We start from the raw sequence: 111,401 nt of genomic DNA, 5'->3' as shown, positions 1-111,401 counted from the left end.
GAGGCAACCGAAGGACCGATGGACGCCACGGGGATGCCCGTGTGGATCTCGAACAGATATTTGAAGAAGCTCGCCGCATGGTCCGAAGACCCGCGCGCGGACATGCTGACCAACGCGGGCGAGCGCTCGGCGATGACCCTGCCAAGCTCGGCAAAGGCCTGCGCCTCATTGGCAAAGAGCCGGCCAACAGCCTCGGAAGCTTCGAAAGTTTCCTGAAACATCAGGGAAGGTGTCTCGGTCATTTCAGTCTTTCCATATGAATCATGCCTGTGGGGCGGTGCGGAGTGGGGCGGAACGGGCCGTTCAGCCCGGTTCGTCGAGTGCGCGGTGAAGGTCGTCGCCATGACGCGCCAGCGCCGCAGCGGCTTCCTCGGGCGACAGGCCGCGCACCACCAGCACAGCCGGCTTTACGTGAAAGGCGGTCTTCTCCAGCGCGGCGCGTGCCGATGCCTCATCGCACTCCGCGACCTGCATCAGCATCTCGACGGCGCGCTGCACCAGCTTCTTGTTGGTCGGCTTCATATCGACCATGCGGCCGCGATAGACCTTGCCGAGGCGCATCATGACAGAAGTGGAGAAGAGGTTCATCGCAATCTTCTGGCTCGTGCCTGCGGCCATGCGCGTGGACCCGGCCAGGACTTCGCCACCGGTCTCGAGAAGCACGTCGCACTCGGCGTTTTCGAGAAGCGGGCTGCCGGGATTGTTGGCAATGCCGATGGTGAGCGCGCCACGCTCCCGCGCCGCCTCGATGGCCGCGCATGTGTACGGCGTGCTGCCACTGGCAGCCAGGCCGACCACCACGTCACGCGGGCCACAGTCGACACCGGCGATCTCGGCGCGGGCCGCATCCTCGTCGTCTTCCGCGCTTTCGCGCGCTTCGGCCACACTGATGCTGCCGCCGGCCAGAAGAAAAATGCAGCGCTCCTCCGGCCAGCCGAATGTCGGATAAAGCTCGACGGCATCCAGCATGCCCACACGGCCCGATGTGCCCGCACCGACATAGATAAGCCGGCTATCAGGATCGACCAGGCGGCTGGCCGTTGCTTCAATGGCTGTTTCAAGCGCCGGCAGCGCGGCCCTGACCGCCTCCATTGCGGCCTGCTGACCGTCCAGCATGGCGGTGAGCATGTCGGCTGTCGCGAAGCGTTCAATGTCGCGATAGGCCTGGCTGGCGGTTTCCGTCGGTTTTGTCATGGCGAGCTCATCGGTTTCCGGTTTGCATGGCCCATGATAGACCAATCTAATACCAAATAGCTTATACAGGCTTTTTCTCCGGAATCCATTCCCTCTCTGCAAATCTCTTCGCAAATTCGGAAATTCGCCCCCAAACCCTGCAATCATTATGCTTCAGAAATAAGACAGTGTGGCCAGACGCAATGCCGGACTTGCAAATCGGTATGGCCGGCTTCATAATTGGGCTTATATTGTTAAGACCAATTTTTTAATCGACAGGGAAACGCCAGACCCATGACCGACACCCGGCAGGACCAGGGAGAACCCATTGGCGCGTTTCTCGCACGCGACATGCAGGCCAGCGAAGCGGATGCGACCCCGCTTTACATCCGGCTCGCCAATGCAATTCGCCGCCTGATCGATGCGGGGACGCTGGAAGCCGGAACGGCCCTGCCCTCGGAGCGTATTCTGGCCGAGGCGACAGCGCTGTCACGCGTGACCGTGCGGCGGGGGATTGAGCTGCTGGTGCGCGAAGGCGTTCTGGAACAGCGCCGGGGGTCGGGCACCTATGTGCTGGAGCCGGCAGAGCGTTTCGAGCAGCCGCTGGCGGCGATCACCAGCTTCACCGAAGACATGCTCTCCTATGGCCGCAAGCCGGAAACACGCTGGCTGGCGCGCGAATACGCCAATCCGTCTGCCCAGGAAGCGATGGTGCTTGGCCTGTCGCCGGGCGACCGCGTGGTGCGGCTGCACCGGCTGCGGCTGGCCGATGCCCTGCCGCTCGCGGTGGAACTGGCCATCGTGCCGGCCGACCTTCTGCCCGATCTCTCAGCGCTCGGCACATCACTCTATGAAGCGCTGGCGCAGGCGGGCGCACGGCCGCACAAGGCCCTGCAACGCATGCATGCCTGCGCGCTGCCGGAGTTCGATGCGCGCCTGCTGGAGGCCGACGCCGGAGAGCCCGCGCTTTTTCTGGAGCGCATATCCCGTACGGCGGAGGGGCGGGTGGTCGAATTCACGCGCTCCTATTTCAAGGGCGACAGGTTTGATTTCGTTGCCGAACTCAACCTGCAGCAGGAAGCGGACAGATAGAGCAATCCCAGGACAAGCGGGAACCGGTTTTCCGTCCGGAATTGCGCAAAGACAATGATGCTTCAGACCTTACAGGCGCTTCAAAGCGACTCGAGAAAGCGGACCAGATTGTCCCGGTCCTGCTTCGCCATTTCGACCACCCGGTCGCGCGCGGCCTGCGCCTCCCCACCATGCCAGAGCACGGCTTCAAGCAGGGTGCGGGCGCGCCCGTCATGCAGGAAGGTCGCTTCCTCATTCACCGTGCCGGTGAGCCCGATGCCCCAGAGCGGCGGGGTGCGCCATTCATAGCCATCGGCAAGCCCTTCGGTCCGGTGATCGGCGAGGTCTTCACCCATGTCGTGCAGAAGCATGTCGGTATAGGGCCAGATCAGCTGGAACCTGAGCGCCGGATCGTCCACATCGCGACGCGTCACATATTTCGCACGATGGCAGGAGGCGCAGCCGCTTTCGTAAAACACTTTCTTGCCGGCGAGCACCTGCGGGTCGTCGATATCGCGACGGGCCGGAACGGCGAGATGGCTGGAATAGAAGGTGACGAGATCCAGCAGATCCTCGGGCACCTCTTCCGCGCCCAGCCGCTCCTGCGCACCGTGCGGCAGAGCCCGGCAGGCAGTCTGGGCTTCAGTGCAATCGCCCCAATGGTCGGGCGCGAGCGGCGATGAGAGCCCCATGTCGCCGGAGAAAGCGCCTGCGCTCTGCTCGGCAATGGTCGGCGCAATCGCCTTCCAGCCGAAACGACCGAGACGCCACTCTCCCTGTGCATCGCGCACGCGGGCGGGCCGCCCGGAAATGCCATCGCCATCCTCGTCGTCCGGGTCCGCCCAGGCGAGGATATCAGCTTCGTGAACACTCTCCAGAAGTCCAAGGCCGATCATCGGCGGCGCAACGCGCGCCGACAGCATGAGATCATCACGGAACGGGCCGAACCCGGGCTCGGTGATGCCGAGCGCCGGCCGGCGCAGGGTGACGGTCTCGCCGCCCGAGAGCGCCACGGGCACATCCTCATAGGTGATCTGCACACGGCCTTCGGGGGTGAGGCCGGCCACGGCGTGATCCTGAAGCTGCAGCCCGTAAACCGGATCAGGCGCGGCATGCAGCCGCCCGTCGGCAATCGCCTCCTGCTGCTCCTTACCCGGTGGCACCGAAACGCGCACAAGCAGCGACACGGCGGAATCTTCGACCCGCGCCGGCGCATGACCGCGCCCGTCCTTGATGTGGCACGACTGGCAGGCCCGCGCATTGAACAGCGGCCCCAGCCCGTCAGAGGCCTGCGTGGAAGCGGGCGACGACACCCAGTCCTTGCGGAACAGGCCGTTGCCCAAAAGGAAGCGCTCCAGCGCCTCGAATTCCAGATTGGCCGACGAATGGGAGAACGCATCGGCATTGATGCGCTTGGTGGAGGTCGCCGCGCCCGCGGCCATACGCTCGAAGCGCTCCGCCTTTTCAAACTGCCCGGCGGGCTTCGTGACCTTTTCGACCCGGGCGCGATCCTTCTCCGTCAGGTCGTCGCGCGTGTCGGGCAGCGAACCTCCCGCATGGGCGATCATGACAAGGGCTGAAAGAAAGACGACGAGTGTCGTGCTGCGGGCAATCATGTTCATGGCGGAACTTGTTGGCTGTGTCGCCGGGCCGGCATGGCGGCCCGGCGGCAATTGGCTCTTACTCGAAAACGGCTTCCGGATTGTCGAGACTGTCGGAGCCCTCAAGCTCGATCCCGGACAGGTCGAGCGCGACGATGACGCGTTCCAGCGAACGGGTCTGATCGACGAGACCGTCAATCGCCGCCTGAACGACCGCGTTGCCCTCTTCATTGCCCTGACCGATCATCTGGTCATAGGCCTCGCCGCCTTCGGCGCGCGCCTTCATCACGGCCATCGCTTCAAGCGTGGTGTCGAGCTTCGCCTTCACTTCATCGGCGAGGGCGGCATCCTTTTCCGACACCAGATCGGCGAGACCTGGCCCCTCGACCGTGGAACCGTCGACACGCTCATAGGCGCCGAAATAGACGTTCCGGATGCCAACGACATCGTAGTAATGGCTGTTGTGCGTGTTGTCGGAGAAGCAGTCATGCTCCTCTTCCGGGTCGTTCAGGAGCAGGCCGAGCTTCATGCGCTCGCCTGCCAGTTCGCCATAGGAGAGCGAGCCCAGACCGGTCAGCATCGCCGTCAGGCCCGCCTGCGGGTCCGCCATCACTTCGGCACGGGCTTCCCCTTCGGTTTCCCAGTTGGCGACCATCTCTTCGAGATCCGTGATCAGGAGATCGGCGGCAGCCTGAAGATACTGCGCGCGGCGCTCGCAATTGCCGCCGGTGCAGTTTTCCGTGTCGAAATCCGTGTAAGCACGTGTTCCCGCACCGGCGTCGGTGCCGTTCAGGTCCTGCCCCCAGAGAAGAAACTCGATGGCGTGGTAACCGGTGGCGACGTTGGCCTCGATGCCGCCAACCTCGTGCAGCGACGCGATCACCTCGGTGGTGATTTCGGTAACGTCGATATCCGTACCGCCAGCGCTTACCTTGTCATTGGCGATCACATTGACCGTGTAGAACTCGTTGGCGTCCGACTCCGTGCCATAGCTTGCATCGACATAGTCGATGAGGCCCTCGTCCAGAGGCCAGGCATTCACCTTGCCTTCCCACTCATCCACGATGGCGTTGCCAAAACGGAAGGCCTCGGTCTGCTGGTAGGGAACGCGTGAGGCGAGCCATGCCTCGCGGGCGGCAGCCATGGTCTCTTCCGACGGTGTTTCGACAAGCGCATTGATCGCCGTGCGCAGCTCTTTCGCCGTCTCGAGACTGTCCTGATAGGTCGCGAGAGCGATATCCGCGTAGGTCTCGACCACTTCCTGCGGTTCAGCGGCAATGGCCGGCGCTGCCATGACCGCCATGATTGCAGAGCCGAGCAGTAAACGACGTTTCATGAAGACTTCCCCTCTTCCAAACCTGAAAACAGGCGCTGCCATTGCCATCGACAACGGACGCGCACGGCCTCGTGGCCGCCACTCAATAATGTGGACTTAAATTATCAGGTTTAGAAAGGCAAGCCCGACGGGCGCATTGCGCGCCCGCTATTCCATGGCTTTCACCGCGATAACGGCATTGGTGCCACCGAAAGCAAAACCATTGCTGAGAGCGACACGCACATCGCGCCTGCGCGCTTCATTGGGCGTGACGTCCAGATCGCATTCCGGGTCGGCTTCGCGATAGCCCGCCGTCGGCGGGACGATACCCTCCCGGATCGCCATGACGCAGGCGATGAGTTCCAGCGCGCCCGATGCGCCAAGGCAGTGAGCATGCATCGACTTGGTGGACGACACGGAAAGCTTCGAGGCATGTGCGCCGAACACGCGCTTGATCGCTTCGGTCTCGATGCGGTCATTGGCCTTGGTGCCCGTGCCATGCGCGTTGATGTAATCGACATCGGAGGGGGCGAGACCGGCCTCGTTCAGACAGGCCTGAAGCGCGGCGGAAGGCCCCTCGACCGTGGGGGCCACGATATCGGACGCATCGGCCGACATGCCGCCACCGGCCAGCTCGGCCAGAATGGTCGCGCCACGCGCCTGCGCATGTTCGAGCGTCTCGAGCACCACCATGCCCGCGCCTTCGCCCAGCACCAGACCATTGCGGTCGGCAGAGAACGGGCGGCAGGTTTCCGAAGCCAGAACGCGCAGCGCTTCCCAGCCCTTCAGAATGCCGTAGATCAGCGGCGCATCGGAGCCACCGGCAAGCATGACATCGGCACGACCGAGACGAAGCTGGTCTGCCGCCGACAGGATCGCGTGGTTGGAAGACGCGCAGGCAGAGGTCGCGCCGAACACCGGGCCGCGCAGCCCGAGCGTCATGCTGACCTGTCCGGCAGCTGCACCGGGCATCACGCGCGGAACCGTGAAGATGCCCGTTCGCGGCTTCCCTTCCAGAAGGATCGCGCGATAGCTTTCCTCGATGGCTTCCCAGCCGCAGACACCGGTGCCGACCACGGCACCAACGCGGTGCGTATTGGCATCGTCCACGGCAAAGCCCGACTGGCTCATGGCCTCCTGCGCCGCAATGGATGCGAGCAGGCTGAAGCGGTCCATGGTGACGAGCCGCTTGCGGTCCAGACCGTGCTCCGGCAGCTGCTTGATCTCGGCGCCAATGCGCACTTTCAGTTCATGCAGCGGAGCCGTGGTGATGGGGCCGATGGCCTGACGGCCCGCGCGCATGCCCGACCAGATGGCCGGGGCATCCGTTCCAAGCGCGCAAATGCCACCAATGCCCGTTATGACGATGCGTGGAGCTGTCATCTAGTTCTTGGAGTCCACCAGTTCGCGCACGGCGGCGACGATGTCCCTGACGGTCTCCATGCTTTCCCAGGCCTCGGCGGTGTTCATCTCCACTTCGATGTTGAACTCGTCTTCGACATCGAAAATGATCTCGGTGAGTTCGAGGGAGTGAATGCCAAGGTCGGCGAGCGGCGTATCGAGCGTTATCGTCTCGACCTCATCCTGCGCATGGGTCTTGATCTTCTCAAGGATCGTCTTGCCGATCTCATCCGTGCTCAAACTGGTCTCAGCATTCATGAAGCGTCTCCTTGGACAACTTTTACGCAGGCTAGGATGCCATCGGGCAAGGCGTCCACGCTCAACTCTATAAAATCGCAGACATAAGAAACCAAAGCGTGTCCTGCGGCAAGAGTTTGCGGTGCAATTCCGCCGCGCATCACCGCGTCAGTTCCCGTTCACGCCACCCTTTACGAAAATGGTTACGGTGCCGTCCTCACCATAGTCCAGCGCGACCACATCGCGGACCTGGATCGAACGCGAATCAACCGCGTGGAAGAACAGCGCGCTGCCTTCGATGGCTTCACGCAGAACGGCGATTTCCTTCTCATGTTCGGCAATCGCCTTGGCGATGTCCTGCCCCTTCCTGTCCAGATCGGGCAGGAGAACGATATCGAGCTCTTCCAGCGAGAAGGTCTTGCGCACGCGCTCGGCATTCTGCGTCGTGATGCCGATTGCCGCGATGATGCGCTTGCTCGCCGTCTCCGGTTCGACTTCCTCGGTTTTCACCTCGGAGCCCACAATGGCATCAATTGCTTCTTCGCTCTTCAGTCCCTGCGCGAAAAGCGGAGACTGCAAAGCGATGACCATCGTCAATGCAAATGCGACCGTCAATGCAAGTGCGGCTCGTAGCGGCATGGGCCGACATCCGATGTTCAAGGTCATGACTCAATCCTGTAGATTCGCCGCGCAGAAAACATGTTCTGCCGGAGAAGGCAACGGGCGAGGGCCGGGCAGGTTCCCTTACAACCGGGTCGCGTAATCCGAAACCAGCAGCCGACAGGGCTCCTCATCTTCCTCGATTTCGGAGAAGCGGGCGATCGGCTCTGCGAAGATGTTGTCCGTCACGTCATCATTGACGGTCGAGACCTCGCCGATCAGCACGTCCTCCCTCTCGCCCCAGAATGCATGCCAGACGCCCGGCAGAAGCGTGACGCTCTCGCCCGGCTCCAGACGCAGGACTCCGCCGGCATCCACGCGCCGCATCACACCATCGGTCGGCACGCGCACGGGCGAGACACGGTCGATCCCGCCTTCCGGATCAGACCCGAAAAGCTCGATGCACAGCGTGCCGCCACCACGGTTGATGATGTCTTCGGCCTTGATCGCGTGGGTGTGCAGCGGCGCGAGCTGGTCACGCCGGGAGATCATGATCTTCTCGGCATAGAGCATGCCGCGGCCATGCTTCAAATCTTCCTGATTGCCGTTACGCACCGTGAAGAGAAAGAGGCCGCGCCGGTCGAAATCGCCAGCGCCATAGTCGGTGATGTCCCAGCCGAGCCGCGCATCGACAATGCCGTCGATTGCAGCGCGCCGGTGCTTCATCTCTTCCGGGGTCCAGTCGGCGAAGGGCGGCAGCACATAGCCGAAGGAGCGGATGAACTCTTCTCCCTGGCGCAGGATCTCGTTCACTCTCGAGCGCTTCACCGCAACCTCCCTCGTGCGAAACCGACTTGATGTGTGGTCGTACCGCAAGCCCGGCATTCCGCCAAGGTGTTTTGCCCGGCCGGATCTTGCGTAACGCACTTGATCTTGCGCAACGCACCGGCCAGCCTCATCAATAGAATGCCCATCCTCAAACCGGCGATGCGCACGGCGTCGCACCGGACACGAAGCACAAACCCGGATCTTTCCATGTATCTGAACGCCATCATCCTGCTGACCGTCGTCGCGGTGATGCTGGCGCTGTGGTCGCCACGCCTCCATGGCCGGCCGACATGGAGGGCGATGACCACGCCGCTGGCCTCCATCATCGGCAGCGGGTTTCTCGTTCTGGGGCCGATCCTCAATTTCGCCTATGGCGTCAATGCGCCGCTCGTCATGCTGGCGCTGTGTCTGGGCGCGTATCTGTTCGGCGCGGCGATCCGCTACAATATGAGCATGCTGCAGGCGGAAGCGGGACGACACGGCAGCAGGCTGGAAACGCTTCTGGAAACGACAGCCTCGGCCAGCCTCGGCTTCGCCTACATCATCTCGGTCGCCTATTATCTGAATCTGTTCGGCGCTTTCGGTGTGAGCCTGACCGAAGCGAACCAGCCAACGGACGCACGGCTTCTGACATCGGCCGTCTATGTGCTGATCCTGATGGTTGGCTGGACGCGCGGTTTCCGGGCGCTCGAAAAGATGGAGTACGCGTCCGTCGCGCTCAAGCTCGCCATCATTGCCGGCCTGCTGGTCGGTCTCGGCATCTACTTCATCCAGCATGTGTCGGCGCATGACATGATCCTGCGCGCGCCAAGTGTGAGCGGCTGGCACGCCATCGCCCTTGCCTTCGGACTGATCGTGACGGTTCAGGGGTTTGAGACATCGCGCTATCTCGGCCGCGACTATGACACGCCGACACTGATCCGCTCGATGAAGCTGGCGCAATGGATCTCGACCGGCATCTATATGAGCTACATCCTGCTGATCAGCTACACATTCGACATCGACGGGCAACCGCTCACGGAAACGGCCATCATTGGCATGATGGCCGCCGTTGCGCCGATCCTCTCCGTGCTTCTGGTGGCAGCGGGGCTTGCCGCGCAGTTCAGCGCGGCAGTGGCGGACACGAGCGGATCGGGTGGGCTTCTGACAGAGCTGACGCGCGGTCGGCTTACGCCCAGGCGGTCCTACGCCCTGCTTGTGGCGGTGGGCCTCGCTCTCACCTGGTCGGCGGATGTGTTCCACATCATCAGCTATGCGTCGCGGGCCTTCGCGCTTTACTACATGCTGCAGGCCGCACTTGCCGCAGCCAAGGCATGGCGTGATGCAAACAGCCCGTGGCGCGCGGCGGGGTTCGCCGCGCTGGCGCTGCTCGGCCTGGCGATCGTGGTTCTGGGGGTGCCGGTCGAGACGTAAGACCGGACCGGGATCAGAACGCCTTGAAGGTCAAAGTGGTGAGCGAACGGCGAATGCCGGGCACATTGGCGATGTTCTCGCTGACGAACTTGCCGATATCGACACCGTCATCGATGTAGACCTTCATGAGCAGGTCGTAATCGCCGCTCGTGGAGTAAAGCTCCGAGGCGATTTCGCGCTTGTAGAGTTCGTCGGCCACCTCATAGGTCTTGCCGGGTTTGCAGCGCAGTTGAACGAAGACAGGTCTCATAAGGGCTCCATGGAGCAAGTTCGAAACAGGGTCGGGCCAGACTTGGCCCATCGCGTTACGCTGTCAACAGACAGCGCACGATCTGATGGGATGAATCCGCGAGCCCGTCAATGACATCGAAATGATGGCGGTCGGGTTCTTCCACAGCGGCGGTCTGCGCACCAAGCCCGACCCAGACATTGGCGAGAAGCGCATTCTGGCGCAGGAACTCGCCCCGCTCCGAAGCGCCAACCCAGCAGGTTACGCGCACGCCAGGGATGGGCGCGAGCAGCGCCGGGCTTTCCGCCAGCGCCTCCTCTTGCGTGATCTTCAGCCCCTCATTCATCGCCGTCTTCATCATCGGGCGCAGATCATGCACGCCGGAGATCGACAGGACATGGCGAAGGCGCGCGCGCACATCCTCAGGCAGCGGTGAGGTCTCGCAGGCCATGCGCGAGGCAAGGTGGCCGCCCGCCGAATGGCCGGTCAGGACAAGCGGTCCATCGACGCGTCCGGCAGCGGCGGTGACCGCCGCGCCGATCTCGCGCACGATGCCGGAAATCGAGTTTTCGGGGCACAGCGTGTAGGATGGCATGGCCACCGCATAGCCGCTGTCGACCGCACCGGCGGCCAGATGCGACCAGAAGCTCTTGTCGAGTTTCAGCCAGAAACCGCCATGGATGAACACCACCAGACCGGCCGGCTTTCCTTCGGGCAGAAACAGGTCGAAGCGGTTGCGCGCGCCGTCGCCATAGGGAATGTCGAGCTCGGCCCGGCCAGCGGCCGAAAGCGCATCACGATAGGCCTGCGCCGGGGCTACCCAGGCATCCGGCCAGCGGTCGCCCTGCGGAATGTTGACGCCATTCGCATAGGCGTCATCCCAGTCCGAAACCTGACGATAGAACATGTTCAATTCTCCCTCCGCGCCGCCCTCCGCACGTGGCAACAGGGCCTGCATAGCCGTGCCAGCCTCCACTGTCATCATTGCGGATCGTGATGTACACTGCGCCCAGACCGGACATATTTCAACCTTAAAATTTCATGCTTGAAATGTCGTCTGTCCGGTGCAATGCTCCAAGCTTACAAAGCCAGGCGTAGAGCAATCCTGGGAGGAAGGAGCTCGAGCATGAAAGTCGCAATTCTCGGCGGTGGTCCGGCGGGCCTCTATTTCGCAATCTCCATGAAGCTGCGCGATGCAGCCCACGACATCACGGTTTTCGAGCGCAACAAGCCCGACGACACGTTCGGCTGGGGCGTGGTTCTCTCTGACGAAACCCTCGACAATCTGGCGGAAAACGACCCCGTCAGCGCCGAGCGCATCCGCGAACATTTCGCCTATTGGGACGACATCGCCGTGGTGCACAAGGGCGTGCGCACGCTCTCCACGGGGCACGGTTTCTGCGGCATTGGCCGCATGCGCCTGCTCATTCTCTTGCAGGAGCGCGCCCGCGAACTCGGCATCAGGCTCGAATTCGAGACGGAGATCGATGATCCCCGCCCCTTCATGGCCGAATACGACATGGTGCTGGCCTCCGACGGCCTGAACTCGCGGACGCGAACCACCTTCGCCGACGTGTTCAAGCCCGACATCGACGTGCGCAAATGCAAGTTCGTCTGGCTCGGCACCCATCAGAAATTCGACGACGCCTTCACCTTCATCTTCGAGAAGACGGAGCATGGCTGGGTGTGGGCGCACGCCTACCAGTTCGATGACGAGACCGCGACTTTCATCGTGGAGTGCGGCCCGGAGACCTGGGAGAAGTTTGGCTTCGGCGAAATGAGCCAGCAGGATTCCATCGCCGTATGCGAGCGGATCTTCAAGAATCATCTGGGCGGCCACAAGCTGATGACCAACGCCAACCACATTCGTGGTTCGGCATGGATCAACTTCCCGCGCGTGCTGTGCGAACGCTGGTCGCATGAGAATATCGCGCTGATGGGCGATGCGGCGGCAAGCGCGCATTTCTCCATCGGCTCGGGCACCAAGCTGGCGCTCGAAAGCGCCATCGCGCTGGCCGAATATCTGCACACCGAACCGACGCTGAAAGAAGCCTTCGACAAATACGAAGACGCTCGGCGGCTGGAAGTGCTGCGCCTGCAGTCGGCGGCGCGCAACTCGCTGGAGTGGTTTGAGGAGGTGGAGCGCTATCTCGATCTCGACCCGGTGCAGTTCAACTATTCGCTGCTCACCCGCTCGCAGCGCATCAGCCACGAGAACCTGCGCCTGCGTGATCCCGAATGGCTTGCGGATGCGGAGACCTGGTTCCAGCAGCAGGCAGGCGCCGAGGACAATGCCGCCCGCGCGCCCATGTTCGCGCCCTACAAGCTGCGCGGCCTGACACTGAAGAACCGCGTCGTCGTCTCGCCCATGGCTCAGTACAAGGCCGTCGACGGCTGCCCGACCGACTGGCACATGGTGCATTATTGCGAGCGCGCCAAGGGCGGCGCGGGTCTCGTCTATATCGAGATGACCTGTGTGAGCCCCGAGGGTCGCATCACGCCCGGCTGCCCCGGTTTCTACAAGCCGGAGCACGAAGCCGCTTGGACGCGCATCGTCGATTTCGTTCACCGTGAGACCGATGCGCGGATCTGCGCGCAGATCGGCCATTCGGGTCCCAAGGGCTCGACCCAGCTTGGCTGGGAAGAGATGGACGCACCGCTGAAAGACGGCAACTGGCCACTCATGGCCGCCTCCGAAGTGGCATGGTCCGACGCGAACCAGACGCCGAAGGCGATGGACCGCGACGACATGGACGCGGTGCGCGACCAGTTCGTCGCTGCCGCCGGGATGGCGGAGCGCTGCGGGTTCGACATGCTCGAACTGCACTTTGCGCACGGCTATCTCCTGTCGTCCTTCATCTCGCCGATGACCAACAAGCGCACGGATGACTATGGCGGCAGCCTGGAAAACCGCATGCGCTATCCGCTGGAGATCTTCGCTGCGGTTCGGGCCGCATGGCCGGAAGACAAGCCGATCTCGGTGCGCATCTCGGCCAATGACTGGGTGGGCGACGCAGGCGTGACCCCGGCCGAAGCCGTGGAGATTGCGCGCATGCTGCAGGAAGCCGGCGTCGACATCTGCGACGTCTCGGCGGGCCAGACCTCGAAACAGGCGCGCCCGGTCTATGGCCGCATGTTCCAGACCCCGTTCTCCGATCGCATCCGCAACGAGACCGGCATGGCGACCATGGCCGTCGGCAACATCTATGAGCCGGATCACGTCAACTCGATCCTGATGGCCGGCCGCGCAGACCTCGTCTGCCTCGCCCGTCCGCATCTGGCCGATCCCTACTGGACGCTGCATGCTGCGGCAACGCTGGGCGACAGGGGCGTGACCTGGCCCGATCCCTACCTGCCCGGCCGCGACCAGCTCTACCGGCTTGCCGAGCGGGCCGAGCAGATGACGGGGAAGGTGTGATCATGTTTTCCGAGCGCTGGCTCTGCCCCTCATCCTCACCTTCTCCCCGCGCACGGGGAGAAGAGGGCATCAACGTCGCCGCTTCGTCCTTCTCCCCGCCTGCGGGGAGAAGGTGCCGGCAGGCGGATGAGGGGCATCGCCCGGCGTCAAGGAAAGGGCCGACACGATGACCGGTTCACGCCACGCACTTGTGACAGGCGGCGGAACGGGCGTCGGCGAGGCCGTGGCCCTTGCGCTCGCGGAAGCCGGCATCGATGTCACGATCTGCGGGCGGCGCGCCGAGCCGCTTGAAAAAGTGGCGGCCCGGCACGAGCGCATCCATGCGCTGACCGCCGACGTGACCGACGAAGCCTCGATGCAGGCGCTCTACGAGACGGCGGAAGCCGCGCGCGGCCCCTTCGACATCGTCATTGCCAATGCGGGCACGGCCTCCAGCGCGCCCGCCCATCGCACGAAGCTCGAAGACTGGAACCGCATCCTCGACGTCAACATGACCGGGGCGTTCCTGAGCGTGAAGCCAGCGCTTTCGCCCATGGCCAAGCGCGGCAATGGCCGCATCATCTTCATCGCGTCCGTGGCCGGCCTGAAGGGCTACGCCTATGTCGCGCCCTATGTTGCATCGAAGCATGGCGTCATCGGCCTGATGCGCGCACTCTCCGTCGAGCTGGTGAAGACCGGCGTGACGGTGAACGCGATCTGCCCCGGTTACGTGGAAACCGAGATGCTGGAAGAATCCATTCAGCGCGTGGTCGAGAAGACCGGGCGTAGCCACGAGGAAGCCCGCAAGGGGTTCGTCGAAGCCAATCCCCATGGCCGGCTGATTCAGCCCCGGGAAGTGGCCGCTGCTGCGCTTTGGCTCATCAGCCCCGAGGCCAATTCGGTCACCGGCCAGTCGATTTCCATCTCTGGAGGTGAAACATGGTAAGCGCTCCCCTCGCCGCTGTTCGCAGCGGCGCTCCGGCAAAGGAACGCCTGCGCCTGTGGATCAGAATTCTGCGCGCCTCGCGCCTGGTCGAGGCTGTTCTGCGCGAACGGCTCAAAGCCCGCTTCAACACCACGCTGCCGCGCTTCGATGTGCTGTCGGTACTCGACCGCGCGCCCGAAGGCATGGCGATGAGCGACATTTCGCGCTTTCTCCTCGTGTCGAACGGCAATGTGACCGGGATCGTGGAACGGCTCGTCACTGACGGGCTCGCCTGCCGCACGAAGCGCGACGGCGACCGCCGCACCTCGATCATCAAGCTGACGCCGGCCGGCAAGGAAGCCTTCGCCGCCATGGCCGAAGCGCATGAGCGCTGGATCAACGAACTCTTGGGCAATCTGCCCGAGGAAGAAGCCCGGGCGCTGGCCGGCACACTCAAGACATTCGAAAGCAATTGGGAGGGCGGGGTATGAGCTCCATGGCGGGTTTAAAGCCGCAGCATTTCATCTGGCGGATGGAGGGCAATGTCGCGCTGATCCAGCTTGACCGGCCCGACCGCAAGAACCCGCTCACCTTCGAGTCCTATGCCGAGCTGCGCGATACGTTCCGCGCCCTCCCCTATGCAGATGACGTGGATGCGGTCGTGTTCCTGCCCAATGGCGGAAACTTCTGCTCGGGCGGCGATGTGCACGACATCATCGGCCCGCTGGTCGACATGGATATGAAGGGCCTGCTCGCCTTCACCCGCATGACCGGCGATCTGGTGAAGGCGATGATCGCCTGCAACAAGCCGATCATCTCCGCCATCGACGGCGTGGCGGTTGGCGCCGGCGCAATCATCGCCATGGCGTCCGACCTGCGGCTGGCGACACCGGAGGCGAAGGCCGCATTTCTGTTCACCCGCGTCGGGCTGGCAGGCTGCGACATGGGCGCATGCGCCATGCTCCCGCGCATCATCGGTCAGGGCCGTGCGGCGGAACTGCTCTACACCGGCCGCTCCATGAGTGCGGAGGAAGGCGAGCGCTGGGGCTTCTACAACAGGCTCGTCGCCGCCGACGCGCTTGAAGCGGAGGCGCTGAACATGGCCGCGCGGATCGCCGCCGGACCGACCTTCGCGCATGGCATCACCAAGACGCAGCTGAATCAGGAATGGTCGATGGGTCTGGAACAGGCCATTGAGGCGGAAGCCCAGGCGCAGGCGATCTGCATGCAGACCCGGGATTTCGAGCGCGCCTACCGCGCGTTCGTCGCCAAGGAAAAACCGGTTTTCGAGGGGGATTGATGGCTGATCGTTCGTTTCTGGACTGGCCTTTCTTCGAACAGCGCCACCGCGACTGGGCCGACAGGCTGGATGCGTGGTGCGCCAAAAACCTCCCCGTCGACCACAGCGACGTGGACGCCGCCTGCCGCGACCTCGTCGCCCGGCTTGGCGAAGCGGGTTTCCTGAAACCCACCGCAGTCGACACGGCCAATCCCGGCCCGCTCGACGTGCGCACATTATGCCTGACCCGTGAAACGCTGGCCCGTCATGACGGGCTGGCCGATTTCGCGTTCGCCATGCAGGGCCTCGGCACCGGGGCGATCAGCCTGTTCGGCACGCCGGAGCAGCAGCAATGGCTCGACAGGACGCGGGCGGGCAAGGCGCTCTCGGCTTTCGCCCTGTCGGAACCGCGCTCCGGTTCGGACGTGGCGAACATGGACATGGCCGCCACCCGGGACGGCGGCGACTATGTGCTGTCCGGCGAGAAGACCTGGATCTCCAATGGCGGCATCGCCGACCTCTACACCGTGTTCGCCCGCACCGGCGAAGCGCCGGGCGCAAGAGGCATCTCGGCCTTTCTCGTACCTGCCGACACGCCGGGGCTGGAGGTCGCGGAGCGCCTCGACGTGATCGCGCCGCATCCGCTGGCGCGGCTTGCCTTCAACGATGTGCGCGTGCCCGCCTCCGCCATGATCGGCAAGCCGGGCGATGGCTTCAAGATCGCCATGTCGGTGCTCGACGTGTTTCGCTCGACCGTGGGTGCGGCCGCACTCGGCTTCGCACGCCGCGCGCTTGATGAGACCCTGGAGCGGGCAGGCAGCCGCGAGCTTTTCGGTGCGCCGCTGTTCGACCTGCAGATGGTGCAGGGACATATCGCCGAGATGGCGCTCGACATCGACGCTGCAGCACTCCTCATCTACCGCGCAGCCTGGACCAAGGACATGGGCGCACCGCGCGTCACCCGCGAGGCGGCAATGGCCAAGCTGTTCGCCACCGACCGGGCGCAGGAGGTGATCGACAAGGCAGTGCAGATACATGGCGGCGACGGTGTGCGCCGCGGACACATTGTGGAGAGCCTGTACCGGGAGATCAGGGCGCTCCGCATTTATGAGGGCGCATCAGACGTCCAGAAAGTCGTGATCGCACGGCAAACGATGAAATAGGGAGGAAACATGCTCGGACCGACAGGTCATACCGACACCTTTGCGCGGGACAATCTCCCGCCGGAAGACCAATGGCCGGCCTTCCTTCTCGATGGCTTTGACTACCCCGAATATCTGAACGCCGGCGTCGAGCTGACCGACCGACTGGTCGAGCGCGGTTTCGGCGACCATGTGGCGCTGATCGGCAATGGACGCCGCCGCACCTACAAGGAACTGGCGGACTGGACGAGCCGCCTCGCCCACGCGCTGGTCGAGGATTACGGCGTCAAGCCGGGCAATCGCATCCTGATCCGCTCGGCCAACAATCCGGCCATGGTGGCCTGCTGGCTCGCCGCCACCAAGGCGGGCGCGGTTGTGGTCAACACCATGCCGATGCTGCGCGCGGGCGAGCTGGCCAAGATTGTCGACAAGGCCGAGATCGAGCTGGCGCTGTGCGACACGCGCATCAAGGACGAGCTGGTGGCCTGCGCCAAGGAAAGCCGCTTCCTCAAGAAGGTGGTGGGCTTTGACGGCACGGCCAATTTCGATGCCGAGCTGGATCGCATCGCGCTCGACAAGCCGGTCACCTTCGACGCGGTGAAGACGGGCCGTGACGATGTCGCGCTTCTGGGGTTCACCTCCGGCACCACCGGCATCCCCAAGGCCACCATGCACTTCCACCGCGATCTGCTGATCATCGCCGACGCCTATGCGAAGGAAGTGCTTCAGGTCACGCCGGACGACGTGTTTGTCGGTTCGCCCCCGCTTGCCTTCACCTTCGGGCTTGGTGGTCTGGCGATCTTCCCGCTGCGTTTTGGCGCAACGGCGACGCTTCTTGAAAGCGCCACCCCGCCCAACATGATCGAGATCATCGAGAAGTACCGCGCGACGGTGAGCTTCACCGCGCCCACCGCCTACCGCGCCATGATGGCGGCGATGGACGAAGGGGCGGACCTTTCCTCGCTGCGCGTTGCCGTTTCGGCCGGCGAGACCCTGCCGGGACCGGTGTTCGAGGCATGGACGGAGAAGACCGGCAAGCCGATCCTCGATGGCATCGGCGCAACCGAGATGCTGCACATCTTCATCTCCAACCGTTTCGACGACCGGCACCCGGCAACCACGGGCCGCCCGGTGACCGGCTATGAAGCGCGGATCGTGGACGAGGACATGAACGAGCTGCCGCGCGGCGAAACCGGCCGGCTGGCCGTGCGCGGCCCGACCGGCTGCCGCTATCTCGCCGACGAACGGCAGAAAGAGTATGTGCGCGCCGGCTGGAACCTGACGGGCGACAGCTTCTATCAGGATGAGGAGGGCCGCTTCCATTTCGCCGCCCGCTCCGATGACATGATCCTTTCCTCCGGCTACAACATCGCCGGCCCCGAGGTAGAAGCGGCATTGCTCGCCCATGCCGAGGTGCTGGAATGCGCCGTGATCGGCGCGCCGAACGAGGAACGCGGGCAGATCGTCGAAGCGCATGTGGTGCTGGCCGAGGGTGTGGCCCGCGACGAAGCAACGGCGAAACGCCTGCAGGACCACGTGAAGGCGGTGATCGCGCCCTACAAATATCCGCGCTCGATCAGGTTTCTCGATGCTCTGCCAAAAACAGAGACGGGCAAGATCCAGCGTTTCCGCTTGAGAGAGACAGACTGAACCATGGCCAGCCAACCGGAACTCGATGACGACAACGCGGCGGACATCAAGCCGCCCATGTCCTACAGCGACTATCTGCATCTGGAGAAGATCCTCGATGCGCAGGAGCCCCTGTCTCCGGCGCGTGACGAGCTGCTTTTCATCATCCAGCACCAGACATCCGAACTCTGGATGAAGCTCGCCATCACCGAGATCCGGTCGGCGCGCGCCGCCATCGCCGATGACCAGCTGCGCCCCGCCTTCAAGATGCTGACCCGCGTGGCCCGCATCTTCGAGCAGCTCAACAGCGCATGGGACGTGCTGCGCACCATGACGCCGAGCGAATACTCCATGTTCCGCGATGCGCTTGGCCAGTCCTCGGGCTTCCAGTCGTGGCAGTACCGCTCCATCGAGTTTCTGGCCGGCAACCGCAACCTGGCGATGCTCAAGCCGCATTCGGATCTGCCGCAGATCACGGCGCGTCTTGAGGAGATCCTTGCCGAGCCGAGCCTTTACGACGAGGCGCTGCGGCTTCTGGAGCGCAATGGCTTCGACATCGGCGCTGACGCCGGACGCACCGACTGGCGCACAAGGCGCGAGGCCAACGACCAGGTGCAGAAGGCCTGGAAGGCCGTCTACTCAAAGCCTGACGAGCACTGGGCGCTTTACGAACTCGCCGAAAAACTGATCGACTTCGAGGACTATTTCCGCCGCTGGCGCTTCAACCATGTGACGACGGTGGAACGCATCATCGGCCTGAAGCGCGGCACGGGCGGCACGTCCGGCGTTTCCTATTTGCGCAAGATGCTGGATGTGGAACTATTCCCCGAGCTCTGGCGTGTCCGCACGGACATGTAGCCTGAGAAACGGGTGACAAAGCCGAAAATAACGGCAACTAATAACCTGGGAACCATTGGGAGACACTTCATGAAAAAGCTTATTGCAGCAAGCCTTTTTGCCCTGTCGGCAAGCGTTGCCGGCAACGCCTCTGCCGAGCCGGTCAAGATCGGCATGATCACCACGCTTTCCGGCGGCGGCGCAGGACTGGGCATCGACGCCCGCGACGGCTTCATGCTGGCGATCGAACAGTCCGGCAACAAGGACATCGAGGTCATCACCGAAGATGATGCGCGCAAGCCGGAACTTGCCGTGCAGATTGCGGACAAGATGATCCAGAGCGACAAGGTCGACCTGATGACGGGCATCATCTGGTCGAACCTGGCCATGGCCGTCGTGCCGTCGGCAACGGCGCAGGACGTGATCTACCTGTCGGTCAATGCCGGCCCCTCGGCTCTTGCCGGCGCTGGCTGCAGCCCGAACTATTTCAACGTCGCCTACCAGAACGACAATTTCCACGAAGCGATGGGCGAGGCCGCCAACAAGGACTTCAAGAAGACCTTCATCATGGCCCCCAACTACCCGGCCGGCAAGGACTCGCTCACCGGCTTCAAGCGCTTCTACAAGGGTGAGCTCGCCGGCGAGGTCTACACCAAGCTCGGACAGACGGACTATGCCGCCGAGATCGCGCAGATTCGCGCATCGGATGCAGACTCGGTGTTCATCTTCCTGCCGGGCGGCATGGGCGTCGCCTTCACCAAGCAGTATGCGCAGTCGGGCGTCGACCTGCCGCTGATGGGGCCGGCCTTCTCGTTCAGCCAGGACGTTCTGCCGGCAATCGGCGACGCGGCGCTTGGCGTGAAGAACTCGGCATCGTGGGCCTATGACCTCGACAATGAAGCCAACAAGACCTTCGTCGAGGGCTTCAAGGAAGCCTATGGCCGCCTGCCCTCCGTCTACGCGGCGCAGGCCTATGACACGGCGAACCTGATCCTCTCCGCCGCCGGCAAGGCAAGCGTGAAGGACAAGGATGCGTTCCGCGCAGCGCTGAAGGAAGCGGATTTCGATTCGGTTCGCGGCAAGTTCTCCTTCAACAACAACAACCACCCGATCCAGGACTTCTATGTCCGCGAGGTGGTGAAGGACGGCGACACGCTGACCAACAAGATCGTTTCCACGGCGTTCACCGACCATCAGGACGCCTACGCGGCCGAGTGCAAGATGTAGGACAGCTTCCTTCTCCCCGCTGGCGGGGAGAAGGTGCCGGCAGGCGGATGAGGGGCGGGCGCCAGTCTTTGCGGATCATGGCGCAGCCCCTCACCCTCACCCTCACCCTCTCCCCGTGAACAGGGAGAGGGAGACGTCCACGCAGCGCTCCACCTCAAAACCAGACGGCGAAAACTCCCCGTGTCCCTGACCCTTTTCATTGAGCAGATCCTGAATGGCCTGCAGTTCGGCGTGATGCTGTTCCTGATGGCCGCCGGCCTGACGCTGATCTTCGGCGTCATGGGGCTCATCAACCTTGCGCATGGTTCGCTCTTCATGGTCGGCGCATTTGCCTGCGCGACCGTGGCCGCAGCCACCGGCTCCTTCTGGCTGGGGCTTGTCGCCAGCCTTGCCGCCGCAGCCGCCGCCGGCGCGCTCGTCGAAATCCTCGTCATCAGACGGCTCTACGAACGTGACCATCTCGACCAGGTGCTCGCCACCTTCGCGCTGATCCTCATCTTCTCCGAGGGCACGCGCTGGGTGTTCGGCTCCTTCCCGCTCTATCTCGATATTCCGCAGCTTCTCTCGGGTGCAGTGCATCTGCCCGGTGGCGCGCAATATCCGATCTACCGGCTGGCCGTGATCGGCGTCGGCATCGCGGTCGCCATCGGGCTCTATCTCCTGATCGGCAAGACGCGACTGGGCATGCGCATTCGCGCTGGCGAATCCGACCGCGAGATGATCGGCGCGCTCGGCATCGACATCGGCACGCTCTACACGCTCGTCTTTGCGCTGGGCGCAGCCCTTGCCGGTCTGGCCGGCGCAATGGTGGGCGCGCTTCAGTCGGTGCAGGTGGGCATGGGCGAACCGGTGCTGATCCTCGCCTTCGTGGTTATCGTCATCGGCGGCATCGGCTCCATCAAGGGCGCGCTGATCGGCTCCATTCTGGTGGGGCTGACAGAGACGCTGGGCCGCTTCCTGCTGCCGCATTTCTTCGGCCTCTTCATGCCCAATTCGGAAGCCGCCACGATCGGCGCGGCTCTTGCCTCCATGCTGATCTACATCGTCATGGCCCTCATCCTTGCCTTCAGGCCCCAGGGCCTGTTCGCGGCGAATGCGTGAGGGACCGGCCATGACACGCGAAACAACCATCAGCATCCTGATCATTGCCGGCCTGCTTGCCGCCGCCTTCATTGCACAGGCGATGGGCGAGACCTTCTACATCACGCTGGCGACCCGCATGGCGATCCTTGGCCTTGCCGCCACCGGACTCAACATCGCGCTCGGCCTTGGTGGTCTGGTGTCGTTCGGCCATGCCGCCTTCTTCGGCATTGGCGGCTATGCGGCCGGCATTCTCGCCACTCATGCATTCAACAGTGAGCCGCTTCTCCTCGGTCTGCCCGGCACCAACCAGATGATCGTCATCTGGATCACGGGCGCGATTGCCGCCGGGCTCGTTGCCGTTCTGATCGGCCTGATTTCGCTCAGGACCTCCGGCGTCTACTTCATCATGATCACCCTCGCCTTCGCGCAGATGATCTACTATTTCGCGATCTCCTGGCCCGCCTATGGCGGCGAGGACGGTCTGTCGATCTATGTGCGCAACGCCTTTCCGGGCATGAACACGCTCGCGCCGATGAGCTTCTTCCTCATCTGCTTCGGGCTTCTGGCGCTGGGCCTCATCGTCTTCGCCATGCTTCGCGACTCGCGCTTTGGCGCAGCGCTGCAGGCGGGGCGACAGAACGAGACCCGGCTTGCCGCCGTCGGCATCGGTCCGTTCCGGGTGCGGCTCACGGCCTTCGTCATCTCGGCCATGATGACCGCGCTTGCCGGCGCGCTCTTTGCCGATCTCAACCGCTTCGTCAGCCCCTCCATGTTCTCGTGGCACATGTCGGGCGAGCTGATCGTTCTCATCATTCTTGGCGGTGTCGGCCGGCTTGCCGGGCCGCTTGCCGGGGCCATTGTCTACGTGCTGTTCGAGTTTGCGCTGGGCGGCATCACCGAGCACTGGCAGTTCTTCCTCGGCCTGATCCTGCTGGCCGTGGTGCTGTTTGCCCGCGGCGGCGTGATGGGACTTCTGGCCGGGAGGGCGCGTCATGGCTGAACCGATCCTCGACATTCGCGACCTGAGAAAAAGCTTCGGCGCGCTGAAGGCGACCGATGGCGTCAGCCTCGACCTCAGACCGGGAGAGATCCACGCGCTGATCGGCCCGAACGGCGCCGGCAAGTCGACTCTGATCCACCAGATCGCCGGTTCACTCACGCCCGACAGCGGCGAGATCCGCTTCGAGGGCCGGGATGTGAAGCCGCTCGATGTGGCGGCCCGCGCAAGGCTCGGCATGGGGCGCACATTCCAGGTGTCCTCGCTCGCGCCCGAGTTCTCGGCGCTGCGCAATGTGATGCTGGCGGTGCAGGCGCGTCAGGGCTCCAGCTTCCATTTCTTCAAACACGTCATGCGCGACCGGAGCCTCACCGAACCCGCCCGGGAAGCGCTCACGCGCGTGGGTCTTGCCGACCGCGCCGATGTGCCGGCGGCCGAGCTTTCGCACGGCGAGCGGCGGCAGCTCGAGATCGCCATCGCACTGGCGCTCGGCGCAAAGGCGTTTCTGCTTGATGAGCCGATGGCGGGCATGGGGCCGGAAGGCTCGCAGGCGCTGACCGGGTTTCTCGATCGTCTGCGCGACGAAGCGCCGATCCTTCTGATAGAGCACGACATGGACGCCGTCTTCGCACTGGCCGACCGCATCTCCGTTCTCGTCTACGGGCGGATCATCGCCACCGGCTCGGTCGATGACATTCGCAACCATCCCGCCGTGCGCGAAGCCTATCTGGGAGACGGCGCATGAAGCTGCTCGACATCCAGGATCTCAAAACCTTCTATGGAAAGTCACAGGCGCTCTTCGGCGTCGACCTTTCGGTCGAAGAAGGAGAGGCCGTGGCGCTGATGGGCCGCAACGGCATGGGCAAGACGACAACGATCCGCTCCGTCTGCCACCTGACGCCACCGCAATCCGGCAGCATTGCCTTTGCCGGCAAGGACATCACGCGGATGAAGCCGCACCGCATCGCGCGGCTCGGCGTGGGACTGGTGCCGGAAGGCCGGCGCTGCTTCCCGAACCTGACGGTGGAGGAAAACATCCTCGCCGCCGCACGTCCCGGCAAATGGACGCTCGATGGCGTGAACACGCTGTTCCCGCGACTGGCGGAGCGGCGCGATCAGTATGCGAGCACGCTTTCGGGCGGCGAGCAGCAGATGCTTGCCATCGGCAGGGCGCTGGCTACCAATCCACGCCTGCTCATTCTCGACGAGGCGACCGAAGGGCTTGCCCCGGTGATCCGGCAGGACATCTGGCGCGCCATCCGCGCCATCCGGGCGGAGGGCCAGTCGATCCTGATTGTCGACAAGACGCTGAGCGAGCTTCTGCCCGTGGCAGACCGCTGTGTCATTCTCGAAAAAGGCCGCACCGCATGGACCGGTGCGCCCCTGGCGCTCACCGATGAAATCCAGCAGCGCTTCCTCGGCGTGTGATCACGCCTTTCGTTCCCAAGCATGAAGGAAATAGCATGACTGTCCCGCTTCACCAGATTCTCCAGCCAGCCGACTGGGTTCCTGCCAAGGGGTATTCCAATGGTGTTGTTGCAAGGGGGCGCACCGTCTTCCTTGGGGGTCAGATCGGCTGGAACAGCAATCAGGTGTTCGAGACCGACGACTTCATCGGCCAGGTGCGTCAGGCGCTTGAGAACATTGTCACGCTTCTCAAGGAAGCGGGTGCCGGGCCGGAGCACGTGGTGCGCCTGACCTGGTTCATCACCGACAAGGAAGCCTATGGCAGCCGTCTGCGCGAGCTGGGCGAAGCCTATCGTTCCGCCATGGGCCGTAACTTCCCGCCCATGAGCGTCGTGCAGGTCGTGGCGCTGATCGAAGACGAGGCGAAGGTCGAGATCGAAGCCACAGCCGTTCTGCCCGACTAGCCGCACGAGGCTCAAGCGCCGGGCATCTGAGAACGACGCCCGGCGCTATCACTTTGCTGCGGTGCCAAGCGCCCTCGCCCTTCGACAGGCTCAGGATGAGGGCTAGTGGAAACGCCGTGCTTCTTTCCAACGTGGAACGCGGACGCAGGAGCATATCCCGCGCGTGGCGCTACGGCTTTTCTGAGCGGTTTAAGTAGCCCTCATCCTGAGCCTGTCGAAGGGCGAGGGTGCCCGGCACCGCAGCCAAAAGGCTCGTCACCCTGCGCCGGCTTCGCGTGAGTCCACCTCCCGCTCGGCATCCTCCCGTGCATTGCGGCGCAGCGTGTAAACGAAGGCCACAAGGAACATGCCCGTCATCAGAAGCACGATGGTCGGGGCCGGCGCGCTGTCGATGAAGAAGCTCAGATAGACGCCAAAGAACGAGGCGAACAGCGCCACCGCCAGGCTGACAAGCAACATGCGGTCGAAGCGCCGGACGAGCAGGAACGCCACCGCGCCCGGCCCGATCAGAAGCGCGATCGCCAGAATGATGCCCACCGCCGTCAGAGCTGCCACGATGGTCAGCGACAGGATTGCCAGTAGCCCGTAATGCAGTACCCGCACCGGCAGGCCGATTGCCTTGGCGTGCTGCGGGTCGAACGCATTGAGAAGCAGGTCGCGGCGGAACAGAAGAATGGCCGCGCACACAAACAGCGCAATGATGCCCGTCTGCGTGATGTCGCCCCAGGTCACGCCCAGCATGTCGCCGAACAGGATGTGATCGAGATGCACCTCGGTCTGGATCTTGGTGTAGAGCAGCAGGCCGAGCCCGAACATGCCGGAGAAGACGACGCCCATGATGGTGTCTTCCTTCACCCGGCTGTTTTCCTTCAGATAGCCGATGCCCACAACGCAGGTCATGCCGGCCACGAACGCGCCGATGGCGAAGGGGATGCCGATGATATAGGCGATGACCACACCCGGCAGAACGGCATGGCTGACGGCGTCACCCATCAACGACCAGCCCTTCAGGATCAGAAAGCAGGAAAGCAGCGCCATGGGCGCGGCGATCAGCACCGAGATGATGAACGCCTGCTGCATGAACGGAAAGGCGAAAGGCATCAGCGCCGTGTCGAGAAAGCCGCTCATGCGCCCGCCTCCTGCATCGACTGTTCCAGCGCCTCACGGGCGCGTCGGCGCGCGGCCAGCATGCCGTGCTTTGGCGCAAAGACGAAGGCGGTGAGGAAGGTCAGCGTCTGGAGCACAACGATGATCCCGCCCGTCGCGCCATCAAGGAAGTAGCTGGCGTAGGCGCCGACAAAACTCGACACCGCCCCGATGGCGACCGCGATGGCGACCAGACGCGGGAAACGGTCCGTCAGGAGATAGGCCGTCGCACCCGGCGTCACCACCATGGCGATGACGAGAAACGCGCCGACCGTCTGCATGGCGGCAACCGTGCAGGCGCTCAGAAGCGTGAAGAAGATCAGCCGCAGAAAGCCCGGATTGAGACCGATGGAGCGGGCGTGGTTCTCATCGAAGAAGGCGACCATCAGATCCTTCCACTTGACCGCGAGCACGGCCAGCGTGACGCCGGAAATGATGACGAGCTGAAGCGTGTCGGACGGCGTGATGGCGAGGATGTTGCCCAGAACGATGGTCTGGATATTCACCGAGGCCGGCGACAGCGAGATCATGAACAGACCTAGGCCGAAGAAGGACGTGAAGATCAGACCGATGATCGCATCCTCCCGCAGCCTTGTGCGCTGGTTGAGGAAGAACATCGCGCCTGCCGCCAGACCACCGGCGAAGAACGCACCGATGGAAAATGGCAGGCCAAGCATGTAAGCGCCGGCAACGCCGGGCACGATGGAATGCGAAAGCGCATCGCCGATCAGCGACCAGCCCTTGAGCATCAGATAGGCCGACAGGAAGGCGCAGACCCCGCCCACCAGCGCGCTCACCCACATGGCGTTGACCATGTAGCCATAGGAGAAAGGTTCGAGCAGATAGGCGCTCATTTGCGCTTGCCCTCGTCCGGGCGTCCGTTCTTCTCATCGCCATAGATGACGAAGGGCCGCTCATCGTCGGTCAGAACGGTGACCTGCCGGGAATCTTCCTCGGCATCTTCATGCAGCTCCGCGCCGCCGAGCGTGAACTGGCGCAGGACGCCGCCAAACGCCTTTTCCAGATTGGCGCGCGTGAACACATCCTCGGTGGGACCGGCTGCCAGTACCGTGCGGTTGATCAGGATCGTGCGGTCGCAGAAACGCGGGACGCTGCCCAGATTATGCGTCGAGACCAGCATGACATGGCCTTCTTCGCGCAGCGCCTTGAGCAGCGCGATGATGGATTCTTCGGTCCGCACATCGACGCCGGTGAAGGGCTCGTCGAGCAGGATCACCCTGCCCTCCTGCGCCAGCGCGCGAGCCAGAAAGACGCGCTTTTTCTGGCCGCCCGACAATTCGCCGATCTGACGTTTGCGGAAGTCGGCCATGCCGACGCGCTCAAGCGCGGCCTCGACCATTTCATGGTCCTGCCGGCGCGCCCAGCGCATGAAATTCATGTGGCCATAGCGGCCCATCATCACCACGTCCTCGACCAGAACCGGGAAGTTCCAGTCGACTTCCTCGGCCTGCGGGACATAGGCCACGACATTGCGCTTGAGCGCCCGACCGGCCGGCTCGCCCAGGATGGAGACATCGCCCTTTGCCAGCGGAACAAACCCCATGATCCCCTTGAACAGGGTGGACTTGCCGCTGCCATTCACGCCGACAAGGGCCGCAATGGTTCCGGTGGGGATGGAGAAGCTCGCATCGCGCAGCGCCGTGTGGCCATTGCGGTAGGTGACGGTGACATCACGAACGTCAATGCCGGCGGACTGCGCCGCCGGCTTCTTCTTCATGTTCACAACGGGTGCGTTCATTGCCCGGTCAATCCTTCGGCAATGGTCTCGCTCGTGGCCCTTAAGAGATCCAGATAGGTGGGAACCGGGCCGTTGTCGTCGCTGAGCGAGTCCACATAGAGAACACCGCCATAGGCCGCCCCCGTCTCACGCGCCACCTGCTTTGCGGGATTGGGCGAGACGGTGCTTTCGCTGAAGACGGCCGGCGCATTGGTTTCGCGGATCTGGTCGATCACATGACGCACCTGCTGCGGCGTGCCCTGCTGGTCGGCATTGATCGGCCAGATGTAAAGCTCCTTCAGCCCGAAATCACGCGCCAGATAGCTGAACGCGCCTTCACTGGTGACAAGCACCCGGTGATCTTCGGGAATGGCCGCCAGCCGCTCACGGATCGGATCGACAACGGACTGGATCTCGGCCTTGTAGGCCTCCGCGTTCTTCGCATAGATCCCGGCATTCTCCGGATCGTATTGCGAGAACGCGTCGCGGATATTGTCGACATAGATCAACGCATCGCTCGGCGACATCCAGGCATGCGGGTTTGGCTTGCCGGTATAGGGTCCGTCACCGATGCTCATCGGCTCCACGCCTTCCGAAACGACGACACTCGGCACATCCTTCAGATTGCGGAAGAAGCGCTCGAACCAGAGTTCGAGATTGAGCCCGTTCCAGAGGATCAGCTCGGCGTCCTGCGCCCGCAGGATGTCGCCGGGCGTCGGCTGGTAATTATGGATTTCGGCATTGGGCTTGGTGATCGACTCGACCACCGCAGCATCGCCGGCGACATTGCGCGCCATGTCCGCGATGACGGTGAATGTGGTGACCGCCTTGAAACGTTCGTCCTGCGCAAAGGCGGAGGACGCGGCAAGCATTGCAATGACGAAAGTGGCCAATCGCTTGGCTGATGGCATGAGAATCCCCTGAAACACATCGAAACTGCTGCAACGCTTCATAGTTATGGTGAATTCCGCCGCCCGTCAATGCAATTGCAAATCGTTTGCAATAAAAAAGGAAAGAATGCCGGGAATGCGGGCTTTCCTGAGGAGAAGCACCGGCAAGTGAAGATCGAATCTTTGCAACTGATTGTCATCTGGCGCATAGTCTGCCGATGAATCAGCACCCCGCCCACAAGCCGGATTACGAGAAGGAACTGCGCCGCGCCGGTGTTCGCATCACCAGGCCGCGCAAGATCATTCTTCGCATTCTGACGGAAACGGACGATCATCCCGACGCGATGGAAATCTTCCAGCGCGCGACGATCATCGACCCCAGCATCTCGCTTTCAACCGTCTACCGGACCATGAAACTTCTTGAAGAAATGGGCGCGATCCACCGCCATGCCTTCGAGGGCGGACGCGCACGCTTCGAGCAGGCCGACGGTGAACATCACGACCACCTGATCGACATGGATACGGGTGACGTGATCGAGTTTCACTCGGACCGGATCGAGAAGCTTCAGGAAGAGATCGCCCGCTCGCTCGGCTACGACATCGTGCACCATCGGCTGGAGCTTTACGGCAGGAAACGCAGGAAAACCTGACCCCTGAACGCAAGAGCCGCCGTGGTGGAGGGGAAACCACGGCGGCCATGCTTGAAACACCGCGGCAGCCCGGAGAGGGGGGATGAGGCTGCCGCTATTTCGTCCGGTAAAGGCGGGGGACGAGCCTTTTGCGGACCACGGCGAAAAATGCCGCTGTGTGTTATTTTGTGCTTGAACGTGGCTATTCAAGGGCACGGGACATTACAACTTCGTAACAAACGCGTGATAGAAAGCGGTAGGCCCTGTTCCACCTTGTCAGGACACCTGTCCGAAAGGCGCGGACAGCCCCCCTTTTCCATGGACAGGCGCACCCCGCCGCGCTACCCGTAGCAGCCATGAAAAAAGGCGATCATCTCTTCCTCGTTGACGGTTCGGGCTACATCTTTCGCGCCTATCACGCGCTGCCCCCGCTGACCCGCAAATCCGACGGCCTGCCGGTGGGCGCCGTCGCCGGCTTCTGCAACATGCTCTGGAAGCTTCTGCAGAATGCGCGCGATACGGAGGTGGGCGTCACCCCGACCCATTTCGCGGTCATCTTCGACCATTCCTCGAAGACGTTCCGCAACGATCTTTACCCGGAATACAAGGCCAACCGCTCGGAGCCGCCGGAGGATCTGGTGCCGCAGTTCGGTCTGATCCGCGAGGCGACGCAGGCCTTCGACCTGCCCTGCATCGAGCTGGCCGGCTTCGAGGCCGACGACCTGATCGCCACCTATGCGCGGCTCGCAAGCGAGGCCGGCGGCGACACCACGATCATCTCCTCCGACAAGGATCTGATGCAGCTCGTGACCGAAAACGTCTCGATGTACGATCCGATGAAGGACCGGGAAATCAACATTCCCGAAGTGATCGAGAAATGGGGCGTGCCGCCCGAGAAGATGATCGACCTGCAGGCGCTCACGGGCGATTCCGTCGACAATGTTCCCGGCGTGCCGGGCATCGGTCCCAAGACGGCGGCCCAGCTTCTGGAAGAATATGGCGATCTCGACACGCTGCTCTCCCGCGCCGAGGAGATCAAGCAGAAGAAACGCCGCGAGAACCTGATCGAATTCGCCGACAAGGCGCGCATTTCGCGCGAGCTGGTCAAGCTCAGGATCGATGTTCCGGTGGAGCACGCCATCGACACGTTCGAGCTCGCCCCGCCGGACGGGCCGAAGCTGATCGGCTTCCTGAAAGCAATGGAGTTCACCACGCTGACGCGCCGTGTGGCCGAGGCCACCGGAGCCGAAGTGGCCGAGATCGAGGCCGCCCATGTGGAGGTCGAAGCCGGCGCGGACGCGCATGGCCCCGACCTCACGCCGGCCGAAGACATGGGCGATGCGGACACACCGTCGAAGCTCGCCAACAGGATCGCAGAAGCAGGCTCGGCACAGACTTTCGATCACGCCGGCTATGAATGCATCCGCGATCTCGACACACTGAAAAAGTGGGTCGCGGAAGCCTATGAGGCAGGCATCCTCGCTTTCGACACCGAGACCACCTCGCTTGATCCGATGCAGGCGGAGCTGTGCGGCTTTTCGCTTGCGACCAAACCCGGCCGCGCAGCCTATGTGCCGATCGCGCACAAGAGCGGCAGTGGCGACCTTCTGGGCGGCGGGCTGATCGAGAACCAGCTTTCGCAGGAAGAGGCGCTGGAGGCGATCCGCGCCATGATGGCCGATCCCGCCGTTCTCAAGATCGGGCAGAACCTGAAATATGACTGGCTGATCATGTATCGGCTTGGCGTGGAGATCGTCGGCTGCGACGACACCATGCTGATCTCCTATGTGCTCGATGCCGGCACCGGCAGCCACGGCACGGTGGGCCACGGCATGGACGCGCTTTCCGAGCGCTGGCTCGGCCACAAACCCATCCCCTACAAGGAACTGACCGGCACCGGTCGCAAGCAGATCACCTTCGACATGGTGGATCTGGAGCGCGCCACCGCCTATGCAGCCGAGGATGCCGACATCACGCTGCGGCTGTGGCAGGTGCTCAAGCCCCGGCTCGCCGCCGAAGGGCTGGTCTCCGTCTATGAGCGGCTCGAGCGCCCCATGATCCCGGTGATCGGCCGGATGGAGCATCGCGGCATTTCCGTCGACCGCCAGATCCTGTCGCGCATGTCGGGTGACTTCGCCCAGACGGCCGCCGGCATCGAAGACGAAATCTACACGCTGGCCGGCGAGCGCTTCACCATCGGTTCGCCCAAGCAGCTCGGCGAAATCCTGTTCGGCAAAATGGGGCTGCCGGGCGGCAGCAAGACCAAGACAGGCCAGTGGTCGACCTCGGCGCAGGTGCTGGAGGACCTGGCTGGCGCAGGGCACGAACTGCCGCGCAAGATCGTCGACTGGCGGCAGGTGACGAAGCTCAAATCCACCTACACGGATGCGCTGCCGGGCTACATTAATCCCGAGACGAAGCGCGTTCACACGTCCTACGCCCTCGCCTCCACGACGACGGGCCGCCTCTCCTCCTCCGAGCCGAACCTGCAGAACATCCCGGTTCGCACGCCGGAAGGCCGCAAGATCCGCACCGCCTTCGTGGCGCCGGAAGGCGCAAAGCTGATCTCTGCCGACTACAGCCAGATCGAGCTTCGCGTGCTTGCCCATGTGGCCGACATTGCGGAACTGAAGAAGGCGTTTGCCGACGGGCTCGACATTCACGCCATGACGGCGTCGGAAATGTTCGACGTGCCGGTGGAAGGCATGCCATCGGAGGTGCGCCGGCGCGCCAAGGCGATCAATTTCGGCATCATCTACGGCATCTCCGCCTTCGGTCTCGCCAACCAGCTCGCCATTCCGCGCGAGGAAGCCAGCGCCTATATCAAGCGCTATTTCGAGCGCTTCCCCGGCATCAAGGACTACATGGACGCCACCAAGGCCAAGGCCAAGGAACTCGGCTATGTCGAGACGATCTTTGGCCGCCGGGCACACTACCCTGAGATCCGTTCGTCCAATCCGCAATTGCGCGCCTTCAACGAGCGCGCCGCGATCAACGCGCCGATCCAGGGTTCGGCGGCGGACATCATCCGCCGCGCCATGGTGCGCATGGACGAAGCGCTTGCGGACGCCGGATTCGGCGAGGTGAAAATGCTTTTGCAGGTGCATGACGAACTGATCTTCGAAGCGCCCGAAAGCAAGGTCGACGCGGTCATCCCGCTGATCTGCGACGTGATGGAAAACGCCGCCCTGCCGGCCCGCCCCCTCTCCGTCCCGCTTCAGGTTGAAGCGCGCGCCGCCGACAACTGGAACGAGGCGCACTGACGCCATGACTGTCTTCGGGCTCGATCTGACCGTTGTCGCTTCTTTCGCTCTGGCATCGACGCTGATCGAGCTTACGCCCGGACCGAACATGGCCTATCTGGCCCTTATCTCCGCCTCGGAAGGCCGCCGCCCCGGCTTCGCGACGGTCGCCGGCGTGGCGCTCGGGCTCAGCATTGTCGGCATCATTGCCGCGCTCGGCGTGGCGCAGGTCATTCAGGCTTCCGACCTGCTCTATGAGGGGCTGCGCTGGGCGGGTGTGCTCTTCCTGCTCTTTCTGGCCTGGGATGGCTGGCGCGATGGCGGCGACGTCTCTGCGGCGGGAGACAAGCCCGACGGCGCGCATTTCATGCGCGGTCTCGTCACCAATCTGCTCAATCCCAAGGCGGCGGTTTTCTACATCGCCGTTTTACCGACCTTCGTGGACCCCACGCAGCCACTGACGCCGCAGACCATTCTCCTCACCTCGATCTATGTGGGCGTGGCGACACTGATCCACGGCATGATCGTGGTGCTGGCAAGCACACTACAGCCATTTCTGACCGACGCCCGGCGCGAGCGGATCGCACGGCGCACACTCTCCGCCCTTCTCGCGCTCGTCGCGCTCTGGTTCGGCTGGTCAACGGCCCGCTAGAACACCGTGCCTCCATCTGGGCAGGGAGCCGCCCCTGCGAAGCGGCTGAACTTCCTTTCGAGGTGAGTGTTACGCGCGTCAAAAAATGCCGACTCTGCCATTTTCGAAAATTGTGTTAACTTTAGGCAATGATCGCAGTCGATAAGCCAGCCAATGGTTTGTGGCGACAGATCGTTTCCTTGTGAGTCTTGGTTGGCTGATTGGCTTGTCTGAGTTCCGCGATCAACGCGGACAATCAAGAAACCATGGCGGGAAAACCATGACAGCCAAGACACCAAGCGAACTCCGCGACCATATTCGCGGAGATGTCATCACCCAATCCGACAACAGCTACGATGAGGCGCGCAAGGTCCACAACGGAATGATCGACAAACGGCCCGTCGTCATCGTGCGGGCAGCCAATGCCGGCGACGTGATGACTACAGTCCACTATGCCCGCGACAACGGGCACGAACTTTCTGTGCGCGGCGGCGGGCACAGCGGTCCCGGCTTCGGCACCAATGACGGAGGCGTCGTTATCGACCTGTCGCATATGCGCAGCGTCCGGGTCGATCCGGGCGCCAAGACGGTTCGCGCCGAGGGAGGTACTACGTGGGGTGATTTCAATTCGGCCACCCATGCCTTTGGTCTCGCCACTACGGGCGGGATCATCTCCACAACCGGCATTGCCGGGCTCACGCTAGGCGGAGGGATCGGGTACCTCTCCCGTGGTCATGGCCTGTCGCTCGACAACCTGATTTCGGCAGATGTCGTGACGGCTGACGGAAAGATGCTGATCGCAAGTGAAGACAGGAATGCCGACCTCTTCTGGGCCATCCGCGGCGGCGGCGGAAATTTCGGCATTTGCACCTCGCTCGAGTACAAGCTCCAACCGGTCGAAACGGTCTATTGGGGCCCGATGTTCTTCGAGATCGAAGAAACCGAAACGATCTTCAGGTTTTATCGGGACTACATCAAGACCGCGCCGCGCGAGATGGGCGCCTTTCCGGCCTTCCAGATCGCGCCGCCACTGCCATTCATCCCGGAAGACCGCCACGGCGACATGTTCTGTGCCATCGTCGCCTGCTGGTCAGGGGATCCGTCCGAGGGCGAAAAACAGTTCAAGGCGTTCCACGACATTGCCGAGGTCAAGGCCGAACATGTCGGGCCGGTGCCGTATCCGGCAATCAACGCGGCTTTCGATGGCCTTTTCCCCACGGGCATCCGACAATACTGGAAAGGCAACTTCGTCAAGGAGCTCACCGACGAAGCGATCGCGGCGCATGTCCAGCACGGACCGAACGCACCGACGGTCAGTTCCACCATGCATCTTTATCCGATCAACGGCGCGTGTCAGGACGTGGATTCTGATGCCACAGCCTTTGGGCACAGAGACGCCAACTTCTCGATGGTGGTTCTGGCCGCATCCGACGACCCGGCCGATGACGCGGCCCATACCAAATGGGTGCGAGACTATTCGGATGCGGTGGCGCCGTATTCCGAACCAGGCGGCTATATCAACTTCATGGATGAAGACGATGCCGGGCGCGCGCAGGAGAACTTCGGTGGCAATTACGACAGGCTCCTGAAACTCAAGCGCCAATATGACCCGGACAACCTGTTCCACATAAACCAGAACATCGCGCCATAGGCCGACGTTTCCAAGTGTAGATATCGCCCACCCAGGCGTCCGGTTTTCGGCCTGCGGGACAGGCCAAATCTCTTTACACGAGAAGGGAGGAAGACCCCATGATGATCGCGCGTTGGACCTGCGAAGCTAAATTTGGAATGAAATCGGAAGCGCTGGCGCTTCACAAAGAATGGGCCGAGCAGATCGGCTCGCAAACGGATATTGATATGTCGAAAAGCCGCGTGATAACCGGTTCGATCGGCGCCAAGGAGGCCGTTATTCAGGACGAGTTCGAGATTTCTAATCTCGCTGAGCTTGATAATTTTTTCGACAAGATCGGATCGATCAAGATGCATGCCGACTGGGGCAAGAAGATGGGCGAAGTGATCGTTTCGGGCTCGACATATTGGGAAGTGTTCCGCGTCGTCGAGTAGTTTGTCCAATTGGCGTCCGCATCGCTGCCGTTCGTTCACGTCGCGGCGAATGCCCGGTTCCCGGTCAACGAACGGCGGCTTTCAGGGCAAGGGCAAGCGCTGGTGAATGACCAATTTGCGCGGCGCGAAGCGGGCGATTTCCGTTCATGCCAGCGCAGGGCGGGAAGTCGCCGTTTCTTACTTGTTGCAGATTTATGAAGCATATCCGAACCCCAAGGTTCTGCTGGACCAAGGGGCTCGGCTTGTTCTTTTACCATACGCCCGCATGCAGTTCAGGGGCTGGCTGCGAAGGTGGGGTTTTCTGTATGGAAGGGGCCAGAACCGGCTCTCACCATAATTCGTAGCGCAGACCAACGCGGATCTCATGCGTGGCAAGATCGCTGTCGTGGCCCTGCACGCCTGTCGCACCGGCTGCCGCCGTCGCAGCATCCCAGGCGAACATGTTGCCGCCATCGACATGACGATAGCGGTAGCCGAGGTCCACCTTCATGTTGTTGGAGAAGTCATAGGACATGCCGGCCATGAGCGCGTAGGTGAAGCGCCAGTCCGACTCGCCCGAATGCCTGGACGTGCCCGCAAAGCTGGTGCCGCCGCAGCCGCCACCCACGCAGTAGGCACTGTTGGCGAGTTCATCCCAGCGCATATAGGTGTAGCCGATGCCCGCGCCCACATAGGGTGTGAAGCCCACATAGGTGCCGAGGTCCACATAGGCGTTTAACAGCGCGGAATACCCGGTGACTTCCGAGCCGTCCTCGGAACGACAGGTCGTTCCAGCAGGAGCACCCGGACAGGGAACCGCGCTCGAGGTCGTGCCGTTAAAACCGGCAGTAAAGCGATCAAGCGTCGCGTCGGCGCGGAACCAGTCGGTGAAGGAATAGCCAAAACCCAGACCGAAGCTGAAATCCTTCGAAAGGGAGACGCTGTCGAATGCGGCGGAACCGTAGTTCACGCCATCGAAGGTGCGATAGGTGAAGGGGTCCTTGGCGCTGGTTTTCAGCGAATAGCCAATGTCGCCGCGCAGGTACCAGCCGCTGCCAATCTCCACCGGCACCACGTCAGGCACTTCTTCAATAATGATCGGTGGGTCATAGTCAGCGGCCTGCGCTGCGCCGATGGAAACCAGCGTCAGAGAAACCGAAGAGACAAGCAGACGGGTGATAGTGCTCATAATCCGAACTCCGCGAGACGCGACGGATTAAGGGTGCCCCCGCCGCTTTATCTCCCCATAATTAACCATTCGGGTTAAGCGGCGGTTAAGGCTAACGCATGGTTATCGCAGGCGTTTACGATAACGACTGCGCAAAACAAAACCGCCCGGTATTTGGGCCGGGCGGTTTTGAAAAATGCAGACTATCTTACGCGTAGGTCTTACTTGTAGACCGGCGGCTCGAAGGGCGGCGGATCATAGGTGACCACCTGAGGCGCGGCGCAGTTGGTGTTGCCACCGAACTGATAGCGCAGACCCGCGCGGGCCTCGTGAACGTTGAACCCCTTGTCGAAGCCCGGAGCAACGCCCGAAGCATACTCAAACATGCGACCGCCGTTCACCCGCGTGAAGCGATAGCCCATGTCGAGGTTCAGATTCTCGGTAAGGCAGTAGGAAGCACCGGCCATCAGCGAGTAGGCGAAGCGCCAGTTGCTGGAACCCTCGTGAACCGTCGTGCCATCGGGCGTGGTGTTCGTCAGGTCGTCCCACTTGATGTGAGCGCCACCGATACCCGCACCGACATAAGGCGTGACGCCGTGATAGGTGCCAAGGTCGATATAAGCGTTGGCCATCAGCAGCCAGGCGCTATAGGCCGAGGTATCCGTGGAAACGCAAGGTCCGCCAGAGCACGTGCCCGACGTGGAGCCGGTGAAATCCGACTTGAACCAGTAGTCCGCCGTCAGATCGGCGCGAAGGTAGCGATTGATCTGGTAACCGACACCGGCGCCCAGCGACATAGCGCCCTTCAGGTCCGTCGTGTCGAAGGACGCCGTTCCTCCGCGAAGGCCACCGGCCCCCGGACCATAGGTGATGTATTCGGTGCCGCGCAGCTTCGACCAGTGATAGTCGACATCGCCGCGAATATACCATCCGCCAAATTCCGGTGCGGCGGGCTCGATGATCGGCGGCAGTGGTTCGGGCGCTTCGATGATCGGCGGTTCATAGAGATCGGCGGCATAGCCTGCGGTCGGAGCAAAAAGCAGCAAGGCCGCCCCGAAGACCTTCGTAGACTTCAACATATGTTCCCATCCTTGGCGTTGCCGCGCCCCCCTGGGCACACCGGCAAATTGCAACTCGACGGGAGTATTTGACCAAAAAAGTTAAATACGACTTAACCTTAAGCCTTAACCACGACGCGAATACACGCCTGACGCGCAAAGGGGCAAAATCAAAGCCAAAATACAAAAAGCCGGCACGAATGCCGGCTTTTCAGAATGCTTTTTCGACAGTGCCCGTCAGGGCCTGGCTCAGGCGGCGCTCTTCGAATCCGCGATCGCGCCAATCACGTCATCGACCACGCTTTCCACGAGTGCGGGATCATCGGCCTCGGCCATCACGCGGATCAGCGGTTCGGTGCCGGAGGGACGGATCACGAGACGGCCCTTGTCGCCCAGGCGGGCCTCTGCGTCGGCGATGGCCGATTTGACCGGCGCAGCCTCCAGCGGCTTGCCGCCGCTGATGCGCACATTCTTGAGCAGCTGCGGCACCGGCTCGAACTGTTTGCACACTTCACTGGCCGGGCGATCCTCGCGCTTGATGCAGGCCAGAACCTGCAGGGCGGCCACCAGCCCGTCACCCGTGGTCGTGAAGTCGGACAGGACCACATGGCCCGACTGCTCGCCGCCGATGTTCAGACCGTCGGCGCGCATGCGCTCGACCACATAACGGTCGCCCACCTTCACGCGGTGAAGGTCGAGCTTCAGGTCGTGCATGAAGCGCTCGAGACCGAGATTGGACATGATCGTCGCAACAACACCGCCGCCCTGGAGCTTGCCGGCCTTGTGCCAGAACTGCGCGATCAGCGCCATGATCTGGTCGCCATCGATCACCGTGCCGTTCTCATCGACGATCACAACGCGGTCGGCGTCACCATCAAGCGCGATGCCGATATCGGCGCGCACTTCGTGCACCTTCTTGGCGAGCCCCAGCGGATGGGTGGAACCGCAATCATCGTTGATGTTGACGCCATTCGGCTCGTCATTGATCGCGATAACCTCTGCGCCAAGCTCCCAGAGAACTGCGGGCGCCACCTTGTAGGCAGCGCCATTGGCGCAGTCGAGAACAATGCGCAGACCCGAAAGCGACATGGAGCGCGGCAGCGTCCGTTTGGCGAACTCGATATAGCGGTCATGCACGCCATCGACGCGCGTCGCGCGGCCCAGCGCGCCATTATCGGCCAGCGCCAGCTCGACTTCCTTGTCGAGCATGGCCTCGATGCGGCCCTCGATCTTGTCCGAGAGCTTGTAGCCGTCCGGGCCGAACAGCTTGATGCCGTTATCGTAATAGGGATTGTGCGATGCGGAGATCATCACGCCGATATCGGCGCGCAGCGAGCGCACGAGCATGGCGACAGCCGGCGTCGGTATCGGGCCGAGCAGGAAAACGTCCATTCCCGCCGCGCAGAAACCGGACACCAGCGCGTTCTCGATCATGTAGCCGGAAAGTCGCGTATCCTTGCCAAGAACGACGCGATGACGGTGGCTGCCATTCTTGAATGCCAGGCCAGCCGCCATGCCCACCTTCATGGCAATCTCGCCGGTCATCGGAAAACGGTTGGCGCGCCCACGGATACCGTCCGTGCCAAAATACTTCTTTGCCATTTTTTCCTTACTGCCCCTACGGCGCACTTTGTCTGGTTTGCGTGTCAAAGCGGCGTCCCTCACTCACTTTTTGCCACAGGAGCAACACTCGTTCGCATCAAATTCTGTGAGCCAGTGTAACGCTTTGCCAATAAACGTCTGCTTGCGAATTATGATTAACAACACGTTAAAAGGCACATAAATACTCGTGATTTCGCCTTTTGCGCGATTTTGGTAACATTATCAAGAAACCAAAAACGCCGTGAAACTGAGTTCACGGCGTTTTCATTTGTTACGGCAATTGGCGTTTTGAGATCTGCCTAGCCCTGCGGCTGAGGTTCCATACCGCCTTCCGGTTCGTCGCCATCCTTCTTCTGGCCCTGGGAGCGCGTACCGGTTTTCGGCACGGCGGAGCCGCGGGAAGGGGGCGTGTCGTCACCGGCATCGCGCGAGGGCTTCTCACCACGCAGCAGCGCCTTGATCTCATCACCCGACAGGGTCTCATATTCGAGCAGGCCTTCGGCAATGGCGATCCAGCCATCGTTCTTCGTGGTCAGGATCTCACGCGCCGTCGCATAGGCCTCATCGATCAGACGGCGAACTTCGCTATCGATCTTCTGCTGCGTTTCCTGCGACATGTTCTGCTGGCGTGCAACGGAATGGCCGAGGAAGACCTCTTCCTGGTTCTCGCCGTAAGCCACCTGGCCGAGCTCGTCCGAGAAGCCCCACTGGGTCACCATGGCGCGGGCAAGCTTGGTGGCCTGCTCAATGTCGGAAGACGCGCCGGAGGTGATGTTCTCCTTGCCGAACTTCAGTTCTTCGGCAACGCGGCCCCCCATCATGATGGCGAGACGCGACACCATCCACTTGTAGCTCATCGAGTAGCGGTCGCCCTCGGGAAGCTGCATGACCATGCCCAGTGCACGGCCGCGCGGAATGATGGTCGCCTTGTGGAGCGGATCTGCCTTCGGCACGTGGAGCGCGACCATGGCGTGGCCGGCCTCGTGATAGGCGGTCAGTTCCTTCTCTTCCTGGGTCATGGCGTGCGAGCGGCGCTCGGCACCCATCATGACCTTGTCCTTCGCGTCCTCGAATTCCTGCATGGTGACGAGACGCTTGTTGCGGCGCGCCGCCATGAGGGCAGCCTCGTTGACGAGGTTGGCGAGGTCCGCACCGGAGAAACCCGGCGTGCCACGCGCGACGACCTTGAGGTCGACATTCGGCGCCATCGGCACGTTGCGCACATGCACTTTCAGGATCTTCTCGCGGCCGGCCACATCCGGGTTCGGCACCACGACCTGACGGTCGAAACGGCCGGGACGCAGAAGCGCGGGGTCGAGAACGTCCGGACGGTTGGTCGCGGCGATCAGGATGATGCCTTCATTGGCCTCGAAGCCGTCCATCTCGACCAGAAGCTGGTTCAGCGTCTGCTCGCGCTCGTCATTGCCGCCGCCGAGACCGGCGCCGCGATGACGGCCAACCGCATCGATTTCGTCGATGAAGATGATGCAGGGCGCGTTCTTCTTGGCCTGCTCGAACATGTCGCGCACGCGGGAAGCGCCGACACCAACGAACATTTCAACGAAGTCAGAACCGGAAATCGTGAAGAAGGGCACATTCGCTTCACCGGCCACGGAGCGGGCCAGAAGCGTTTTACCGGTACCGGGAGGGCCAACGAGCAGCACGCCGCGCGGGATCTTGCCGCCCAGCCGCTGGAACTTCTGCGGATCGCGCAGGAATTCAACGATCTCCTCGAGATCCTCCTTGGCTTCGTCGACACCGGCCACGTCCTGGAAGGTCACGCGGCCATGCGCCTCGGTAAGCAGCTTGGCCTTGGACTTGCCAAACCCCATGGCGCGACCGGAGCCCGACTGCATCTGGCGCATGAAGAAAATCCACACGCCGAGAATCAGGATCATCGGCAGCCACGAGATCAGGTAGCCAAGGAAGGAGTTGGAGCTGTCGGTTTCAGGCCGGGCGTTGATCGTGACGCCGCGATCCTCCAGACGCTGCACCAGCGACGGATCGCCGGGAGAATAGGTCTGGAAGGTCGTGCCATTGCCGGTATAGGTGCCGGTAATCCGCTCGCCGGTGATCGTCACCGACTCGACGCTGCCCGAAGAAAGCTCCTCAAGAAACTGCGAATACGCGATGTCGCGCGTCGCGCCGCGCTGCTGCGGCGCCTGGAACAGGTTGAAGAGCGCAATCAGCAAGACGGCGATGATCGCCCAGAGCGCAAAGTTTCTGTAATTCGGATTCATATAAGTCCCGCAAACTCGCCGGTTGCCGGCGATCGTCCGTTTTTCATGGTCTGAAATAACATAGGGAGCCAGTGCTTTCTTGCCAAGCCAAGCCACGGCATCAGCTCGCCTTTAGGTTAAGCCTCTTCGCTGAATGTGGTCCGCTGATGGCGACGCGATAACAGTTTTGGCACCGGTCAGCCGGATCAGCGCCTGCGCCAGCACCATATCGAAGGAGGGAAGAAGATGCGCCCATGGGGCGGGAACCCGCAGACCGCCATCCTTCATGCGGTTTCGCGCGGGGCCCAGGCAGGTTTCCCCCTCCCAGAACGCCGGTTCGGCAAATTGCGCAGCAAATAGAACGTCCTGAGGGGTCACAGACGCCGTTTCCGGCAGGCAGTCGCGCGCCAGAACGCCAAACGGCGCGATCATCACCCCGGCATCCGCGCCAAGACGGTAGCGCCCATCCCACAGGAGCGGCTGGGCCGCACGGTCCATGGCCGGCAGATTGCGCCGCTCGCGATGCAGATAAAGACCACTTGAACGAAGGTCTAAGACCGCCCGCGACAATGTGGCGCAAAAACCGTCACGCAACCGCAGCAGGACGCGTCCGGAGGGCTCGATCGCCGGCAATTGCGCAGCGCCACCGGCCATCGCCGCCAGAACGCGCAGCGCGTAGAGCAGCGCCGGTTCATCATCCGCGTCCAGAAACGCGGTTTCGGCGCGATAAAGCCCCGGCGCAACGCAGCGCCAATGCGCATCGATCAGACGCGCCGCCCGCGCGCCCAGCGCCATGCGCTCGGCCGCCGCATCCGCCGCCTCGTGAACCAGTTTTCGGGCGGTTTCCGCATCAAGCGCCTTGCGCACACGCACACGCTCATAAGCCGGATTGTCATTGGTCGGATCGTCGATCCAGCGCAGGTCGCGCGAAGCGAGATAGTCGCGCAGCACCGCACGGTGAAGCCCCAGAAGGGGGCGGGCAAACCAGACTGAACCATCGTGAAGCGTGGCGGGCGCAATGCCGGCGCCGCCGCGCCCCGCGCCACGGTCGGCGCGCATCGAAACGGTCTCGGCCTGATCGTCCTGCGTGTGACCGGTGAAAATCAGGCCAGCGCCCGCATCACGGGCGGCCTGCGCCAAAAGATCGAGCCGCGCCGTGCGGGCAGAAGCCGAAACGCCCGTCGCCGGCTTTTCGCCGCGCCAGAGCATTGTTTTGTGCGCAATGCCGTGGCTCCGGCACAGGGCAGCGACAAAGCGCGCCTCATCTGCCGATTCCGGCCGCAGGGCATGATCGACCGTCACGGCTGTCAAAGCCGGCGCATCAGCCTGCGTGTCGAGAAAATCCTTGAGAAGAAAGAGAAGGGCGAGAGAATCGCCGCCGCCGGAAACTGCCGCAATCACGCTGCTCTGTTTGGCAAATGCGTAATCGCCGAAAAGCGCTCCGGGATCAGGAAGAACCACCGGGTTCAGCAACCCGCAAGGGCCTTTTCCTGTTTGACACGCTCACGCAGCGCGCTGGAAATGTCGGGGTATTTCTGGCCGATTTCATTGTAGGTAACACAGGCCACATCGCGCTGGTTCATCGCTGCCAGCGAGATACCGAGCTTCAAGAGCATGTCGGGGGCCTTGTCCGCACTGGGGTAGTCGCGGCTGGCGCGCAGAAAGATTTCTGCGGCATCGCGGTAGCGATCCTGACCGAGCAGGGATTCACCAAGCCAGAAATGAGCGTCGGAGGTGCGCGCATCGCCCGGGAAGCGCTCGATGTGCTGGCGGAAACCGGCTTCCGCCGTCTTGTAGTCGCCGGACAGGATGAATTCGTAGGAGTTTCTGTAAAGCTCGTCGGGATTGTCGGCCGAAGGCAGCGCCGCCACCTGATCGTTTTGGCCAAGACCGTTTTGACCGACACCGTTTTGACCGGCGCCGTTCTGGCCAATGGGGCCAAGCTGGCCGATTTCGCCCGCCTGGGTCAGATCAACAGGCTCGCCGACCTCGCCACCGATGATGTTGCCATTCTGGTCGAACCGCACGCTGCCGAGCGACCGTGGCGGCGCGCCGACGGTTGGCGCGTCCCGCGACGCGCTCTGTGTACCGTCAGCGGCGCCACCGGGCAGGGGGGCCTGCTCGGTTCGCTGATCGGGCATTCCGCCAGCCGGCGCAGCACCCGAGCCACCGTTCTTTTCCAGCTCCTGGAAGCGGAACTCATTGTCCTGCTGCATGCGGCGCATTTGATCCTGCATCTGCAGAATCTGGAAGTTCAGCTCTTCCACGCGCCCATTGAGCTGCCGAAGCTGCTCTTCCAGAGCGCCAACGCGCGGATCGCCAGCCTGGGCAAGAATGACATGCCCGGAGTTCCGTTCAGCCGAGCCCATTTCGGGCATTGTCGCGGGACCGAAAGCAAACGCCGACCCCGCCATGAGAAATGGCAGCGCAAGAACGCCGCCCACAACCGTTCGCAAAAACATTCCAATCTCGCTTTCGCAATAGATAACGGGGCTGTTCACTGCCCCATTTGCTCTTTATCAGGGCGTGAGACTTCGGCCAAATTTTGATTTCAGCCATCCGTTGCTCGACAGCATGGCGCTTTTCGCCCTCGTAAGCGGACGCAGAAACCGCTATATGGCGCCTCAAAGGACAAGGAATGGCACGCATTTATCAAACACGCGCATGGGAAAGCCAGCTTTCGCCGTCACTCCAGGAAATGGAGCTTCTGGCGCTAGAATCCTATGCGAACTTCCCGGAAGAGTTCCGCAAGCTGACCGGTGAGATCATCATTCAGGTCGCTGAGTTTCCGACGGAAGAGATCATGGACGATCTGGCGCTGGAAACGCCGTTCGATCTGCTTGGCCTGTTTGAGGGGCGCGGCATCGCCGAACGCTGGAACCCGGCCACGGGGGAAGGTCCCAACCGCATCACGCTTTATCGACGCGCGATCCTTGATTACTGGGCCGAGAACGAAGAGACGCTGGGCGACATCATCAACCACGTCCTCATCCACGAAGTGGGCCACCATTTCGGCCTTTCCGACGACGATATGGCGCGCATCGAAGAATCCGTGGCCTGACCACACCAGCCGCAGATCGCGTGGATCAATAGTCCCCGAGCTTCATGTCCGGCGTGTATTCGAGACCGTCGATTTCCTTGCAGACCGCCTGACCGCAGCGCATCGTTTTGGTCTCCGCGTCATAGGCATAGGTGGGCGAGCCCTGCAGGACCCACCCCTTGTTGAGCGCCGCCGTCACCTTGTGGCAGAAGCTGGAATCGTCCGGACCGGTCAAAAAACGATAGAGCCTCATGGGGCCGTCTCCCTTTTGTCTTTCTCTCTGATCGCATCGGCGCGCGCCAGCAATGTCTGCGCCATTTGCAGATGCAGGCGCTCCACCATGCGTCCATTGAGCGAAATCACGCCGCGCCCGGCGTTCTTCGGATCAGCAAAGGCCGTGACAATGGCCTCGGCTTCGGCGATCGCCTCGGAAGAGGGCGCGAAAACCGCATTGGCCGGCCCGATCTGCGCGGGATGAATGAGCGTCTTGCCATCGAACCCCATGGAGCGCGCCTCAAGGCAGCTCGCCTCGAACGCCTCCAGATCGCGGAAATCATTGGAGACGCCATCAAGCACCGACAGGCCACCGGCCCGCGCGGCCATGACAAGCTGGAACAGGAAGGGCGACAGGTAGCGCCGGTCAGCGGTCAGCTCGATGCCGGTTTCCTTAGCCAGGTCGTTCGTTCCGGCAACAAGGCAGGAGAGACGCGCTGCCGGATCGCGCCCGAGCTCTGCGATGGGCCCGAGATTGAGAACGCCGCGCGGCGTCTCGATCATCGCCCAGAGCTTCAGGCTGCGCGGCGCATCGGTCTCGTCCAGCATCGCGTCCACATCGAGAATGTCGCGTGGCCGGTCGACCTTGGGCAGAAGAATGGCGTCAGGCCGCATGGCGCGGGCTGCCAGAAAGTCCTCCGTGCCCCAGATGCTCGAAAGCGCATTGATGCGCACGACGATCTCACAGCGCGGCCGGTCGCCGCCGTTCAGGAAGTCCCGCAGCCGCTCGCGCGCCGCCAGTTTTTCCTCCGGCCCCACCGCGTCTTCGAGATCGTAGATCACCACATCGCAGGCCAGAGACGTGCTTTTGAGCAGCGCCTTTTCATTGCTGGCGGGCGCGTAGAGAACGGAACGGCGAAGGCGTGCGGGATGGTGCTGCATGCCCGTTTCATGGCCCAGTACCGCATCCGAAGCAAGAGAGCTTTGCTTTGCGGAGCCGGCTTGTGTATGGAGGTGCGGCAGATAAAATGGCCGCTCAGACAACGGACCAGGATTTATGGACAAGTTCACCAAGCTGACGGGCGTCGCCGCGCCCATGCCGATCGTCAATGTCGACACCGACATGATCATCCCCAAGGATTATCTGAAGACGATCAAGCGCACCGGTCTCGGCGCCGGACTTTTCGCCGAAATGCGCTTCAACGAAGATGGTTCCGAGAACCCGGACTTCGTGCTCAACAAGCCTGCCTACCGGAATGCCAGCATTCTCGTTGCCGGCGACAATTTCGGCTGCGGCTCGAGCCGTGAGCATGCCCCGTGGGCGCTGCTCGATTTCGGCATTCGCTGCGTGATTTCCACCAGCTTCGCCGACATCTTCTACAGCAACTGCTTCAAGAACGGCATCCTGCCCATCAAGGTGAGCCAGGAAGAGCTGGACATGCTGATGGACGACGCCCAGCGCGGTTCCAACGCAACGCTGACGGTCGACCTGGAAACGCAGGAAATCCACGGCCCCGACGGCGGCGTGGTGAAGTTCGAGATCGACGCCTTCAAGCGGCACTGCCTGCTGAACGGCCTCGACGACATCGGCCTCACCATGGAGAAGGCTCCGGCCATCGAGACCTTCGAGAACAAGTACACGGAAAGCCATCCGTGGGCGTAAGCCGGGATGATAGAGGCGGCCAGCGCCGCCTCATCTCCACGGGGTCTCCCTTCGAAAAGACCGCAGGCTACAGCCGCGCGGTCGTTGACGGAGACTGGTGCTTCGTTTCCGGCACCACGGGCTATGACTATGCAAGCATGGCCATGCCCGACAGTGTGGAAGAGCAGACACGCAACTGCCTTTCCACCATTCGCGCAGCGCTGACCGAGGGCGGCTTCGAGCTCGCCGATGTGGTGCGCGCGCATTATTACGTGACCAGCCGCTCTTATGTGTCCCGTGTCTTTCCGATCCTCGGAGAAGCCTTCGGCGATATTCGACCCGCAGCGACGATGATTGTCTGCGAGCTGAACGAACCGGAGATGAAAATCGAGATCGAGGTGACCGCCCTCAAGCGCAACCGTACCGCTTCGTACGGCAGCAGCCTTGCGCAATCCGGCAGAGCGGATTAGCAAGTCCCTCGAATTACCAGTTCGAGAGGCATTCCATGGCAACGCGCAAACTCCTTCTTCTCCCCGGCGACGGCATCGGCCCAGAGGCAATGGCCGAGGTCAAAAAGCTCATCGACATGATGAACGCCGACTTCAATGCCGGTTTCGAGACCGAGGAAGGCCTCGTGGGCGGCTGCGCCTATGACGCGTGCGGCCAGTCGATCTCCGATGCCGACATGGACAAGGCCATGGGGGCGGACGCCGTTCTGTTCGGCGCGGTCGGCGGTCCCAAGTGGGACGGCGTTCCCTACGAGGTTCGTCCGGAAGCCGGTCTCCTGCGCCTGCGCAAGGAGATGGAGCTGTTCGCCAATCTGCGTCCGGCCATCTGCTACCCGGCGCTGGCCGCCACGTCCTCCCTCAAGCCTGAAGTTGTCGAGGGCCTCGACATCCTCATCCTGCGCGAGCTGACCGGCGGCGTTTATTTCGGCGAGCCCAAGGAGATCATCGATCTGGGCAATGGCCAGAAGCGCGGCATCGACACCCAGGTTTACGACACCTACGAGATCGAGCGCATTTCCGGCGTCGCTTTCGAGCTGGCGCGCACCCGGAGCAACAAGGTCTGCTCCATGGAAAAGCACAACGTCATGAAGTCTGGCGTGCTCTGGAAAGAGGTCGTCGCCAACACGCACAAGGCGAAGTATTCCGACGTCGAGCTGACGCACATGCTGGCCGACGCCGGCGGCATGCAGCTCGTGCGCTGGCCCAAGCAGTTCGACATCATCGTCACCGACAATCTGTTCGGCGACATGCTGTCTGACGTTGCCGCCATGCTCACCGGTTCGCTTGGCATGCTGCCTTCGGCTTCGCTTGGCGCGCCGGACGAGAAGACCGGCTCGCGCAAGGCGCTTTACGAGCCCGTGCACGGTTCCGCACCGGACATCGCCGGCCAGGGCATCGCAAACCCGATCGCCATGATCGCTTCCTTCGCCATGTGCCTGCGCTACTCCTTCAACATGGTTGAAGAGGCGGACCGTCTGGAGAAGGCCATCGCTGCGGTTCTGGAAGACGGCCTGCGCACCCGTGACCTCATGTCTGAAGGCATGACCGAAGTCGGCACCACCGCCATGGGCGACGCCATTGTCGCCAAGTACAAGGCGCTCGCCTGATCGTCTGTGCCCGTCATGGCCCCATGAAGGCCGGGCCACAAAATGCCGAACGGGCCGCTCAGGCCCGTTCATTTACGCTATTGCGTTGACTTGCGACCGATTCAGCGTAAAACAACGCCCGGAAACGGAGACCCCTTTGCCATGCGCGCGCATCACGAAGCGCCATTTGCACAAAGTTTTTTGAACGCAGCCGGGAACGGCAGCGTCGGTCTCTGCTTTACCAAAACGACAGCCAAAACGACGACCAAAACGGTCTGACGCCTCGGCTGCTCGTTCTCTCCCCGGGCCTAGCCGGGGAGAAGGTGCCTGCTGGCTGCAGGCCTTCAAATCAAAGCCAAGCGGAGAGAGACAGGAGTTAAAAACCACATGGGTTTCAAGATAGCTGTCGCCGGCGCCACGGGGAATGTCGGTCGCGAAATGCTCAATATCCTCGAAGAGCGCGGCTTCCCGGCAGACGAGATTGTCCCGCTTGCTTCACGCCGTTCGGTCGGCACCGAGGTTTCCTACGGCGACAAGACGCTGAAGGTTAAGGCACTCGAGTCCTACGACTTTTCCGACACCGATATCTGCCTGATGTCGGCCGGCGGTTCGATCTCCAAGGAGTATTCTCCGAAGATCGGAAAGCAGGGCTGCGTCGTGATCGACAATTCGTCGGCCTGGCGCTACGACCAGGACGTGCCGCTGATCGTTCCTGAAGTGAACCCCGAAGCGATCGAGGGTTTCACCAAGAAGAACATCATCGCCAATCCGAACTGCTCCACGGCGCAGCTCGTGGTCGCGCTGAAGCCGCTGCATGAGGCAGCGACGATCAAGCGCGTGGTCGTCTCCACCTACCAGTCGGTTTCCGGCGCGGGCAAGGAAGGCATGGACGAGCTGTTCGAGCAGACGCGCGCCGTTTTCGTCGCCGATCCGATCTCGACCAACAAGTTCACCAAACGCATCGCCTTCAACTGCATTCCCCATATCGACGTCTTCATGGAAGACGGCTTTACCAAGGAAGAGTGGAAGATGGTCGCCGAGACCAAGAAGATGCTCGACCCGAAGATCAAGCTCACGGCCACCTGCGTGCGCGTGCCCGTGTTCATCGGTCATGCGGAAGCCGTGAACCTGGAGTTCGAGAAGCCGATCACGGCCGACGAGGCGCGCGAGATCCTGCGCGAAGCGCCGGGCTGCCAGGTCATCGACAAGCGCGAGGACGGCGGCTACGTGACGCCTTACGAGAGCGCCGGCGAAGACGCCACCTATATCAGCCGCCTGCGTGAAGACCCGACGGTCGACAATGGTCTGGCTCTGTGGGTCGTCGCCGACAATCTGCGCAAGGGCGCTGCCCTCAACACGGTGCAGATCGCCGAGCTTCTTGTGGCGCGCGGCCTGATCCAGCCGAAGAAGGAAGCTGCCTGATCTCAGGCGGGTTCTTTGATGGAAGAACGAGAAAAGCGGGCCTTTGGGTCCGCTTTTTCTTTTGCGCCGTGGTTATTCGTTGAGGCCGGCGCTCGCCCCTCATCCGCCTGCCGGCACCTTCTCCCCGTATACGGGGAGAAGGAAGATGGCCGCAACGTGGATGCCTCCCTCTCCCCGCGAGCGGGGAGAGGGTAAGGGTGAGGGGCGAGCGCCATCACGGATAGCGTCACACCACACCCCAAACAAAAATGGCGGGCCTCTCGACCCGCCATTCTCAATTCCCGGGCTGCAAGAGCCCAAAGGATGCAAAGCTTACTCGCTTGCAGCCTCTTCAGCCGGAGCCTCGGCAGCAGCAGCGGCTTCAGCTGCAGCAGCCTTTGCCTCTTCCTCAGCCTGCTTGGCAGCGTCGATGCGCTCCTGCGCCTTCTTGCCCGGCAGACCCTTCTTCGGGTTGCTGCGCTCGTCGCGCTTTGCAATGCCAGCCTGGTCGAGGAAGCGCAGAACACGGTCGGTCGGCAGTGCGCCGTTCTCGATCCAGTACTTGATGCGCTCTTCGTTCAGGACAACGCGCTCGCCGTCCTTGGCCAGCATCGGGTTCCAGGAGCCGACCTTCTCGATGAAGCGGCCGTCGCGCGGGCTGCGCACGTCGGCGATGACGACGTGGTAGTAAGGGCGCTTCTTGGAGCCCGCACGGGCCAGACGAATTTTCAGTGCCATGGGATGTTCCTTTCGATAATGGCGTTCAAGCCGGCAGGGCGTGCCGGAATCTCAGGCGCGGTTCACCGCGCAGTTCAGTCGGAGACATGGGTTCAGCGCCCAGTCTCCTTGCAACGGCCTGTGAGGCCAGATTGTCCGGATGGACGAAGCTCATAAGCGGCGGCAATTTCAGGTCTTCGGCTGCCCAGACCTGCACACGGCGTGCTGCCTCCACCGCATAACCCTTGCCCTCGAAGCCCTCATAGAGGCTCCAGGCAAGCTCCGGCTCATCAATCGCCGGCGGATGCCAGAGACCAACGAAACCAGCAACGGCATCGGCGTCTTTCGGCTGCACGGCGAACATGCCGTAGCCATTGAGCGCCCATGCGCCGACCATGGACGAGAAAGCGGTCCATGCCTGGAAGGCGTCCTTCGGTCCGCCGGTATGAAGCGTGCGCTTCGCATCCGCGCTAAAGGCTGCATAAGCGGGAAAGTCTTCCCGCTGCCAGCCGCGCAGAATGAGGCGCTCGCTTTCGAGAACCGGCGTCATCTTCAGGCGTCCCCGTTCCTGGCCGCGCCATTGCCGTGCTGTTCGGCAATGGCCTCGTGGTGACGGATCACCTCGTGAATGATGAAGTTCAGGAACTTCTCGGCGAAATCCGGGTCAAGATTTGCATCGTCGGCAAGACGGCGCAGGCGCGCAATCTGGCGCTCCTCGCGCGCAGGATCAGCCGGCGGCAGATCGTGAACGGCCTTGAGATGCCCAACGGCCTTCGTGCAGCGGAAACGCTCCGCCAGCATGTGCACCAGCGCCGCATCAATGTTGTCGATGGAAGCACGAAGCTCAAGAAGCTTCGCCATCGCTGCATCCGTATTGCCGCTCATCCCGTCCCCCTACTTTTTCTTCGGCAGACCGGGCAGCCCGCCGGGCAGACCCGGCAAACCACCACCCGGCATTCCCGGAAGGCCCTTGGGCAAACCACCCTTGGGAAGCCCGCCAGCACCGCCGAGCCCTGCGGCCTCGGCCTGCTTCTGCAGTGCCTCGAGCTGCTTCGGGTCCATCTTGGAAAGATCCGGCATGCCGCCCCCCATGCCGCCCCCAAGGCCACCCGGCATCCCGCCAAGGCCCATCTTCTGCGCCATTCCGCCCATGAGGCCGCGCATCATGCCGCCCTTGCGGCCCTTGCCGCCCATGGCCTTCATCATGTCGCCCATCTGGCGGTGCATCTTCAGGAGCTTGTTGATCTGCGCCGAGTCCGTACCGGAACCCGCCGCGATGCGCTTCTTGCGGCTGTGCTTGAGCAGGTCCGGATTGGCGCGCTCCTTCGGCGTCATCGACTGGATGATGGCGATCTGGCGACCGAACATCTTGTCGTCGAGGCCGGCGGCAGCCATCTGGTCCTTCATCTTGCCCATGCCCGGCATCATGCCCATGATGCCGCCCATGCCACCCATGTTCTGCATCTGGCGCAGCTGATCGGCGAGGTCGTTCAGGTCGAACTTGCCGGCCTGCATCTTCTTGGCCATCGCCGCGGCTTTTTTCGCATCGATGGTTTCGGCAGCCTTCTCGACCAGCGAAACGATATCGCCCATGCCCAGAATGCGGTCGGCGATGCGCTTGGGATAGAACTCCTCGAGCGCGTCCATCTTTTCGCCAACGCCGATCAGCTTGATCGGCTTGCCGGTGACAGCGCGCATGGAGAGCGCCGCACCGCCACGCCCGTCACCGTCCATACGGGTCAGAACGAGGCCGGTAATGCCGACGCGGTCGTTGAAGTTGTTGGCGAGATTGACGGCGTCCTGACCGGTGAGCGAGTCGGCCACGAGCAGGATCTCGTGCGGGTTCGACGCGCTCTTGATGTCCGACATCTCGACCATCAGCGGCTCGTCGATATGCGTACGGCCTGCCGTATCGAGGATCACCACATCGTGGCCGCCGAGACGAGCCGCCTGCGTGGCGCGCTTGGCGATCTCGACCGGCGTCTGGCCGGCAATGATCGGCAGCGTTGCAACACCGGTCTGCTCGCCGATCTGCTTGAGCTGTTCCTGGGCGGCGGGGCGGCGCGTATCCAGCGACGCCATCAGCACCTTCTTGCCCTGCTTCTCGGTCAGGCGCTTGGCGATCTTGCCGGTCGTGGTGGTCTTACCAGAGCCCTGCAGACCGACCATCATGATGACAACGGGCGCCGGCGCGTTGAGATCAATCGTCTCGCCTTCCGTGCCGAGCATCTCGATAAGCTCGTCATGGACGATCTTGACGACCATCTGGCCGGGCTTGATCGATTTGAGGACTTCGGCGCCGACAGCCTTTTCGCGCACGCGGTCAGTGAAGGAACGCACCACGTCGAGCGCCACATCGGCCTCGATCAGCGCACGACGGACCTCGCGCAGCGCGGCAGCGACATCCGCCTCCGACAGCGCACCGCGACCGGTCAGGCCGTTCAGGATGGAACCAAGGCGTTCCTGAAGCGATTCAAACATCCGCGTTCCTCATTTCTCGCATCGATTGCTTGTGCTGCGAGAGGTAATGCATCCGCGCCCGGGCTTCAAACGCCAAGCAAAGCCGAAAAGCACCCGGGGGCGCATCGCGCTGCCGGGTGTTGACCTCCAGGATCGTCACTTTCCGCTGAAAGGCGCCCTGGTCGGCTGCTCGGAGTTGTCACTCGTCGCGGAAATTCCAAGCCTGTAGACAGGAAAACGCGCCAAGAGTCAAGAAGTGCGCGTGTCAGGAACGCAGCGCCGCCCGCAATTTCATGCGGGCGACAGAAAGCCGGTCACAGCCGCCGCCTCTGAGCGGCGGACAGGCCACGCCGGTCCATCTCCGCCTCGCGCACATCCTTGCTGCACACACCCAGCATACGGGTGGGGACCTCCTGGCACACGCTGGGATAAACACGCGTGACCACCCACATGAGACCCCATGTCGATGCCGTGCGAAGGCTGAAGTCTTCAGCATTGGTTTGCGTGGCCGTACCCGGCGGACAATCTGTACCCTGATCCTGGCACGCTGTCGGCACCATGTAGCTGCTCTCGCTGGCTGCAATCCGCACACCACCATGGAAGTGCCGACCTGCCCAAACCGGGGATACAACACCAACGATGATGCCGCCCGTGACCAGCAGCCAGACAGCCGCCGTCACTGCAAAACCTGTCTGCTCTGTTCTCACTTGAGGCCTCCGGTTCCCGCCCTCTGGCGCCGTACGCTAGCGCATCGCCGTGATGTGCTGATCAGAGCCAGCCACGCACATGTCCATTAGCCGGCTTGCATGATGCCGGCAGAAAGACCGCGAAACCCGCGCCAACGTCCACACAACAGCCTTGGATACCGTCCTGCGCACTCCGGCAGCGCTGCCGCGTTCAGGCTCGATACATGGCGATATGCGCGCCGAATGAACGCCTTCGCAAAAGCTCGCCACACTTTCGTGTTTCCGAGGCACAACCTCTTCGCCTACAGGCTCAATGATGGCAGGCCCCGCATCTCCCTGCTGCTCGGCGGCCGCAGCCCCGTCAAATGCAAATACCGCATAGGCAAGCGCCGTCAGGGCAAACATCGCGCCCACATTTGATTTCGGCTCATACGTAAACATTTGAAATTCCCCTTATTATTAGTCGACTAATTATATAATATGGATTATCTATCCTCAAGCGCATCTGTTTTCAACATGACGCAAAAAAAAGCCGCGACGGACACTGTCCATCGCGGCTCCTCATGATCATCCTGGAACGGGTCCAGACCGGCCTTGAACTGTCGCCGCGTCTGACGCTTCTACGATTGTGAGGCTCTCTTAGCGGAGCACGTAGACGATACGACGTGTTTCGGGCTCCACCAGAACCGGTTGCTCATTTACATAGACATACCGGTAGTCATAGTCGGGGATTTCCCGCACCTCGACGGTTTCCGGCAGAGCCGCGCCGACCACCACCTCACCGTCCAGATAGACCGGCTCGACGGTATTGGTCTCCACATAGGTTCTGACCTCCACCGGAGGCGCAGAGATCGGCTCGATCGTTCCGAGCGCCGTCTTGCGGCCAATCAGTTCGCCGCGCACAACTTCCGCCTCGACGCTTGAGGTGACCTCGTAGGATACGGGCGGCAGCGCATCGGCCGGACGTTCCGTTACGACCACATAGTCATCGCCGCCACCGAAGGGCGCGGTCAGATAGTCCGAATACGCCCAGCCATTGATGCCGGCATGGGAAACAGCGCACCATTTGCTGCCTTCCCTGCATCCATTGATGGAAGCGTCCTCATTGACGCCGATCACGCCAACAACCGGATAGTGCGGGCCGGGCCCGGACCTGATGTTCAGATCCGCTGTCGCCCTTGCAAGCATCTCCGCGTTGGCGATGCCCACAACGGCGAACAGCGCTGCCGCTGCGGTTGCACTCTTGAGAAGCAGTTTCGTCATGGCTTGTCTCCAATCCGTTTCGACTGGGGCTGCAAACGGCAATGACGATGAGAAGTTCCGCAATTTGCGCTGGCACTTGGACAGCGAAATCAATGAGCGTGCGTGCAACCTACTGAAATACTGTACTTATCTTCCCGGGCAGATGAACTCTGCAGCGTTCATCACTTTATCTGGCGAACGTTCATGATTGCCCGTTTAATGAAGCAGGCCACCAGTGCAGTGGCCTGAGTGCGTTGTCATTTGTGACGAGCGCCAAGACAGCCGCGCCTCAGAAGAACGGCATCACACTCGATCTGCGACATCTCTTGTTGAAGGTTCCCAAAAGCCACTGACACATGAACGTGTCATCCAGGGGCTCCTTGCGCTCGAACTCGAGGCCTTCTGTAAGCGAGCGTGACTGAACGATGAGGTCAACGCCACCGGGAGAGAGGGACTTCCCGTCCATCTCTTTGGTGACGTCCGCTATTTTCTGCGGAGCCATTTCCTTTATCAGGGGATGCGCCTCCTCGTCGTGATGCTTTCGCGCCTTGGTCTGCGCGACGCCGGAACCTGCGGACATCCAGATGAATGCAACTGCGAAGACGCCCAGGAAGGGAGCTATCCGTATCATTGATCTTCTCCTTCATAACAATTAGCCAGCTAAATGTTACTTATATGGTGAAGGCAACGTCGTTATTGGACAGGGCGGACCAGGAAGGTTCAATGCGCGCGCCTAATGCGCTGAAATGAACCGATTTCGCCGCTCCCGAAATCATGCGAGAGCATGCATCACTTTGTTTTTCATATATTATTTTACCGGGAGCGGATGCATCTTTATATAGCGGCGTATATCGCCTGACGGACAGTGCTCCGGCGCAGGACATCCAGTACGCCGGTTGATCTGCGTATCAGGGACTTGACAGCCCGCTTCTTCATCTTGGCGATCCGTCGTTCGCACCATCCGAACAATTGAGGCATCAGCCACTCACAATGACGATAGGCCTCTTCAAGTGAAACATCTGCACGCTGTCGAGCAAACAGCTCCCGATCCCCCTTTGGCATATGGAAAGGCAACCCCAACGGCATCTGGCCTGTCTGTTGCTGCATTGATGCAATCCGCCTCCCGTCATCCGGGGGAAGCATTGTGACGGTGAAACCGCCATGAAGTACAAGCAGTAGCGCGATACTGGCGGCAGCTTTCAGAAACATTGTCTTTCCTCCTCCATCCCAGTCACCCAGACGCTGGCGCGGACACTTCCGTCTTTCGACGCAGTGCAACCATGTCGTCGTCGGATATGTGCGCAGACATGAAGCAGGCCGTCGCGATGACGGCCTGCAAGTGCTGAACAAGGTCCAGAGCCACAAAACCCGGTTTAGTAGACCGCGCCGGGTGGCGCGAAGAGCCGGGTGCAGAATGATCCGAGAGGCCCCGGCAGATACTGGCAGGGACCCCACTGCTTCTCGAGACTGGATGTCACCGTAGCGGCTTGCATGCCAAGCTCTTCCGTCATGGAAGCCGGGTCCTTGAAGAGGTCCGGCACGTCTTTCAGCACCGTCTGGCTCAGCTCCGCCTGGGCAGTGTCAACAGGCAGCGGAAGCACCCCGGTCTTCAAAAGGTCCAGTTTGGTTCCACCTTCAGCCTGCGCCCCAGTCATCAGACTTGCGGACAAACCAAAGAGCGAAAATGCAATCACTGCGGAATTTGCAAACTTGCCATTCATCGGTTCTCTCCTGCTGGTTAATTAGCCAACTAAACAATGAATTGAAAACTTGTGCAATCGCGCAGATCTGCCGTAATTCCGCCGGAAAGGGTTCGGTAATGACCGCCATGCTATAGAAACTGGCGGTTGCGGCCGGTGCAGCGTTGTGTAATCGCTGGCAACATCACTTTATATAGCCATCTTTAATTTTAAGGAGAGCGATATGGCTTTCGCGGGAAGAGCGGCTCTGCTGGCCGCTTCGTTTTGTGCCTCACTTCTCACGGCGGGACATGCCTCCGCTGCTCAATGCGGAAACAATGCCGGCGGCTTCGAGAACTGGAAGGCTCAGTTCAGCCGCGAAGCAGCCTCCCGTGGTATCGGGCAGCGCGGCCTGAACGCACTGGCAAACACGCGTTACGCCACCAAGACCATCGCCGCCGACCGCGGTCAGAAGAGCTTCAAGCTCACCCTCAAATCCTTCATGCAGAAGCGCGGCTCGAACGCCATCGTTTCCCGTGGCAAGGGCATGAAGAAGAAATATGCGCGTCTCTTCGCCAATATCGAGCAGCGTTACGGCGTACCCGCCGGCCCGCTGATCGCCATCTGGGGCATGGAAACCGGCTTTGGCGGCTTCCTCGGCAATCAGAACATCGTCTCTGCCGTGGCCACGCTCGCCTATGACTGCCGCCGTTCGGAGTTCTTCACCGGCCATCTCTATGGCGCGCTCACCATGGTGGATCGCGGCATGCTCGATCCCAATGCCAAAGGCGCTGCCCATGGCGAGATCGGCCAGACACAGTTCCTTCCCGGCAACGCGCTGAAATACGGCGTGGACGGTGACGGAAACGGCCGGGTCGACATGATCCGTTCGCAGGCCGACGCCCTCGCCTCGACCGCAAACTTCCTGCGCGCCCATGGCTGGCAGCGCGGCGCCGGCTACCAGCCGGGACAGCCGAACTTCCGCGCCATTCAGGGCTGGAACGCAGCAAGCGTCTACCAGCAGGCCATCGCCATCATGGCCAAGGAAATCGATGGGTGAGAAGCGTTCCGCGTAGCGGACAAAAAGCCAATGATTTGGCTTTTTGAGCGACGAACGCCCGAAGCCATAGCGAAGGGCCGGCAGGCGCCCAAATCAGTCTCCCAGCTCAGCGCACAAAAAAAGCCGGCATCACTGCCGGCTTTTTCTTTATCAGGCGTTGCGCCCGGCTGATCAGCTGCCGCGCTTGCGGGCTGCCAGCGTGCGCAGGCGCAGTGCGTTGAGCTTGATGAAGCCTGCAGCGTCCTTCTGGTCGTATGCGCCCTGGTCGTCCTCGAAGGTCACCAGCGCATCGGAATAGAGCGACTTGTCGGACTTGCGGCCGGTCACGATGACATTGCCCTTGTAGAGCTTCAGGCGCACTTCGCCTTCCACGTCTTCCTGGCTCTTGTCGATGGCCGCCTGCAGCATCTCGCGCTCCGGCGAGAACCAGAGACCGTTGTAGATGAGCTCTGCATAACGCGGCATCAGCTCGTCCTTGAGGTGGGCAGCGCCACGATCAAGCGTCAGCGACTCCATCGCGCGGTGCGCGGCAAGCAGGATCGTGCCGCCCGGCGTTTCATAAACGCCGCGCGACTTCATGCCAACGAAGCGGTTCTCGACCAGATCGATGCGGCCAATGCCATTGTCGCGGCCCAGATCGTTCAGCGCCTGCAGCAGCGTTGCCGGCGACATTGCCTCGCCATTGATGGCAACGGCGTCGCCCGCCTTGAAGGAGATGGTGATCTCGGTCGGCTCGTCCGGCGCATCCATCGGCGAAACGCTGCGCTGGTGAACATATTCCGGCGGCTCGACCCACGGATCTTCAAGCACCTTGCCCTCGGAGGAGGAGTGCAGAAGGTTCGCGTCAACGGAGAACGGAGCCTCGCCCTGCTTGTCCTTCGGCACCGGGATCTGGTGCGCCTGGGCGAACTCGAGCAGGTCGGTGCGGGACTTGTAGGTCCAGTCACGCCACGGCGCGATCACCTTGATGTCGGGGTTCAGCGCATAGGCCGAAAGCTCGAAGCGCACCTGATCGTTGCCCTTGCCGGTCGCGCCATGCGCAACGGCGTCAGCGCCGGTCTCGGCAGCGATCTCGACCAGCCGCTTGGAGATCAGCGGGCGGGCAATGGAGGTGCCCAGCAGGTAGATGCCTTCATAGACCGCATTGGCGCGGAACATCGGGAACACGAAGTCGCGCACGAACTCCTCGCGGAGATCCTCGATGTAGATCTCCTTGATCCCCATCATCTCGGCTTTTCTGCGCGCCGGCTCCAGCTCGTCGCCCTGGCCGAGATCGGCGGTGAAGGTCACCACTTCGGCGCCCAGTTCGGTCTGGAGCCATTTGAGGATGATCGAGGTGTCGAGACCGCCCGAATAGGCAAGCACGACCTTTTTAACGTCTTTGAGTTTCGTCATGGTCTTTCCCGGTAAGAGAAGTTCGGCATGGCCGGCCGGCTCCGCACTTCGGAGCCTCCAGGGTCGAGGCGACTAATATCAGGAATGACGGCGCGGGCAAGGCCAGACCCCGCAAATGAGAGAGGCCACACCGTCACCGGCATGGCCTCCCGATACTCATTCCCGCGCAATCCTCAGGCCGCTTCCAGCGTCGCCACCGTTTTCAGCGCGCCATCCAGCATCTCGCCCTTTTCGTCCTTGAGCGCCGCTTCACGCAGCCGGCGCAGCCAGTCGGCCGCGTCCTCACGGCCCTCCAGAAGCGTCAATCCGGACAGAACCCGGTCGAACTTGGAATGCCCGCGCACATGCGTGTCGCTATAGCCCTTGATGAGCCTGCGGCAGTTGAGAATCTCCACCGCCAGCCCATAATCACGTCGCGCCGTATCAAGCGCCAGCGCATACCAGCGGTCCAGATGCTCCTTCTCGACCTGATGGCGCAGGAGCGACCGACGCCAGGGCCGCAGCGTTCCAATCACCCACAGCGCCCCGAAGCCGAACAGGCTGTCGGTGCGGATGCGCCGGCCGCGATTGATGCGACGGTCGACCCATTTCGAAAGACCCGGCCGGTTTTCGATGAAACGCCCCAGCCCCGTGGGCAGCGTGCCGCAGAACTCTTCGACGCGCGGATGGAAGAACTCGGTCACCTGCAGCACATTGGCCTCGCCGACCTTCATTTCCTTTCGGATGCGCTCAGCCCGCGCCGTGCGCGTCTTCAGATCCGCCACGCGCAAAATGTCGTCATAGCACATGGCGTTCGCCACATGCTTTGCAGCGGCCTCGCCCAGCGCGTGGTCCTTCCCGGCACTGTCCAGCGCCAGCGCCTGATCGAGCCTGTCCAGATACTCAGCGCCATAGGCGAGATCCTGATAGTCGACCACCTTGCGCAGCCCGGCGAGCGCCATCGCCCTCATCGGTTCGGGATAGGCATCGGCGCGCACTGCCAGCGCGTTCCACGCGACAACCAGCCGCTCCGGCCCGGCAACGGCGATCCCCTGCCCGGCCGGCGGCGCATCCTGAACAGACGCAGAAGCATCTTCACCGGCAACCGTGCGCTCGAACGCCTTGCCGAAAGCTGCGAGGCTGGCCTTCACACCGCGTCCGGAAGCCTCGATGGTCTCTTCATAGCTCTCGCGCGCAAACGGCAATGCGCCGGAACCGGCCAGCGCGCCGAACAGGCTCGACGAGATCACCGACCCAGTCTCGACCGCCACCTTTTCCATGTCGAAGCAGATGTAGCGGCTGGCCGCCTCACGCGCATTTTTGTGAACGGTGGGCGAGTCTGCGCGGCCGTCACCCGGCTCGATCTTCTCCGACACGGCAGCGATGCGGTGCGCCGAGGCGATCAGCGTCGTGCGGTCGGGCGTCACGAAACCGCGCATCACAGCACGGCCCGCCTCCATCAGCTCGGCGGCAATCAGGATGTCGATGTCGCCCTGCGCCGGAGCCAGCGAAAAGACCGGACGGCGGCCGGTGTCGGGACACATCTCGACATAGTAGATCGTCGCGCCGGTGCGCTGGGCCACGCCGGCAACGGAGGTTGCCTGGGCGAGATATCCGTTGCGCTCGGCAACATCGGTGATCCAATTGGTCAGCACACCGCCGCCCTGCCCGCCAACGGCGAGAATGGCGAGCTTGATGATCTTCTGGTCTTCGTTTGCTTTCATCCGTTTGGCCATGGGTCTCAAGCCTCTCCGAATGTCAGACGCCGCTTCTCACGGCGTGTTTGCAGGAAGCCCGTCACGCGGCGACGCAGCCTGTCGGCAAACCGGTCCCACGAGCCGGGATTGTGCACCACATCGGCGCGGTAGAAGGAGGGACACAGCACCGCCGCGTCGGCCACCTCGCCGCAATTGCCGCAACCGACACAGGTGTGGTCAATGGACGCCACCGGATCATCTCGCAGCGGGTCATCCAGCTTCTTGACCGAGAGCGACGGACAGCCCGACAGCCGCATGCAGGCGTGATCGCCGGTACACACATCCTCGTCCACGCCGAAGCGCGGCTTCACCACCCGCTCGCCGCCGGAGATCGCCTTGGCGGTCTGCGGCTTTTCGCGACGCTGCCTGTTGAGCATGCATTCGGACGACGCGACGATAACCTTCGGTCCCTTCTCCTCCGTCGTCAGCGCCTCGCGCAGCGCGGCGCGCACCTTGGTCACGTCATAGGTGCGATCGATATGCCGAACCCATTTCACGCCCATGCCCTTCACGGCATCGGTGATCGGATGCTGGGTCGACTTGGTGGGATTGTCGGCGCGCGAGGAAAGCACGTCCTGCCCGCCCGTGGCCGCCGAATAGAAATTGTCCACCACAACGATCACGCCGTCATTCTGGTTGAACACGGCATTGCCAATGGAGGAGGTCAGACCGTTGTGCCAGAAGCCACCATCGCCCACGAAGGAGATGGAGCGGCGCTTGGCGTCAGGCGAATTGAAGGCCGAGGCGGAGGCCGGACCGAGACCATAGCCCATGGTCGTCGCCCCCAGCTCGAAGGGCGGCATGATCGAAAACAGATGGCAGCCGATATCCGACGAGATGTGGTGCGGTCCGAGTTCCTTTTCGATCAGCTTCGTCGCGGCGAAGATCGGCCGTTCCGGGCAGCCGGTGCAGAAGCCCGGCGGACGCCCCGGCACCACCTTGGCGAGATCCGCCGCCAGCGTGTTCTCGCCCGACGCATTGGGCGCCAGCACCTGCGCGGCCAGCAGCTCCGGCGCGTTGGCGCGCAGATAGGCGCTGATGCCGTCCAGCATCACCTGCCCGGTGTATTCGCCGGCCATCGGCAGAATGTCCTTGCCGAGGATGCGCGTGTCGAGCCCCTTCTTGTGCATCAGCGAGGCAATCGCCTGCTCGAGATAGTTGGGCTGCCCCTCCTCCACGATCAGGATCGAATCCTTGTCGGCGCAGAAGTCGATCACTTCATCGTCGATCAGCGGATAAACCGCATTAAGTACATAGAGCGGCACATCCGTTTCGCCGTAGACATCGGCAAGACCGATGCGCTGCAGCGCGCGGATGACGCTGTTGTACATGCCGCCCTGCAGGATGATCCCGGCCTTGCCCCGGTCGGGACCGAAGAACTCGTTGATCCTGCGCGAGCGGATGAAATCGACCGCCGCCGGCATGCGCTTTTCCACCTTCTCCTTCTCATGCAGGAAGGAGGCCGGCGGCAGCACGATGCGGTTGGTGTCGCGGCGCGGGTTCTCCAGCGCGTCGGCCACGGTCATCCCGGGCCGTTTGTTTTCCTTGGTCTCGAAACTGCCGGTCACATGGCAGCTGCGGATGCGCACCATCAGCATGACCGGTGTGTTGGACGCCTCGGAAAGCTCGAACCCGTCTTCCACCGCCTTCACGATGGACGGCAGGTTGGGCCGCGGGTCGAGCAGCCAGACCTGGCTTTTCATGGCGAAGGGATGGCTGCGCTCCTGCATGATCGAGGAGCCTTCGCCATAGTCCTCACCGACGATGATCAGCGCACCGCCCGTCACGCCGCCGGAGGCGAGGTTGGCAAGCGCATCGGAGGCGACGTTCAGGCCGACCGACGATTTAAAGGTGCATGCACCGCGAATGGGATAGTGAACCGAAGCCGCCAGCATGGCGGTCGCCGTCGCCTCGGAGGCACTTGCCTCGAAATGCACGCCAAGCTCGCCCAGAATGTCCTGCGCGTCGGCAAGCACGTCCATCAAATGGCTGATCGGCGCGCCCTGATAGCCACCGACATAACCCACGCCACACTGCAGGAGCGCCTTGGTGATGGCCAGAATGCCCTCGCCGTGAAAGGTCTCACCGGCCCCGAGGCGAAGCTTCTGAACCTCCTTCACGAACGAACGTTCTGCCATGGTGCATTCTCCCGTCTCATGCGCCGGGGCTGATCGCCCTCAAGCGCAATCTGCTAGAAATCGTGTTGTCGGATGTTGCCCAGTATTTTCTGAAGCGTGGCGATGAAGGCGGAATACTCCGCCTCCTCGATGTCGTTGAACATCTCGGCAAAGGCGTCATGCATGGCCGGCCATGCACGGTTGAACTCCTCACGCCCCTTGTCGGTCAGAAAGATGTGTCGCGTGCGGCTGTCATCCTGACAGGCTTCGCGCCGCACCAGCCCCTGCGTTTCAAGCGCGTCGAGCGTCCGGCTCATGGTCGACTGTTCGATGACGGTGTAGACCGACAATTCGTTGATCGACATCCCGTCGCCAACCATCAGAACCGCCAGTGCGCGCGCCTGCGGAACGGTCAGCCCCTGCTCCCGTAAATCATGGCGCAGCGTCGCGTTGTATCGCCCCATGATCCGGTTCATCAAATAGGGCGCAAAGTGCTGAAGCCCCATCTGGCCCAGCGTTGCGATCCTCGGGGTCTTGCCGTCCTGCCGTTCGTCCATCAGAGCTTCTCCGCCAACAGATGCTCCGAACCGCCAGCCGGTTTGCCGCTCAGCCCCGCGCCCTGCCGGGTGGACCCGCCAATGGATATCCGCCGATCACGATCAGGCCCGAGAAGCCCCCGCCACCGAGAGGACGGAGAACGGACTGCAAAGGAGCCCATCGCTTTGAGATGTGCCAGCACAGATGCGCCGTAGTCGATGATCGTGTTTGATGAACTGCCGATATGCCGGTTCGAAATTGCTTCAACGCGGCCTGCATAGGCCTCGCGCTGCGCGTCTGTCCATTCCCCGTTGGTCGGACCCTTCGGCTTTCCAGCCTTATCACCCGTCACATGGCAGCGCGCCGTAGAACGGCGGCGCGACACCGAGGCGCGGCACGGATGGACGGCCACTTCGAGCCCCGCAGGGCCGCTGCCATGGATGAGTGTTTCGGGTCCGGCCATTGGAAGCTCCGGTTCAGTTCCTGGAGACCAGCGCCAGAACACGGCACGGGCTGCCGGTGCCCCGCTCGATCTTGAGCGGCGCGGCGATCAGGATCGCCCCCTTGGGCGGAAGCCTGTCGAGATTGGCAAGGCTGGCCAGCCCATAGCGGTTTGCCTTGTGAAGCAGATTGTGCGCGGGAAATGGCGGCTCCATGCCACCGGCCTGCCCGGCATCGGTTCCGATGGTCTCGCTGCCCCAGCCAACAATCCCCTTCTCAAGAAGATATTCGATGGCTTCTGCAGTCGGGCCCGGCGAATGCGGGCCAGTCTCGTCCGCATTGAGAAACGCCTCTTCCGAGCCGTTGCGCTTGTACCAGTCGCTGCGCAGCACCACCCACTCACCGGGGCGAATGTCGCCGTGCTCGGCTTCCCATGCCTTGATGTGATCCACCGTCAGCAGGAAATCATTGTTCTCCGCGGCCTCGGCGGAACAGTCGATGACATTGACCGGCGCAACAAAATTCTGCGGTTCAATCGTGTCCGTTGTTGCATTGGGATGATCCCGCCCGGTGATCCAGTGGGTCGGTGCATCAAAATGCGTGCCCGAATGCTCGCCGAGTTTCAGCCAGTTCCATGCCCACCAGGGGCCATTGTCATCATAGGCCGAGATCTTGTGGATCTCGATTTTGGGCGTATCGACCGCAAGCTCTGGCGGAAGCTTCAGAAGCGGGGTTTTCGGGCCAAGTACGGCGGCCAGGTCAACGACCTCCACCTCGCCGGAAAGCAATTGGCTCGCAAGCTCACCAATGACGGACTTGCTCATGTTTCTCCTCCCAGAGATATGTAAGAGCACAGACATCCTCCCTGTGCTCTCTTCTGACCTAGACCAAAAAGAATGCATTTGCAAATATCTTGAGGCCGAAGAAACCCTTGAAATGGGCGAGCGTCCTGCATCAAAAGCACAAATGCATGTGATGACACGCATCTTCAAAGCTGATTCGCAGTCAGAAAGACGATCAAGGCCCGAAATCAGCCTCTTCGGAGAAGCCTGCTTCAGCCGAGCATGGTTTCACATGAAACATGCATCTGAATTGGGTCGGGAAACACGCCCTGCCCCTTCGCAGATCCGGTTCGCGACACGCCACCCATACTGGAATTCTCCGTCGGTTATCTCTTCAACCAGCACTGCCAGGCTTCTCCGCGCGGCACACACAAACTGGACGGTGAGCAATCTGCGTCTTTCAACTTTCTCTGGGTGCCCGGCCGGCCTTGCTGTGATATTCAGCCGACATGGCACAGAAGAAAGCGCATGAAGTCGACCGCTGGCTTGCTCGCCCCGAGCAGACCTACCGTATCGTCCTGATCTACGGGCCCGATCGTGGCCTGGTCAGCGAACGGGCGAAGCGTTATGCGACCGGAACGGGATTGCCGCTGGACGATCCCTTCACCGTCGTGCGCCTTGAAGCCAGCGAAGTGGAGCAGCAGCCGGGCCGGCTTGCCGATGAGGCGCAGACGGTTCCCATGTTCTCCGATCAACGCCTGATCTGGGTGAGGGGCGCAGGCAATCACAAGGCATTTGTGGCCGACGTCACCGCGCTGAACAGCAATCCCCCGACCGATTGCACCATCCTGATCGAGGCCGGCGACCTTAAAAAAGGCTCGTCCCTGCGCTCGGCTGCCGAACGCGGCGCAAGTGCAATGGCCCTTCCCTGCTATGCAGACGATGGGCGCGGCGTCGACGCCGTCATTGATGAAGCGCTCGGCGCGGCGGGGCTGAAAATCTCGCTTGAAGCGCGCCAGCTCCTCAAAGCCAATCTCGGCGGAGACCGGCTCGCCACCCGTGGTGAACTGGAGAAGCTTGCGCTTTACTGCAAGGGTGCAACGGAAGTCACGCCGGAAGACATACGCTCACTCATCGGCGACGTGGCCGGACTGAGTACGGATGAAGCGGTTGATGCGATCATTTCCGGGCGCTTTCAGGCGTTCGACAGCGCCTTCCGGCGCTTTGTTGCCGCTGGAAACCCGCCCTTCCTCGTGCTCTCCGCCACATTGCGGCAGGTGCACGCCCTGCAGATCATGCGTCAGGCAATGGACAGCCAGGGCGTCTCGGCCAGTTCCGCCGTTGCCGGCGCAAGACCGCCGGTCTTCTTCTCGCGTCGCAAGACGGTGGAGACAGCGCTTGGCCGCTGGAACAGCACCGCATTGAAGAACGCCGCCGACCGCCTGCAGGCAGCCATCCTGCGCACACGGCAAAAGCCAACCCTTGCCGTTCCTCTGGCGCGACAGGCCCTTCTCGCCCTCACGGTCGAAGGCGCGCGCGGTCGGCGCTAACCGGCCGCATATCACTCAAATCATTGGTATTTCCAGAGCAGAAGACCGGCAACCGAACCCCGGTCTCGGGTCATGCCGATGCTCACCAATAGCGCGGATCAGCCCTCCTGCGTCCTCATGGACGCACGGCAATCCAGTTCTGCAAACAGGCCCTTGGCTACTGCTTCAGGAGACGGCAAAGCTCGTCGAGCTGTTCCAGCGAGCGATAGGCAATCCGCATTTCGCCGCCACGCTGCTTGTGATTGATCACGACCTTGAGCCCTGTCTGATCGCTCAGAAGCTTCTGGAGGGCCAGCGTGTCCGCGTCCTTTTCCTTCTTCGGCTCACGCTCGGCCTTGCCTTCCTCCGCCGGCGCTGCGGCCAGAGCCTCTGCCTGGCGGACGGAAAGCCCGTCCTCAATGATACGCAGAGCAAGCGCAACCGGGTCCTGCGCCGTTACCAGCGTACGCGCATGGCCAGCGGACAGCGATCCATCGACAATGAGATCCGCCACGGCTTCCGGCAGTTTGAGCAGACGAAGCGTGTTCGCCACATGGCTGCGGCTCTTGCCGATCACCTGGCCGAGATCCGCCTGCGTATAGCTGTGCTCATCGATCAGCTGCTGATAGCCACGCGCCTCTTCGATCGCGTTCAGGTCCGCGCGCTGCACGTTCTCGATGATGGCCAGCTCTAGCGCGGCCTTGTCATCCACCTCGCGCAGGATGACCGGAACCTCGGTCAGACCTGCCCGCTGTGCGGCGCGCCAGCGGCGTTCACCCGCAATGATCTCAAACCGGCCCGGCGCATCGCCGGAACGAACCACCACAGGCTGCACGATGCCATGCTCACGGATCGACTGGGCGAGATCACCCAGATCACCCTCGGCAAAGAGCCGGCGGGGGTTGCGCGGGTTTGGCGAAATGAACTCGATTGGCACGGAGCGATCCGCGCGCACCGCTTCCTTCTGCTCGGTATCCGGCTTGTCCATCTCCCCGATCAGAGCGGCCAGACCGCGCCCCAGACGCTTGCGTGAAGGATCTTCGTTCATGTCAAAACACCATCAGCCACAAAACTCGTTTAACCGCCCGCCCGATGAAATCGAACTCAGGCAGCCTGCAACCGCCGTTCACGACGGATCACTTCAGAAGCCAGCTGTAGATAAGCCTGGCTACCGCTGCATTTCAGATCGTAGAGCAACGCAGGCTTCCCATAGGACGGCGCCTCGGAAACACGCACATTGCGCGGAATGACCGTGTCGTAGACGGTCTCGCCCATATGCGCCCGCACATCCGCCACCACCTGGTTGGCGAGATTGTTGCGCTGGTCAAACATCGTCAGGACAATGCCCTGAATGCCCAGATGCGGATTGATCGAGGCACGCACCTGCTCAACCGTCTCAAGAAGCTGGCTCAGACCCTCGAGCGCGAAGAACTCGCATTGCAGCGGAACCAGAATGGAATCGGCTGCCGCCATTGCATTCAGCGTCAGAAGGTTCAGGGATGGCGGGCAATCCACCAGAACGTAGGAATAAGGAATTCCGTCCTGATTCAATGCGTTACGCAGTTTCAGAACACGGTCAGGCGCGCTCGAGATTTCCATTTCGATGCCCAGAAGATCGAGCGTCGAAGCCACGATCGAGAGACCGGGAACAGCGGTTTCCATAGCCGCTTCCATGATGCCTGCCCCACCGGTCAACACATCATAGGACGAAACGAGACGCTTCTGACGGTCAATGCCCAGCCCGGTGCTGGCATTGCCCTGCGGATCAAGATCGACGACCAGAACGTTTTCGCCAATCGCGGCAAGCGCGGTTGCCAGATTGATGGCTGTGGTTGTCTTGCCAACCCCGCCCTTCTGGTTTGCGACTGTGATGATTCGCGTACCGCTATTCATCGCTGCTGCTACCTCGAATAGACTCGACTGAAAGGTTCCGCGACGATCCCGGCTAAAGCCGAACAGGATTCTTCACTTCGAGAATGATGGCTGCCGCATCGACCTTGTCTTTGTGTTCTACCAGATCGAACCGCCACGCGTTACCGCTTTCTTCCACTTCCCTCCGGTAATCCCGGCCTTTGTGAAAGAGCGCACGCGCACCTTGGCTCAACCAGGGCTCTGTCAGCTCGAGAAGCAGCGAAAGCGGAGCCAAAGCCCGTGCCGTAACGATCTCCGGGGCCTCGATGAGGCTGTAGCAATCCTCGATTCGCTTTGCATGAACCTTTGGCCGAACCCCGACCTCGTTGAGCGACGAGACAAGAAAGGCTGCTTTCTTGCGGTTGCTTTCAACCAGATGGACTTCAGCGCCCGGCTTTTCAGCAAGAAGGATTGCCATTACCGCGCCGGGAAAACCGCCGCCCGACCCGACATCGAGCCATTTCCGGGCATCCGGTGCGAGCCGCAGAAGCTGCGCGCTATCCAGGATATGGCGCTCCCACAAGGTCTCCAGAGTCGAAGGGGCGGCCAGATTGATTCGTCTCGACCAGCGTCGGAAAACTTCCTCAAACGCAACCAGACGATCAAATGTTTCACGTGAAACTGGACCAGCGATTTCCACAAGCTGATCGAAACGCGATGTCGCCATTATGCAGCGCCCCGCTCGGTCTCAAACTGGCGCAGCGTGGCGATGATCAGTGCCAGAGCTGCCGGTGTCATCCCATCGATCCGCTGGGCGTCTGCAATGCTCCGCGGCCGCCGGGCCGCAAGCTTCTGCTTGAGCTCATTGGACAATCCCACAATCGTATCGAACGTCATATCATCCGGTATGAGCCGTGCTTCTTCTCGCCGCAGCATCGCGGCGTCACTTCCCTGCCGTTCGAGATAGACGGCGTATCGCGCCTCCGTCTCGACGAGCTCCGCGAGCTTCGGAGGGATAGAGGAGAAGTCATTCCAGATGGTAGTAAGTCGGCTCATATCGATATTTGGATAGGACAAGAGATCGTAGGCGGAGCGCCGGACACCGTCCTTGTTCAGCGCTATGCCATGACGCTCGGCTTCATTGGGGCTCAGGTCACGGCTCTTGATCAGCGCTCGCGCATCGTCCAGCGCCGTCTGCATCTCGCTGAAGCGCTTCCGTCTCTCCCACGACGCAATGCCCAGTTCCATGGCCAGAGGCGTCAGGCGCATATCCGCATTGTCTGCCCGCAGCGACAGGCGATATTCCGCGCGCGAGGTGAACATGCGATAGGGTTCACTCACACCGCGCGTCACCAGATCGTCGATCATCACGCCGATATAGGCATCCGCCCGGCCGAGGGTGATCATGCCGGTGCCGGACGCCGACCGCGCTGCATTGATGCCGGCAAGAATGCCTTGAGCTGCAGCCTCTTCATAACCGGTCGTGCCGTTGATCTGTCCCGCCAGGAACAGCCCCTTCACCCGCCGGGCCTCAAGTGTCGGTTCGAGATCTCGCGGATCCACATGGTCATATTCAATCGCATATCCCGGCTGAAGCACCACGGTCTCAGCCAAGCCGGGAATGGTCTTGAGAAGCGCGACCTGCGCATCTTCAGGCAGCGAAGTCGAAATACCGTTCGGATAAACCGTGTGGTCATCGAGACCTTCCGGCTCCAGGAATATCTGATGCCCTTCCCTGTCGCCAAACTTGACGATCTTGTCTTCAATGGACGGACAATAGCGCGGTCCGATTCCGTCAATCGCGCCGGAGTACATGGCCGAGCGATGCAGATTGTCCCGGATTACCTGATGGGTTTCCGGTGTCGTTCGCGTGATGCCGCACTCTATCTGCCGATTCACAATCCCGTCTGTCAGCAGGGAGAATGGCGTCGGATCGTCGTCCGCTGGCTGCATGTCGAGCGATGCCCAGTCAATCGTACGACCGTCCAGCCTGGGCGGGGTCCCCGTCTTCAATCGCCCAAGCCGGAAGCCAGCTGCTTCCATGGAAAGCGAAAGACGCTCGGCGGCCTGCTCATTCATGCGCCCGGCCGGTATCGTCTTTTCACCGATGTGGATGAGGCCGCGTAGAAACGTGCCAGTGGTCAACACGACAGAGCCACAGTTGAGATGACGCTCTCCGGACACAACGACACCCGTGACCCGCCCCGCATCAATGACCAGTTCCAGCGCCTCGCCTTCGATCACTTCGAGATGCTCTTGAGAACGGATCGCCTCCTGCACAGCAGACCGATAGAGCTTGCGATCTGCCTGTGTACGCGGGCCGCGAACTGCCGGACCCTTGCGGCGATTGAGTAAACGAAACTGAATGCCAGCGGCGTCTGCCGCACGTCCCATAATGCCGTCCAGCGCATCGACTTCCCGAACAAGGTGCCCCTTGCCAAGCCCACCGATTGCCGGGTTGCAGGACATCGCGCCGATGGTGTCGAAGCGAAGTGTAACCAGCGCGGTCTTTGCACCGCTGCGCGCAGAGGCGGATGCCGCTTCAGCGCCGGCGTGCCCGCCACCGATCACAATCACATCAAAGGTTTCGTTCGTCATATTCATATCCATCTGCGCTGCGCAAACGTCTCGACCAGAGAAGAAAGCTGGCTGGATTTAAGGACATTGGCATTGGGACGTTGGATGACATGTCCTTTTCCAACCCATCAGTCAAGAGATTTGAGTTGGATGGGTTTCACGTGAAACAATGAGTCAAGACTGTTCAATCTCCTATCCCGTGTTTCACGTGAGTCATCGCTAAATCAATCAACACTGTTTCACGTGAGTCACGATTTATCGTGCATGTTTCACGTGAGTCATTTGCCAATACAGAACTGCGAGAAAATTGTGTCGAGGAGGTCCTCGACATCAATGCTTCCAGAGATGCGTCCCAGCGCATCTGCAGAAAGTCGCAGCTCTTCCGCGCGCAGTTCGAGTGGTGTGTCCTCGGACGCAATTGCTGTCTGAGCATGACGTGCGGCTTCTTCGATCAGCTGTACGTGACGCTGTCTGAAAGGCAGGATCTCTGTCGCATTCCGGGTCGCATCCCCCACCCGCTGACGTAGTTCTGCCAGAAGAGCATCGATCCCTTCACCGGATTTGACCGAGATCTCAATGTCGTAGTCCCGCTGATTTCGATCTTTGGCCGGAAGATCAGCCTTGTTTCCGACCCGTAGAGAAGGTGCATCGGCCGGTGCTTCCACAGTGTCTTCAGCAGACATGTCTTCGAGAACAAGGATCAGATCCGCGTCTTTCGCTCTGCTGATCGCGCGTTCGATCCCGAGTGCTTCAACGCGGCCGGGGTTCTCCCGAATGCCAGCCGTATCCGTCAGGATCACTTTCGCACCGTCAATGTCGAGTGCGGTCTCCAGCGCATCGCGCGTGGTTCCTGGCTCATCCGTCACGATGGCGATATCGCGTTGGGCAAGCGCATTGAGAAGGCTGGATTTTCCGGCATTGGGCGCACCGAGAATCACGACGCGGTATCCCTCTCTGATGATCTCGGCATTCCGATATCCGGCGGCATGCGCCCTCAAGGATCGGTGCAGCGCAGTGACATCATTCCAGACCTGCTCCGCAACCGAACCCGGAACGTCTTCCTCATCCGAGAAATCCAGCTCCGCCTCGATCATGGCGCGGGCCTGAATAAGTGTCCTGCGCCAGCCATCGTAGAGTGCGCGGTGCCGTGTCTCCGAATTGGCCAGCGCAAAGCGGCGCTGCGCTTCTGTTTCTGCGGCAATCAGGTCGGAGAGCGCTTCTGCTTCCGTGAGGTCGAATTTTCCGTTCAAGAAGGCGCGTCGGGTAAACTCTCCGGCTTCTGCCAGACGAAACCCTGCAAAGCCGGCCAGCGCGTCAAGCACTGCCTGAACCACGGCGCGGCCACCATGCAGATGCAGCTCCGCACAATCCTCACCTGTGAAACTGTGCGGACCCGGAAAGAAGAGAACAAGCCCCCGATCGAGAAGCACGCCGTCACGATTGTGGAGCCCGCGCAACGCAGCCTGTCGCGCTACAGGCAAGGCGCCCGCCATTTGCTCAAGGGCCTGACGGGTGCCTTCGCCGGAAAGGCGCACCACGGCGACCCCCGATGGCAGTCCACCGCTGGAAAGTGCGAATATCGTTGCCCGCATCTGAATTGCCCTTACGTCCAAAGCGCCCTACCGTGCCGGTAGATATTTTCCATAACGATCCGATGTGCAAGGAATCCTGATGGCTCTGCCAGCAAAAAATCTGCTTTCCAACGAAACCAGCCCCTATCTCTTGCAGCACAAGGATAATCCGGTCCATTGGCGCCCCTGGTCTGCGGAAGCACTGCAGGAAGCCCGGGAGACGGACCGTCCAATTCTTCTCTCCGTTGGATACGCCGCGTGCCATTGGTGTCACGTGATGGCTCATGAGTCATTCGAGAATCCAAAAGTTGCGGAGGCCATGAACCGGCACTTCGTCAATATCAAGGTGGATCGGGAAGAGCGGCCGGAGATCGATCAGATCTATATGGCGGCCCTGTCTGCGACCGGCGAGCAAGGCGGCTGGCCGCTGACCATGTTTCTCGACCCGGATGGCAACCCGTTCTGGGGCGGCACCTATTTCCCGCCTGAGCAGCGGTATGGCCGGGCTGGCTTCCTCCAGGTGCTCGAGGCGGTCAATGCCGCCTGGCAGAACAAGCGCGCCGATCTCCTCAAGAGTGCTACGGCGTTGAAATCGCATGTCGAGAGTCGGCTCTCACCCGCTTCCAGTCACTCCGCCTCCCCTTCTGCGCTGCTGGATGATCTTGCGCCGAAAATTCTGCGCATGATCGACATGGAACTGGGCGGCCTTCGCGGTGCCCCAAAATTCCCCAATGTCCCGTTCATGCGCATACTCTGGCTTCAGGCGCTTCAATCCGGCGATGTTTCTTCTAAAGAAGCGGTTCTGTTCAGCCTCAAATCCATGCTTTCGGGCGGCATTTACGATCATGTAGGCGGTGGCCTCGCGCGTTATGCGACTGACGATCAGTGGATCGTCCCGCATTTCGAGAAAATGCTCTACGACAACGCACAGCTCCTCCGCATGCTGTGCTGGGCGTATGGCGAAACGCAAAATGAATTGTTTCGGTATCGAATCGAGGAAACCGTCGGCTGGCTGCTCCGCGAGATGCGGGACGTGAATGGCGCGTTCATATCCAGTCTGGACGCGGATACTGAAGGCGTTGAGGGGCAAACCTATCTCTGGACGCAAGAAGAGCTCAATTCCATCCTGGGTGCGGACGCAAATCGCTTTCTGGAAGTCTTCTCGCTCGCTCAACCGGAAGGCTGGAAGGGCGCGCCCATCCTGCATCGTCGTTCGACGCCGGAGTCTCAGGGGCGTGAGACCGAAACCGCGCTGCGCGACATGCTCGACAGACTGCTTGAAGCCCGCAACACCCGTCCCCAACCGGGGCGTGACGACAAGATTCTGGTCGACTGGAACGGCCTCACGATCACAGCTCTCGCCGAAGCCGGTCGCACCCTTGGGCGCCGGGACTGGATTGAAGCTGCGCAAACGGCTTTTCGTTTCGTATGCGAATCGATGGATCACGGCCGCCTGCCCCACAGCATCCGCGCCGGGAACCGGGTCTTTCCCGGGCTCACCAGCGATTATGCCTGCATGATTTCCGCTGCAGCGGCGCTTTATCAGGCGACAGGCGATGCAACACTGCTCGCACAGGCAGATGCCTGGCGCACCGTGTTGGATGAATGGCACGCGGATGCTGATGCGACAGGCTATTTTCTGACCGCTTCAGACGCCGGAGACGTACCCATGCGCATTCGCGGCGATGTGGATGAGGCCATCCCGTCGGCCACCAGCCAGTGCATAGAAGCGCTCCTTGCCCTCTCCGTGCTCCACAACGGCGCTCTCGGCGCCCATCTGGCCCATGTCGTTGAAAAGGCTCTCGGGCGCGCTGCGAGCCAGACCTACGGCCAGGCGGGCACTGTCTATGCTGCGGCTCTGGCGGAAGAACCCATGAAGCTGGTCATGGTCGAACCGGATGCGGAACAGGTTTTTGTTCCGGTAGCGAATCGACATCTGGATCCACGCCGTTTCGACATCGTTCTCTCTGGAGAGAAAGAAGCGGTGGAACTGCCCGGCGGTGTCACCGTCGATCCGAAACGGAAAGCGGCCTATCTCTGCGTCGGCCAGACCTGCCTGCCCCCATTCGACACCGCCAATGCACTGGAAGAGGCGTTGCGCAGAAGGCACTGAGCAGGATTTTATGCTGAACAAAAGATTAAGGCGGCGTCACGGTTTCCGGTGACGCCGCCTTTTCATTGCTGCCAGAACGGCAGATTTCGTCAAACTACCATCAGGTGTTCATCGAATCGAAGAATTCCGAATTGGTCTTGGTCTGCTTGAGCTTGTCGTTAAGGAACTCAATCGCGTCCGTAGTGCCCATCGGGGCGAGGATCCGGCGCAGAACGAAGATCTTCTGGAGATCCTGACGCGCGATAAGGAGGTCTTCCTTACGCGTACCGGACTTGAGAATGTCGATCGCCGGGAAGATGCGCTTGTCGGCAACCTTGCGGTCCAGAACGATTTCCGAGTTGCCCGTGCCCTTGAACTCTTCGAAGATCACTTCGTCCATCCGGCTGCCCGTATCGATGAGCGCCGTGGCGATGATCGTCAGCGAGCCGCCCTCTTCGATGTTGCGCGCCGCACCGAAGAAGCGCTTGGGGCGCTGCAGGGCGTTGGCGTCCACACCACCGGTCAGAACCTTGCCGGAAGACGGCACGACCGTGTTGTAGGCGCGGCCAAGACGGGTGATCGAATCGAGCAGAATGACCACGTCGCGGCCATGCTCGACCAGACGCTTCGCCTTCTCGATGACCATTTCGGCAACCTGCACGTGGCGCGAGGCCGGCTCGTCGAAGGTCGAGGAGATGACCTCGCCATTCACCGAGCGCTGCATGTCGGTCACTTCTTCCGGACGTTCGTCAATCAGAAGAACGATCAGGAAGCATTCCGGGTGATTCGAGGTGATCGAATGGGCGATGTTCTGAAGGAGAACCGTCTTACCCGTGCGCGGCGGCGCGACGATCAGGCCACGCTGGCCCTTGCCGAGCGGCGCCACCAGGTCGATCACGCGCGCCGACAGGTCTTTCTTCGTCGGATCCTCGATTTCCATGTTCAGCCGCTCATCGGGATAGAGCGGTGTCAGGTTATCGAAGTGGATCTTGTGGCGGATCTTCTCCGGATCCTCAAAATTGATCGTGTTGACCTTGAGAAGGGCGAAATAGCGTTCGCCTTCCTTGGGGCTGCGGATCGGACCCTCGACCGTATCGCCCGTCTTCAGCGAGAAGCGGCGGATCTGGGAGGGAGAGATGTAGATATCGTCCGGACCCGGCAGATAGTTGGCGGTTGCGGAGCGGAGGAAGCCGAAGCCATCCTGCAACACTTCCACGACGCCTTCGCCGATGATCTCGATATCCTGCGTGGAGAGCTTCTTCAAAATCGCGAACATCAGCTCCTGCTTGCGCATGATGCTGGCGTTCTCGACCTCAAGCGATTCTGCGAACGCAATGAGATCGGTCGGCGATTTGCTTTTCAGCTCTTGGAGTTTCATTTCCTGCATGTGCGGACTCTGGAAAGGCAAACAAAAAGATGGGGGTAGGCGTATTTGAAGCCAGCCGGTTTCACTCGGAACGGAAGATGTGCGTGGAACCGGACAAAAAGGAAGGAACCGACTCTTAGCGCCGTCTTGTTCAAAGGGCAAGACGGCATCGCCGGTTCCGCATCAAAGGCAGTCTGTCAAACCCGTATCAGAAGGGTTTGACGATAACAAGCACGACAATAACGATCATCAGAAGCGTCGGCGCTTCGTTCATTATACGCCAATGACGGGCGGGCTTGGTGTTCTGATCGGCCGCAAAGCGGCGAACGGAGGCCGAGAAATAGCCGTGCACGCCCGACATGGCGATAACAAGCGCGATCTTTGCGTGCAGCCAGCCGCCCGAAAAGCCGAAACCGTCCCAGGCCAGCCACAGGCCGAAAACCCAGGTCACAATCATGGCCGGGTTGATGATCAGCCGTAACAGACGCTGCTCCATCACCTTGAAGGTCTCGGATTTCTCCGAACGCGGCTCGGCATCCGCGTGATAGACGAACAGCCGCGGCAGGTAGAGCATGCCTGCCATCCAGGCAATCACGGCGATCACATGGATGGCCTTCGCCCAGAGATAGAAACCGGACGGATTGTAGAAAAACAAAAGCGCCGTCAGGCCGATGAAAATCGCCAGCGCCGTGAAGGCCCTGCCCGCAGCTTTCTTGCCGCCCGTGTCACTCGCAGCCATCACTCGGCCTCCCTGATCTGCTTCAGCATGGCTTCCACATGCTCAACCGGCGTCTTGGGCGTGATGCCGTGGCCGAGGTTGAAGATGAAGGGTCCATGTCTCAGGGCGTCCAGAATGGCCGCCACGCCCTCGTGGAGCGCCTCTCCGCCCGCAATCAGCCTCAGGGGGTCCAGATTGCCCTGAACGGCTCCCTCGGCCTGCAGACGGCGCGCTGTGCCCAGTGGAACGGTCCAGTCGAGGCCCAGCGCCGTCACGCCCGTCTCCCGGCGATAACCCGCATAATGCGCGCCCGCGCCCTTGGGAAAGCCGATGATCGGCACATCGGGGTGCTTTTCGCGCACTTTCGCCACGATCCGGGCCATCGGCTTCACGCACCAGCGCTCGAAAGAGAGCTCATCGAGAACACCGGCCCAGGAATCAAAGATCTGAACCGCATCCGCGCCCGCATCGATCTGGCGGATCAGATATTCGGCCGAACAGTCCGCAAGACAGTCGATCAGCGCGGAAAAGGCCTCCGGCTGTTCCAGAGCGAACATGCGGGCCGGCGCCTGGTCCGGCGTTCCATGCCCGGCGATCATGTAAGTCGCCACAGTCCACGGCGCGCCACAGAAGCCGAGCAGCGTCGTTTCGTCTGGAAGTTCTTTCCGAAGCCGCCGCACCGTCTCGTAGACCGGCGCCAGATGATCATGAAAACCGTCGGTTTCCAGCCTGGCGATGCCGCCGGCGTCGATTGGCGTCAGGAGCGGACCGCGCCCTTCCTCGAAGCGTAGATCGCGTCCGAGGGCATGAGGCACGACGAGAATGTCGGAAAACAGGATCGAAGCGTCGAAGTTGAAACGCCGGATCGGCTGTAGGGTCACTTCCACGGCCAGATCGGGATTGTAGCAGAGATCCAGAAACCCACCGGCGTGTTTCCGGGTTTCCCGGTATTCCGGCAGATATCGCCCTGCCTGGCGCATCATCCATACGGGAGGCGGAAACACCGTCTCGCCTCTAAGCACGTCGAGGATTTTTCGCTGCCCCATCAGGATGCTCCACAGTCAGGATTCAAAAGATAATTACAGATCTGAAGATTCTTCTGATTCTTAGACTCTGTTTGTAATGTGGATTCAAATCTGTCCACGGTTTCGCGCATCGCCCCTTCGGTCTTATTGCCGCGCCCCATGGCAATGCACATCTTCAGAAGAACGGGGATAATGCGGATTCAGCACGCAGATTCAATAGGCTGAGCCAATTTCGTTTTTCCGCGTGTGGTGGACAATGAAGGAAGGTTCGGGGATTGTCGATTGTTCTCCACATGGGCGGATCACAATTCACACCGGGCTGATCTGTGGAAGACTCTATGGACTTATCCAGAGGCGCGGCCTCGCCATTTTTTTGAGCCCGCGTTATCAACAATCATCCACATGGCGGGGCAGAAAACCGTGCAACAGCCGCAGCGCTTCTTCCATCTTCACATGATTTCTGATGCGACCGGAGAGACTCTTCTGGCCGCTGGACGCGCCGCAGCCGCGCAATACAAGGATGCGCGGGCGATCGAGCACATCTACCCGCTGATTCGAAATGAGAAGCAGCTGGCCCGCGTGCTCGATGAAGTGGAGCGCGAGCCGGGCATTGTTCTCTACACAGTGGTGGATCAGAAACTCGCCCGGCAGGTGGATGAAAGCTGTGCCGCGCTCGGCCTGCCCTGCGTTTCCGTGCTCGAACCGGTGCTGATGGTTTTCCAGTCCTATCTGGGAACACCCGCCGGACGGCGCATGGGCGCGCAGCATGTGCTGGATGCGCAGTATTTCCACCGCATCGAAGCGCTCAATTTCACCATGGAGCATGATGACGGGCAGCTTCCGCTGAACATTGAAGATGCGGACGTTGTGCTTGTGGGTATCTCCCGCACATCCAAGACGCCCACCAGCATCTATCTGGCGAACCGCGGTGTGAAGACAGCCAATGTTCCCATCGTTCTGGACATGAAGCTTCCCGAAGCGCTGGCGGAGGCCAGGCGGCCGCTGATCGTCGGCCTCGTTGCTTCCGCCGAGCGCATTTCACAGATCCGCCAGAACCGCATTCTGGGCTCTGTGGATGAAACAGCCTTCAATCCCTATACGGATCGCGCAACAATCTCGCGCGAGATTGCCTATGCGCGCCAGCTTTGCAGCCGGCATGGCTGGCCGGTGATCGACGTTTCGCGCCGGTCCATTGAAGAAACGGCAGCCGCCATTCTCGCATTGTATGCGAAGTCACGAGAAAACAGAGGGTGACACCATGACAGACAAGCCCGCCATCATCCTGGCGTCGGGAAGCGCCTTTCGTCAGAAAATGCTGCGCGATGCCGGCGTCACGTTTCGCGTCGAACGGTCCGAGATCGACGAGCGCGCTGTGGAAAACACGCTGGAGGGAAGCGGCGCGGATCCTGAAACCGTCGCCCAGGTGCTTGCCGAAGCCAAGGCCGTGGACGTTTCCGAGCGCTCCCCCGGCGCGCTTGTCATCGGTGCGGACCAGACCCTGTCGCTCGGTGATGAAGTCTTCCACAAGCCAGCAGACATGGAAGGCGCGCGCCGGCATCTTCTGAAACTTTCGGGCCGCACCCATCAGCTCAACAGCGCCGTCGTCATTGCGCGCGATGGCGAGGTGATCTGGCGGCATGTGGGCATTGCGCGCCTCACCATGCGCGATCTCGATCCCGCTTTCATCGGGCGTCATCTTTCCAGTGTGGGTGAAAACGCCCTGCACAGCGTGGGCGCTTATCAGATCGAAGGTGAAGGCATTCAGCTTTTCGAAAAGATTGAAGGCGACACCTTCACGATTGTCGGCCTGCCGCTCCTGCCGCTTCTGGCCGAGCTGCGCACGCTGGGGGCGATCGATGGCTGATATTCACGCCTTCGTTTGCGGGCATCCCATCGCGCATTCCCGCTCGCCGCTCATTCATGGCTACTGGCTTCATAAGCACGGCATCGCCGGCAGCTATGAAAAGCTGGATGTCGCACCGCTCGATTTCCCGGCGTTTCTCGCTGGCCTGTCATCTTCCGTATATGCCGGTGGCAACGTCACCCTGCCCCACAAAGAAGCAGCCTTTCAGGGTGTCGATCAGCGCGACGAGGCGGCCGAGATGATCGGCGCCGTCAACACGCTGTGGTTCGAGGGTGGAAAACTCATCGGCGGAAACACGGACGCCTATGGTTTTTCTGCAAATCTGAGCGCCATTGCTCCCGGCTGGACGTCTGGCGAGACCGCCGTGGTGCTGGGTGCAGGCGGTGCGGCGCGCGCCATCATCCACGCCATCCAGAAGGCCGGCTACCGCAAGATTCGCGTGGTCAATCGCACCATTGAGCGGGCCGAGGAGCTGGCGCAGCGTTTCGGAACGGGCGTCAGCGCCCATGGCTGGGACGCGCTTCCGGCACTTCTGTCCGATGCGCATCTTCTGGTGAACACGAGCGCGCTCGGCATGACCGGGAAACCGCCGCTGGAGATTTCGCTCGATCCAATGCCTGAAGGCGCGGTCGTCAGCGACATTGTCTATGCGCCGCTCAAGACGGACCTGCTTGCCGCCGCCGAGGCGCGCGGGCTCACGCCGGTCGACGGGCTGGGCATGCTGCTGCATCAGGCCGTTCCCGGTTTCGAGCGCTGGTTCGGCGTGCGGCCAGAGGTCACCGGGGCCCTGCGCACGCATGTTCTGTCCGATGGAGAACAGGTGTGACAGTCATTCTCGGCCTCACCGGCTCCATCGGCATGGGGAAATCCACAACCGGCCGCATGTTTGTGGAAGAAGGCGTGCCGGTGCACGATTCCGATGCAGCGGTTCACAGGCTCTATGCGGGTGCTGCTGCCCCGCTCATCGAGGCGCGTTTCCCCGGAACCGTTGTTGACGGCGCGGTGGATCGTGAACGACTGGCCAGGGCCGTTTTGGGGAAACCCGAAGCCTTCAAGGCGCTGGAAGAGATCATCCATCCACTGGTGCGTCAGGATGCAGACGCGTTCGTTGCCGAAAACAGGCAAAAGGGAACGCCAATCGTCGTGCTCGACATTCCGCTCCTGTTCGAAACGGGCGGTGAGGATCGTGTTGATCGAATTGTTGTCGTCACCGCGCCGGCTGAAGAGCAGCGCACCCGGGTTCTGTCACGCCCCGGCATGACGGAAGAAAAGTTCGCCGCGATCCTTGCCCGTCAGGTGCCGGATGCGGAAAAGCGCGCGCGCGCCGACTTCATCATCGACACGGGCAATGGGATGGAAGCGGCGCGCGATGCCGTGAAATCGGTGATCGCAGCACTTTCCCCAGCCGAAACACCATCCCCATAAGGCCATGCTTGCGTCACCCGCATCGGGTGCGCATGTTGCTCACGAACTGGCGCTCTGGAGCGAATGAATGCGCGAAATCGTTTTCGATACGGAAACCACGGGTCTCGACAACAATCTGGATCGGGTGATCGAGATCGGCTGTGTCGAGCTGGACAATCGTTTTCCCACGGGGCGTTTCCTGCATCATTACATCAATGCGCAGGGCCGTTCGGTTCACCCGGAGGCGCAGGCGGTTCACGGAATTTCCGATGCCGATCTCGCCGACAAGCCGGCGTTTGGCGCGGTTCTGCAAGAATTTCTGGAATTCATCGACGGCGCAAAGCTGGTCGCTCACAATGCGAACTTCGATATCGGCTTCATCAATGCCGAATTCGACCGGCTGGGCGTTCCCCCGGTGGAGCCCTCGCTTGTGGTCGATACGCTGGCCATCGCCCGGCGCAAACACCCGATGGGGCCGAATTCGCTCGATGCGCTGTGCCGTCGCTATGGCATCGACAACAGCCGCCGCACCAAGCACGGCGCTCTCCTCGACGCCGAACTTCTCGCCGAAGTCTATATCGAGCTGATCGGCGGCAAGCAGGCCGCTCTTGGTCTGGAGATTTCAGGCGGTGGCGACAATGCGGGCGAAAGCGCGCTGGCCGCTTCGGTCACCCTCTCGGCGCGACCGACTCCCCTTCCCCCGCGCATCAGCGAGGAAGAGCGCGCCGCTCATGAGGCGCTGGTCGAAAAGCTCGGCGAAAAATCGCTCTGGCACAATCTGCGCGCCTGAAGTCGGGCAGTTTTCCGGAAAATCCCGGCTTTCTCTGAAAATCGAAGAATCCTGCGCCAGAAATGATGCGCCAGAAGTGATTCGGGGCGGCGCCCGAAAGCGCCACCCCGAAAAAAACTCAGAGAATCTGGCTGGATCAGGAAACCTGAACCTGGCCCTTTGCCTGTTCCTCGGCAACGCGCTGCTGGAACATGCGGGCAAAGTCGATCGGGTCGATCATCAGCGGCGGGAAGCCACCGGCGCGGGTTGCGTCGGCGATGACCTGACGTGCGAACGGGAAGAGAAGACGCGGGCACTCGATGAAGAGAACCGGCAGCATGTGCTCCTGCGGGAAACCGGCAACGCGGAAGACACCGCCATAAACCAGCTCTACGTTGAACAGCACCTTGCCTTCGGCTTCTGCCTTGGCGTTGAGCGTCAGCACGACGTCATAGTCGGTCTCGCCAAGCGGGTTGGCGTTGACATTGACGTTGATGTTGATTGCCGGAGCTTCCGAACGACCGCGCAGAGACTGCGGAGCACCCGGGCTTTCGAAGGAAAGATCCTTCACATACTGGGTCAGAACGTTCAGTGCGGGCTGTGCGCCGTTGCCGGCCTTTGCCGCTTCGTTCGCGCCTGCAGTGTTTTCTTCTGGTTTCTTGGCCATGCGTGTTCTTCCTCAAGCGTGGTTGGCAGCCGCGCGGCTCCCCGAAAATAATTGTTTGCTCGCTAGCATGGGCTTTGGCGCATGACAAGGCGCGGCGGGGTCGCGGGACGGTCCGCTTTAGTCGCGATCGGGTCCGCGCCAGGGCGATTTATCGTTCGGTTCGTCGCTGTAATCGTCTGCCGAAAGATCAATTGTCTGCGGCCCGGTGTCGCGTCGATAGGGGTTTTGGCGCTGTGCGCCGGCGCCTGCCGCCCCGCCCATGACGACGATGCGGCTGCGCAGGAATTTCCAGCCGATGTCGCGGATTGCCGGAATGAACAGGAGGAAACCGAGCGTATCGGTGATGAAACCGGGCGTGAGAAGAAGCACGCCAGCCACCATGATCATCATGCCATGCACGAGATCGCGGCCGGGCACGCCGCCCTCATTCATCGTTTCCTGAATGCGGCGAACGACCCCAAACCCCTGAATTCTCAGAAGGATGGAGCCTGTCACGGCTGTTATCAGAACCAGCGCCAGCGTGGGGAACACGCCGATCTGGCTGCCGACAACGACGAACATGGCGATCTCGCCCAACGGGATGGCGAGAAGGAGGAAGGGAACAATCGAAAATCGCACGAACTTGTTAGCCTTGTTGCCTGTTTAAGCGGATTCTGACCGTTCCATGCTGGCCAGTGGGGAAAACATAGGTATTCTGACCGAAAATTTGAATGATGGCGGTCTGCGTTCTATATGATTTCCGGTAAGGACGGGGTGCCGTCGCCTCTGCACCTGGCCTGAGCCGGCAGGTGCTGCGGAACACAGTGGCTCGTTTGGCTGGACGTTATGGAATTCTTCGATTTCGGCACGATTTTCTTTCTGATTGCCGCTGTGGTGATCTTCTTTCAGCTGCGCAATGTGCTCGGCCGGCGTACGGGCAACGAACGTCCGCCTTTTGATCCCTACACCGCAGGGCGCAGGTCTTCCAGCGAAGAAAAGTCCGGCGACGGCGAAAACGTGGTCTCCCTGCCGCGCCGCAAGGGCGCTCCGGAACCCGACCTGACCTATGCCGATATCGACAAGGCCGCCAAGCCGGGCAGCGAACTGAACAAGGGCATGCGCGCCATTCGCGACGCTGACGCCTCGTTCGCGCCCAAGAGCTTCGTCGAAGGCGCGAAGATGGCCTATGAGATGATCGTCATGGCCTATGCCGATGGCGACCGCCGGACCCTCAAGAACCTGCTTTCGCGCGAGGTTTATGAAGGTTTCGTCGCTGCAATCGACGAGCGTGAGAAGCGCAACGAGAAGATCGAATCCTCGTTTGTCGGCATCGACAGCATGGATATCGTCGCCGCCGAGATGAAGGGTACGGAAGCCCATGTGACGCTGCGCATCGTCAGCGAGCTCATCTCCGCCACCCGTGACGGGTCCGGCGAGGTGATCGACGGCGATCCCGAGACCGTGGCCGAAGTCAAGGATGTGTGGACCTTCGCGCGCGACAGCCGTTCCCGCGACCCCAACTGGAAGCTCGTCGCCACCGAAGCCGAGGATTGATCCTTGCCGGGCGGAGCGTCGTGCATGGCCGCACAGTCTGCGGCGCTTTCGCCATCCCTTGAGAGGGTTTCGTTCAGCGACATGCCAGGCTGGCGGGAAGACAAGGTTCTTTCCGCCTTTCGTGCATTTGCCCGTTCCGCCAAGCGCGTTGCCGTAAAGCCCTATCGCACGGGCGCGCTGGGCATCGCGCTTTCTGCTTTCGCTCCCGCTCATAAAGCGGCACTGGCCATGCCCGACGCCGATGAAGCGTCGGCCCGGGCATTCTTCGAAGAACATTTCATTCCCTGCCATATCCGCGCTGAAGACGGCGGTTCCGGTTTTGTGACCGGCTATTACGAGCCGGAGGTTGAGGCCTCGCGCGAAAGGACCGAGCGCTTTTGCGTGCCGCTCTACCGGCGTCCCGACGATCTGGTGGATGTGGATGACGAGAACCGCCCGGCCGGGCTTGATCCCTATTTTGCGTTTGCCCGGAAAACGGACAGCGGCCTTGTGGAGTATCACGACCGCGGCGCAATTGACCGTGGCGCGCTGGAAGGGCGTGGTCTGGAACTCGTCTGGCTCGACAACAGGGTCGATGCCTATTTCATCCATGTTCAGGGTGCGGCAAGGCTGCGGTTTGAGGATGGATCCGTCATGCGCGTCACCTACGCCGCGAAGTCGGGTCACTATTTTACGGGCGCCGGAAAGGTGCTCATCGAGTGCGGCGCGCTTTCTCCGGAAACGGTCACAATGCAGAGCATTCGGGCCTGGTTTTCGGAAAATCCGGAGCGAATTGACGAAATTCTCCGGCAAAACCGCTCTTTCATCTTTTTCCGCGAAACCGATGCGGGAGCGCCGGAACTTGGTCCCGTGGCCGCCGCCAAGGTGCAGCTCACGCCGGGGCGCTCGATCGCCGTCGACCGGCTGTTGCACACATTCGGGACCCCGTTCTTCATCAATGCGCCGGAACTCGATGTGGTCGATGGCGGGCCATTCCGCCGCCTGATGATCGCGCAGGATACGGGCTCGGCGATCACCGGACAGGCGCGGGCCGATCTCTTCATCGGCAGCGGTTCTGCGGCGGGCGAGATCGCCGGTGTGATCCGCCACAGAGCGGATTTTTATGCGCTGGTTCCCAGAGCGCTTGTGGAAGGCTGAGCAATGACCAGCCACACGCCGAAACGCCTGAGTATGGAAGACCGCATTCTGTGGAACCGCGTGGCGCGGACCACGGAGCCGCTCAAGGGCAAGTTTCTTGAAGAAACGGCAGAACCCGATGACGACACGATGGCCGAGCTTTCGCGTCTGGTGGCGCAGGACACATCGCGGCCTGCTGCGACATCCAGCAGTTCCGGCAAGGCTTCGCCCGCTCCGGTCAAGGCGCATCCGACCCGGCCCATCGACAAGCCCACCCATACCAAGATTGCCCGTGGCCGGCTTGTTCTGGAGGGGCGCGTGGACCTTCACGGGCTGACCCAGTCGGAAGCGCACAGCCTGCTTCTCTCCTTCCTGAACCGCGCCCATGCGGAGGGCATGCGCCATGTTCTGGTGATTACCGGCAAGGGCGCATCGTTCGGCAGTGATGGCGTGCTGCGCCGCGCCCTGCCGCGCTGGCTTGCAACACCGCCCTTCTCCGGCCTGGTGAGCGGGATCGACGAGGCAAGCCGGCGTCATGGCGGCGGCGGCGCGTTCTATATCCGCCTGAAGCGCAGGCACAGGAGCGGCATGTGACCCCGCTTGGCGAGAAAATCCGCGAGCTGCGGCGTGAGCGCGGGGTGAGCCAGAAGGAAATGGCGGCGGCCATCGGCGTCAGCGCGGCCTATCTTTCTTCTCTGGAGCACGGTCGCGCCAGCCCGCCCAACTGGGCGATGGTTCAGAAGATCATCGGTTTTTTCAACGTGATCTGGGATGAGGCGGACGAGCTGCAGCGGATCGCCGAGCTTTCACACCCGCGCGTCGTGGTGGACACGGCGCATCTTTCGCCCTGTGCAACGGAACTCGCAAACCTTCTGGCGGCGCATATCGCTTCTCTGAAGGATGGCGAGATCAAGGTGCTTCTGAAGCAGTTGAAAGCCGTCACCGGCGACCGGGCGACGGACGGGACATAAGAACCTGATGGTTCAGGAATCCTGGAAAAGCGCCTTCAGCTCATCCAGCTTCTCGTTCACCAGCCAGCCATAATAGTTCTCTTCCGGAAGCTTGACCCGCTGGCCTTTGGCCCGGCGGACGCGGTTTTCCGCTGCCAGACGCGCGGCGCGTGCTTCCGGGTTTCCGAGATTGTAGAGCGTGGCGGTGATGCCGGGGTTCTTCGAAATGTCGAAATCGGCAATCTGCCTGTAGGCGGCGATGGACTTCTTCACCGTCGCGGCCACATAGGCGAGCGATTTATCCGGGTCCATGATCGTCTGGTAGACTTCCTGCGGATTGGTGTGGCTGATCTGGCGGAAGCCGGAAACCCTGTTCACCGTGTCGGTCATCTTGAGGGCGGTCAGCGGATTGAGCTGACCGATGCCGAAGGTCTGGCCTGCATAGAAGGGCTGGAAGAACACGGCCCCGAACCGGTCGTTCGGCCATTTCTTGCCGTCGACGGATTTGCCGCGGAACGATTTGTCCCAGACGGCTTCGCGGCACGACCAGATGTCGTAGCTGCCCTTTTCCTTTTCGCAGTCGGCGAATTCGGGCCGTTCCACGAACTGGCCGACTGTCTCACCGCCATAGGAGAAGGAGAAATCGCTTTTCAGATAAGAGACCGCCTTCACATAATAGGTCTGGAGGCGGTCATAGGCGTCCACATTGTAGGTGTGCTCACCGACGATGGCGCCGACCATGTGAACGGGATCGATGTTGTATCGGGATGAAATGGAGCGGATCTTGGAAACAAGCCCGCCATCGGTTTTCAGAAGCTGGTAGACCTTGCCATATTTGGCTTCATAGGTGGTCTGGGCCGACTTCGTGCGCTTGGCCGAAACACCGGGCACCGGGGGCTGTTTGGCGTTCCGGTTTCCTTCGGGAACGAGTTTGGCCGCGGAAACGGGAAGTGTTCCGACGCAGAAGAAGCCGAGGCAAATGCCTATAACCAGTCGTGCCCGTGGTGCCATGTCGCGCTGCTTGCGCCCCCTGCGTGGTTCTGACTTTTTTGGATTATCGGCAAATTAGGCAAAGCTACCGACCAAGTCGAGAGGCATTCGCGGCCCGACAATCATCACGCCCCGACCGCGGCAGAGATGTCACACTTGCTTATATGCGGGCCTCTTATGCGCCCCTCTTATGCGCCATGCCCCGCCGGTTCTGAACCGGCGGGGCATGGGACGGGGAATGGGCAGATTTCGGAACTGTGCGGGGGCTTCAGAGGATGAAGCGTGACAGGTCCGTGTTTTTGGCGAGGTCGCCGACATTCTTGTCGACATAGGCCGCGTCGATGGAAAGCTCGGTTCCCGAACGATCCGGGGCGTTGAACGAGATCTCGTCGAGCACGCGTTCCATCACCGTCTGCAGCCGGCGTGCGCCGATGTTCTCGACGCTGGCGTTCAGATCGACGGCAATGGCCGCCAGACGGTCGATGGCGTCGTCGGTGAAGTTCAGCGAAACGCCTTCGGTTTCCATCAGCGCCGCATACTGCTTGATGAGGCTCGCCTCGGTTTCCGTCAGGATGCGGCGGAAATCGTCTTTTTCCAGCGCGCGCAGCTCGACGCGGATCGGCAGACGGCCCTGAAGCTCCGGCAGAAGATCCGAAGGCTTGGAGACGTGGAACGCGCCGGAGGCGATGAACAGGATGTGGTCGGTTTTGACCGGACCGTATTTGGTCGCAACCGTCGTGCCTTCCACGAGTGGAAGCAGGTCGCGCTGCACGCCTTCGCGCGAAACGCCGGCGCCCGCACCGTTCTCACGGTTGGCGATCTTGTCGATTTCGTCGAGGAAAACGATACCGTCATTCTGCGCCGATTCCAGGGCCCGCTGGGTGACTTCTTCCTCATCGAGAAGCTTGTCGGACTCGTCGGCGATCAGAAGTTCGTAGGACTCCTTCACGGTCGTCTTGCGCAGCTTGGTCGGCTTGCCGCCCATGGCCTTCTGGAGCATGTCGTTGATGTTCAGAACGCCGATATTCGCGCCAGGCATGCCGGGCATTTCAAAACCGGGCATGCCGCCGCCGGAATCGGAGACTTCCACCTCGATTTCCTTGTCGTCCAGCTCGCCATTGCGCAGCTTCTGGCGGAAACTGTCCTTGGTGGCGGGGCTGGCGGTCTTCCCGACCAGCGCTTCAAGAACGCGCTCTTCGGCGTTCATGTGGGCGCGGGCCTTCACGTTCTCGCGCATCTTTTCACGCACGAGACCGATGGAGACCTCCACCAGATCGCGGATGATCTGCTCCACATCGCGGCCGACATAGCCGACCTCGGTGAACTTGGTGGCCTCGACCTTGATGAAGGGCGCGCCGGCGAGCTTTGCCAGGCGACGCGAGATCTCGGTCTTGCCGACGCCGGTGGGTCCGATCATGAGGATGTTCTTCGGCATCACCTCCTCGCGCAGCTCCGGCTCGAGCTGCTGGCGACGCCAGCGGTTGCGCAGCGCAATCGCCACGGCGCGCTTGGCGTCATTCTGGCCGATGATGTAGCGGTCGAGTTCGGAGACGATCTCGCGCGGGGAAAATGTGGTCATGTGTCCGTCTCGTTGTTCGTGTCGTATTGCATGATCAGGTAGTCCCCTGTGCGTCCGGCCAGATGAGGCACCGGCTGGAAGCCGGCCTTTTCATAGGCGCGGACCGCACGCGTGTTCTTGGGGTCCGGATCGATGATGATGTTTCTGCGTCCCGTTTCCAGAAGGTGGCGCACCATCAGCTTCACTGCGGTGCTGCCGATCCCTTTCGAGAGCAGGTCTTTCGCGCCGATGATCAGGTCGACGCCGACGGTATCCGCCGGAAGGTCGTCCACCCACTGATCAATCCCGTCGCGATTGTCCGCCAGAAACCAGTACTGAATGTAGCCGACAGGCCGCCCTTCCAGTTCGATCACAAAGGGGCGCGTCGTGTCGCGTCCCTCGATCATGTCGCGGATCTGGCCCAGCTCGATTTCGGGCTCGCCCCACCATTCGCGTATGTGCGGCTGGCGGAGCCAGTCGAGGAGCACTGGAAAATGATCCGCGGTTACCGGAGAAAGGGCAACCCGGTCTGCCTCATTCGGCGTCAAGGGTTTCCACCACCACATTGTCATTGGTGTAGATGCAGATGGACGCGGCGATCTCCATCGCCTTGCGGGCGATTTCCTCGGCGTCCTTGTCGGTGTCGGCGAGCGCACGCGCGGCAGCAAGCGCATAATTGCCACCGGAGCCGATGGCCATGATGCCCTGCTCGGGCTCCAGCACATCGCCATTGCCGGTAAGCGCCAGGGTGACGCTCTTGTCGGCCACGAGCATCATCGCTTCGAGCCGGCGCAGATAGCGGTCGGTCCGCCAGTCCTTGGCAAGCTCGACGCAGGCGCGCATCAACTGCTCGGGATACTGCTCCAGCTTGGCTTCCAGCCGCTCCAGAAGGGTGAAGGCGTCGGCGGTGGCCCCGGCGAAGCCGGCGATCACATTGCCCTTGCCGATGCGCCGCACCTTGCGCGCATTGCCCTTCATCACGGTGTTGCCCAGGCTGACCTGCCCGTCACCGGCAATCACCACTTTGTCGCCCTTGCGCACAGTGACGATTGTCGTGGCGTGCATGGATTTATCTTCGCTCATCGCACACTCCTTTTCGCGCCGCCCGAAGAGGCACGGCGCCGTCAGATCGAATATGTAAGTTGATCATTGTGGAATGCAAACGCGCAGATGGAATTGCCATGTCGGTGCCAGGCGCCCTCGCCCTTCGACAGGCTCAGGATGAGGGCTGTTGTTGCGTTGTGCGGCGGGTCCCTTGAGGGTTTGAATATGGGGGTGAACATGGCAGCACATCGCTACGTCGCGTCACCATCCGTCACATCAATCCTCATGGTGAGCCTCTTGAGCTTGCTGAAAGGCGAACCACGAGGGTGCCTGGCGGGGTGTTGAGCACTTTGCAGATGTGGCGATGATGGGTATTGCGGGCGGAGTTTGAAATCAGGATCTGCCGGTCTTGGCGTACCGTCTGGGCGGCAACGGTTCTGGTCTTTGGCGGAACATGCTGCTAGAAGGCTGGCCTTCATGCAGCGCAAAGGGACAGACCATGGCTTCCAGCACAACGCGCACCGCCGAAATCAGCCGCAAGACCAATGAAACGGCCATTGCCGTTCGGGTCGAAATCGATGGCGAAGGCCGTTACGACATGGCTACCGGCGTGGGCTTTTTCGACCATATGCTGGAGCAGCTTTCCCGCCATTCGCTGATCGACATGACGGTGAAGGCCGATGGCGATCTGCACATCGACGATCACCACACGGTCGAGGATTGCGGCATCGCGCTCGGCAAGGCCATCTCGGAGGCGCTGGGCGACCGGCGCGGCATCACGCGTTACGCCTCGCTCGATCTCGCCATGGACGAATGCCTGACGCGCGCGGCGATCGATGTTTCGGGCCGCCCCTTCCTCGTCTGGGATGTTGAGTTTCCGACGCAGAAGATCGGCACGTTCGACACCGAACTGGTGCGCGAGTTCTTCCAGGCCCTTTCCCAGAATGCCGGCATCACACTGCATGTGACCAATCATTACGGCGCAAACAGCCACCACATTGCCGAGACCTGCTTCAAGGCGGTGGCGCGGGTGCTGCGTACGGCCTGCGAAGCCGATCCGCGCCAGCTTGATGCAGTCCCCTCCACCAAGGGCAGCCTGAAGGGATAAGCCGATGGCAAGCTATGTTGTGATGGAGCCGCCCGAACGCAATCCGGAACAGGCGGTTCTGGTGCGCGACGGCTTTGCGATCCTGGCGTTCATTGCGCCGTTCCTCTGGTTCCTGTGGCATCGCATGTGGCTGGAAGCGCTTGCTGCGGTTGCCGCCGCGCTGCTGCTCGGCGCGCTTGGTGCGCTGGAGGGCTGGTCGGTTGCGGCAACGGTGGCCTCGCTCTGCCTGTCGCTGTTCTTCGGGCTGGAGGCGCGCAATCTGCGGGTCTCCATGCTGAAGCGGCGCGGCTGGCATGAATGGGGCGTTGTCGACGCCGACAACCGCGACGAGGCGGAAACCCGTTTCATGGCGGAACTGGTGTTTGCCGACGATGAAGCGCGGCAGGAAACGCCATCCCCTGCCCTCACCGACAGACCCGCACCGGCCAAGGGCTTCGGCCGTGGCAGCGAGCCGGCGCTCGGTCTCTTTTCCTATCCTGGAGCGCGCTGACCATGAAGGTTGCGATTATCGATTACGGCTCGGGCAATCTGCGCTCGGCCGCGAAAGCCTTCGAGCGCGCCGCGCGCGAAAGCGGCATCGGGGCCGAGATTTCAGTTACGGCGGATGCGGATGCGGTGCGCGCCGCAGACCGGATCGTGCTTCCCGGCGTGGGCGCTTATGCCGATTGCCGGCAGGGACTTAGCGCGGTGCCCGGCATGGTCGAGGCGATCACGGATGTGGCGCTCGAAAAGGGTCGTCCGTTCCTCGGCATCTGTGTCGGCATGCAGCTGATGAGCGAGCGCGGGCTTGAAAAGACGGTGACCGAGGGGCTCGGCTGGATCGCCGGAGACGTGGTGGAAATGACCCCGTCCGACCCGGAATTGAAGATTCCGCAGATCGGATGGAACACGATTCACGTGAAACATTCGCATCCCCTGTTCGATGGAATCCCCACCGGAGAGGACGGTTTGCACGCCTATTTCGTGCATTCCTATCATTTCGCGGCGCGCAATGAGGCCGAGATTCTGGCCACCACCGACTATGGCGGGACGATCACGGCGGCCGTTGCGCGGGACAATCTGGTGGGCACGCAGTTCCACCCTGAAAAGAGCCAGGCGCTTGGCCTGGCCCTGATCGCAAACTTCCTGCGCTGGAGGCCCTGATGACGGTTTCGACCAAAAAAGGCTACTGGATCGCGATGGTCGATATCGCCGATCCGGAAGGGTACAAGAAGTATATCGAAGCCAATGCGAAGGCTTTTGAGAAATACGGTGCGAAATTTCTCGCCCGTGGCGGGCAGCATACCGCGCCCGAAGGCCCTGCCGGCGACCGGCAGGTGATCATCGAATTCAGCTCCTATGAGCAGGCGCTTGCCTGCTACAACTCGCCGGAATACCAGCACGCGCTGGGCATCAGGCGGGATTATTCAACGGCGAAGCTCAGCATTATCGAGGGCGTCTGACACATGATACTTTTTCCCGCCATCGACCTGAAAGACGGCCAGTGCGTGCGGCTCAAGCTGGGCGACATGGACGAGGCGACGGTCTACAACACCGATCCCGCCGCGCAGGCCCGCTCCTTTGAGGAACAGGGTTTCGAGTGGCTGCATGTGGTCGATCTGAATGGCGCATTCGCCGGCGCAAGCGTGAATGGCGATGCGGTCGAGGCGATCCTCAAGGCGACGAAGAACCCGGTGCAGCTGGGCGGCGGCATCCGCACGCTGGAGCATATCGAGGCGTGGCTCGACAAGGGCCTGTCGCGGGTGATCCTCGGCACGGTTGCGGTGCGCGATCCGGCTCTGGTGATCGAGGCCTGCAAGGCGTTTCCGGGCAAGGTTGCCGTCGGCATCGATGCGCGCGGCGGCAAGGTTGCGGTGGAAGGCTGGGCGGAGACATCGGATCTTTCGGCAATCGAGCTTGCGCGCCGCTTCGAGGGTGCCGGCGTGGCCGCCATCATCTACACGGACATCGACCGTGACGGCGTTCTGACCGGCATCAACTGGGAATCGACCATTGAACTGGCCGACGCCGTTTCCATTCCCGTGATCGCTTCGGGCGGTCTTGCCTCCATTGCCGACATAGTGCGCATGACCATGCCCGATGCGGCGAAGCTGGAAGGCGCGATCTCCGGTCGCGCGCTCTATGACGGCCGCATCGATCCCGCCGAGGCGCTGAAGGTGCTTAAGGGAGAGGCTGCGTGAGCGCTGACGGTCGCCTGAGCCGGGGAACCAAGAGAACCTTCATCGTTCTTCTGGTGGTGATCCTCGTTCTGGCGGCGCTGCCCGTTCTTTCGGTTGTCGCCTCCAGCATCCTTGCCAGCACTTATGGCTGCACGGTTCACGAGGGCTACAGCAATCCCTGCATGATCGCCGGTGAAGACCGGGGCGACATGCTATATTCCATGTTCGTGATGGGCTGGCTGGGGCTGATAAGCCTGCCCTTCGGCATGGCCGCGCTAATCGCCTGGACAGTGGCGTTGATGATCGCCGTGATCCGGGCCCGCAAGAAGGCGAACCTCGCATGACACTCAAAGCCCGCGTCATCCCCTGTCTCGATGTGAAGGACGGCCGCGTCGTCAAGGGTGTCAACTTCGTCGACCTGATCGACGCCGGCGACCCGGTGGAAGCCGCAAAGGCCTATGACGCCGCCGGCGCTGACGAGCTCTGCTTCCTCGACATCACCGCTTCCAGCGACAACCGCGAAACGATCTTCGACGTGGTGGCGCGCACGGCCGAGCAGTGCTTCATGCCGCTCACCGTGGGCGGTGGTGTGCGCGAGGTTTCCGACATCCGCAAGCTGCTGCTTGCCGGCGCGGACAAGGTGTCGATCAACACGGCGGCGGTGAACGATCCCGAACTGGTGGCGCGCGCCGCCGACAAGTTCGGCAATCAGTGCATTGTCGTTGCCATCGACGCCAAACAAGTTTCCGGCGAAGGCGAGCCGCTGCGCTGGGAAATCTTCACCCATGGCGGACGCAGGGAAACGGGCATCGACGCCGTCGAGTTCGCCCGCAAGGTGGTGGATCTCGGCGCGGGGGAAATCCTGCTCACCTCGATGGATCGCGACGGCACCAAGGCGGGCTACAACATTCCGCTGACCCGCGCCGTGGCCGACGCCGTGCGCGCGCCGGTCATTGCATCGGGTGGCGTGGGCACGCTGGATCATCTGGTGGAAGGCGTTCGCGACGGACATGCGACCGCCGTTCTGGCCGCGTCGATCTTCCATTTCGGCACTTACACGATCGGCGAGGCCAAGGCGCATATGGCGGCTGCCGGCATTCCCATGCGGCTCGATCCCGCGCAGACCCCGGAGCAGGCATGAGCCAGTTCGACCTCACCCGTCTGGAAGCCATCATCGCCGAGCGCGCGCGTTCGGGCGATGACAACTCGTGGACCGCAAAGCTGTTTGCCAAGGGCACGCCGAAGGCTGCGCAGAAGCTTGGCGAAGAAGCCGTGGAAGCGGTGATCGCCGCCGTTTCGCATGATCGCGAAGACCTGATTTCCGAAAGCGCCGATCTCCTTTATCATTGGCTCGTCGTGCTGGCGCTGGAGGGCGTTTCGGTTGATGAGGTGATGGCGGAACTGGAGCGCCGCACCGCGCGCACCGGAATTGAGGAAAAGGCATCCCGAAAGGGATAGATCGTTTCCGCCCTGGGTGGCATCATCCATCGCATGATGGATGGCGACACCGATAAGACAACCATGGCGGCAAGGAAGGGGGCCGCGGACTTCATGGACCAGCTTGTCTCTGGGGAGAACTACTCCCCCTATCGCATTTTCACCGCCGAGAAGTGGGCGAAGTTCCGCGCCGACACGCCGTTGACGCTGACCGAGGACGAGGTGCAGCGCCTGCGCTCGCTGAACGATCCGGTCGATCTGGAAGAGGTGCGGCGGATCTACCTGTCCATGTCGCGGCTCCTTTCGGCGCATGTGGAGGCCACCCAGCTTCTGTTTCGCCAGCGGCAGGTCTTCTTCAACTCCGAAGACGTGGTCAAATCCCCCTTCATCATCGGCATTGCCGGCTCGGTGGCCGTTGGAAAATCGACCACGGCGCGCGTTCTCCAGGAGCTTCTGACCCGCTGGCCGTCGAGCCCGAAGGTCGACCTGGTGACAACGGACGGGTTTCTCTATCCCAACGAGGTCCTGCGACGCGAGAACCTGATGGAGCGCAAGGGCTTTCCCGAAAGCTACGATGTTGGCGCGGTTCTGCGCTTTCTCTCGGCGATCAAGGCCGGTGTGCCGAATGTTCCGGCGCCGCTCTATTCGCACCTCACCTATGACATCCTGCCCGGCGAGTTCCGCACCATCGACCGCCCGGACATCCTGATCTTCGAGGGCATCAACGTTCTGCAGACCCGCGATTTGCCGCAGGATGGCACCGCAATCCCGGTGGTTTCGGACTTCTTCGACTTCTCGATCTATATCGATGCGCCGGAAGACCTGATCCATCAATGGTATGTGGATCGCTTCATGCGGCTGCGCGAAACGGCCTTCCAGAACCCGGAATCCTTCTTCCACCGCTATGCGGCGCTCAAGCCGAGCGCCGCGCTGGCCATCGCCGAGCAGCTCTGGGAGACGATCAACCTGAAGAACCTGCGCGAGAACATTCTGCCGACGCGGCCGCGCGCCGATCTGATCCTGCGCAAGGGTGCGGATCACCTGACGGACGAAGTGGCGCTCAGGAAGCTGTGACGCGGCGCAGGGTCAGGTTGATGCGCCCCGGCGCGCTGAGCAGCGTCGAGGTGCCGGGGTAAATGCGGTCGACGCCGTGAAAGGCGAGCCGCCCTGCCCCGCCCAGCACCACCACATCGCCGCTTTGCAGCTTGACCGAAACGGTCTTGTCGCCGCGCTTTGCGCCGCCGACGCGAAAGAGGCATGCATCACCGAGTGAAACCGACACCACGGGCGCGGCGAATTCCTGTTCGTCACGATCCTGATGCAGGCCCATTTTCGCGGTTTCAGCATAGTGATTGACGAGGCAGGCCTCCGGCGGAGCCGGGAAATCCGCCACCTCCTCCCACAGGGCGAGCAGTCGCGCGGGTATCGGCGGCCATGGTTTTCCGGTCACGGGGTGCGTTTCCTGATAGCGATAGCCGCGCTCCCGGTCGGTGACCCAGCCAAGCGGGCCGCAATTGGTCATGCGCACGCTCATTTCCCTGCCGGTTCGCGGCATGACCGGGACGAAAAGCGGTGCCTCGCGCACCACGGCGCGAATGTCTTCAACAAGCGCTTCCTGGGCGGTGCGGTCGAGATAACCCGGCAGATGGCGCACGCCTTCGGTGAGGGTTGGCAATTCAGTCTCCTTACATCTCGAGCACGGTGCATGGTGAGCCGCTGCATTGATGTAGTGCGTGGTTCGACAAGCTCACCATGAGGGATGCAGCGGCCTTGCAGAAAGGTCTGATTCTGCAACATCGCAGATGGGTTTTGCAGGCGTATTTCCACCCTCATGGTGAGCTTGTCGAACCACGCACAACGCCGTTGCCACATGATCGGATACGGCATGTAACCGTGCGATCTCACCCGGGAAACTTACACCCACACAAAAGAAAACGGCGACCCGAAAGCCGCCGTTCCTGTCAGATCGTGCCGGGGGCGCTTATGCCTCGGCGAGATCGGGAATGCGCAGAACCTGGCCGGGGTAGATCTTGTCCGGGTCATCAAGCATCGGCTTGTTGGCCTCGAAGATCATGGTGTATTTCGCACCTTTGCCCTTGCCGTAATTGGCTTCGGCGATCTTCCAGAGATTGTCGCCCTTCTGGACCGTGTAGAAGACCGGCGCCTTGGCTTCGGCGGCAGCAACCTTGAGCTCGCCGGCTTCCACCTTGGAAATGCCGAGCGTGTTGCCCACGGCCACGACGGCCTTTTCGAAGGCCGACTGGTCTGCGACCTCGCCCTTCAGAACGACCTTGTCCCCTTCCACGACCACTTCGACCTTGTCGGTGCCGAGGCTATGGGAATCGAGTTCCTTCTTCAGTTCGTCTGCTGCCGGCGGCTCCTCGTCCACCACGCCGAGCTTCTTGCCGACGGATTTGACGAAATCGAAAATGCCCATGGATACGTCTCCAGTTTGAGTTGGCGGATATTTGACGTGTAACGGTTGTAGATTTCAACTGTAAAACACTGAATGGTAATAAGCGGCGATTTTGCCCCGGAATCTTCAGCAACCTCCAGGGTCAGGACCTGTCAATTTGGCCGCAATGGTCGGCCGATCCGTAGGACGCTCGATAGACCGGCGACCTGCCGCGTCAAACCCCTTGACCGGGGGGAAGACCCCGCTCTGCGGGCTTTTCCTGGCATCTCTTGGTCTATCGAACGCCATTGCAGCCAAATTGACAGGTCCTGACCCTAGTCGTGGCTAACCTTGCCACGCATCTTCTTGATGGAGGAGCGGCCAGCCTTGGCTTTCAGGCGGCGTTCGATGGCGGAGCGTGTGGGCTTTGTCTTCTTGCGCGGCCGTGGCGGTGGCTCGGCGGCGCGGGTCAGAAGTTCGGTCAGCCGGTCGCGCGCATCGGCGCGGTTCATCTCCTGGGTGCGGTAGCGTCCGGCCTCGATGACGATCTCGCCTTCCTTCGTGGCGCGGCTTCCCGCCAGTTCCAGAACCTTCTCGCGAATGCGCTGCGGCAGGCCGCGCGCGTTCCTCGCGTTGAAGCGCAGCTGAACGGCGGTCGCCACCTTGTTGACGTTCTGACCGCCAGGACCGGAGGAACGGATGAACTGTTCCTGCAATTCGTCCTCGAAGACGGTCACGCCATTTCTGATGTTGAGGTCGCCCTCGGCCATTGCGCCAGTCCGGTTGTGTTTTCTTGCATCAAAACAAAGGGCCCGACCAAATGGCCGGGCCCTGAAAATGCGCGTTCAGGTCCTGGGATGCAAGTCTGCGCGTTACTCGGCGGCTTCCGCCGGATGCGGTGCGGCCTCGCGCACGCTGGCGTCGACATGGGTTTCGAATTTCTCGAAATTGTCGATGAACATCCCAACCAGGCGACGGGCCTGCGCGTCATAGGCTGCCTTGTCGGCCCAGGTCGAGCGGGGGTCGAGCAGGCTGGAATCGATGCCCGGAACGTCGACCGGTACGGCGAAGCCGAAATGCGGATCGGTGCGGAACTCGGCATCGTTCAGCTTGCCGCTGAGCGCTGCATTGAGCAGGGCGCGCGTGACCTTGATGGGCATGCGGTTGCCGACGCCGTAGGCACCGCCGGTCCAGCCGGTATTGACCAGCCAGCAATCCACACCGTGACGGGCGATCAGATCGCGCAGCAGATTGCCGTATTCCGAAGGATGGCGCGGCATGAAGGGAGCGCCGAAGCAGGTGGAGAAGGTTGCTTCCGGTTCGGTAACGCCCTTTTCCGTGCCGGCCACCTTTGCGGTGTAACCGGACAGGAAGTGGTACATGGCCTGCGCCGGGGTCAGCTTGGCAATGGGCGGCAGCACGCCGAAGGCATCCGCCGTCAGCATGATGATGTTGTTGGGATGGCCGCTGCGGCCCGTTTCGCTGGCATTCGGGATGAAGTGCAGCGGATAGGCGCAGCGCGTGTTCTCGGTCAGGCTGCCATCGTCGAAGTCGGGGCGGCGCTGGTCATCGAGGACAACGTTCTCCAGCACCGTGCCGAAACGGCGGGTGGTGGCGAAGATTTCCGGCTCGGCCTCTTCCGACAGACGGATCGTCTTGGCGTAGCAGCCGCCCTCGAAGTTGAAGAGACCGGTCTCGCCCCAGCCATGCTCGTCGTCGCCGATCAGCGTGCGCGACGGGTCAGCCGAAAGCGTGGTCTTGCCGGTGCCCGACAGGCCGAAGAAGACGGCGGCGTCGCCATCGGGGCCGACATTGGCCGAGCAGTGCATCGGCATCACGCCCTTGGCGGGCAGGATGTAGTTGAGCGCGGTGAAGACCGACTTCTTCATCTCGCCGGCATAGGAGGTGCCGCCGATCAGAACGATGTTGCGGGTCAGATCCACGGCGATGACCGTCTCGGTGCGGCAGCCATGGCGCTCGGGATCGGCGCGGAAGGACGGCAGGTCGATGATCGTCATCTGCGGAACGAAAGCGTCGAGCGCCTCGACTTCCGGACGCAGGAGCAGGTTACGGATAAACATGGAATGCCATGCATATTCCGTAACAACGCGCACCGGCAGGCTGTTTTCCGGATCGGCGCCGCCGACGAGATCCTGCACGAACAGGTCGCGGTCGGCTGCCTGCTTAACGAAATCGGCATAGAGCGCTTCGAAATGCTCCGGCGAGATGGGCTTGTTGTTGTCCCACCAAACGGCGTCTTCAGTGTCGGCGGTACGCACGACGAACTTGTCCTTGGCGGAACGGCCGGTGTGCTGGCCGGTCTCGGCAACGAGCGCGCCATCGGCGGAAAGCCGTGCCTCACCGCGACGCAGCGCTTCCTCATAGAGGGCAGCGGCCTGAAAGTTGTAATAGACGTTTCCCGTCGTTTTCAGACCATTGCTCTCAATCCCGCAAGCCGGGTTGCGCGTGCCGGTTTCGTTCATCGTAACCACCAAAAATCCCTTGAGATGCCTGTCTCCGCAGGCGATCCAAGCTGAAAACACAAATAATCGAGGGATTTCAAACCATTAATCGATTTAAAGATTTTAAAATCGTTTAAATCGTTTAAAAAGTACGTGATTCGACCGATATATGCACAGTTCCGAAGGGGACAGTGATGGCGCATGGCCGTGTCGGTGTGACACAGACTTCTTTATATGCCACATTTTGTACCCAATTTGTCCTGCATCTGCGCAGCCGATTGATGCAGATAGGGACGATATGCCCATGAGGGAGCCGCTAGACATGGCAACAATCGCGCTTGTCGATGACGATCGCAACATTCTCACATCCGTCTCCATAGCGCTGGAGTCCGAGGGATACCGTGTGGAGACCTACACCGATGGCGTTTCGGCGCTTGAGGGTCTGGGTGCGCGTCCGCCAAACCTTGCGATCCTCGACATCAAGATGCCGCGCATGGACGGCATGGAGCTTCTGCGGCGCCTGCGCCAGAAGAGCGACGTGCCGGTGATCTTCCTTACCTCCAAGGACGATGAGATCGATGAACTCTTCGGCCTGAAGATGGGGGCCGACGATTTCGTGCGCAAACCGTTTTCGCAACGTCTTCTGGTGGAGCGGGTGCGCGCTGTCCTGCGCCGCGCCAGCACGCGGGAAACGGCGGCCAAGACGCCCGGCAAACAGTCGGAATCGCTGGAGCGTGGCCAGCTGGTCATGGACCAGGAGCGCCACACCTGCACCTGGAAGGGGCAGCCGGTGACGCTGACCGTGACGGAATTCCTGATCCTGCATTCGCTGGCGCAGCGGCCGGGCGTCGTGAAAAGCCGCGATGCGCTGATGGATTCCGCCTATGACGAGCAGGTCTATGTGGATGACCGCACGATCGACAGCCACATCAAGCGGCTTCGCAAGAAGTTCAAGGCAGTTGACGGCGAGTTCGACATGATCGAAACGCTCTATGGCGTGGGCTACCGCTTCCGCGAGATCTAGGCCGAAAATCAATTCGGCTGCGTGGCGTGCGCCCGGACAAGACAGTGGCGATGAGTGTAAAGACGGAAAAGACGGAGCAGCGGCCTTCAAGGGCTGCGCGACCGACGGGCCCGGCCTTTCTTGGCCGGCTCGCCGTGCCGTTGCGCCGTCTTTTCGGGCATTACGTCTTCTCCAGTCTCACCCGGCGCATTCTGTTTCTCAACCTGGCGGGCCTCGGCGTTCTGGTCGTCGGCGTTCTTTATCTGAACGAGTTCCGCGAGGAACTGATCAGCGCGCGCGTGGAAAGCCTGATGACGCAGGGCGAGATCATCGCCGGCGCCATTGCAAGCTCCGCCGAGGTGGAAACGGACTCGATCCTCGTCGATCCCGACAAGCTGCTTGAGCTACAGGCCGGACAGAGCCTGCCCCTGCGCGCCGATCAGCTGGAAAGCCTCGACTTCCCGATCAATCCGGAGCGGGTGGCCCCTCTCCTGCGAAGGCTCATTCCGCAGACCCGCACCCGCGCGCGCATTTACGACCCGGATGCGAACCTGCTGCTCGATTCCCAATATCTTGGCCAGGTGCTGCGCTATGAACTGCCGCCGGTGGATGACGAGCCCTCGGGCGTGTTCGAAAGCATCTGGCAGCGGCTGCGCGAGATTTTCCGTCGCCGTGACCTGCCGGTCTATCGCGAGCAGCCCGGCGGCAGCGGCGTTGCCTATCCGGAGGTGATGAAGGCGCTGACGGGCACCACCAATTATGTGGTGCGGATCAGCGAACAGGGCGAGCAGATCGTTTCCGTCGCCGTGCCGGTTCAGCGGTTCCGGGCGGTTCTCGGCGTGCTTCTCCTGTCGACGCAGGGCGGTGATATCGACAAGATCGTTGCAGCCGAGCGCAAGGCGATCCTGCGCGTGTTTGCCGTTGCCGCGCTGGTGACGGCCATCCTGTCGCTGCTGCTGGCCTCGACCATCGCCAATCCGCTGCGCCGGCTTTCGGCAGCTGCGGTGCGGGTGCGCCGGGGCGCGCGGTCGCGCGAGGAAATCCCGGATTTCTCACATCGTCAGGATGAGATTGGCAATCTTTCCGCGGCATTGCGCGACATGACCAAGGCGCTTTATGCGCGCATTGACGCCATTGAGAGCTTTGCCGCCGATGTGGCGCATGAGCTGAAAAACCCGCTGACGTCGCTCGGCAGCGCGGTGGAAACGCTGCCGCTCGCCAAGGATGAGCGGTCGCGCGAACGTCTTCTGGAGATCATTCAGCACGATGTGCGCCGCCTCGACCGGCTGATCAGCGACATTTCGGATGCGTCGCGGCTCGATGCGGAACTCTCGCGCGAAGATGCGAGCCGCCTGGAGCTGAAACAGTTTGTGGGTGATCTGGTGAGTGCGATCCGCGAAGCAGGGTCCAGCAAGAAGCCGGTGGAGATCACCTTCGCCACCGAAGAGCGGGATGGCGCGGACGCGACCTATTACATTCAGGGCCACGATCTGCGGCTTGGGCAGGTCATCACCAATCTGATCGAGAACGCCCGTTCCTTCGTGCCGGAAAAGACGGGGCGGATCGATGTGCGTCTGGCGCGCGTTGGCAAGCGCATCATCCTGTCCGTGGAGGACAACGGGCCGGGCATTCGCGTCGAGAACATCGACCGCATCTTCGAGCGGTTCTACACGGATCGTCCGGCGGGTGAGGCGTTCGGCCAGAATTCCGGCCTCGGTCTTTCCATCAGCCGGCAGATCGTGGAAGCACATGGCGGCACGCTGACGGCGGAAAACATTGCGGGCGGGAAGCCCGGCGACATTCAGGGCGCACGGTTCATCGTCGCGCTGCCTGCGGAGACCTGATCCGCCATGCACAACCGCCACGCCACCGCCATCGTCGTCGCCGGTCACGGCATACTGATCGAAGGCGCGTCGGGCAGCGGCAAGACCATGCTGGCCTTCGAGGCCCTCTCCTTTTTCAAGGCGGCGGGGCTGTTTGCATGCTTCATTTCAGACGATCAGGTTTTTCTCTCCGCCCGCAATGGCCGGCTGATCGTGCGCACGCCCGCACCCATTGCCGGGCTGGCGGAAGCGCGCGGGCTCGGGCCTGCAAAGCTTGCGCACATGCCGGCCGCCGTGATGGATCTCGTGGTGCGTCTTGTCGATGAACAGGACGCGCCGCGATTTTCCGAAGGGCAGCAAATGGTCCATGAAGGCATCGCGCTTCCGTGCGTGGAATTGCCGCAACGACAGGCACGAAGGGCCGTTCACGCCATCGCGGCAACCCTTCAATTGCCGCCTTTTGGCCCCTCTCAAGTCACCGTTTGAACTTTATTTAGGCGACTCGCCGCAGTTTTGGGCTTGTCAACGGCCTGTGCGTTGACAAGATAGCGCTCTTGTCGTGAGGCAGTCTGGGGTCTGGTCTTCAGAGATGGGCCTTCAGGGGTCGACCATCGCGGACCGAGGCCTAAATGAGAATAACCGGATATGCGGGCAGGCCCGCAAAGTCAGCTGGATGGAGTGAACGCGTGACAGCCTCGAGCGCAGCCTTGAAAGCCAAACCAGGAAATCGGATGATGTGCCGATGATTGGGCTCGTATTGGTGACGCATGGCCAATTGGCCGAAGAATTCCGCCACGCCGTTGAGCATGTGGTGGGTCATCAGGAAAACCTTGAAACAGTCTCCATCGGCGCTGAAGACGATATGGAGCAGCGGCGGCGCGATATCGTAGACGCCGTGGCGCGGGCCGATACGGGCTCGGGCGTGATCATCCTCACCGACATGTTCGGTGGAACGCCGTCGAACCTGGCCATCTCGGTCATGGATGCTGGCCGCGTGGAGGTGATTGCCGGCATGAACCTTCCCATGCTGATCAAGCTTTCCTCCGCACGCGCCAATGACGACATGGCGCAGGCGCTTGAAGAGGCGCAGACCGCAGGGCGGAAATACATCAATGTCGCAAGCCAGGTCCTGAGCGGAAAATGAGCGAGCCGCAGACGAACGACATGCCGGTTCGCGCACCGGCCGCCGAGGAACTCAGGCGCGAGTTCACCATCGTCAATCAGCGTGGTCTGCATGCGCGCGCTTCCGCCAAGTTCGTGCAGACGGTGGAAGCCCACGATGCCGATGTCGAGGTCGAGAAGGACGGGATCACCGTCGGCGGAACCTCGATCATGGGCCTGATGATGCTGGCGGCCAGCCCCGGCTGCAGCATCCGGGTCAGCGCCAGTGGTCCCGAAGCCGAAGCGCTGCTCGATGCGCTCGAGGCTCTGATCGCCGACCGTTTCGGCGAGGAATGCTGAGACCGGGCCTTATCAGTCGACATGCACGAATAAAGATTTCTTTATATCCATTGTGAGCGCCGCATTGTTCTGGTAGTCAAAAGCCAGCATTCGCGCCCGGCCGTTCGCCTGTGGCGCCCGGATTCATCACAATCGGAGAGTACGCCAATGAGCGCTGACAAGGACTATGTGGTCGCCGACATTTCGCTGGCCGACTGGGGCCGCAAGGAAATCGAGATCGCCGAAACGGAAATGCCGGGCCTGATGGCCTGCCGCGAAGAGTTCGGCAAGGAAAAGCCGCTGAAGGGCGCGCGCATCTCCGGCTCGCTGCACATGACGATCCAGACCGCTGTTCTGATCGAGACGCTGAAGGCGCTTGGCGCGGATGTGCGCTGGGCATCGTGCAACATCTTCTCGACCCAGGATCACGCCGCTGCGGCCATCGCCGAAGGCGGCACGCCGGTCTTCGCCATCAAGGGCGAGACGCTTGAAGAGTACTGGACCTACACGGACCAGATCTTCCAGTGGACGGATGGCGAGCCCTCCAACATGATCCTCGATGATGGCGGCGACGCCACCATGTACATCCTCATCGGCGCGCGCGCCGAGGCCGGCGAGGACGTTCTGTCCAACCCGGGCAGCGAGGAAGAGGAAGTTCTGTTCGCGCAGATCAAGAAGCGCATGGCGGCAACGCCGGGCTTCTTTACGCGCCAGAAGGAAGCCATCAAGGGCGTGACCGAAGAGACGACCACCGGTGTGAACCGTCTCTACCAGCTGCAGAAGAAGGGCCTCCTCCCCTTCCCGGCAATCAACGTCAACGATTCCGTGACCAAGTCGAAGTTCGACAACAAGTATGGCTGCAAGGAATCGCTGGTCGACGGCATTCGCCGCGCAACCGACGTGATGATGGCCGGCAAGGTGGCCGTGGTCTGCGGCTATGGTGACGTGGGCAAAGGCTCCGCGCAGTCGCTTTCGGGCGCCGGCGCACGCGTGAAGGTGACGGAAGTCGACCCGATCTGCGCGCTGCAGGCCGCCATGGACGGCTTCGAGGTGGTCACGCTGGACGAAGCCGCGTCGACCGCCGACATCGTGATCACCACGACCGGCAACAAGGACGTCATCACCCTCGATCACATGCGCAAGCTGAAGGACATGGCGATCGTCGGCAATATCGGCCATTTCGACAATGAGATTCAGATCGCAGCACTGCGCAATCTCAAATGGACGAACATCAAGCCGCAGGTCGACATGATCACCTTCCCGGATGACAAGCGGATGATCCTGCTGTCGGAAGGCCGTCTGTTGAACCTCGGCAATGCGACGGGGCACCCGAGCTTCGTGATGTCGGCATCCTTCACCAACCAGGTGCTGGCGCAGATCGAGCTCTTCGTGCGCGGCGAGGAGTACAAGAACGAAGTCTACGTTCTGCCCAAGCATCTCGACGAGAAGGTTGCCCGTCTGCACCTCGACAAGCTTGGCGCTTCGCTGACCACGCTGTCGGATGAGCAGGCCGATTACATCGGTGTGACGCCGCAGGGTCCCTTCAAGCCGGAGCACTACCGCTATTAAGCGGCGTTAACCAAAGCACAACATATTGATCCCGGACCATTGACTTTTGGTCCGGGATTATTTTTGTCGCCCGTCCTTCTTCACGACGATTCGCTCACGCGGTACAGTGCTGTGATTCGCGAGGCGGCTGACCTTCCGGGCTGTGGGCCTGGCGAAAGGAAGGGGCGGTCTTGCCACACCATGCGGCGAAGAAGGATCAAGACATGCCGGGGCTGGACCCGCTGAACGGCGGATCTATGGGCCCTAGGGGCCGACAGCGCAAAACAGGCATCACACGGGGATTGATGCGGTTTCTGACGCTGACGACGAGCGTGGTCATGCCATTCACGGCGGCCGCGCAGACGAGCGCGCAGGTTGCGCCAGGCGTGTCCTTTGCTGCTTCCGATGTCATTGAAGTCGCGGTGTTCGCCGGCATCATGGGCGCGGCGTTTCTGTCGGCCATCTGGCTGATCCGCCAACGCGCGCGCATCGCTGCTGAAAATCTGGAGCTTCGCGCCCGTGTCGCTGAACTGAGCGGCGCACTGGGGCGTTCGGAAGCCCTTCTCAATCTCAAGGATCAACGCGCTGTCGTGTGGGGCGGCGGAGCGGACAAGCCGGCCATCGTCGGCGATCTGCCGCCGGGCTGCGGCGCGCCGGATGAGCGTTCGGCGTTTCTGGCATTCGGCCGCTGGATGATGCCGCGCGCGGCGTCTGCGCTGGACCGGGCGCTGGCGAACCTGCGCGATGAAGGCGAGAACTTCGATCTGACCATCGAGACGCGCTCGGGCACGCTGCTTGAGGCGCAGGGACGCAAGTCGGCGCAGCACACCGTGCTGCGTTTCATTTCGCTTGCCGGCGTGCGCGAAGAACATGCGCGGATGCAGGTGGAGCAGGAGAACCTGCTCTCCGAGCGCAGGACCGTTCTGGGACTGCTCGATTCCCTCGACATGCCGTTCTGGCTGCGTGACAAGGCAGGCCAGCTTGCCTGGGTGAACCGCGCGTTCACCGGTGCTGTCGACGCGCCGAGCGGTGATGCGGTGCTGCGCGAGCAGCTTGAATTCCTGCCCATGTCGGCGCGTGAAGAGATCACCAGCCGCCACCGCGAGGCCAATGAGGTGTTCAGGCAGTCGCTCTCCGCCGTTGTGCGCGGCGAGCGCCGGGTGTTTGCGATCACCGACTATGCGGGTGCGCATGGTTCGGCCGGCATCGCCAGCGATGTCAGCGAGGTGGAGACGATCCGCCGTGAGTTCGAAAGCACGGTGCAGAGTCATTCCGACACGCTCGATCAGCTCACCACGGCTGTCGCCATTTTTGACGAGAACCAGAAGCTGCGCTTCTTCAACCAGTCGTTCCAGAAGCTCTGGGATCTGGACACGCCCTTCCTGGAGAGCGCGCCGGACAATGCGCTTCTGCTCGACCGTCTGCGCAGCGAAGGCACGCTTGCCGAGCAGCCCGAATGGCGTCGCTGGAAGCAGGAGCTTCTTTCCGCCTATCGCAGCATGAAGCCGGAAGAACACTGGTGGCATCTGCCCGACGGGCGCACGATCCGTGTCATCGCCAATCCGCAGCCCAAGGGCGGCGTGACCTGGGTTTTCGAAAACCTGACGGAAAAGTTCGACCTGGAAAGCCGCTACAATGCGGCCATGCGGGTGCAGGGCGAAACGCTCGACAATCTGACCGAAGGTGTGGCCGTGTTCGGCCCCGATGGTCGCCTGCGCCTTTCCAACCCGGCCTTCCAGCGGCTCTGGAGCCTGCCCGATACGCTGATCGCTTCGGGTGCGCACATCGCCGATATCCGCACGGTCTGCGACCCGCTGGCGAAGGAAAGCCCCTGGCGCAGCTTCGTTGCCTCGGTCACCGGTTTCGATGACGAGCGCCGCAGCCAGCACGGACAGGTGGAATTAAGCAATGGCTCGGTGCTGAGCCACGCGACGATCCCGCTGCCCAACGGGCAGGTGATGATCACGTTTGTCGACATGACCGACAGCGTGAACGTGGAACGTGCGCTGAAGGAAAAGAACGACGCGCTGCAGAAGGCGGACAAGCTGAAGAACGATTTCGTTCAGCACGTCTCCTACGAGCTGCGCTCGCCGCTGACCAACATCATCGGTTTCACCGAGCTTCTGAACATTCAGGACACCGGATCGCTGAACCAGAGGCAGCGCGAATATGTGGACCATATCGGTTCGTCGTCTTCGGTGCTTCTCACAGTGGTGAACGACATTCTCGATCTTGCCACGGTCGATGCCGGCATCATGGAGCTGGAGATCGGCGAAGTGCGGGTTGGCGACATGGTCGAGGCTGCGGCCGGGCTCATCTCCGAGCGGCTGCGCGAGCACCAGATCCGCCTCGACGTGCAGATGGACGATGCGGCGCTGGTCTTCCATGCGGATGAGAACCGGGTGCGGCAGGTGCTGTTCAACCTGCTCTCCAACGCGGCCAATTATGCGCCGGAGCACAGCATTATCCGGCTTGTGGCGCGGCAGTATGACGACGCGGTCGAATTCAGCGTGCATGATGACGGTCCGGGCATGGCGCCCGACGTGCTGGAGACGATCTTCCGGCGCTTCGAGCCGCATGTGAATGGCGGTCGCCGTCGCGGCGCGGGGCTGGGTCTCTCCATCGTCAAGAGTTTCGTCGAGCTGCATGGCGGCTCTGTTCACATCGACACGGGCGAAGGGCGTGGAACCACGGTAACCTGCCGTTTCCCCTCCGCGCCGACACAGGCGCGGGTCGCCGCAGAGTAGCCACACCCTATGACCGCGCGCGTTCTGGAACGCTTCCTGCCGGATGAAGACGCAACGACGCTGTTCGGCGAAGACATCGCCGTGGCGCTGCGCGCCGGCGATGTGCTTGCCCTGAAGGGGGATCTCGGCGCCGGCAAGACGACGCTGGCCCGTTCCATCGTTCGCGCGCTGGCCGAAGACCCGGACATGGATGTGCCGAGCCCGACCTTCACGCTGGTGCAGAGCTATGATGCGCGCATTCCCGTGCATCATTTCGATCTCTACCGGCTGGGCGAGCCGGACGAGCTGGAAGAACTCGGCCTGTTCGAAGCGGCGGAAGACGGCGTTGCGCTGGTCGAATGGCCGGAGCGCGCCGGTGACGCGCTTAAGGATGCGATCCGGCTCGAACTGCATGACGAGGGCGAAGGCCGGCTGGCGGTGATCAGCGGACCGGACGACGCCATGCTTCGGCTGGAGCGCAGCTTCGCCATTCGCGATTTTCTGAACAAGGCCGGTGAAAAGCGGGCGCATCGCGCGTTTCTTCTGGGTGACGCCTCGCTGCGCGCCTATGAGACCGTGACCACGCGGCTTGGCGCGCGACGCATCCTGATGAATGCGCCGGAACGGCGCGACGAGCCGCTTCTGGCATGCGGGCGGCCCTATAGCCGGATCGCGCATCTGGCGCAGTCGGTCGCGGCATCCGTGGCGATGGCGAACACCATTCGCGCGCGTGGGTTCGCGGCCTATGAGGTCTATGCGCAGGATCTGGAAACCGGGCTGCTTCTGACCGAGCATCTGGGCGTGACGCCGTTTCTTTCGCCCGAGGGCGAGCCGGTGGCCGAGCGTTATGTGGAGGCGGCGCGCCTGCTGGCAGCACTGCACCGCGACGCCTGGCCGACCGAGATGCCGGTGGAAGAAGGGCATGTGCATGAACTGCCGCCCTATGACCGCGAGGCGCTCGGCATCGAGGTGAGCCTGCTCACCGACTGGTACATGCCGTTCATGGCGGGCCGTCCGGCAAGCGATGAAGAACGCGCGGGCTATATGGAATGCTGGGACCGGCTTTTCGCGCGCCTTGAAGATTTTGAAAAGAACCTGGTGCTGCGCGATTTCCATTCGCCCAACCTGATCTGGCGCGGCGAGCGCGAAGGGTTTGACCGGCTGGGGCTGATCGACCTGCAGGACGCTGTGTGCGGACCGGCGGCCTATGACGTTGCCTCGCTGGCGCTCGATGCGCGCGTGACGATGCCGGAAGAGCTGGAGCGCGCCGTGGTGGAGGCCTATTGCGCCGCCCGCGCCGAGCAGGGACCATTTGACCGCGCGGCGTTCGACGAGGCCTATGCGATTTGCGGAACGCAGCGCAATTCGAAACTGCTTGGCACCTTCGTGCGGCTCGAGCAGCGCGATCACAAGCCGTTCTACATCAAGCATCTGCCGCGCATCCGCACCTATCTGCGCCGGGCGATGCGCCACCCCGCGCTGGATGAGCTGCGCGGCTTCTACGAAGAGGCGGGTTTCCTCGGCGGAGATGAAGAATGAGCGGGGCGAGACCCGACAATATGCCTGATACGGCGATGGTGCTGGCGGCGGGGCTGGGAAAGCGCATGCGGCCCATCACCGACACGCTGCCCAAGCCGCTGGTCCAGGTCGCAGGCCGCACGCTGATCGACCGTGCGCTGGACATGCTGGAGCATGCCGGCGTCGGCACGGCGGTGGTGAATGTGCATTATCTGGCCGACCAGATGGAGGCGCATCTGGCTGACCGCGTTACGCCGCATGTCATCATCTCCGATGAGCGCGACCGGCTCATGGATTCGGCTGGCGGCGTCATCCGCGCGCTGCCGCATCTGGGCGATGCGCCATTCTTCATTCTCAACGCCGACACGTTCTGGCTCGAGGGTGACACATCCAATCTGGAGCGGCTGGCCCTTGCCTGGGACGACGCGACCATGGATATTCTCCTCATGGTTGCGGATACCGAACAGGCGACGGGTCATTCCGGCTCGACCGATTACCGAATGGATGCGGATGGCCGCCTTGCCCGCGACCGGGGCGTGGCGGGCGGCGTCATCTATGCGGGGGCGATTGTGCTCAATCCGCGTATCTTCGACGGGGCCGGCGATGAGCCGCAGTCACTGAACACCTATTTTGATGCAGCGGAGCGCAAAGGCCGGCTGTTCGGTATGAAGATGGACGGCGCGTGGATCACCGTCGGCACGCCGGATGCGATCGCGCCCGCCGAAGCGGTGGTGGCCGCGCACGGTGAGCAGTGCGATGCCGGCTAAGCATCCGCCGCGCGTCTATTCCATTCCCCCCGGCGTCCACTTCCTGGAGACGCTTGCAGAAGCGCTGCTCGACGGGCGGCTTGTTCCCGGTTTTCGTCATGATGGCGATCCGCTGGCGCTGGCGGATGTCACGATCTATCTGCCGACCCGCCGCGCCGCCCGCGCGCTGCGCGATGTGCTGCTTGAAAAGCTGAGCGGCCAGTCGGCCATCCTGCCTGTCATTCGCCCGCTGGGTGAGTTCGACGAGGAGGCGGCGCTGTTCGACACGGAGGGTGCTTCCGCACTCGATCTTGCGCCGCCCATCGAGGCGCTGGACCGCATCCTGCTTCTGGCGCCGATGGTGCAGGCGTGGAAGGCGCGCCTGCCCGGCCATGTGGCCGCGCTCTTCGAGGAAGGCGTGGTGGTGCCGGCCTCGGCGTCGGACTCCATCTGGCTCGCGCGGGATCTGGCCGCGCTGATGGACGAGATCGAAACCGAGGAAGCGGACTGGACGAAGCTTGCCGGTCTTGCGCCCGACGCGCTGGCGCACTGGTGGCAGGTGACGCTCGAATTCCTGCAGATCGTCACGGCGCACTGGCCCAACCTGCTTGACGCGCTTGACCGCTCCAACCCGGCGGCGCATCGGAACGCCATGCTGGCCGCCGAGACGGCGCGGCTCAGGACGCAGGCCCACAGAGGCCCGGTTATCGCGGCAGGCTCGACCGGCACCATTCCCGCGACGGCGCGGCTTCTGGCGACAATTGCCGGGCTCGACAATGGCGCGGTGGTGTTGCCGGGGCTGGACAAGCGGCTTGATGCGCGCGCCTGGGACGCGGTGGGCGATGCAGCCGAGCCATCCGCCTTCGGGCACCCGCAAGCGGGCTTGAAGAAGCTGCTTGCCGCAATGGGCATGGAGCGGGCGGATGTGGTGGAGATCGGCGCGCCCTCGCCGGCGCTTGCGCTGCGGCGCGCGCTGGTGAGCGAAACGCTGCGCCCGGCGGAAACCACCGATGCCTGGCTTGAAAACCGGGCGCTGGCGGACGATGCGACGGAAGGCGGTGCGCTGGCCGGCGTCACGCTGGTGGAAACGGCCAACGAGCGCGACGAGGCGCTTTCGATTGCCGTTGCGCTGCGCCTCGCGCTGACCAGCGACAGGGCCACGGCAGCGCTGGTGACGCCGGATCGCGGGCTGGCGCGGCGGGTGGCCGTGGAGCTGCGGCGCTTCGGCATCGAGGCGGACGATTCCGGCGGCACGCCACTGGCCGACAGTCCGCCGGCGACGCTGGCGCGGCTCCTTCTGGAAACGGTGTTTCGTCCCGGCGAACCCATCGCCATGGTGGCCCTGCTCAAACATCCGCTCCTGCGGCTCGGACTGAAACGCGCCAGAGTGCGACGGGCGGCGGAGACCATTGAACTGGTGGCGCTGCGCGGTGGCACAGGAAGGCCCGATATCGCAACGCTCGACACGCTGTTCGAGACGCGCTGGGCGGGCATCGAGAGCAGCACGCGCAAGCCCTTCTGGTTCGTGCGCGTCAACGATGCAGCCCTTGCCGAAGCACGCGCCGTGCTGGAGGCGCTGCGCGCGGCGCTTACGCCGCTGGTCGAAATGCGCGGCGTGCGCGGTGTCGGCGTGCCGGACATGGCGCGCTTTACCGTGGAGGTGCTGGAGGCGCTTGGGCGCTCCGAGGATGGCAGCCTCACCAATTACTATGAGGGCGAGCGGGGGCAGGCCATGGCCGCCTTCCTGCGCGGACTGGTCGGCTCCGACACGACGCTGCCCTTCGACGCCAGCGAATGGCCGCCGGTCTTTGCCGCGCTGATTGCCACCGAAGTGGTGAAGCCGACCATGGGCGCAGACAAGCGCGTGGCGATCTGGGGCGCGCTTGAGGCGCGGCTTCTCAGTGTCGACACGCTGGTGCTGGGCGGCATGAACGAGGGCACCTGGCCAAGCATCCCCTCCTCCGACCGCTTCATGTCGCGGCTGATGAAGGCCGAGCTTTCGCTGGAGCCGCCGGAGCGGCGTATCGGTCAGGCGGCGCATGACTTCATGATGGCGATGGGATCGGAGAATGTGGTGCTGACCCGCGCCGCGCGCGCCGGCGATGCCCCCGCCGTCGCTTCGCGCTGGCTGCAGCGGATCACTGCATTTGCCGGCAAAGAAGCGACCGAGGCGATGCGCGTGCGGGGCCGCAGGCTGATCGGCTGGGCGCGCCTTCTGGACGACAGACCGGATGAAGATTTCGCTCCGCGACCCGAACCGGCCCCGGCAGTGGAAGCGCGGCCGACGCGCTTCTCGGTCACGGAGATCGAGACGCTGCGGCGCGACCCCTATGCGGTCTATGCGAAGCGCATTCTGGAGCTGGTTGCCCTCGACCCTCTGATCCGCGATCCGGGGGCTGCCGAGCGCGGCAATCTCTTCCACGACATTCTGGAGCACTTCGTCAAGGAGGTGGACGATCCGTCCGGGCATGAGGCGCTCGGAAGTCTGACCGCCATCGGGCGACGGCTCTTTGCCGAGGCAGGACTGCCGCAGGATGTGGCGACCGTCTGGTGGCCGCGTTTCGAGCGCACGGCCGAGGCCGTCATCGAATGGGAGCGCGGGCGCGCGGAGGGCATCGCCAGGCGTCATGCGGAAATCCGCGCATCGGCCATCGAGGTGGCGAAGCTCGGCCTTACCCTTTCAGGCCGCGCCGACCGCATCGACATTCGTGACGATGGCAGCGCCGACATTCTCGATTACAAGACGGGCGCGACGCCCTCGCGGCGTCAGGCGCATACGCTCATTTCCCCGCAGCTGGCGCTTGAGGCCGCACTTCTTCAGCGCGGCGCGTTTGCCGATGTGGGGGCTGCGCAGCCGAACGAACTTGCCTATGTGCGGCTCAAGGCGAATGGCGAGGTGTTTTCCGAGTCCATTCTCAAGATCAAGAACAGCGACAAGACAGCGCCCGGCATGGCCGAGGAAGCGTGGGAGCGGCTGTCGCAGCTTCTCGCGCATTACCACAAGGCCGAGACCGGCTACCGTTCGCGCGTCCTGCCATTCCGCGAAGGC

General features: G+C 62.0%; 111 protein-coding genes (2 of these 111 running past the window's edge). 56 read left to right on the top strand and 55 right to left on the bottom strand.

Features of this window, described 5'->3' with window-relative positions:
- Both ACRTG1_RS14885 and ACRTG1_RS14880 read right to left on the bottom strand, forming a co-directional pair.
- Positions 1–242 carry the start of an SIS domain-containing protein gene (locus ACRTG1_RS14885; RefSeq protein WP_432516480.1) on the bottom strand. 790 nt of this gene lie to the left of the window's left edge, so 242 of the gene's 1,032 nt are visible here — the first part of the coding sequence; its start codon is at positions 240–242; its stop codon lies off the left edge, out of view.
- Positions 243–303: 61 nt separating this feature from the next.
- Positions 304–1,194 carry an N-acetylmuramic acid 6-phosphate etherase gene (locus ACRTG1_RS14880; protein WP_206545623.1) on the bottom strand — a complete coding sequence of 297 codons (891 nt, stop codon included), beginning with the start codon at positions 1,192–1,194 and terminating at the stop codon, positions 304–306.
- 273 nt (positions 1,195–1,467) lie between these two features.
- On the opposite strand from ACRTG1_RS14880, the gene ACRTG1_RS14875 reads away from it, so the two are divergent.
- The gene (locus tag ACRTG1_RS14875; RefSeq protein WP_432516479.1) at positions 1,468–2,265 is read left to right on the top strand and encodes a GntR family transcriptional regulator; all 798 of its coding nucleotides are present in this window, start codon (positions 1,468–1,470) and stop codon (positions 2,263–2,265) included.
- 80 nt (positions 2,266–2,345) lie between these two features.
- Here ACRTG1_RS14875 and ACRTG1_RS14870 read toward each other — a convergent pair whose 3' ends face one another.
- From ACRTG1_RS14870 to ACRTG1_RS14845, 6 genes are all read right to left on the bottom strand, one after another.
- Positions 2,346–3,866 carry a di-heme oxidoredictase family protein gene (locus ACRTG1_RS14870; protein ID WP_432516478.1) on the bottom strand — a complete coding sequence of 507 codons (1,521 nt, stop codon included), beginning with the start codon at positions 3,864–3,866 and terminating at the stop codon, positions 2,346–2,348.
- Positions 3,867–3,924: 58 nt separating this feature from the next.
- Positions 3,925–5,181 (bottom strand): imelysin family protein, encoded by a 1,257-nt coding sequence (locus ACRTG1_RS14865; RefSeq protein WP_206548050.1) that lies wholly within the window; start codon positions 5,179–5,181, stop codon positions 3,925–3,927.
- A gap of 147 nt (positions 5,182–5,328) precedes the next feature.
- Positions 5,329–6,543: a beta-ketoacyl-[acyl-carrier-protein] synthase family protein gene (locus tag ACRTG1_RS14860; RefSeq protein ID WP_206545620.1), complete on the bottom strand. Its 1,215-nt coding sequence runs from the start codon at positions 6,541–6,543 to the stop codon at positions 5,329–5,331.
- The gene (locus tag ACRTG1_RS14855) at positions 6,544–6,819 is read right to left on the bottom strand and encodes an acyl carrier protein (RefSeq protein ID WP_113153557.1); all 276 of its coding nucleotides are present in this window, start codon (positions 6,817–6,819) and stop codon (positions 6,544–6,546) included.
- Positions 6,820–6,966: 147 nt separating this feature from the next.
- Complete coding sequence (locus ACRTG1_RS14850; protein ID WP_206553275.1) at positions 6,967–7,437, bottom strand: hypothetical protein; 471 nt, start codon at positions 7,435–7,437, stop codon at positions 6,967–6,969.
- Positions 7,438–7,542: 105 nt separating this feature from the next.
- Positions 7,543–8,226 carry a D-lyxose/D-mannose family sugar isomerase gene (locus ACRTG1_RS14845; protein ID WP_206548052.1) on the bottom strand — a complete coding sequence of 228 codons (684 nt, stop codon included), beginning with the start codon at positions 8,224–8,226 and terminating at the stop codon, positions 7,543–7,545.
- Positions 8,227–8,433: 207 nt separating this feature from the next.
- Between ACRTG1_RS14845 and ACRTG1_RS14840 the strand changes: the two genes are divergently transcribed.
- Entirely contained in the window at positions 8,434–9,639 is a 1,206-nt protein-coding gene (locus ACRTG1_RS14840) for a hypothetical protein (protein WP_206995509.1), read from the top strand.
- A gap of 13 nt (positions 9,640–9,652) precedes the next feature.
- Here ACRTG1_RS14840 and ACRTG1_RS14835 read toward each other — a convergent pair whose 3' ends face one another.
- A complete protein-coding gene (locus ACRTG1_RS14835) occupies positions 9,653–9,889 on the bottom strand; it encodes an Lrp/AsnC ligand binding domain-containing protein (protein ID WP_007010700.1) in 237 nt (78 codons plus the stop codon).
- Positions 9,890–9,944: 55 nt separating this feature from the next.
- Positions 9,945–10,775 (bottom strand): alpha/beta hydrolase, encoded by an 831-nt coding sequence (locus ACRTG1_RS14830; RefSeq protein ID WP_432516477.1) that lies wholly within the window; start codon positions 10,773–10,775, stop codon positions 9,945–9,947.
- Positions 10,776–10,994: 219 nt separating this feature from the next.
- Between ACRTG1_RS14830 and ACRTG1_RS14825 the strand changes: the two genes are divergently transcribed.
- From ACRTG1_RS14825 to ACRTG1_RS14765, 13 genes are all read left to right on the top strand, one after another.
- On the top strand, positions 10,995–13,286 hold the full coding sequence (locus ACRTG1_RS14825; protein ID WP_206553278.1) for a bifunctional salicylyl-CoA 5-hydroxylase/oxidoreductase: 2,292 nt from the start codon (positions 10,995–10,997) through the stop codon (positions 13,284–13,286).
- 166 nt (positions 13,287–13,452) lie between these two features.
- A complete protein-coding gene (locus tag ACRTG1_RS14820) occupies positions 13,453–14,211 on the top strand; it encodes an SDR family NAD(P)-dependent oxidoreductase (RefSeq protein WP_206545614.1) in 759 nt (252 codons plus the stop codon).
- Entirely contained in the window at positions 14,205–14,681 is a 477-nt protein-coding gene (locus tag ACRTG1_RS14815) for a MarR family winged helix-turn-helix transcriptional regulator (protein ID WP_113153565.1), read from the top strand. The genes ACRTG1_RS14820 and ACRTG1_RS14815 overlap by 7 nt, the downstream gene beginning before the upstream one ends.
- On the top strand, positions 14,678–15,490 hold the full coding sequence (locus ACRTG1_RS14810; protein WP_113153566.1) for an enoyl-CoA hydratase family protein: 813 nt from the start codon (positions 14,678–14,680) through the stop codon (positions 15,488–15,490). The genes ACRTG1_RS14815 and ACRTG1_RS14810 overlap by 4 nt, the downstream gene beginning before the upstream one ends.
- Positions 15,490–16,632 carry an acyl-CoA dehydrogenase family protein gene (locus ACRTG1_RS14805; RefSeq protein WP_432516476.1) on the top strand — a complete coding sequence of 381 codons (1,143 nt, stop codon included), beginning with the start codon at positions 15,490–15,492 and terminating at the stop codon, positions 16,630–16,632. Before ACRTG1_RS14810 ends, ACRTG1_RS14805 begins: the two co-directional genes overlap by 1 nt.
- A gap of 9 nt (positions 16,633–16,641) precedes the next feature.
- The gene (locus ACRTG1_RS14800) at positions 16,642–18,261 is read left to right on the top strand and encodes an AMP-binding protein (protein WP_317088574.1); all 1,620 of its coding nucleotides are present in this window, start codon (positions 16,642–16,644) and stop codon (positions 18,259–18,261) included.
- Positions 18,262–18,264: 3 nt separating this feature from the next.
- Positions 18,265–19,098, top strand: coding sequence for a tryptophan 2,3-dioxygenase (gene kynA, locus ACRTG1_RS14795; protein ID WP_113153569.1), 834 nt, complete (start codon positions 18,265–18,267; stop codon positions 19,096–19,098).
- A 69-nt stretch (positions 19,099–19,167) separates the two neighbouring features.
- Positions 19,168–20,304, top strand: a complete 1,137-nt coding sequence (locus ACRTG1_RS14790) for an ABC transporter substrate-binding protein (RefSeq protein WP_432516475.1) — start codon at positions 19,168–19,170, stop codon at positions 20,302–20,304.
- Positions 20,305–20,484: 180 nt separating this feature from the next.
- On the top strand, positions 20,485–21,405 hold the full coding sequence (locus tag ACRTG1_RS14785) for a branched-chain amino acid ABC transporter permease (RefSeq protein ID WP_206545609.1): 921 nt from the start codon (positions 20,485–20,487) through the stop codon (positions 21,403–21,405).
- A 10-nt stretch (positions 21,406–21,415) separates the two neighbouring features.
- Positions 21,416–22,387: a branched-chain amino acid ABC transporter permease gene (locus tag ACRTG1_RS14780; RefSeq protein ID WP_206548058.1), complete on the top strand. Its 972-nt coding sequence runs from the start codon at positions 21,416–21,418 to the stop codon at positions 22,385–22,387.
- Entirely contained in the window at positions 22,380–23,129 is a 750-nt protein-coding gene (locus ACRTG1_RS14775) for an ABC transporter ATP-binding protein (RefSeq protein ID WP_299939339.1), read from the top strand. The genes ACRTG1_RS14780 and ACRTG1_RS14775 overlap by 8 nt, the downstream gene beginning before the upstream one ends.
- On the top strand, positions 23,126–23,812 hold the full coding sequence (locus ACRTG1_RS14770) for an ABC transporter ATP-binding protein (RefSeq protein ID WP_206553284.1): 687 nt from the start codon (positions 23,126–23,128) through the stop codon (positions 23,810–23,812). The genes ACRTG1_RS14775 and ACRTG1_RS14770 overlap by 4 nt, the downstream gene beginning before the upstream one ends.
- A gap of 35 nt (positions 23,813–23,847) precedes the next feature.
- Positions 23,848–24,255, top strand: coding sequence for a RidA family protein (locus ACRTG1_RS14765; protein ID WP_113156092.1), 408 nt, complete (start codon positions 23,848–23,850; stop codon positions 24,253–24,255).
- 255 nt (positions 24,256–24,510) lie between these two features.
- On the opposite strand, the gene ACRTG1_RS14760 is transcribed toward ACRTG1_RS14765, so the two are convergent.
- The 4 genes from ACRTG1_RS14760 to ACRTG1_RS14745 are packed head-to-tail and all read right to left on the bottom strand — an operon-like array spanning position 24,511 to position 28,011.
- Positions 24,511–25,383, bottom strand: coding sequence for a metal ABC transporter permease (locus tag ACRTG1_RS14760; RefSeq protein WP_206553285.1), 873 nt, complete (start codon positions 25,381–25,383; stop codon positions 24,511–24,513).
- A complete protein-coding gene (locus ACRTG1_RS14755) occupies positions 25,380–26,255 on the bottom strand; it encodes a metal ABC transporter permease (RefSeq protein WP_206553286.1) in 876 nt (291 codons plus the stop codon). Before ACRTG1_RS14755 ends, ACRTG1_RS14760 begins: the two co-directional genes overlap by 4 nt.
- Positions 26,252–27,160, bottom strand: coding sequence for a manganese/iron ABC transporter ATP-binding protein (locus tag ACRTG1_RS14750; protein WP_390881234.1), 909 nt, complete (start codon positions 27,158–27,160; stop codon positions 26,252–26,254). The genes ACRTG1_RS14755 and ACRTG1_RS14750 overlap by 4 nt, the downstream gene beginning before the upstream one ends.
- Positions 27,157–28,011, bottom strand: coding sequence for a metal ABC transporter substrate-binding protein (locus tag ACRTG1_RS14745; RefSeq protein ID WP_280530254.1), 855 nt, complete (start codon positions 28,009–28,011; stop codon positions 27,157–27,159). Before ACRTG1_RS14745 ends, ACRTG1_RS14750 begins: the two co-directional genes overlap by 4 nt.
- Positions 28,012–28,247: 236 nt before the next feature.
- Here ACRTG1_RS14745 and ACRTG1_RS14740 point away from each other — a divergent pair, with 236 nt between their 5' ends.
- The 5 genes from ACRTG1_RS14740 to ACRTG1_RS14720 all read left to right on the top strand — a co-directional run bounded on the left by ACRTG1_RS14740 (position 28,248) and on the right by ACRTG1_RS14720 (position 34,595).
- Positions 28,248–28,679: a Fur family transcriptional regulator gene (locus ACRTG1_RS14740; protein ID WP_113153578.1), complete on the top strand. Its 432-nt coding sequence runs from the start codon at positions 28,248–28,250 to the stop codon at positions 28,677–28,679.
- A gap of 335 nt (positions 28,680–29,014) precedes the next feature.
- Positions 29,015–31,921 carry a DNA polymerase I gene (gene polA / locus ACRTG1_RS14735; RefSeq protein ID WP_432516474.1) on the top strand — a complete coding sequence of 969 codons (2,907 nt, stop codon included), beginning with the start codon at positions 29,015–29,017 and terminating at the stop codon, positions 31,919–31,921.
- A gap of 4 nt (positions 31,922–31,925) precedes the next feature.
- Positions 31,926–32,552, top strand: a complete 627-nt coding sequence (locus ACRTG1_RS14730; RefSeq protein ID WP_204360854.1) for a LysE family translocator — start codon at positions 31,926–31,928, stop codon at positions 32,550–32,552.
- A 259-nt stretch (positions 32,553–32,811) separates the two neighbouring features.
- On the top strand, positions 32,812–34,182 hold the full coding sequence (locus tag ACRTG1_RS14725; protein ID WP_432516473.1) for an FAD-binding oxidoreductase: 1,371 nt from the start codon (positions 32,812–32,814) through the stop codon (positions 34,180–34,182).
- Positions 34,183–34,280: 98 nt separating this feature from the next.
- Positions 34,281–34,595, top strand: a complete 315-nt coding sequence (locus tag ACRTG1_RS14720; protein WP_113153581.1) for a hypothetical protein — start codon at positions 34,281–34,283, stop codon at positions 34,593–34,595.
- Positions 34,596–34,923: 328 nt separating this feature from the next.
- Here ACRTG1_RS14720 and ACRTG1_RS14715 read toward each other — a convergent pair whose 3' ends face one another.
- From ACRTG1_RS14715 to ybgF, 6 genes are all read right to left on the bottom strand, one after another.
- Positions 34,924–35,763, bottom strand: coding sequence for an outer membrane protein (locus ACRTG1_RS14715; protein WP_113153582.1), 840 nt, complete (start codon positions 35,761–35,763; stop codon positions 34,924–34,926).
- Between the two features lie 200 nt (positions 35,764–35,963).
- Complete coding sequence (locus tag ACRTG1_RS14710) at positions 35,964–36,821, bottom strand: outer membrane protein (protein WP_113153583.1); 858 nt, start codon at positions 36,819–36,821, stop codon at positions 35,964–35,966.
- Between the two features lie 228 nt (positions 36,822–37,049).
- On the bottom strand, positions 37,050–38,402 hold the full coding sequence (gene glmM / locus ACRTG1_RS14705) for a phosphoglucosamine mutase (RefSeq protein WP_113153584.1): 1,353 nt from the start codon (positions 38,400–38,402) through the stop codon (positions 37,050–37,052).
- A gap of 299 nt (positions 38,403–38,701) precedes the next feature.
- Positions 38,702–40,642 (bottom strand): ATP-dependent zinc metalloprotease FtsH, encoded by a 1,941-nt coding sequence (ftsH, locus tag ACRTG1_RS14700; RefSeq protein ID WP_206545599.1) that lies wholly within the window; start codon positions 40,640–40,642, stop codon positions 38,702–38,704.
- A 111-nt stretch (positions 40,643–40,753) separates the two neighbouring features.
- Positions 40,754–42,094, bottom strand: a complete 1,341-nt coding sequence (gene tilS, locus ACRTG1_RS14695) for a tRNA lysidine(34) synthetase TilS (RefSeq protein ID WP_432516472.1) — start codon at positions 42,092–42,094, stop codon at positions 40,754–40,756.
- Positions 42,088–43,083: a tol-pal system protein YbgF gene (ybgF, locus tag ACRTG1_RS14690; protein WP_206545597.1), complete on the bottom strand. Its 996-nt coding sequence runs from the start codon at positions 43,081–43,083 to the stop codon at positions 42,088–42,090. Before ybgF ends, tilS begins: the two co-directional genes overlap by 7 nt.
- Before the next feature lie 176 nt (positions 43,084–43,259).
- Here ybgF and ACRTG1_RS14685 point away from each other — a divergent pair, with 176 nt between their 5' ends.
- Positions 43,260–43,682, top strand: a complete 423-nt coding sequence (locus ACRTG1_RS14685) for a metallopeptidase family protein (RefSeq protein WP_113153588.1) — start codon at positions 43,260–43,262, stop codon at positions 43,680–43,682.
- A gap of 25 nt (positions 43,683–43,707) precedes the next feature.
- On the opposite strand, the gene ACRTG1_RS14680 is transcribed toward ACRTG1_RS14685, so the two are convergent.
- Both ACRTG1_RS14680 and ACRTG1_RS14675 read right to left on the bottom strand, forming a co-directional pair.
- On the bottom strand, positions 43,708–43,914 hold the full coding sequence (locus tag ACRTG1_RS14680; RefSeq protein ID WP_206545596.1) for a DUF1737 domain-containing protein: 207 nt from the start codon (positions 43,912–43,914) through the stop codon (positions 43,708–43,710).
- Positions 43,911–44,816, bottom strand: a complete 906-nt coding sequence (locus ACRTG1_RS14675; protein ID WP_432516471.1) for an HpcH/HpaI aldolase/citrate lyase family protein — start codon at positions 44,814–44,816, stop codon at positions 43,911–43,913. The genes ACRTG1_RS14680 and ACRTG1_RS14675 overlap by 4 nt, the downstream gene beginning before the upstream one ends.
- 115 nt (positions 44,817–44,931) lie before the next feature.
- On the opposite strand from ACRTG1_RS14675, the gene leuD reads away from it, so the two are divergent.
- The 4 genes from leuD to ACRTG1_RS14655 all read left to right on the top strand — a co-directional run bounded on the left by leuD (position 44,932) and on the right by ACRTG1_RS14655 (position 48,532).
- Entirely contained in the window at positions 44,932–45,537 is a 606-nt protein-coding gene (gene leuD / locus ACRTG1_RS14670) for a 3-isopropylmalate dehydratase small subunit (RefSeq protein ID WP_113153591.1), read from the top strand.
- The gene (locus tag ACRTG1_RS14665; protein ID WP_206548068.1) at positions 45,528–45,986 is read left to right on the top strand and encodes a RidA family protein; all 459 of its coding nucleotides are present in this window, start codon (positions 45,528–45,530) and stop codon (positions 45,984–45,986) included. The genes leuD and ACRTG1_RS14665 overlap by 10 nt, the downstream gene beginning before the upstream one ends.
- A gap of 35 nt (positions 45,987–46,021) precedes the next feature.
- Positions 46,022–47,131 (top strand): 3-isopropylmalate dehydrogenase, encoded by a 1,110-nt coding sequence (gene leuB / locus ACRTG1_RS14660; RefSeq protein WP_432516470.1) that lies wholly within the window; start codon positions 46,022–46,024, stop codon positions 47,129–47,131.
- A gap of 366 nt (positions 47,132–47,497) precedes the next feature.
- Positions 47,498–48,532, top strand: a complete 1,035-nt coding sequence (locus ACRTG1_RS14655) for an aspartate-semialdehyde dehydrogenase (protein WP_206545593.1) — start codon at positions 47,498–47,500, stop codon at positions 48,530–48,532.
- A 312-nt stretch (positions 48,533–48,844) separates the two neighbouring features.
- On the opposite strand, the gene rpsP is transcribed toward ACRTG1_RS14655, so the two are convergent.
- From rpsP to ACRTG1_RS14610, 9 genes are all read right to left on the bottom strand, one after another.
- On the bottom strand, positions 48,845–49,249 hold the full coding sequence (gene rpsP / locus ACRTG1_RS14650; protein WP_113153595.1) for a 30S ribosomal protein S16: 405 nt from the start codon (positions 49,247–49,249) through the stop codon (positions 48,845–48,847).
- A 25-nt stretch (positions 49,250–49,274) separates the two neighbouring features.
- Positions 49,275–49,778, bottom strand: coding sequence for a GNAT family N-acetyltransferase (locus tag ACRTG1_RS14645; RefSeq protein WP_206553292.1), 504 nt, complete (start codon positions 49,776–49,778; stop codon positions 49,275–49,277).
- Between the two features lie 2 nt (positions 49,779–49,780).
- A complete protein-coding gene (locus ACRTG1_RS14640; protein ID WP_162742215.1) occupies positions 49,781–50,113 on the bottom strand; it encodes a chorismate mutase in 333 nt (110 codons plus the stop codon).
- A gap of 9 nt (positions 50,114–50,122) precedes the next feature.
- Entirely contained in the window at positions 50,123–51,709 is a 1,587-nt protein-coding gene (gene ffh, locus ACRTG1_RS14635; RefSeq protein ID WP_432516469.1) for a signal recognition particle protein, read from the bottom strand.
- A gap of 293 nt (positions 51,710–52,002) precedes the next feature.
- Entirely contained in the window at positions 52,003–52,395 is a 393-nt protein-coding gene (locus ACRTG1_RS14630; protein ID WP_432516468.1) for a hypothetical protein, read from the bottom strand.
- A gap of 618 nt (positions 52,396–53,013) precedes the next feature.
- On the bottom strand, positions 53,014–53,637 hold the full coding sequence (locus ACRTG1_RS14625) for a DUF1236 domain-containing protein (protein ID WP_206545589.1): 624 nt from the start codon (positions 53,635–53,637) through the stop codon (positions 53,014–53,016).
- A 268-nt stretch (positions 53,638–53,905) separates the two neighbouring features.
- On the bottom strand, positions 53,906–54,247 hold the full coding sequence (locus ACRTG1_RS14620; protein ID WP_206545588.1) for a hypothetical protein: 342 nt from the start codon (positions 54,245–54,247) through the stop codon (positions 53,906–53,908).
- 203 nt (positions 54,248–54,450) lie between these two features.
- Positions 54,451–54,825, bottom strand: a complete 375-nt coding sequence (locus tag ACRTG1_RS14615) for a hypothetical protein (protein WP_206545587.1) — start codon at positions 54,823–54,825, stop codon at positions 54,451–54,453.
- Between the two features lie 164 nt (positions 54,826–54,989).
- Positions 54,990–55,337, bottom strand: a complete 348-nt coding sequence (locus ACRTG1_RS14610; protein WP_206545586.1) for a hypothetical protein — start codon at positions 55,335–55,337, stop codon at positions 54,990–54,992.
- A 202-nt stretch (positions 55,338–55,539) separates the two neighbouring features.
- On the opposite strand from ACRTG1_RS14610, the gene ACRTG1_RS14605 reads away from it, so the two are divergent.
- Positions 55,540–56,355, top strand: a complete 816-nt coding sequence (locus ACRTG1_RS14605; protein ID WP_297563582.1) for a lytic murein transglycosylase — start codon at positions 55,540–55,542, stop codon at positions 56,353–56,355.
- Between the two features lie 171 nt (positions 56,356–56,526).
- Here ACRTG1_RS14605 and ACRTG1_RS14600 read toward each other — a convergent pair whose 3' ends face one another.
- The 6 genes from ACRTG1_RS14600 to ACRTG1_RS14575 form a co-directional block, all read right to left on the bottom strand.
- A complete protein-coding gene (locus ACRTG1_RS14600) occupies positions 56,527–57,750 on the bottom strand; it encodes an argininosuccinate synthase (protein WP_113153605.1) in 1,224 nt (407 codons plus the stop codon).
- A 173-nt stretch (positions 57,751–57,923) separates the two neighbouring features.
- Positions 57,924–59,465 carry an indolepyruvate oxidoreductase subunit beta family protein gene (locus tag ACRTG1_RS14595; RefSeq protein WP_432516467.1) on the bottom strand — a complete coding sequence of 514 codons (1,542 nt, stop codon included), beginning with the start codon at positions 59,463–59,465 and terminating at the stop codon, positions 57,924–57,926.
- Between the two features lie 5 nt (positions 59,466–59,470).
- On the bottom strand, positions 59,471–61,624 hold the full coding sequence (locus ACRTG1_RS14590; RefSeq protein WP_206545584.1) for an indolepyruvate ferredoxin oxidoreductase subunit alpha: 2,154 nt from the start codon (positions 61,622–61,624) through the stop codon (positions 59,471–59,473).
- Positions 61,625–61,677: 53 nt separating this feature from the next.
- A complete protein-coding gene (locus tag ACRTG1_RS14585) occupies positions 61,678–62,160 on the bottom strand; it encodes a MarR family winged helix-turn-helix transcriptional regulator (RefSeq protein ID WP_206545583.1) in 483 nt (160 codons plus the stop codon).
- Positions 62,160–62,603 (bottom strand): hypothetical protein, encoded by a 444-nt coding sequence (locus ACRTG1_RS14580; RefSeq protein WP_432516466.1) that lies wholly within the window; start codon positions 62,601–62,603, stop codon positions 62,160–62,162. Before ACRTG1_RS14580 ends, ACRTG1_RS14585 begins: the two co-directional genes overlap by 1 nt.
- Positions 62,604–62,616: 13 nt before the next feature.
- Positions 62,617–63,405, bottom strand: a complete 789-nt coding sequence (locus tag ACRTG1_RS14575; RefSeq protein WP_206553299.1) for a cyclase family protein — start codon at positions 63,403–63,405, stop codon at positions 62,617–62,619.
- Positions 63,406–63,872: 467 nt separating this feature from the next.
- Between ACRTG1_RS14575 and holA the strand changes: the two genes are divergently transcribed.
- Entirely contained in the window at positions 63,873–64,913 is a 1,041-nt protein-coding gene (gene holA, locus ACRTG1_RS14570) for a DNA polymerase III subunit delta (RefSeq protein ID WP_432516465.1), read from the top strand.
- A gap of 157 nt (positions 64,914–65,070) precedes the next feature.
- Here the strand turns inward: holA and ACRTG1_RS14565 are convergent, their stop codons facing one another.
- From ACRTG1_RS14565 to mnmE, 5 genes are all read right to left on the bottom strand, one after another.
- Positions 65,071–65,940, bottom strand: a complete 870-nt coding sequence (locus tag ACRTG1_RS14565; protein ID WP_206545579.1) for a ParB/RepB/Spo0J family partition protein — start codon at positions 65,938–65,940, stop codon at positions 65,071–65,073.
- 56 nt (positions 65,941–65,996) lie between these two features.
- Positions 65,997–66,785, bottom strand: a complete 789-nt coding sequence (locus ACRTG1_RS14560; RefSeq protein WP_206545578.1) for a ParA family protein — start codon at positions 66,783–66,785, stop codon at positions 65,997–65,999.
- A gap of 52 nt (positions 66,786–66,837) precedes the next feature.
- Positions 66,838–67,470, bottom strand: coding sequence for a 16S rRNA (guanine(527)-N(7))-methyltransferase RsmG (gene rsmG / locus ACRTG1_RS14555; protein WP_206553300.1), 633 nt, complete (start codon positions 67,468–67,470; stop codon positions 66,838–66,840).
- The gene (mnmG, locus tag ACRTG1_RS14550; RefSeq protein ID WP_432516464.1) at positions 67,470–69,341 is read right to left on the bottom strand and encodes a tRNA uridine-5-carboxymethylaminomethyl(34) synthesis enzyme MnmG; all 1,872 of its coding nucleotides are present in this window, start codon (positions 69,339–69,341) and stop codon (positions 67,470–67,472) included. The genes rsmG and mnmG overlap by 1 nt, the downstream gene beginning before the upstream one ends.
- 257 nt (positions 69,342–69,598) lie before the next feature.
- Positions 69,599–70,912 carry a tRNA uridine-5-carboxymethylaminomethyl(34) synthesis GTPase MnmE gene (mnmE, locus tag ACRTG1_RS14545; protein WP_432516463.1) on the bottom strand — a complete coding sequence of 438 codons (1,314 nt, stop codon included), beginning with the start codon at positions 70,910–70,912 and terminating at the stop codon, positions 69,599–69,601.
- Positions 70,913–70,991: 79 nt separating this feature from the next.
- Between mnmE and ACRTG1_RS14540 the strand changes: the two genes are divergently transcribed.
- The gene (locus tag ACRTG1_RS14540; protein WP_432516462.1) at positions 70,992–73,004 is read left to right on the top strand and encodes a thioredoxin domain-containing protein; all 2,013 of its coding nucleotides are present in this window, start codon (positions 70,992–70,994) and stop codon (positions 73,002–73,004) included.
- Between the two features lie 100 nt (positions 73,005–73,104).
- Here the strand turns inward: ACRTG1_RS14540 and rho are convergent, their stop codons facing one another.
- The 3 genes from rho to hemE form a co-directional block, all read right to left on the bottom strand.
- On the bottom strand, positions 73,105–74,370 hold the full coding sequence (gene rho / locus ACRTG1_RS14535) for a transcription termination factor Rho (protein WP_113153616.1): 1,266 nt from the start codon (positions 74,368–74,370) through the stop codon (positions 73,105–73,107).
- A 187-nt stretch (positions 74,371–74,557) separates the two neighbouring features.
- Entirely contained in the window at positions 74,558–75,088 is a 531-nt protein-coding gene (hemJ, locus tag ACRTG1_RS14530; RefSeq protein ID WP_432516461.1) for a protoporphyrinogen oxidase HemJ, read from the bottom strand.
- Positions 75,088–76,113: a uroporphyrinogen decarboxylase gene (gene hemE, locus ACRTG1_RS14525; protein ID WP_206545573.1), complete on the bottom strand. Its 1,026-nt coding sequence runs from the start codon at positions 76,111–76,113 to the stop codon at positions 75,088–75,090. The genes hemJ and hemE overlap by 1 nt, the downstream gene beginning before the upstream one ends.
- 399 nt (positions 76,114–76,512) lie before the next feature.
- On the opposite strand from hemE, the gene ACRTG1_RS14520 reads away from it, so the two are divergent.
- The 5 genes from ACRTG1_RS14520 to dnaQ all read left to right on the top strand — a co-directional run bounded on the left by ACRTG1_RS14520 (position 76,513) and on the right by dnaQ (position 80,150).
- On the top strand, positions 76,513–77,346 hold the full coding sequence (locus ACRTG1_RS14520; RefSeq protein WP_206545572.1) for a pyruvate, water dikinase regulatory protein: 834 nt from the start codon (positions 76,513–76,515) through the stop codon (positions 77,344–77,346).
- Positions 77,347–77,350: 4 nt separating this feature from the next.
- A complete protein-coding gene (locus ACRTG1_RS14515) occupies positions 77,351–77,956 on the top strand; it encodes a Maf-like protein (protein ID WP_113153619.1) in 606 nt (201 codons plus the stop codon).
- Complete coding sequence (locus tag ACRTG1_RS14510) at positions 77,949–78,782, top strand: shikimate dehydrogenase (protein WP_432516460.1); 834 nt, start codon at positions 77,949–77,951, stop codon at positions 78,780–78,782. The genes ACRTG1_RS14515 and ACRTG1_RS14510 overlap by 8 nt, the downstream gene beginning before the upstream one ends.
- Positions 78,779–79,381: a dephospho-CoA kinase gene (coaE, locus tag ACRTG1_RS14505; protein ID WP_432516459.1), complete on the top strand. Its 603-nt coding sequence runs from the start codon at positions 78,779–78,781 to the stop codon at positions 79,379–79,381. Before ACRTG1_RS14510 ends, coaE begins: the two co-directional genes overlap by 4 nt.
- Before the next feature lie 67 nt (positions 79,382–79,448).
- The gene (gene dnaQ / locus ACRTG1_RS14500; RefSeq protein WP_297560851.1) at positions 79,449–80,150 is read left to right on the top strand and encodes a DNA polymerase III subunit epsilon; all 702 of its coding nucleotides are present in this window, start codon (positions 79,449–79,451) and stop codon (positions 80,148–80,150) included.
- A gap of 136 nt (positions 80,151–80,286) precedes the next feature.
- Here dnaQ and secB read toward each other — a convergent pair whose 3' ends face one another.
- Positions 80,287–80,796 (bottom strand): protein-export chaperone SecB, encoded by a 510-nt coding sequence (secB, locus tag ACRTG1_RS14495; protein ID WP_113153623.1) that lies wholly within the window; start codon positions 80,794–80,796, stop codon positions 80,287–80,289.
- A gap of 117 nt (positions 80,797–80,913) precedes the next feature.
- A complete protein-coding gene (locus ACRTG1_RS14490) occupies positions 80,914–81,414 on the bottom strand; it encodes an FxsA family protein (protein WP_317088471.1) in 501 nt (166 codons plus the stop codon).
- A gap of 207 nt (positions 81,415–81,621) precedes the next feature.
- Here ACRTG1_RS14490 and ACRTG1_RS14485 point away from each other — a divergent pair, with 207 nt between their 5' ends.
- From ACRTG1_RS14485 to ACRTG1_RS14470, 4 genes are read left to right on the top strand one after another with little or no spacing between them, the layout of a single operon-like run.
- Positions 81,622–82,329, top strand: coding sequence for a Tim44/TimA family putative adaptor protein (locus ACRTG1_RS14485; protein WP_432516458.1), 708 nt, complete (start codon positions 81,622–81,624; stop codon positions 82,327–82,329).
- A 24-nt stretch (positions 82,330–82,353) separates the two neighbouring features.
- Positions 82,354–83,466, top strand: coding sequence for a murein transglycosylase A (mltA, locus tag ACRTG1_RS14480; protein WP_432516457.1), 1,113 nt, complete (start codon positions 82,354–82,356; stop codon positions 83,464–83,466).
- 3 nt (positions 83,467–83,469) lie between these two features.
- A complete protein-coding gene (locus ACRTG1_RS14475; protein ID WP_113153627.1) occupies positions 83,470–84,039 on the top strand; it encodes a Smr/MutS family protein in 570 nt (189 codons plus the stop codon).
- On the top strand, positions 84,036–84,416 hold the full coding sequence (locus ACRTG1_RS14470) for a helix-turn-helix domain-containing protein (RefSeq protein WP_113153628.1): 381 nt from the start codon (positions 84,036–84,038) through the stop codon (positions 84,414–84,416). The genes ACRTG1_RS14475 and ACRTG1_RS14470 overlap by 4 nt, the downstream gene beginning before the upstream one ends.
- A 12-nt stretch (positions 84,417–84,428) precedes the next feature.
- Here ACRTG1_RS14470 and ACRTG1_RS14465 read toward each other — a convergent pair whose 3' ends face one another.
- The 4 genes from ACRTG1_RS14465 to hslV form a co-directional block, all read right to left on the bottom strand.
- Positions 84,429–85,406, bottom strand: coding sequence for a DUF1402 family protein (locus ACRTG1_RS14465; RefSeq protein ID WP_113153629.1), 978 nt, complete (start codon positions 85,404–85,406; stop codon positions 84,429–84,431).
- A gap of 247 nt (positions 85,407–85,653) precedes the next feature.
- Complete coding sequence (hslU, locus tag ACRTG1_RS14460) at positions 85,654–86,964, bottom strand: ATP-dependent protease ATPase subunit HslU (protein WP_432516456.1); 1,311 nt, start codon at positions 86,962–86,964, stop codon at positions 85,654–85,656.
- Positions 86,961–87,491 (bottom strand): GNAT family N-acetyltransferase, encoded by a 531-nt coding sequence (locus tag ACRTG1_RS14455; RefSeq protein ID WP_222474048.1) that lies wholly within the window; start codon positions 87,489–87,491, stop codon positions 86,961–86,963. Before ACRTG1_RS14455 ends, hslU begins: the two co-directional genes overlap by 4 nt.
- Positions 87,478–88,026, bottom strand: coding sequence for an ATP-dependent protease subunit HslV (gene hslV, locus ACRTG1_RS14450; protein ID WP_222474049.1), 549 nt, complete (start codon positions 88,024–88,026; stop codon positions 87,478–87,480). Before hslV ends, ACRTG1_RS14455 begins: the two co-directional genes overlap by 14 nt.
- Positions 88,027–88,486: 460 nt before the next feature.
- On the opposite strand from hslV, the gene hisB reads away from it, so the two are divergent.
- The 9 genes from hisB to coaA all read left to right on the top strand — a co-directional run bounded on the left by hisB (position 88,487) and on the right by coaA (position 93,765).
- Positions 88,487–89,095: an imidazoleglycerol-phosphate dehydratase HisB gene (gene hisB / locus ACRTG1_RS14445; RefSeq protein WP_113153633.1), complete on the top strand. Its 609-nt coding sequence runs from the start codon at positions 88,487–88,489 to the stop codon at positions 89,093–89,095.
- Between the two features lie 4 nt (positions 89,096–89,099).
- Entirely contained in the window at positions 89,100–89,585 is a 486-nt protein-coding gene (locus tag ACRTG1_RS14440) for a DUF2628 domain-containing protein (protein WP_206545565.1), read from the top strand.
- Between the two features lie 2 nt (positions 89,586–89,587).
- A complete protein-coding gene (gene hisH / locus ACRTG1_RS14435) occupies positions 89,588–90,238 on the top strand; it encodes an imidazole glycerol phosphate synthase subunit HisH (protein ID WP_113153635.1) in 651 nt (216 codons plus the stop codon).
- The gene (locus tag ACRTG1_RS14430) at positions 90,238–90,537 is read left to right on the top strand and encodes a DUF1330 domain-containing protein (RefSeq protein WP_206545563.1); all 300 of its coding nucleotides are present in this window, start codon (positions 90,238–90,240) and stop codon (positions 90,535–90,537) included. The genes hisH and ACRTG1_RS14430 overlap by 1 nt, the downstream gene beginning before the upstream one ends.
- A gap of 3 nt (positions 90,538–90,540) precedes the next feature.
- On the top strand, positions 90,541–91,275 hold the full coding sequence (gene hisA / locus ACRTG1_RS14425) for a 1-(5-phosphoribosyl)-5-[(5-phosphoribosylamino)methylideneamino]imidazole-4-carboxamide isomerase (RefSeq protein WP_206548088.1): 735 nt from the start codon (positions 90,541–90,543) through the stop codon (positions 91,273–91,275).
- Positions 91,272–91,598 (top strand): hypothetical protein, encoded by a 327-nt coding sequence (locus ACRTG1_RS14420; protein WP_206545561.1) that lies wholly within the window; start codon positions 91,272–91,274, stop codon positions 91,596–91,598. Before hisA ends, ACRTG1_RS14420 begins: the two co-directional genes overlap by 4 nt.
- Positions 91,595–92,395, top strand: coding sequence for an imidazole glycerol phosphate synthase subunit HisF (hisF, locus tag ACRTG1_RS14415; protein WP_206545560.1), 801 nt, complete (start codon positions 91,595–91,597; stop codon positions 92,393–92,395). Before ACRTG1_RS14420 ends, hisF begins: the two co-directional genes overlap by 4 nt.
- Positions 92,392–92,712 (top strand): phosphoribosyl-ATP diphosphatase, encoded by a 321-nt coding sequence (locus tag ACRTG1_RS14410; RefSeq protein ID WP_432516455.1) that lies wholly within the window; start codon positions 92,392–92,394, stop codon positions 92,710–92,712. Before hisF ends, ACRTG1_RS14410 begins: the two co-directional genes overlap by 4 nt.
- A 93-nt stretch (positions 92,713–92,805) precedes the next feature.
- The gene (gene coaA / locus ACRTG1_RS14405; protein ID WP_222474050.1) at positions 92,806–93,765 is read left to right on the top strand and encodes a type I pantothenate kinase; all 960 of its coding nucleotides are present in this window, start codon (positions 92,806–92,808) and stop codon (positions 93,763–93,765) included.
- Here the strand turns inward: coaA and ACRTG1_RS14400 are convergent.
- From ACRTG1_RS14400 to ACRTG1_RS14385, 4 genes are all read right to left on the bottom strand, one after another.
- Positions 93,752–94,366 (bottom strand): alpha-ketoglutarate-dependent dioxygenase AlkB family protein, encoded by a 615-nt coding sequence (locus ACRTG1_RS14400; protein ID WP_206553309.1) that lies wholly within the window; start codon positions 94,364–94,366, stop codon positions 93,752–93,754. The genes coaA and ACRTG1_RS14400 overlap by 14 nt on opposite strands.
- Positions 94,367–94,672: 306 nt before the next feature.
- Positions 94,673–95,128, bottom strand: coding sequence for a peptidoglycan-binding protein LysM (lysM, locus tag ACRTG1_RS14395; RefSeq protein ID WP_432516454.1), 456 nt, complete (start codon positions 95,126–95,128; stop codon positions 94,673–94,675).
- A 293-nt stretch (positions 95,129–95,421) separates the two neighbouring features.
- The gene (arfB, locus tag ACRTG1_RS14390; RefSeq protein ID WP_113153643.1) at positions 95,422–95,856 is read right to left on the bottom strand and encodes an alternative ribosome rescue aminoacyl-tRNA hydrolase ArfB; all 435 of its coding nucleotides are present in this window, start codon (positions 95,854–95,856) and stop codon (positions 95,422–95,424) included.
- Positions 95,857–95,958: 102 nt separating this feature from the next.
- Positions 95,959–97,569 carry a phosphoenolpyruvate carboxykinase gene (locus ACRTG1_RS14385; protein ID WP_432516453.1) on the bottom strand — a complete coding sequence of 537 codons (1,611 nt, stop codon included), beginning with the start codon at positions 97,567–97,569 and terminating at the stop codon, positions 95,959–95,961.
- 301 nt (positions 97,570–97,870) lie between these two features.
- Between ACRTG1_RS14385 and ACRTG1_RS14380 the strand changes: the two genes are divergently transcribed.
- The 10 genes from ACRTG1_RS14380 to addB all read left to right on the top strand — a co-directional run.
- On the top strand, positions 97,871–98,572 hold the full coding sequence (locus ACRTG1_RS14380; protein WP_113153645.1) for a response regulator transcription factor: 702 nt from the start codon (positions 97,871–97,873) through the stop codon (positions 98,570–98,572).
- Positions 98,573–98,622: 50 nt separating this feature from the next.
- Positions 98,623–100,395 carry a stimulus-sensing domain-containing protein gene (locus tag ACRTG1_RS14375; RefSeq protein ID WP_113156099.1) on the top strand — a complete coding sequence of 591 codons (1,773 nt, stop codon included), beginning with the start codon at positions 98,623–98,625 and terminating at the stop codon, positions 100,393–100,395.
- 6 nt (positions 100,396–100,401) lie between these two features.
- Positions 100,402–100,860 carry an HPr kinase/phosphorylase gene (locus tag ACRTG1_RS14370; RefSeq protein ID WP_113153646.1) on the top strand — a complete coding sequence of 153 codons (459 nt, stop codon included), beginning with the start codon at positions 100,402–100,404 and terminating at the stop codon, positions 100,858–100,860.
- Positions 100,861–101,116: 256 nt separating this feature from the next.
- Positions 101,117–101,518 carry a PTS sugar transporter subunit IIA gene (locus tag ACRTG1_RS14365; RefSeq protein ID WP_113153647.1) on the top strand — a complete coding sequence of 134 codons (402 nt, stop codon included), beginning with the start codon at positions 101,117–101,119 and terminating at the stop codon, positions 101,516–101,518.
- A complete protein-coding gene (locus ACRTG1_RS14360) occupies positions 101,515–101,835 on the top strand; it encodes an HPr family phosphocarrier protein (protein WP_236042166.1) in 321 nt (106 codons plus the stop codon). Before ACRTG1_RS14365 ends, ACRTG1_RS14360 begins: the two co-directional genes overlap by 4 nt.
- A gap of 147 nt (positions 101,836–101,982) precedes the next feature.
- The gene (gene ahcY, locus ACRTG1_RS14355) at positions 101,983–103,383 is read left to right on the top strand and encodes an adenosylhomocysteinase (protein ID WP_432516452.1); all 1,401 of its coding nucleotides are present in this window, start codon (positions 101,983–101,985) and stop codon (positions 103,381–103,383) included.
- A gap of 203 nt (positions 103,384–103,586) precedes the next feature.
- Positions 103,587–106,109, top strand: coding sequence for a sensor histidine kinase (locus ACRTG1_RS14350; RefSeq protein WP_371685962.1), 2,523 nt, complete (start codon positions 103,587–103,589; stop codon positions 106,107–106,109).
- Between the two features lie 9 nt (positions 106,110–106,118).
- A complete protein-coding gene (gene tsaE / locus ACRTG1_RS14345; RefSeq protein ID WP_432516451.1) occupies positions 106,119–107,627 on the top strand; it encodes a tRNA (adenosine(37)-N6)-threonylcarbamoyltransferase complex ATPase subunit type 1 TsaE in 1,509 nt (502 codons plus the stop codon).
- Positions 107,624–108,373: a nucleotidyltransferase family protein gene (locus ACRTG1_RS14340; RefSeq protein ID WP_206553313.1), complete on the top strand. Its 750-nt coding sequence runs from the start codon at positions 107,624–107,626 to the stop codon at positions 108,371–108,373. Before tsaE ends, ACRTG1_RS14340 begins: the two co-directional genes overlap by 4 nt.
- Positions 108,363–111,401, top strand: partial view of a double-strand break repair protein AddB gene (gene addB, locus ACRTG1_RS14335; protein WP_432516450.1) — the 5' portion only. Its footprint extends 87 nt past the window's final position; the window shows 3,039 of its 3,126 coding nt (coding positions 1–3,039); its start codon is at positions 108,363–108,365; its stop codon lies beyond the right edge, outside the window. Before ACRTG1_RS14340 ends, addB begins: the two co-directional genes overlap by 11 nt.

Source organism: Nitratireductor sp. PBL-C9, assembly GCF_050877045.1.
GTDB classification, from domain to species: domain Bacteria; phylum Pseudomonadota; class Alphaproteobacteria; order Rhizobiales; family Rhizobiaceae; genus Nitratireductor; species Nitratireductor aquimarinus.
Note: the sequence above shows the minus strand (reverse complement) of the source record. Positions and strands in the feature narration are given on the sequence as shown.

What these genes read in the sequence shown, in the direction of transcription:
- ACRTG1_RS14625 (WP_206545589.1), bottom strand. Translation starts at nt 53,637, where the DNA reads ATGACGAAACTGCTTCTCAAGAGTGCAACCGCAGCGGCAGCGCTGTTC.
- mnmE (WP_432516463.1), bottom strand. Translation starts at nt 70,912, where the DNA reads ATGCGGGCAACGATATTCGCACTTTCCAGCGGTGGACTGCCATCGGGG.
- ACRTG1_RS14540 (WP_432516462.1), top strand. Translation starts at nt 70,992, where the DNA reads ATGGCTCTGCCAGCAAAAAATCTGCTTTCCAACGAAACCAGCCCCTAT.
- ACRTG1_RS14730 (WP_204360854.1), top strand. Translation starts at nt 31,926, where the DNA reads ATGACTGTCTTCGGGCTCGATCTGACCGTTGTCGCTTCTTTCGCTCTG.
- lysM (WP_432516454.1), bottom strand. Translation starts at nt 95,128, where the DNA reads ATGGGCATTTTCGATTTCGTCAAATCCGTCGGCAAGAAGCTCGGCGTG.
- hemJ (WP_432516461.1), bottom strand. Translation starts at nt 75,088, where the DNA reads ATGGCTGCGAGTGACACGGGCGGCAAGAAAGCTGCGGGCAGGGCCTTC.
- hisA (WP_206548088.1), top strand. Translation starts at nt 90,541, where the DNA reads ATGATACTTTTTCCCGCCATCGACCTGAAAGACGGCCAGTGCGTGCGG.
- ACRTG1_RS14765 (WP_113156092.1), top strand. Translation starts at nt 23,848, where the DNA reads ATGACTGTCCCGCTTCACCAGATTCTCCAGCCAGCCGACTGGGTTCCT.
- ACRTG1_RS14875 (WP_432516479.1), top strand. Translation starts at nt 1,468, where the DNA reads ATGACCGACACCCGGCAGGACCAGGGAGAACCCATTGGCGCGTTTCTC.
- ACRTG1_RS14585 (WP_206545583.1), bottom strand. Translation starts at nt 62,160, where the DNA reads ATGGACGAACGGCAGGACGGCAAGACCCCGAGGATCGCAACGCTGGGC.
- ACRTG1_RS14725 (WP_432516473.1), top strand. Translation starts at nt 32,812, where the DNA reads ATGACAGCCAAGACACCAAGCGAACTCCGCGACCATATTCGCGGAGAT.
- ACRTG1_RS14510 (WP_432516460.1), top strand. Translation starts at nt 77,949, where the DNA reads ATGGCTGATATTCACGCCTTCGTTTGCGGGCATCCCATCGCGCATTCC.
- ACRTG1_RS14370 (WP_113153646.1), top strand. Translation starts at nt 100,402, where the DNA reads ATGCACAACCGCCACGCCACCGCCATCGTCGTCGCCGGTCACGGCATA.
- ACRTG1_RS14835 (WP_007010700.1), bottom strand. Translation starts at nt 9,889, where the DNA reads ATGAGACCTGTCTTCGTTCAACTGCGCTGCAAACCCGGCAAGACCTAT.
- hslV (WP_222474049.1), bottom strand. Translation starts at nt 88,026, where the DNA reads ATGAGCGAAGATAAATCCATGCACGCCACGACAATCGTCACTGTGCGC.
- ACRTG1_RS14360 (WP_236042166.1), top strand. Translation starts at nt 101,515, where the DNA reads ATGAGCGAGCCGCAGACGAACGACATGCCGGTTCGCGCACCGGCCGCC.
- glmM (WP_113153584.1), bottom strand. Translation starts at nt 38,402, where the DNA reads ATGGCAAAGAAGTATTTTGGCACGGACGGTATCCGTGGGCGCGCCAAC.
- ACRTG1_RS14770 (WP_206553284.1), top strand. Translation starts at nt 23,126, where the DNA reads ATGAAGCTGCTCGACATCCAGGATCTCAAAACCTTCTATGGAAAGTCA.
- ACRTG1_RS14830 (WP_432516477.1), bottom strand. Translation starts at nt 10,775, where the DNA reads ATGTTCTATCGTCAGGTTTCGGACTGGGATGACGCCTATGCGAATGGC.
- rho (WP_113153616.1), bottom strand. Translation starts at nt 74,370, where the DNA reads ATGCAGGAAATGAAACTCCAAGAGCTGAAAAGCAAATCGCCGACCGAT.
- ACRTG1_RS14815 (WP_113153565.1), top strand. Translation starts at nt 14,205, where the DNA reads ATGGTAAGCGCTCCCCTCGCCGCTGTTCGCAGCGGCGCTCCGGCAAAG.
- ACRTG1_RS14805 (WP_432516476.1), top strand. Translation starts at nt 15,490, where the DNA reads ATGGCTGATCGTTCGTTTCTGGACTGGCCTTTCTTCGAACAGCGCCAC.
- ACRTG1_RS14600 (WP_113153605.1), bottom strand. Translation starts at nt 57,750, where the DNA reads ATGACGAAACTCAAAGACGTTAAAAAGGTCGTGCTTGCCTATTCGGGC.
- holA (WP_432516465.1), top strand. Translation starts at nt 63,873, where the DNA reads ATGGCACAGAAGAAAGCGCATGAAGTCGACCGCTGGCTTGCTCGCCCC.
- hisH (WP_113153635.1), top strand. Translation starts at nt 89,588, where the DNA reads ATGAAGGTTGCGATTATCGATTACGGCTCGGGCAATCTGCGCTCGGCC.
- ACRTG1_RS14605 (WP_297563582.1), top strand. Translation starts at nt 55,540, where the DNA reads ATGGCTTTCGCGGGAAGAGCGGCTCTGCTGGCCGCTTCGTTTTGTGCC.
- ACRTG1_RS14350 (WP_371685962.1), top strand. Translation starts at nt 103,587, where the DNA reads ATGCCGGGGCTGGACCCGCTGAACGGCGGATCTATGGGCCCTAGGGGC.
- ACRTG1_RS14565 (WP_206545579.1), bottom strand. Translation starts at nt 65,940, where the DNA reads ATGAACGAAGATCCTTCACGCAAGCGTCTGGGGCGCGGTCTGGCCGCT.
- ACRTG1_RS14375 (WP_113156099.1), top strand. Translation starts at nt 98,623, where the DNA reads ATGAGTGTAAAGACGGAAAAGACGGAGCAGCGGCCTTCAAGGGCTGCG.
- ACRTG1_RS14380 (WP_113153645.1), top strand. Translation starts at nt 97,871, where the DNA reads ATGGCAACAATCGCGCTTGTCGATGACGATCGCAACATTCTCACATCC.
- ACRTG1_RS14865 (WP_206548050.1), bottom strand. Translation starts at nt 5,181, where the DNA reads ATGAAACGTCGTTTACTGCTCGGCTCTGCAATCATGGCGGTCATGGCA.
- leuD (WP_113153591.1), top strand. Translation starts at nt 44,932, where the DNA reads ATGGACAAGTTCACCAAGCTGACGGGCGTCGCCGCGCCCATGCCGATC.
- dnaQ (WP_297560851.1), top strand. Translation starts at nt 79,449, where the DNA reads ATGCGCGAAATCGTTTTCGATACGGAAACCACGGGTCTCGACAACAAT.
- ACRTG1_RS14610 (WP_206545586.1), bottom strand. Translation starts at nt 55,337, where the DNA reads ATGAATGGCAAGTTTGCAAATTCCGCAGTGATTGCATTTTCGCTCTTT.
- ACRTG1_RS14485 (WP_432516458.1), top strand. Translation starts at nt 81,622, where the DNA reads ATGGAATTCTTCGATTTCGGCACGATTTTCTTTCTGATTGCCGCTGTG.
- ACRTG1_RS14475 (WP_113153627.1), top strand. Translation starts at nt 83,470, where the DNA reads ATGACCAGCCACACGCCGAAACGCCTGAGTATGGAAGACCGCATTCTG.
- ACRTG1_RS14740 (WP_113153578.1), top strand. Translation starts at nt 28,248, where the DNA reads ATGAATCAGCACCCCGCCCACAAGCCGGATTACGAGAAGGAACTGCGC.
- ACRTG1_RS14595 (WP_432516467.1), bottom strand. Translation starts at nt 59,465, where the DNA reads ATGGCCAAACGGATGAAAGCAAACGAAGACCAGAAGATCATCAAGCTC.
- ACRTG1_RS14515 (WP_113153619.1), top strand. Translation starts at nt 77,351, where the DNA reads ATGACAGACAAGCCCGCCATCATCCTGGCGTCGGGAAGCGCCTTTCGT.
- ACRTG1_RS14655 (WP_206545593.1), top strand. Translation starts at nt 47,498, where the DNA reads ATGGGTTTCAAGATAGCTGTCGCCGGCGCCACGGGGAATGTCGGTCGC.
- ACRTG1_RS14675 (WP_432516471.1), bottom strand. Translation starts at nt 44,816, where the DNA reads ATGCAGCACCATCCCGCACGCCTTCGCCGTTCCGTTCTCTACGCGCCC.
- secB (WP_113153623.1), bottom strand. Translation starts at nt 80,796, where the DNA reads ATGGCCAAGAAACCAGAAGAAAACACTGCAGGCGCGAACGAAGCGGCA.
- ACRTG1_RS14680 (WP_206545596.1), bottom strand. Translation starts at nt 43,914, where the DNA reads ATGAGGCTCTATCGTTTTTTGACCGGTCCGGACGATTCCAGCTTCTGC.
- hisB (WP_113153633.1), top strand. Translation starts at nt 88,487, where the DNA reads ATGGCTTCCAGCACAACGCGCACCGCCGAAATCAGCCGCAAGACCAAT.
- ACRTG1_RS14780 (WP_206548058.1), top strand. Translation starts at nt 21,416, where the DNA reads ATGACACGCGAAACAACCATCAGCATCCTGATCATTGCCGGCCTGCTT.
- ACRTG1_RS14775 (WP_299939339.1), top strand. Translation starts at nt 22,380, where the DNA reads ATGGCTGAACCGATCCTCGACATTCGCGACCTGAGAAAAAGCTTCGGC.
- ACRTG1_RS14840 (WP_206995509.1), top strand. Translation starts at nt 8,434, where the DNA reads ATGTATCTGAACGCCATCATCCTGCTGACCGTCGTCGCGGTGATGCTG.
- ACRTG1_RS14685 (WP_113153588.1), top strand. Translation starts at nt 43,260, where the DNA reads ATGGCACGCATTTATCAAACACGCGCATGGGAAAGCCAGCTTTCGCCG.
- arfB (WP_113153643.1), bottom strand. Translation starts at nt 95,856, where the DNA reads ATGGCCGAGGGCGACCTCAACATCAGAAATGGCGTGACCGTCTTCGAG.
- ACRTG1_RS14825 (WP_206553278.1), top strand. Translation starts at nt 10,995, where the DNA reads ATGAAAGTCGCAATTCTCGGCGGTGGTCCGGCGGGCCTCTATTTCGCA.
- ACRTG1_RS14575 (WP_206553299.1), bottom strand. Translation starts at nt 63,405, where the DNA reads ATGAGCAAGTCCGTCATTGGTGAGCTTGCGAGCCAATTGCTTTCCGGC.
- ACRTG1_RS14340 (WP_206553313.1), top strand. Translation starts at nt 107,624, where the DNA reads ATGAGCGGGGCGAGACCCGACAATATGCCTGATACGGCGATGGTGCTG.
- ffh (WP_432516469.1), bottom strand. Translation starts at nt 51,709, where the DNA reads ATGTTTGAATCGCTTCAGGAACGCCTTGGTTCCATCCTGAACGGCCTG.
- ACRTG1_RS14430 (WP_206545563.1), top strand. Translation starts at nt 90,238, where the DNA reads ATGACGGTTTCGACCAAAAAAGGCTACTGGATCGCGATGGTCGATATC.
- ACRTG1_RS14615 (WP_206545587.1), bottom strand. Translation starts at nt 54,825, where the DNA reads ATGTTTCTGAAAGCTGCCGCCAGTATCGCGCTACTGCTTGTACTTCAT.
- ACRTG1_RS14590 (WP_206545584.1), bottom strand. Translation starts at nt 61,624, where the DNA reads ATGGCAGAACGTTCGTTCGTGAAGGAGGTTCAGAAGCTTCGCCTCGGG.
- ybgF (WP_206545597.1), bottom strand. Translation starts at nt 43,083, where the DNA reads ATGTTTTTGCGAACGGTTGTGGGCGGCGTTCTTGCGCTGCCATTTCTC.
- mnmG (WP_432516464.1), bottom strand. Translation starts at nt 69,341, where the DNA reads ATGACGAACGAAACCTTTGATGTGATTGTGATCGGTGGCGGGCACGCC.
- ACRTG1_RS14410 (WP_432516455.1), top strand. Translation starts at nt 92,392, where the DNA reads ATGAGCCAGTTCGACCTCACCCGTCTGGAAGCCATCATCGCCGAGCGC.
- ACRTG1_RS14800 (WP_317088574.1), top strand. Translation starts at nt 16,642, where the DNA reads ATGCTCGGACCGACAGGTCATACCGACACCTTTGCGCGGGACAATCTC.
- ACRTG1_RS14580 (WP_432516466.1), bottom strand. Translation starts at nt 62,603, where the DNA reads ATGGCCGGACCCGAAACACTCATCCATGGCAGCGGCCCTGCGGGGCTC.
- ACRTG1_RS14645 (WP_206553292.1), bottom strand. Translation starts at nt 49,778, where the DNA reads ATGACGCCGGTTCTCGAAAGCGAGCGCCTCATTCTGCGCGGCTGGCAG.
- ACRTG1_RS14465 (WP_113153629.1), bottom strand. Translation starts at nt 85,406, where the DNA reads ATGGCACCACGGGCACGACTGGTTATAGGCATTTGCCTCGGCTTCTTC.
- rsmG (WP_206553300.1), bottom strand. Translation starts at nt 67,470, where the DNA reads ATGGCGACATCGCGTTTCGATCAGCTTGTGGAAATCGCTGGTCCAGTT.
- ACRTG1_RS14385 (WP_432516453.1), bottom strand. Translation starts at nt 97,569, where the DNA reads ATGAACGAAACCGGCACGCGCAACCCGGCTTGCGGGATTGAGAGCAAT.
- ACRTG1_RS14760 (WP_206553285.1), bottom strand. Translation starts at nt 25,383, where the DNA reads ATGAGCGGCTTTCTCGACACGGCGCTGATGCCTTTCGCCTTTCCGTTC.
- ACRTG1_RS14750 (WP_390881234.1), bottom strand. Translation starts at nt 27,160, where the DNA reads ATGAACGCACCCGTTGTGAACATGAAGAAGAAGCCGGCGGCGCAGTCC.
- ACRTG1_RS14860 (WP_206545620.1), bottom strand. Translation starts at nt 6,543, where the DNA reads ATGACAGCTCCACGCATCGTCATAACGGGCATTGGTGGCATTTGCGCG.
- ACRTG1_RS14440 (WP_206545565.1), top strand. Translation starts at nt 89,100, where the DNA reads ATGGCAAGCTATGTTGTGATGGAGCCGCCCGAACGCAATCCGGAACAG.
- ACRTG1_RS14855 (WP_113153557.1), bottom strand. Translation starts at nt 6,819, where the DNA reads ATGAATGCTGAGACCAGTTTGAGCACGGATGAGATCGGCAAGACGATC.
- ACRTG1_RS14850 (WP_206553275.1), bottom strand. Translation starts at nt 7,437, where the DNA reads ATGCCGCTACGAGCCGCACTTGCATTGACGGTCGCATTTGCATTGACG.
- ftsH (WP_206545599.1), bottom strand. Translation starts at nt 40,642, where the DNA reads ATGAATCCGAATTACAGAAACTTTGCGCTCTGGGCGATCATCGCCGTC.
- kynA (WP_113153569.1), top strand. Translation starts at nt 18,265, where the DNA reads ATGGCCAGCCAACCGGAACTCGATGACGACAACGCGGCGGACATCAAG.
- ACRTG1_RS14755 (WP_206553286.1), bottom strand. Translation starts at nt 26,255, where the DNA reads ATGAGCGCCTATCTGCTCGAACCTTTCTCCTATGGCTACATGGTCAAC.
- polA (WP_432516474.1), top strand. Translation starts at nt 29,015, where the DNA reads ATGAAAAAAGGCGATCATCTCTTCCTCGTTGACGGTTCGGGCTACATC.
- ACRTG1_RS14710 (WP_113153583.1), bottom strand. Translation starts at nt 36,821, where the DNA reads ATGTTGAAGTCTACGAAGGTCTTCGGGGCGGCCTTGCTGCTTTTTGCT.
- ahcY (WP_432516452.1), top strand. Translation starts at nt 101,983, where the DNA reads ATGAGCGCTGACAAGGACTATGTGGTCGCCGACATTTCGCTGGCCGAC.
- rpsP (WP_113153595.1), bottom strand. Translation starts at nt 49,249, where the DNA reads ATGGCACTGAAAATTCGTCTGGCCCGTGCGGGCTCCAAGAAGCGCCCT.
- tsaE (WP_432516451.1), top strand. Translation starts at nt 106,119, where the DNA reads ATGACCGCGCGCGTTCTGGAACGCTTCCTGCCGGATGAAGACGCAACG.
- ACRTG1_RS14715 (WP_113153582.1), bottom strand. Translation starts at nt 35,763, where the DNA reads ATGAGCACTATCACCCGTCTGCTTGTCTCTTCGGTTTCTCTGACGCTG.
- ACRTG1_RS14880 (WP_206545623.1), bottom strand. Translation starts at nt 1,194, where the DNA reads ATGACAAAACCGACGGAAACCGCCAGCCAGGCCTATCGCGACATTGAA.
- ACRTG1_RS14620 (WP_206545588.1), bottom strand. Translation starts at nt 54,247, where the DNA reads ATGATACGGATAGCTCCCTTCCTGGGCGTCTTCGCAGTTGCATTCATC.
- ACRTG1_RS14810 (WP_113153566.1), top strand. Translation starts at nt 14,678, where the DNA reads ATGAGCTCCATGGCGGGTTTAAAGCCGCAGCATTTCATCTGGCGGATG.
- coaA (WP_222474050.1), top strand. Translation starts at nt 92,806, where the DNA reads ATGGACCAGCTTGTCTCTGGGGAGAACTACTCCCCCTATCGCATTTTC.
- hemE (WP_206545573.1), bottom strand. Translation starts at nt 76,113, where the DNA reads ATGGGGCAGCGAAAAATCCTCGACGTGCTTAGAGGCGAGACGGTGTTT.
- ACRTG1_RS14870 (WP_432516478.1), bottom strand. Translation starts at nt 3,866, where the DNA reads ATGAACATGATTGCCCGCAGCACGACACTCGTCGTCTTTCTTTCAGCC.
- ACRTG1_RS14745 (WP_280530254.1), bottom strand. Translation starts at nt 28,011, where the DNA reads ATGCTTGCCGCGTCCTCCGCCTTTGCGCAGGACGAACGTTTCAAGGCG.
- ACRTG1_RS14790 (WP_432516475.1), top strand. Translation starts at nt 19,168, where the DNA reads ATGAAAAAGCTTATTGCAGCAAGCCTTTTTGCCCTGTCGGCAAGCGTT.
- hslU (WP_432516456.1), bottom strand. Translation starts at nt 86,964, where the DNA reads ATGACCACATTTTCCCCGCGCGAGATCGTCTCCGAACTCGACCGCTAC.
- mltA (WP_432516457.1), top strand. Translation starts at nt 82,354, where the DNA reads ATGGCCGCACAGTCTGCGGCGCTTTCGCCATCCCTTGAGAGGGTTTCG.
- ACRTG1_RS14640 (WP_162742215.1), bottom strand. Translation starts at nt 50,113, where the DNA reads ATGAGCGGCAATACGGATGCAGCGATGGCGAAGCTTCTTGAGCTTCGT.
- ACRTG1_RS14820 (WP_206545614.1), top strand. Translation starts at nt 13,453, where the DNA reads ATGACCGGTTCACGCCACGCACTTGTGACAGGCGGCGGAACGGGCGTC.
- ACRTG1_RS14365 (WP_113153647.1), top strand. Translation starts at nt 101,117, where the DNA reads ATGATTGGGCTCGTATTGGTGACGCATGGCCAATTGGCCGAAGAATTC.
- leuB (WP_432516470.1), top strand. Translation starts at nt 46,022, where the DNA reads ATGGCAACGCGCAAACTCCTTCTTCTCCCCGGCGACGGCATCGGCCCA.
- ACRTG1_RS14560 (WP_206545578.1), bottom strand. Translation starts at nt 66,785, where the DNA reads ATGAATAGCGGTACGCGAATCATCACAGTCGCAAACCAGAAGGGCGGG.
- hisF (WP_206545560.1), top strand. Translation starts at nt 91,595, where the DNA reads ATGACACTCAAAGCCCGCGTCATCCCCTGTCTCGATGTGAAGGACGGC.
- ACRTG1_RS14720 (WP_113153581.1), top strand. Translation starts at nt 34,281, where the DNA reads ATGATGATCGCGCGTTGGACCTGCGAAGCTAAATTTGGAATGAAATCG.